Below are 115343 nucleotides of genomic sequence, written 5' to 3' on the forward strand. Positions count from 1 at the left end.
CGCTACAACCAGATCCGACTCCACTCCGGAATTGCCTACCGCACACCGAACGAGGTAGAGTCCGAGTGGTTCACGACAAACAGCGCAGCCTAAAACACCAAAAAGACGCCTGTCCGAAAACCTTACAGCCCCTCAGGTCGGCTCCGCCAGGTCATGCGGTGGGGAACACGCAGCCCTTCCCCCCACTGGAGGCCTCCCCAGCCGCTTTTCAGCTTTTCGCTTTTCAGCTTTTCGCTTTTCAGCTTTACGCTTTTCAGCTTTACGCTTTTGAGCTTCACGCTTCGCTGCTCACAACAAGAGCAAGGAAAGGGCTGACCGGGCCGGCACTCTCCCCCGAATGCCGGCCCGGTCAGCGGTTCGGGTGGCTTCCCCCCCTGGCATCCCCCTCCAAGAGCCACCCGTGCACGCTCATCCGCTTGTGCGTTGATCAGCGCGCGAGTCCCAAGTTCCCACGACTTCGCATTGGCGAGCTAAACATCCGCTAAACCTCGGTGGTCAAGCCCCGGCCAACCCTTCAAGGGCCGTTCGGACCAACATGGCCCGCGGCGAGCCCAGCCGTTCGAACAACCGGAGGGACTCGGCCAGCTCCGCTTGGGCCGCGACCCGTTCCCCCCGCTTCGCCAGCACCTCGCCGAGCACCTGCCGCCCGAACGCCTCCTCGAACTGCATGGACCCGCCCCGCGCCAGCTCGACGCCCTGCCGCGCGTGCTCCTCCGCCTCGGCCAGCAGGCCCAGTTCGGTGTACATCTCGGCCAGGTTGTTCACGGCCAGCACGTACGCCCGCTCGTCGCCGTTGCGGTGGTGCACCTCCATCGCCTGGAACTGGTGCTGCGCCGCCGTCTCCAGCTGTCCGAGGCGTTGTTCCACCTGGGCCAGGTTGTTCAGCACGGTGGCCTCGCCCAGGGCGTCGCCGTCGCGGCGCGCCAGTTCCACGGCCTCCCGGTAGTACGTCAGCGCCTCCTCCAACCGACCCTCCGCGAACAGCGCGCCGGCCAGTTGGTCCAGCGTCATCACCAGGTACCTGGGCTCGCCGATCCCCTTCGCGATCCGGTGCGCGCGCTCGGCGTCGGGCAGGGTCCCCCGCACCGCGCCCGCCCGCCAATTGATCTTGAACATCGCGTTCAGGACCAGCATCTCGCCGCGCCGGTCGCCGCTGACCCGGGCCGCCGCCAACCCGAACTCCGCGATCCCGTGCCAGTCGCGGCTGACCACCCGGGCCACGCAGTAGGTGTGCACGAGCCGGACGAGCTGCCAGACCTGTTGGTGCAGACCGGCTTCCGCGCCGGCGTGCACCAGGGCGATCAGGTTGGGCCACTCCTTGTCGTACCAGGACAGGGCTTGCGCCGCGGTCGCCGGGCGGGGCGCGGTCGGGTCGACCGACGCCAGGTCCAGCCCGTCACCGGACGGGCGGATCAGCCGACGGGCGTGGTCGCACGCCGCCAGGTAGTGGTCCATCAGCCGGCGCAACGCGGCCGTGCGGCGGCCGGCGTCCTGGTCGCCCAGCACCTCCCGGGCGTACAGGCGCACCAGGTCGTGCAGGACGAACCCGCCGCGCCACTGCTCGACCAGCAGGTGCGCGTCCGCGAGGTCGGCTAATCGCGCCGCGGCCGTTCCGAGGTCCGTCCGGCAGAGGGCGGCGATGGCGTGCGGACTGACCCAGCGGCCGGGGACGAGTCCCGCGGCCCGAAACGTCTCCGCCAGTTCCGGCGGCAGGTTGCGGTAGGACACCGCGAGCGCCCGCGCCACGCCCACGCCGGTGTCCGCCAGGTCCAGCGCCCGCAGCCGGACGTCGTCGTCGGACAGTTGCGCCACCAGCGACTCGACCGTCCACTCCGGACTGAAAACGAGCTTGGCGGCGGCGATCCGCAGCGCCAGCGGCAGGTTCCCGCACAGCTCCGCGAGCATCCGCATGGCCACGGGTTCCTGTTCGGACAACGGTTTGCCGACGACCTCGTCGACCAGCCGCACCGACTCGTCCTCCGACAGCGTGTCCAGCGTGAGCATCCGGGCCCCGTTGGACACCACCAGCGACTCCAGCCGCCGCCGGGACGTCACCAGCACCACCGACCCCGCGCCGGGCGGCAGCAGCAGCCGCACCTGCTCCGGGTCCCACGCGTCGTCCAGCACCACCAGCACCCGCCGCTTGGCCAGCACCGACCGGTACAGCCCCACCCGGTCGTCCAGGTCGCGCGGGACGCCGTCCGCGGGCACCCCCAGCGCCAGCAGGAAGCGCCCCAGCACCTCGGCGGGCGCGACGGGCTCCCGGTCCGGCGCGAAGCCGTTCAACGGGGCGAACAGCAGCCCGTCGGGGAACTGCTCGGCGCGCCGGTGGCCCCACGTCACGGCCAGCTCGCTCTTGCCGATGCCGGGCGCGCCGTTGACCACGGCGATGGTCGTGGCTCCGGTGTCGCGGCCGTCGCACAGCCGGTCCAGCCAGGCCAGTTCCTCGTCGCGCCCGATGAACCCGCTCGCCGCCGCCGGCAGCTGCGCCGGCACCACGACCCCCGGCCGGGGCGGCAGCGTCGCCGGCTCGGCGAGACCGCCGGCCCGCAGCGCCGGGTCGTCGCGCAGCACCTGCTCGTGCAGCACGCGCAGCTCGGGACCGGGGTCGATGCCCAGCTCGTCCACGACCCGGCGGTGGAAGCGCTGGTAGGCCTCCAACGCGTCGGCCCGCTGCCCGGACCGGTACAGGGCGCGCATGATCTGCCCGACGAACCGCTCCCGGAACGGGAACTCCCCCACCAGCTGCCGCAGCTCGCCCACCAGCTCCAGGTGCCGCCCCAGTTCCAGCTCGGCCTCGATGCGCTCTTCCAGTGCGGCAAGCCGAAGCTCGTCGAGGTCGGTGGTGATCGGCTCGCCCGGCACGTCGGCCAGCACCGGCCCCCGCCACAGCCCCAGCGACTCGCGCAGCAGCTGCGCCCGGATCGGCGCCGGCTTGCCCCGCGCCCCGGCCACGAGCCGGCGCGCCCGGTGGAAGTCCAGCCGCCACGGGTCGACCGCGAGCTGGTAGCCCGGCGGGGTGGTCAGGATGCGCGCGGACCCGGCCGGGTCGGCCTGCTCCAACATGCGCCGCAGCCGGGACACGTAACCGTGCACGATGGTCCGGGCCGTGGCGGGCGGCTCGTCCTCCCACAGGCAGTCCACGATCTCGTCGATGGGGACGACCCGGTTGGCCTCCAGCACCAGCATCGCGAGCAGCCCTCGCATGCCCTTGCGGCCGATGACGAGCTGTCGGCCGTCCGCGAGCACCTGCAAGGGCCCGAGGACACCGAACTCCAGCCCGCTCCTGCTCCGGTCAGCCATGCCCCTCCCCCGCCTCCAGCTACTGCCCAGTCACTCACATCAGGTGCGCCGGGCGGCGTGTTGGATACCTGCCAGTAGATGTTGTTTGCTCAACTAGTCGCCGCTCCCATGACCGGACGACCCCGCGACGGCTAGGGTTTTGACCCCGGACGACGCAGGTGCAGGAGGGCAAGTTGCCGCGCGAGCCGATGAGCGTGGTCGACCGTGGCGCCGCCTGCTTGCTGGGCGGCGCGCTGGGTGATGCGCTGGGCGCGCCCGTCCAGTACCTCGGGTGGGCGGACATCCAACGAGACCACGGGCCCGAGGGTGTCCTGGAACCGCCGCGCCCCGCTCTGGTGACCGACGACACGCAGCTCACGCTGTTCACCGCGGACGGCTACCTGCGGGCGTGGGTGCGCGGGCACACGACCGGCGAGTGGGAGCCGGTGGAGATGGTGTGGCAGAGCTACCGGCGCTGGCTGACCACCCAGCAGGTGGCCGCGCCGGACCCGGGCGCGACCGGGCTGGTGGGCGACGAGCGGCTGTACTCCAGCCGGTCGCCGGGCCTGACGTGCCTGCGCGCGCTGGCCGCCGACAGCCCGCCGACGCCCGAGGAGCCGCACAACGAGTCCTCCGGGTGCAACGGCGTGACCCGGACCGCGCCGGCGGGCTTCGCGCCGACCGCCGAGATCGCCTACGACCTGGGCTGCCGGTTCGCGGCGCTGACCCACGGCGGCACCGGCGGCTGGGTGGCGGGTGGCGCGTTCGCGTTGCTGATCCACCTGCTGGCGGTGAAGGCGCGGCCGTTGCGGGAGGCGGTGGACCAGGTCATCGGGCGGGTCCTGCGCGACGACCCGTACACGGCGAACACGCTGAACCGGGCCGTGCTGTTCGCCGACGAGCACCGGGCGCTGGGCTTCGAGTCGGTCCGGGTGGACCGGTTGGGCAGCGGGTGGACCGGGCCGGAGGCGCTGGCGATCGCCGTCCACACGGTGCTGGTGCACCCGCGGCGGTCGGAGTTCGTGGACGCCGTGCGGGCGGCGGCCAACCACTCTGGCGGCAGCGACGCGACGGCCGCGTTGACCGGCAACATCCTGGGAGCGCTGCACGGGACGGCCGCGTTGCCGAGGGATTGGCTGGCGGGCTTGGAACTGGTGGACCTGCTGACCCGCCTGGGCTCCGACCTGGGCCACTCGGTGGTAGGCGCGGACTTCGACCACTCGCGCTACCTGTAGTTCCCGCTCGCTTACCGCCGGCTCCGGTCACCCGCTCCCGAATGCGGGTGACCGAAGCCGACCCTCCGCGCGATCGAACGCCGGGGCACGCCCCGAGCACGAAACCCGGCTGACCTGCGCGGAGAAGGGAAAACCCGTGCCGGAGACCGTAGCAGAGCGCGTGCGCACCATCACGCCCGGCCCACCTCCTTAACGTCGTGAAGGAGTCAGGCACCATCGTTCGCCGTGGGTCTGGGACGGGACGCGATCGTGCGCGCGGCACTGGCACTGCTCAACGAGGTCGGCTTGGAAGGCCTGACCCTGCGCCGCCTGGCCGACGCGTTGGACGTGCAGGCCCCGGCGCTCTACTGGCACGTGAAGAACAAGGCCGAACTGCTGGACGGCATGGCGGCGACGATCATCGAGGACGCGCTGCGCGACGTGGAGGCGCCGAGGCGCGGCGAGTCGTGGGTGGACTGGACCGCCGACTGCGCCCACCGCCTGCGCGACACGATGCTGGCCTACCGGGACGGTGCCCGAGTCCTGTCCGGCACCTACCTGACCCACACCACCGGCCGCCCGCTGGAGTTGGCCCTGCGGACGCTGTGCGACGCGGGTTTCTCCCTGCGCGACGCGGCGCGCGGCATCAGCACGGTGTGGGCGTACGTGCAGGGCTTCACCATCGAGGAGCAGTCCCTCCCACCCCGCGACCCAGACGCCACCCGCCACCCCTTGGCCGCACACGCCGTGGCGGAACTGACCAAAGACGCGGACGACCGCTTCGAACACGGCCTGCGCCTACTCCTGTCGGGCCTGCGCCTGTCCCGCTTCGGCGGCTGAACATGCCCGCAACGCCCCACCTCCGCACACCTCAGGCCGCACTCACCCCACCGCGCAGGCCATCTCCGGCCCACGCCCGCCTCCCCGGCCACAGCTCCCCACCCCGCCCGCGCCCAACCCACCCCGGCGGCCCGCCGACGCAGATTTCCGCAGGCCGCTTCCCACCCCGGCACCAGCGCGAAGCCCACGCCGCCGAACACCACCCGCGCCGACTCCGCCCCACCCGCGCCGACTCCGCCCCAGCCCGCGACTCCGCCCCAGCCCGCGACAACCCCAACCCGGCAGCTGACCATGCCCGCAGGCGTACGCGCACTCACCGCGCTGCTCATCACCCTCGACGGCCACCCCGACACCACCAACCTGGGCGACCTGGCCATCCAAGCCGTCCGAACCGCCCCACGCGACGACCCCGCCGCACTCGCCGAACTGGCCGAAGTCGCGGGCTGGATTCTGTTCGAGGAAGAACGCCAAGCCGAGGCCCATGCCCACAACACCCTCGCCCTAACTCTTTCACGCCACTCAAACATCCACGAGACTGAAATACTTACTTTGCTGAACAGTACTTTTCAGCGGTTTCGGGTGGGAGAGCTGAAGGAAGCGCTCGGGCTGGCGGAACTGGGACTGGAGCGGGCCCAGTCGCCGAAAGTGAGAGCGATGTTCGCGTTGCGCCAAGCGCGAGTGTTCTCGCGCCTTAAAGACGAGCGTGCCGCCTTCCAAGCACTCGCCCGAGCCCAGCAAGTACTCGAAGACGACCCCACCGCGCCCCCCTGGGCCTGGTGGATCGACGAGACCGAACTCAACGGCCACCGCGCCGCCGTCCTGGCCAACCTCGGGTACCTCGAAGAAGCCGCCCTCCTCTTCCCGCCCGACGACGGCCTGCGCTTCCGCGAAGTCCTCCAAGCCATGCGGTACCGGACCCTGGAAGCGCTGGGTGAGTGGCACCAAGGACCTCCCACCTTCACCAGTCCGCGAGCGCGTCAGACGGCTACCGGCATCCCCGGAGTCCGGTACACGCGTTCCGCCGCATCCACCGCATAAACCTCGCACCCCTCCTGCGCAGCCGCCCAGGGAATGCCGTCCAAACCCATCGCGAAGGCGGCAGTGGCAGTCGCGTCGGCGACCGTCAGCGTCGGCGCACAAATGGTCACGCTCAGCAAATCCGTCACCGGCCGACCGGTGCGCCCATCGAGAATGTGATCGCCGCGTTCATTACTGCCGGAGGTCGCCACGGCACCCGACCCCACCTCCAGAACCGTGCACAACCGGTCAGCAGCCAACGGGTGGCGAACGCCGACGCGCCAAGGAACACCAGAACGCGCACCGACCACGACATCGCCACCGGCGTTCACCACGAACCGGTCCGCCGTCAGCGTGTCGGCGGCCCCCTGCACGGCCCAGCCCTTCACCACCGCGCACGGGTCCAGCCCACGGCCGGGAAGGCGCACGTCGAACGCACCCCCGGTCGCCACCCGGTAGTGCTCGCACAAAGCGAGCACGTGCGCCAACTCCGCACTCACCTCGAAACCCGCCCCCAGAACCCGCCACCCCGGAACCCGCCAACCCGGAACCCGCCACCCCGGCGCGACCCAACCGGGACACCTCGCTCCCGGGCTTGAACGGGGTGAACCGCTCGTCCACCTCCCGCAACCACGCGAACGCCCGGTCAACCCCGTCCGCCACGCCCTCCACCCGCACGGACACCGGCAGACCCATCACGTGCTCGACGCGTCGCACGGCCTCAGCCCTTCGCATCGATCGCGGCCTGCAACGACCGCACGTACGCCTCGCTGGTCGTCGTCGCCCCCGACACCGTGTCGACCTCGGCGCTCTGCGCGGACAGCGTCTCCTCGATCAGGACGGGCACCGCCTGCCGGGTCGGCGCGCTGCTCGGCTGCTTGGCCGGCGCGGGGAGCTGGACGGTCGTCACGATCGGCACTCCTGTTCGGCTGGGGGGTGACCTCGTCGAGCCTGTGGGCGGGAGCTGTGCCTGTCCTGTCGCCGACCTGTCGGCTCCCTGTCGATCGGCGCGGGGGTTCGGCCCGCCGCGCGGGGGTGGCGCACCATGAGCACGTGGACAAGGGCAACGCGGTTCGACTGCTCGTCGTGGACGACGAGCCGCACATCGCCGACCTGGTCGCGACCGTCGCGCGGTACGAGGGGTGGCAGGCGACCACGGCGGGCAGCGGCGAGGCCGCGCTGGCGACGGCCGCCGACTTCCACCCCGACATCGTGGTGCTCGACCTGATGCTGCCCGACCTGGACGGGTTCACCGTGCTGGACCGGTTGCGGGCGTCCGGCGCGATGGTCCCGGTGGTGTTCCTGACCGCCCGGGACGGCACGGCGGACCGCGTCGCGGGCCTGACCCGGGGCGGCGACGACTACCTGGTGAAGCCGTTCTCGGTGGAGGAGCTGATGGCGCGGCTGCGGGCGGTGCTGCGGCGCAGCACCGGGCCGCAGTGGAAGCGGTCGGTGCTGAAGGTGGCGGACCTGGCGCTGGACGAGGACACCCGCGAGGTGCGGCGGGGCGGGAAGCTGGTGATGCTCACGCCCACCGAGTACGAGCTGTTGCGGTACCTGATGCGCCGGTCGCCGGCCGTGCTGACCAAGGCGCAGATCCTCGACCACGTGTGGGAGTACGACTTCGGCGGCCGGTCCAACGTGGTCGAGCTGGTCGTCTCGCACCTGCGGCGCAAGCTGGACGTCGGCCGCGAGCCGTTGATCCACACCGTGCGCGGCGTCGGGTACGTGCTGCGCAGGGCGCCCGACTGATGCGGTTCACGGGGTACCGGCGGTTGGCGCTGGGCACGCGGCTGGCGCTCGGACTGGGCGTGTTGGCCCTGGTGGTGTTCGCCGTGGTCGGCACGGTGATGGCGGGTCGCATGGAGGCCTACCTGGCGGCGAAGCTGGACGAGCAGGTGGGGCGGTCGCAGCAGGACCTGGAGAAGGAGATCCACCGGACGGGCAAGCTGACCAAGAACGTCTACGGGTGGTTCGCGGCGGTGTACCGGGTCGAGGGCGGTCGGGCGACGCTGGAGCCGTCGTCGGTGCAGCCCGACCCGGAGCTGCCGGCCGACCCGAGCGAGCTGGCGGAGGTCGCGGCGGCGACGACCGGGTCCGAGCCGGTGTTCCGCACCGAGTACCTCAAGGGCCACGGCACGTACCGCTTGCGCGGCTGCCCGTTGGGCAACGGCCAGGTGCTGGTCAGCGCCGCGCCGATGAACGACATCACCACGACCGTCCGGCAGCTGGTGCTGGTCGAGGTGGCGACGTTCCTGTTGGCGCTGGTCGCGCTGGTGGTGGCCGGGCGGGCGGTCCTGCGCCGGGGCTTGCAGCCGTTGAGCGACATGGCGAAGACCGCGCGCGCCATCACGTCCCACGACCTGACCGACTCGGCCCGGCTGCCGGTGCGGGCGGCGGGCGGCAACGGGGGCGTCGAGGTCGAGGAGCTGCGGACGGCGTTCAACACGATGCTGGAGCACATCGACACGTCGCTGGCCGCCCGGACGGCCGCCGAGCAGCGTCTGCGCCGGTTCGTGGCGGACGCGTCGCACGAGCTGCGCACCCCGCTGACGTCGATCCGGGGGTACGCGGACCTGTTCCGCTACGCGGCGGCGAACGCGCCGGAGGAGCGCGAGGCCCACCTGGAGAAGCTGCGCTCGGAGGCGGCGCGGATGAGCGTCCTGCTCGACGACCTGCTCCTGCTGGCCCGCCTGGACTCGGCGGAGGCCGAAACCCCGGTCCGCCCGGAGGACGACGACCTGGCGCGCCTGGTCCGCGACTCCGCCGACGCCTTCGGAGCCGCCCGCCCGGACCACCCGCTGACCGTGACCGCGCCGGGGTCCCTGCCGCTGCGCTTCGACCCGATGCGCCTGCGCCAGGTCGTGGACAACCTGCTGACCAACGCGGCCACGCACACGCCGGCGGGCACGGCGGTGTCGGTGTCGGTGGGGGTGGAGGGCCGGTTCGCGGTGATCCGGGTGACGGACTCGGGTCCGGGCATCCCGGCGGAGGACCAGCCCCGGATCTTCGACCGGTTCTACCGCGTGGACGACTCGCGGACGCGGGGCAGCGGCGGCAGCGGCCTGGGCTTGGCGGTCGTGCACTCGTTGGTCGCGGCGCACGGGGGGACGATCACCGTGGACAGCCACCCGGGCTCGACGACGTTCACGATCAGGATCCCGAGGTGAGGGCTGCCGCCCCCGACCCGCGAGGCCGCGTCGGCTCGTCGCGTCGCCTTTCGCTCCGATCACGCTTCCCGATCGGGGCGAAACGCGGCGCGACGAGCCGACTTCCCGGCGGCCGGGCCCGCCGCGACGAAGTCGCGGCCGTCGAACACTGAGCCGGTGAGGGGACTTGAACCCCTAACCTTTCGCTTACAAGGCGAGTGCTCTGCCAATTGAGCTACACCGGCGCGGCGGATGCGCCGGGGACATCGTAAGCGCCCGCACCAGGTGCTACCTGCGGCGAACGGTCTGCTCAGGGTGTCCCGGCGTTGGTCCGTCCGGAGGTCGGCAGCCCGTCCGAGTGGCCCAGCCAACTCCCAAAACCGCTGGCCAGCGGCATCAACAGAGTTGGACGCTGGGTGATCGACTCACCCGCACCGGGGACCCCGCCCGGGGGTGGCGCATCACACAGCCGCGGATGTGACACCGTCGGGCGTGGCTAAACCGTGATCCGCGAGGAGGACCACCACCAGTGAGGCTGCGGCGCAAGCGGTACCGCGACCCCAGGACCGTGCCCGACCTGTGGCAACCCGTCGAGGGGCCGGCGCTGCCGGACGACTCGACCGTCCACCTGGTGCTCGACCTCGCCCTGCGGGTCGGCGAGGTGCAGTTGGCCAGCGGCGCGGGGGCCGCCGACGCCACCGCGACCGTCATGGCCGTCGCCGACGCCTACGGGCTGCCGCGCACCGAGGTGGACGTGACGTTCACCTCGATCACCGTGTCCTGCCACCGCGGCACCGAGGCCGCGCCGGTCACGTCGCTGCGCGTGGTGCGCAGCCGGGGCCTGGACTACACGCGCCTGGCCGCCCTGGAGAACCTCATCCGGCGGATCACGGACGGCGACATCAGGGCCGCCGACGCCTACGCCGAGCTGGACCGGATCACCAAGCAGCCGCACCCCTACCCGCGCTGGGTCGCCACGCTGGCCTGGGCGGGCATGGCGGGCGCGGTCGCGTTCCTGGTGGGTGGCGGGCCGCTGCTGGCCCTCGCCGCCGCGCTGGTCACGGCCGTGATCGACCGGGTCGGGCGGCTGCTCAACCGGCGTGCGCTGCCGTTCTTCTTCCAACAGGTCGTCGGCGGGGCGCTGGCCACCGCGGCGGCTGCGCTCATGTACGCGACGGACGCGGTGCCGGAGGTGCGGCCGTCGCTGCTCGTCGCCACCGGCATCGTGGTGCTGCTGTCCGGGTTGTCGCTGGTCGGCGCGGTGCAGGACGCGATCACCGGGTACAACGTCACCGCCGCCGGCCGCCTGATGGAGATCGCGCTGCTCACCGCGGGCCTGATCACCGGCATCGCCCTCACGCTGCGCGCCGCCGTGCAGTTCGGGGTCCGGACCTCCATCGCCGACCCGTTGCCGCCGCTGATCTCCGACGTGCCGGTCCAGTTCGCCGCGGGCGCGGTGACCTCGGCGTTCTTCGCGCTCGCCGCCTACGCGCCGCTGCGAGCGCTGCCGATCGCCGCGGCGGCCGGCGCGGTCGGCACCGGCACGTACGGGCTGCTCGTGCTCACCGGCACGAACGTGATCACCTGCTCGGCGGTCGCCGCGACGGTGGTCGGGTTCGGCGGCGCGGTGGTCTCGCGCCGGCTGCGGACGCCGCCGCTGGTGGTGGCGGTGGCGGGCATGGTGCCGCTGCTGCCGGGCTGGACCACCTACCGGGGTCTTTACCAGCTGACCGTCGAGGCCGACGCGGGCGGCCTGTCCACCCTCGTGCTGGCCGCCGGCACGGCGTTGGCGCTGGCCAGCGGCGTGGTGCTGGGCGAGTTCCTGGGCCGGCCGGTGCGCACGGGCCTGAGCCGGCTGGAGCGGAAGCTGGCCGGGCCCCGGTTGTCCGGCCCACTGCGTCCCGCCAAGCGCCGGGTCGAGTGACCACCCACTCGGGGGTGACGTTGCTCCTACCTCCGTGAACACCGTGTGACGGAGACCGCTGCCGGGCATTCCGGAACCACCCCAGCCACTACCCTCGGTGGCGGGCGCACCAACCGTGAATGTCGCGACAACCCGCGGCGGTTCGACACAGGAGGCGTTACCAAGGTGGGCATTGGCGAGAACGGCGCGGATTTTCTGGTCGTGGCTAACCGCTTGCCGGTCGACCTGGAGCGCCTGGAGGACGGCACCCAACGCTGGAAGCACAGCCCCGGTGGCCTGGTCAGCGCCCTGGAGCCGTTCCTGCGCTCGCACAGCGGCGCGTGGGTCGGCTGGCCCGGCGTCGCGGACGCCGAGGTCGAGGCGTTCGAGGAGGACGGCCTCCAGCTGCACCCCGTCGCGCTCAGCTCCGCCGAGGTGCGCGACTACTACGAAGGCTTCTCCAACGGCACCCTCTGGCCGCTCTACCACGACGTCGTGGCGCCGCCGGCGTTCCACCGGCGGTGGTGGAACGCCTACGTCCGGGTGAACCAGCGGTTCGCGGACGTGACGGCGAAGGTGGCGGCGCAGGGCGCCACCGTGTGGGTGCAGGACTACCAGCTCCAACTGGTCCCGGCGATGCTGCGCGAGCTGCGGCCGGACCTGCGGATCGGGTTCTTCCTGCACATCCCGTTCCCGCCGGTGGAGCTGTTCATGCAGCTCCCGTGGCGCACCGAGATCATCCGCGGCCTGCTCGGCGCGGACCTGGTCGGCTTCCACCGGCCCGGCGGCGCGCAGAACTTCCTGTGGCTGGCCCGCCGCCTGGTCGGGCTGGAGCCCAGCCGCGGCGCGGTCGGCGTGCGCACCCGGCCGGGTGTCGTGCAGGTCGGCGACCGCACGGTGCGGGTCGGCGCGTTCCCCATCTCGATCGACTCGGCGGGTCTGGACGCGCTGGCGCGCAGCAAGGAGGTCCAGGCGCACGCGAAGCAGATCCGCGAGGACCTGGGCCGGCCGAAGAAGATCCTGCTCGGCGTGGACCGGCTGGACTACACCAAGGGCATCGACGTGCGGCTGCGCGCGCTGCACGAGCTGCTGGAGGACGGCCGGGTCGACCCGCGGGACGTGACCATGATCCAGCTCGCGACGCCCAGCCGGGAGCGGGTCGAGCACTACAAGCAGATGCGCAGCGAGATCGAGCAGGCGGTGGGCCGGATCAACGGCGAGTTCTCCACCGTCGGCCACACGGTCGTCCACTATTTGCACCAATCCGTAGATCGGCGGGAATTGACCGCTTTCATGACCGCCGCGGACGTCATGGTCGTGACGCCCGTCCGAGACGGCATGAATCTGGTCTGCAAGGAGTACGTGGCCTGTCGCTACGACCTGGGCGGCGCGCTCGTGCTGTCCGAGTTCGCCGGCGCCGCCGCCGAGCTGACCAGCGCTTTCCTGGTGAACCCGCACGACCTCGACGGTGTCAAGAACGCCCTGGAGGCAGCCCTAACGCTGGATCCGGCGGAGGGTCGCCGTAGGATGCGCGCGCTGCGCCGCCAAGTCCTCACGCACGACGTCGACCGTTGGGCTCGCTCGTTCCTTGACGCCTTGGGTACGCAGAGCGCAATCTGAATCAGTTCAGCCTATCTGAATCAGTTCAGACCCTGCAACCGACCTGTCCCACCGAGTCTTGAGGAGGGGCGTTGACCGCCGAAGCCCTCCCCGCCGATCTTCGCCGTGCGATCGTGCAGCTGGCCCGGACACCGCGCCTGCTGGTCGCCTGCGACTACGACGGGACACTGGCTCCGATCGTGGCCAACCCCGAGGACGCCCGCCCGCTGACCGAGTCGGTGGGCGCGCTGCGCTCCCTGGCCGGTCTGCACGAGACCACGACGGCGGTGATCTCCGGACGGGCGCTGCGCGACCTCGCGACGCTGTCCCGCCTCCCGTCCGAGGTGCACCTCGTGGGCTCGCACGGGTCGGAGTTCGACGTGGGCTTCGTCCACGCCCTGGACGCCGACGCGAAGGCCCTGCACCGGCGCCTGGAAACCGCGCTTGAAACGATTGTGGACGGCCACGACGGCGTCAGCCTGGAGGTCAAGCCCGCGAGCATCGCGGTGCACGTCCGGCGCGCCGAGCAGGCCGTCGGGGACCGGGTGCTCGACGCCGTGCGCAGCGGCCCGAGCACGTGGGACGGCGTGCAGGTCACGGAGGGCAAGGCCGTGATCGAGCTCGCCGTCGTGCAGACCGACAAGGGCCACGCCCTGGACGTGCTGCGGCACCGGGTGTCCGCGACCGCGTCGATCTTCGTGGGCGACGACGTCACCGACGAGAAGGCGTTCGCCCGGCTGTCCGGGCCGGACGTGGGCATCAAGGTCGGCGACGGCGAGTCGCTGGCCGAGTACCGCATCGACGACACCGTGGACGTGGCCACCGTGCTGGCGTTCCTGTTCGAGGAGCGCAAGAACTGGCTGCACGGCGACCAGGCCGTGCCGATCGAGCGGTTGACCATGCTCGCCAACGAGCGGTCGGTCGCCCTGCTCACCCCCGACGCCCGGCTGAACTGGCTGTGCCACCCGGAGCCGGACTCGGCGGCGGTGTTCGCCGACCTGCTCGGCGGCCCGGCGGCGGGCCACTTCTCGATCAAGCCGGAGCACGGGTCGCTGCCCCTGGGCCAGCGGTACGTGCCGGGCACGATGATCGTGGAGACCCGCTGGTCGCGGCTGCTGGTCACCGACTACCTCGACCACGACCTGGCCTCGCACCGCACCGACCTGGTGCGGCGCATCTCCGGCTCGACCAACGCGGTGATCACCTTCGCGCCGCGCCCGGAGTTCGGGCAGGTGCCGGTGCGGCTGCTGCGCGAGCGCGACGGCCTGCGCGTGGTCGGCACGTCCGACCCGATGGTGCTGCGCTCGCCGGGCGTGGACTGGCAGATCACCTCCGACGGCATCCAGGAGACGGCCACGGCCGTCGTGCGGCCCCGCGAGGGCGCGCCGGTGCTGCTGGAGCTGCGGTGCGGCACGGACGACCTGTCCGAGGCCACGCTGGGCGAGGCGGAGCGGCGGGCGCGGGCCGGGTCGTTCTGGTCGGACTGGGCGGCCACGCTCAAGCTGCCGCCGGTCGAGACGGACCTGGTGCTGCGCTCCGCGCTGACCCTCAAGGGCCTCGTGCACCACGACACCGGCGCGATCATGGCCGCCGCGACCACGTCGCTGCCCGAGGAGCTGGGCGGCATCCGCAACTGGGACTACCGGTACTGCTGGCTGCGCGACGCCGCGCTGACCGCGCAGGCCCTGGTGTCGCTGGGGTCGCTGGGCGAGGCGGAGGCGTTCCTGGGCTGGGTGCACGGCGTGCTGGCCACGCTGCCCGGCCCCGAGCGCCTGCACCCGCTCTACACGCTGCAGGGCACCATGCTGGGCGCCGAGGCGGTCATCGACACCCTGCCCGGCTACGCGGGCTCCCGGCCCGTGCGCGTGGGCAACCTGGCCAACCAGCAGGTCCAGCTCGACGTGTTCGGCCCGGTCGTGGACCTGGTGGTGCAGTTGGCCGCCGCGCGCGGCTCGCTGACCGACCCGGACTGGAAGATGGTGCAGGCGATGGCCGAGGCCGTCGCCCGCCGCTGGCACGAGCCCGACCACGGCATCTGGGAAGAGCGCCACGCGCCCCGCCACCACGTGTACTCCAAGGTCATGTGCTGGGTGACCCTGGACCGCGCGGTGTCGCTGGGCGAGACCTACGGGCGCGAGATCGACCCGTCCTGGCCGGTGCTGCGCGACACCATCGCAGGCGACGTGCTCAAGCACGGGTGGAGCGACGAGGCGCAGTCGTTCACCACGGCCTACGACGGCGACGACCTCGACGCGGCGTCCCTGCACGTCGGCCTGACCGGCCTGATCGACCCGGCCGACGACCGCTTCCAGGCCACCGTCACCGCCATCGAGGCGGAGCTGCGGTCCGGTTCCACGGTCTACCGCTACCGGCGCGACGACGGCCTGCCCGGCGACGAGGGCGGCTTCCACCTGTGCGCGGCGTGGATGATCGAGGCCTACCTGCTCACCGGGCGGCGCACGGAGGCCGAGGAGCTGTTCGCGCAGATGGTCGACGCGGCCGGCCCCACGGGCCTGCTGCCCGAGGAGTACGACCCGATCGCGGAGCGCTCCCTGGGCAACCACCCGCAGGCCTACAGCCACCTGGGCCTGATCCGCTGCGCCCAGCTGCTGGCGGCCCTGCCGTAGGTGCTTCCCGCGGGACGCCCCCGGGCCGCTCGGCCCGGGGGCGTTCGTCATTTCTTGAGCTTGAGCAGCTGGAGGGCTTCGAACAGGTCGTGGGCGACCAGGGCGCGGGTCTCGCCCGGCAGGGGGCCCGCGTCCGGCGGGACCAGGGCCTTGGTGTAGCCGAGGCGGGCGGCCTCGGTGAGGCGGCGGCCGACGCCGTTGACCCGGCGCAGCTCGCCGGACAGGCCGACCTCGCCGACCACGACCAGGTCGTGCGGCAGGGGCTGGTCGGTGGCGGCGGAGGCGACGGCCAGCGCCACCGCGAGGTCCACGGCGGGTTCCACCAGCTTCATGCCGCCGACGGTCGCGGTGAAGACGTCCTTGTTGTGCAGGGCCATCCGGCCGCGCTTCTCCAGCACGGCGAGGGCCATGGCGACGCGGGCCGAGTCCAGCCCGCTGACCGCCCGGCGCGGGGAGGGCAGGTTCGTCGGCGTGACCAGGGCCTGCACCTCGCCCAGCATGGGCCGCTTGCCCTCCACGACGACGGTGACGGCGGTGCCGGTGACGTCCTGGTCGCGGCGGTTGAGGAACAGGCCGGACGGGTCCGGGACGCCCGCGATGCCGTCGTCGCGCAACTCGAAGCAGCCCACCTCGTCGGCCGCGCCGAACCGGTTCTTGATGCCGCGGACCAGGCGCAGGCTGGAGTGCCGGTCGCCCTCGAACTGCAGGACGACGTCCACCAGGTGCTCCAGGACGCGGGGCCCGGCGACCGAGCCGTCCTTGGTGACGTGCCCGACCAGCACGATCGGCAGGCCGCGTTCCTTGGCCAGCGCCACCAGGCCCGCCGTGACGGCGCGGACCTGCGTGACCCCGCCGGGCGTGCCGTCCACCTCGGGGGAGGACATCGTCTGGACGGAGTCGACGATCAGCACGCCGGGGTTGACCGCCTCGACCTGCCCGAGCACGGCGCTCAGGTCGCTCTCGGCGGCGAGGTACATCTGGGGGTGGATGTTGCCGGTGCGCTCGGCCCGCAACCGGACCTGCCCGGCCGACTCCTCACCGGTGATGTAGAGCGAGGGCACCGCGCCCTTCACGGCCCACTGGTAGGCGACCTCCAGCAGCAGCGTGGACTTGCCCACCCCGGGCTCCCCCGCCAGCAGCACGACCGCGCCGGGCACCAGCCCGCCGCCGAGCACGCGGTCCAGCTCGGCCACCCCGGTCTTGCGGGCGCGGGCGGACTCGATGTCCACTTCCCCGATCGGCCGCGCGGGCGCGCTGGGCGCGCCGGCCACGACGCGGGCGAGCGCGGACCGGCTCACGCCGCGCTCCTCGACGGTCCCCCAGGCCTGGCACTCGGGACACCGCCCCACCCACTTCGCCACCTCGTGCCCGCACTCGGCACACCGGTAGGAAGCCTTCACCGCACGCCCGTTCTTGACCACGACCGCAGGCTAACGACCACCCCCGACAGTCCCGCCGGCACGCCACGCCGAGCCCGCCCCCCGGCAACGCGAGAGGCCCGCCCCCGGTGGTCGGGAACGGGCCTGATCAGCGGCTTGCGCTCAGTGCTCGGAGGGCGCGTCCTTGCGGGGCTCCGGGGTCGCGCCGATCGGCAGGTCCAGGGTGATCGGGCCGGCCTTCTCGAACAGGAAGGTCACGCGCACCGTCTGGCCCGGCCGCAGCTCGCCCTTGAAGTCCTTCAGCACGATCTTGACCTTGCCCGGCTCGCTCGGCTTCGCCGACGCGGACACCGACGCGGACGGGTTCGCCGTCGTGGTCGGCGGGGCCGAGACGGACGTGCCCGACGCGGACGTGGTCGTCGTGGTCGTCGGCGAGCCCGTGGTCGAGCCCGGGGTGGTGGTGCCGGAGGCCGCGGACGTCGGGGACGCCGAGGTGGTGGAAGCGGGGGACGACGTGGTCGTCTTGTGGCTGCCCGCGTCGTCCTGGTCCGCCTCGGCGCTGATGGCGGTGCCGGCTTCGAGGTCCTGGTCACCGGTGATCTCGGCCTCGGCCGACCGCTCGCTGGTCACCGACAGCAGCTTGTCCGCGTCACCGCCGTTGTTCGCGATGACCACCACGACCGGGGCGCTGTCGCCCTCCTCGTAGTACCCGTGCTCCACCGGGAACAACAGCTGCGCGTCGCGGACGGCGATGGCGCCGACCGTCCCGCTCGCACCGTTGACGGCGGCCACCTGGGTGTCGGTCTGCGTGACCTGGCCCGCGCTGCAACCCGCAGCCGCGAGGCCGAGGCCGGCCGCCACTGCGGCCACGAGGGCCAGTCGGCGAGACGCTGGGGACTTCTGCGGTGCGCGACCCACGGCTGCTCGGATCCTTCCGGTGTGCTGACACAGGCGGGCCGTACCCGGCAGTACGCCGGTCGACCACCAGTCCAGGAGCCTAACGGGGCCTTCACCGGCCCACCTCATGTGGTGCCCCACAACACCCGCCACGACGTCCACTGTGGAGCAAGATCGACCTGGGCCGTTGCACGTCGCCGGGTGGTTTGTCAACCCCCCTCGTGGCCCTGACCTGCGCGAACTGATCTCCGGACGCCGAAGAGGGGATTGCTCGACGTGTTAGGATGGGGTTAGCGAAAGGGGCAGAGGACACATGGTTTTCAAGGTCGGAGAGACCGTCGTCTACCCGCACCACGGTGCCGCTCTCATCGAAGCAATCGAGACCCGTGTGATCAAGGGCGAGGAGAAGAAGTACCTCGTTCTGAAGGTTGCCCAGGGCGACCTCACGGTTCGCGTCCCCGCCGACAACGCCGAGATCGTCGGCGTGCGCGACGTGGTGGGCCAAGAGGGTCTCGACCGGGTCTTCGAGGTCTTGCGCGCTCCTCACACCGAGGAGCCGACCAACTGGTCCCGGCGGTACAAGGCCAACCTGGAGAAGCTCGCGTCCGGTGACGTGAACAAGGTGGCCGAAGTGGTGCGCGACCTCTGGCGGCGCGAGAAGGATCGCGGACTGTCCGCTGGTGAGAAGCGGATGCTGGCGAAGGCTCGACAGATACTGGTTAGCGAACTGGCGCTCGCCGAGGGCACCGACGAGGACAAGGCCGAGGTCCTCCTCGACGAGGTCCTCGCCACCGCGTCCTGACCCTCGACACTCGAAGAACACGAAACAACATGGGTGTGGTCGCGCTCGTGCCCGCTGCGGGCCGGGGAGAGCGGCTGGGTTACGGCGTGCCCAAGGCACTCGTCCCCGTCGACGGCGTTCCGTTGCTGGTCAGAGCGGTGCGCGGCCTGTTCGAGGCGGGTTGCGTGCGGCACGTGGTCGTCGCCGCGCCACCGTCCGATGTGGACACAGTGAGAACCGTCACCGCCCCGTTGGCGCACGCCGGCGGGGCGGTGCACGTGCTCGCGGGCGGTGCGGAGCGGTCGGACTCGGTCCGGCTCGCGCTGGAGCACGCGTTGCGCGAGTTCCCCGACACCGACGTCGTCCTGGTGCACGACGCCGCCCGCGCGTTCACGCCACCGCACGTCGTCAAGGCCGTGGTGGACGCCGTTCGCGCAGGTCACCCGGCGGTCATCCCGGTGCTGCCGGTGACCGACACGGTCAAGCAGGTCGATGCGGACGGTGTGGTGGTCGCCACGCCGGACCGGTCGGCCCTGCGCGTGGTCCAGACCCCCCAGGGCTTCGACGCCCGCACGCTGCTGCGCGCGCACGAGGCCGGTCTGCACGCCACCGACGACGCGGGCCTGGTGGAACGGCTCGGTGTGCCGGTCACCACGGTCCCGGGGCACCCGGACGCCATGAAGATCACCACCCCGTTCGACCTCGCGGTCGCGGAGGCGCTGCTCGTGGGAGGCCAGGCGTGAGGGTCGGCATCGGCTCCGACGTCCACCAGGTGGAACCGGGCCGGGAGTGCTGGATCGCCGGCCTCCGCTGGGAGGGCGTCGACGGGTGCGCGGGTCACTCCGACGGGGACGTCGCCGCGCACGCCCTGTGCGACGCGCTGCTGTCCGCCGCCGGACTGGGTGACCTCGGTGCGGTGTTCGGCACCAGCGACCCGCGCTGGTCCGGCCGGCACGGCGTCGAGTTCCTCGCCGAGGTGCGCAGGCTCCTGGCCGAGGCCGGCTGGCGCGTCGGCAACGCGTCGGTGCAGGTCATCGGCAACGCGCCCAAGGTCGGCAAGCGCCGCGACGAGGCGCAGGAGGTGCTCTCCGAGGCCGTCGGCGGCCCCGTCGCGGTGAGCGGCACCACCACGGACGGCCTGGGGCTGACCGGGCGCGGCGAGGGCATCGCGGCCATCGCCACCGCGTTGATCATCCCGCTAGCCTGAGGGTCATGGCGATCACCCTCAGCGCCTCGACGCGTGCCCTGGTCGACGGCCCCAACTACGCCACCATCTCCACCCTCAACGCCGACGGCAGCCCGCACAGCGCGGTCATGTGGATCACCCGCGACGGCGACGACCTGCTGTTCTCCACGCTGCGCGACCGGGTGAAGGAGCGCAACGTCCGCCGCGACCCGCGGGTGAGCGTCAGCGTGTGGGACCACCGCGACCCCGAGGTGTACGCCGAGATCCGCGGCACCGTCACGGTCACCGAGGACACCGACCGGGCGCTCGCCAACGCGCTGGCGCGGAAGTACACCGGCGAGGACTTCCCCGAAGAGGCCCCGGACAAGGTGCGCGTGGTGCTGCGCGTGACGCCGACCAAGGTCGCCGGCAACGCGGCGTGAGCACCCGCCCGGGTGGCCGTGGCGCGCAACGCCTGCCACCCGGGCGGGGTGCCCGGCGGTGTGGGGTGTGGCGTGCGTCCTGCTCCGGCCGGAAACCTACAAAAGCGAGGTTCAGACCAACTAGCGTGCGGTTGTGACGATCCGCGCCGTCCTCTTCGACTTCTCCGGCACGCTCTTCCGCCTCGAACACGAGTCCCTGACCGCGCACGCGGACCTGATGCGCGCGCTCACCGCGCCGGTCGGCCTGGACGAGGGCCTCGGCGTGGACCCCGACGAGTGGGAGCGCCGCGACCTCGACGGCGACGTGCACCGCGACCTGCACCTCAAGGTCCTGGACCGGGCCGGCGCGCCGGACCCGGCGGCGTTCTACGACCGGCTGGTCAGCCCGCCGTTCTGGCAGCCCTACCCGGACACCGCGCAGGCCCTGGGCACCGAGCTGCCGACCGCCGTGGTCAGCAACATCGCCTGGGACATCCGGACCGTGTTCGCCCGCCACGGCGTGGAGCACCGGGTGGACGAGTACGTGCTGTCCTTCGAGGTCGGCGTGGTCAAGCCGGACCCCAAGATCTTCCAGATCGCCTGCGAGCGGCTGGGCGTGCACCCCAGCGAGGCGCTGATGATCGGAGACAGCGAGGAGGCCGACGGCGGCGCCGCCGCGATCGGCTGCCGGGTCGCGATCGTCCCGCCGCTGGAGACCGCGCAACGGCCCGGCGCGCTGCTCGACGTCATCAAGGCGCACGTGGCATAGGCAACCGGCATAAGCACACGAAGCCGGGCGATTCAACCCCGGGTGGCCCACGCCCGTACCATCTTCACGTGAGCCTCCACCTCTATGACACCGCGAGCCGGCAGATGCGGGAGTTCGTCCCGCACGTCCCCGGAACGGCGTCGATCTACGTGTGTGGGGCGACGGTGCAGGGCGTGCCGCACATCGGCCACGTCCGCAGCGGCCTGAACTTCGACGTGCTGCGGCGCTGGCTCCAGCGCACCCACGACGACGTGCGGCTGGTGCGCAACGTCACCGACATCGACGACAAGATCCTCGCCAAGGCCGCCGACCACGGCCGCCCGTGGTGGGAGTGGGCGTACACGCACGAGCGCGCCTTCGAGGACGCGTACACGGCCCTGGGCTGCCTGCCGGCGTCCTACGCGCCGCGCGCCACGGGCCACGTCACGCAGATGGTCGAGCTGATGCAGCGCCTCATCGACGCCGGTCACGCCTACGCGGCCGGCGGCGACGTCTACTTCTCCGTCACCTCCTTCCCCGAGTACGGCGCGCTGTCCGGGCAGAAGCTCGACGAGGTGCACCAGGGCGAGTCGGCGGCGCAGGGCAAGCGCGACCCGCGCGACTTCACGCTGTGGAAGGCCGCCAAGCCCGGTGAGCCGTCGTGGCCGACGCCGTGGGGCGCGGGCCGCCCCGGCTGGCACCTGGAGTGCTCGGCGATGGCCACCGCCTACCTGGGCGGCACGTTCGACATACACGGCGGCGGCATCGACCTCGTCTTCCCGCACCACGAGAACGAGCAGGCGCAGTCCCGGGCGGCCGGCGACGGGTTCGCCAACTACTGGATGCACAACGCGTGGGTCACGCTCAGCGGCGAGAAGATGTCCAAGTCGCTGGGCAACACCGTGTCCATCCCGGCGATGCTGGAGCAGGTGCGCGCGCCCGAGCTGCGCTACTACCTGGTCGGCCCGCACTACCGGTCGACGATCGAGTACTCCGAGGAGGCGCTGGACGAGTCGGTGGCCGCCTACCGGCGGATCGAGTCGTTCGTGCGCCGCGTGGTCGAGCGGACCGGGGCCGTGGGCGAGGGTGAGCCGACGCGGCCGTTCGTCGCCGCCATGGACGACGACATGGGCACGCCGGGCGCGCTGGCCGCGATCCACAAGCGGGTCCGCGAGGGCAACACCGCGCTGGAGGCCGGGGACGACCTGGCCGCCCGGTCGGCGGCCGAGTCGGTGCGCGCCATGACCGCCGTGCTGGGCCTGGACCCGCTGACGTGGGCGGACGTGTCCACTCGGGACTCGGGCACCCGCCAGGCACTGGCCACTTTGGTCGACCGTGTGCTGGAAGAGCGCACGAAAGCCCGCAAGGACAGGGACTTCGCGAGGGCCGACGCCCTGCGCGACACCCTGGTCCTGGCCGGGATCGCCGTCGAGGACACCCCCGACGGTCCGTTGTGGACGCTGAAGGACGACTGACACCGTGGCAGGCAACTCCAAGCGCCGGGGCGCGATGCGCAACCCGGGCTCCAAGAAGGGCGCGGTCGTCGGTTCCGGCGGGCAGAAGTCCAAGGGCTTGCAGGGCAAGGGGCCGACGCCGAAGGCGTCCGAGCGGCCCAACCACCCGGCCTACAAGCGCGCGCAGGCCAAGGCGAAGGTCGAGCAGGTCCGCGGCCAGCGCCGCAAGGCCGCCGAGAACGCGCCGGAGACCGTCGCCGGCCGCAACCCCGTGGTGGAGTGCCTGCGCGCGGGCATCCCGGCGACCGCGCTGTACGTGGCGCTGGGCATCGACGCGGACGACCGGGTCGCCGAGGCGGTCAAGCTGGCCGCCGACCGGGGCATCTCCGTGCTGGAGGTGCAGCGCGGCGAGCTGGACCGGATCACCGGCGGCGCGATGCACCAGGGCCTGGGCCTGCAGGTGCCGCCCTACGAGTACGCCGACCCGCGCGAGCTGCTGGAGACCGCCCGCCAGTCGGGCACGCACCCGCTGCTGGTGGCGCTGGACGGCGTGACCGACCCGCGCAACCTGGGCGCCGTGGTGCGCTCGGCGGCGGCGTTCGGCGCGCACGGCGTGCTGCTGCCGCAGCGGCGTTCGGCGAGCGTCACGGCCGTGGCCTGGCGGACCAGCGCGGGCACCGCGGCGCGGATGCCGATCGCGATCGCCACGAACCTCACCCGCCAGCTGCGCGAGTGGGCCGAGGAGGGCCTGATGGTCGTGGGCCTGGACGCGGACGGCGACGTGGACGTCGACCACCTCGACCTGGCCACCGGACCGCTCGTGGTCGTGGTCGGCTCCGAGGGCCGGGGCCTGTCGCGGCTGGTCAAGGAGACCTGCGACCAGACCGTGTCCATCCCGATGGCCTCGGGCGTGGAGTCGCTCAACGCGTCGGTGGCGGCCGGTGTCGTGCTGGCCGAGGTGGCCCGCAGACGGCGCGTCGAGGGGTGAGCGGACCCGGCGGCGGCGCCGCTCGGTGTGATGAACGGCGGTTTGTCACCCGATCGGCTTCCTGGACGCCGTTCGGCGGCTAAGGTCTGCGCCGATGTCCTTCGCCACCCCGCTCTTCCTGTGGTTCTTCATGCCGGTCGTGCTCGCGGCCGTCCTCGTCGCACCCAGGAACCGGCGCAACGCGGTCGTCGCCGTCGCGAGCCTGCTGTTCTACGTCAGCGGCGCGGGCGGCACGACGGTCCTGCTGCTGGTCTGCATGGTCGCGAACTACTTCGCGGGCCGGCGGCTGGAGCCGGACGCGCCGGGTGACCGCCGGCTGGTGCTGGTGGGCTCGATCTGCCTGAACCTGGGCGTGCTGCTGGTCTGGAAGTACGCCGGGTTCGCCACCCAGCAGCTGCACGACATCGCCACGGTGGTCGGCGCGGACCTGCCGGTGGTGCACCTGGCGCTGCCGATCGGCATCTCGTTCTACACGTTCCACCACATCTCGTACGTGGTGGACGTGTACCGGGGCGAGCGGCCGGCGCTGCGCGACCCGGTCTCGTTCGTCACCTACATCGCGATGTTCCCGCAGCTGGTGGCCGGGCCGATCGTCCGGTTCCGGGAGATCGCCGACCAGCTGCCGCAGCCGCGCATGCACCGGTGGGACGACATCGCGGCGGGGTTCCCGCGGTTCGCGCTGGGCCTGTGCAAGAAGGTCATCATCGCCGACTCGCTGGCCCCGCTGGTGGACGCGTGCTTCGCCACGCCGGCCGACCAGATGACCACGGGCATCGCGTGGCTGGGCGCGATCGGTTACACGCTGCAACTGTACTTCGACTTCTCCGGGTACTCGGACATGGCGATCGGCCTGGGCCGGATGCTCGGCTTCCGGCTGCCGGAGAACTTCGCCCGCCCGTACTCCTCGGTGACCGTCACGGAGTTCTGGCGGCGCTGGCACATGTCGCTGTCCCGGTGGTTCCGCGACTACGTCTACATCCCACTGGGCGGGAACCGGACCGGCGTGCTGCGCACCTACCGGAACCTGGGCATCGTTTTCGTGCTCACCGGTTTCTGGCACGGGGCGAACTGGACGTTCCTCGTGTGGGGTTTGTTCCACGGCGCGCTGCTCGTTCTGGAACGCCGTTTCGGATGGGATTCCGCGCCGGTGACCGCGCCCGCCCGAATTGGCCGGCGGGTCCTCACCATGCTCCTCGTGGTGATCGGCTGGGTGTTCTTCCGGGCGCCCGACCTCGGTACCGCGTTCACAATCATCGGCCATCTGGTCGTGCCCGATTTCGGGTCCTTCACCGACGCCGTGTCGGCGGCGGCGACCAATCAGCGGATTGTGCTCCTGCTCGTCGCGCTGGCCATTGTGGTAATGCCCAGCCACCCCGTGACGGGGCCCTACCTGGAGTCCTCGCGCGACAAGATCGCCGTGGCCGCTAGGGTGTCCCTGATGACGGTGGGCGTCGCCTACGCCGCGATCCTGGTCGCGAGTGGCACGTTCAGCCCGTTCTTGTACTACCAGTTCTGATCGAAACGCGGCGGGCCGCACGAACGCACTGGACCGGTCGGACCAGCGACTGCGACGACCAATGGAGGTCGACTTGACGCAGGGTAGGCGAGGTTTGCTCACGGCGGGTCACCTACGGTCAACTGTCAAGAATAGGTACCCGGTTTTTCGCCTTTGTAACTACTTTATGTAACCGACCTGGTCCGTTCGGGTACACACTGTGGTAGGACAGGGATTGCGCAACCAGCAGCTTCTACCGTGCTAACCGAGGAAATAGTTACTCGGGTGGGGGTAACGTGACTCGCTCAACGGAGCCGACGAACCGGGAGCCGTGGTGACTTCCGGGGGGACCATCCGCGCGCTCGTGGGCAACCGCGAGTTCCGCGGCATGTGGATCGGCTCGACGGCGTCGACGTTCGGCGACCAGCTCGCGGCCGTCGCCCTGTCACTCCTGGTGTACGAGCGGACCGGGTCCCCCGCCTGGACGGCCCTCACCTGGTCGCTGACGCTGCTGCCGTCGCTCGTGTCCGGGCCGCTGCTGGGCTGGATCGCCGACCGGTTCCCCCGACGCACGGTGATGGTGTCCTGCGCGTGGTTGCAGGCCGCGCTGGTCGGCCTGATGGCCGTGCCGGGCGTGCCGCTGTGGGTCATGATCGTGCTGCTGGTGCTCGTGCTGATGGTCGCCTCGCCGTTCCTGGCGGCCCAGGAGGCGAGCCTGCCCTCCGTGCTGCCCGACAAGCGCTACGACGACGGCGTGGCCCTGTTCGGGACGTCGACGGACGTGGCCCAGATGGCCGGTCTGGCCGCGGCGGGTTTCCTGGTGACCGCGACCAACGCGCACGTGGCGCTGGCGATCGACGCGGTGACGTTCGTGCTGGTGGCGCTGCTGGTGCAGTTCTCCGTGCGGCACCGGCCGGCCGCGGACCCGCTCGGGAAGGGGCATCGGGAGTCCGAAGACGGCAAAGGAGCTTTCGCTCTGCTCGTCACGGAACCGCGTCTGCGCTCTCTAATGGGTATGCGCCTTTTGGCCGGCATCGCGATGGTGCCCGAAGGGCTCGCCGTGCCGCTGGCAGCGAGCCTCGACGCGGTGTGGGCCGTGGGCCTCATCCTGGCCATTGAACCGGCCGCCAACGTGCTGGGCGTGGCCGTGCTGTTCCGGCTGGTCAGGGACCCGGCGAAGCGGGAGCGGCTGATCGGGCCGCTGGCCGTGCTGTCGCTCGCGCCGCTGGTCATGTTCGCGCTGAACCCCAACCTGACCTGGACGATCGCCCTGCTGGTGATCGCCGGCATGGCCGGGGCGTACCACACGCCGGCGCGGTCGGCGTGGATGCGCATCCTGCCCGACGCCTACCGCGGTCGGGCCTACGGCATCGCGCGGACGGCGCTGCGGTCCAGCCAGGGCGGTGGCATGGCGCTGGCCGGTGTGGTCGCGCACGCGATCGGCTCGGTGACGGCGACACTGGCGGGTGCCGGGGCGATCGGTGTGCTCCTCGCGGGGCACGCGACCGTAGCCTGGAACCGCGCACGTGCCAGGACCGACCCGAACGCGGTGATCACATGAAACGTACTCATCATGAATGGCGATTCTCATGACGAGGCGTTCGTGTGCCGTCCGCGAGAACGCACGCACGTACGGTGAAGTTTCCGGACCGGGCTCAAGGAGAGCGATGGGGTCACCACTCGCGGTTACGCATGGCAGACGCTCCTCTACGCGCGACTTGGGTACCGATGGGGGCCGTCGGGCCGCCGGGCCGGCGAGTAGCCGCGCGGCGGCGGCATGAGTGTAGGGGGGACGTGGTGAAGAACAGTTTGCCTGACCACGAGCCGTCCGCGACAGCCAGACGGCGTCTGGTGCGCAACTGGGACCTTTGGGCGCTGCGCCGTACCGCGATCGCCTACATCCTTTCCGTCGAACTGGCGGTGGCAATTGCGGCCGTTTGGCTGCTGACTACCCTCGGTTCCGCTCTCGCCACGGATTGGGTGCGGTTCGCCGCACTCGTGCTCGCCGTCACGGTGCACCTGACGATCGTGCGGCGCGCCGAGGAATCCCGACGTGACGAATCGGCGGGTCCGTACTTCGACCTGACCTCGGTCTGGACTTTCGCGGCGGCCATCGTGCTGCCCGGGGGCATGGCGGTGCTGGTCGCGGTGTGGCTGCGGATCGTGCTGTGGCCGATCGCGCGCCGCCAGCCCTACCGGTTCGTGTTCACCTCCGCCCACATCGTGGCGAGCACGCTGCTGGCCAACGCCGCCGTCCACCTGACGGGACTGTCGCTGGGGTCCTCGTCGGGTCAGGTCCTGCTCGACCTCGGGCTGCTCGGCGTGCTGGTGCTGGTGGCGGCGCTGTACTGGTTCGTGCAGGTGGCGTTGATGTCCGTCGCGCTGCGGATCGTGAACCCGCAGACCCGGTTCGTCGACGCGCTCGGGTCGCGCAACGACAACATGCTGGAGACGACCACGCTGGGCGTCGGCGCGATGCTCGGCATGCTCATCGCCACCCACTGGGTCGCGCCGCTGCTGCTGGTCGTGCCGGTGATCCTGGTCAACGCCCTGCTGCACCGCGCGTCGGAGCGGCAGGCGCACCTGGAACGCCTGGTGGCCGAGCAGCACAAGGCGCACCTGCAGCTGACCAAGGACGCCCACACCGACTACCGGACGGGCCTGTTCAACACCACCGGCCTGAACGAGCACGCCGAGAAGCTGACCGCCGACTGCCGCCGCTCGGGCCGCCCGGTCACGGTGCTGGCGATCGACCTGGACCACTTCAAGCGGATCAACGACACGTGGGGCCACCCGGCGGGCAACGCGGTGCTGGCCGAGGTCGGGCGCATCCTGCGGGAGAAGCTGCGCCCCGGCGACGTCGCGGGCCGGGACGGCGGCGAGGAGTTCGTGGTGGTGCTGGCCGACACGGGCCTGGCGCAGGGCACGGCGATCGCCGAACGCGTGCGCGAGGCCATCGGCGAGATGTCGGTGGTGACGACGGACAAGCACCGCAACACGGTCACCCTGCGCGGCCGGAACCTGCCGGTGACCGAGGACGGCCCGGAGGTGCGGGCGATCTCGGCGTCCATCGGCGTGGCGGTGGTGCCGGACAACGGCGACTCCCTGGCGGTGGCCCAGCACAGCGCCGACGCGGCGCTCTACACCGCGAAGGAGAACGGCCGGAACCAGGTCCGGGTGGCCGGCATCGACATCCACGCCCGCCACCTACCCGCGCCGAGGGTGGACGAACCCGAAGTCAGCCGTTCGGCCTGAGCCCGTTCGAGCAACCCGCCGGCCCACGATCGCTCGCCCACGCGCCTCTCCGCGACCAGACCGGCAGCCTTCTGCCTGCCCGCTCCCCCAGCCCGCCCCCAGCGCCGAGCGAGCCCGGCACGAGCGCGCCGCTAGACCGCCGCCCGGCTCCGCGCCCCGCCGAACGCCCGGCACACCAGGTAGATCAAGAACGACACCGCCGTCACGAACGCGCTCACCGGCACCCCGGGCGCGAGCGACAGCACGATCCCCACCACCACGGCCGTCTCGGCGAACACCACCGCCAACACGGTCGCCTTGACCGGTGACGCGGTGACCCGCGAGGCCGCGGCGGCGGGTGTGATCATCAGCGACAGCACCAGCAGCGCCCCCACGATCTGCACCGTCAACGCCGTCGCCACGCCGACCAGCACGAAGAACACCACCGACAGCGTCCGCACCGGCACACCCCGCGCCGTCGCCACCGCGGCGTCCACAGAGGAGAAGTGCAGCGGCCGGTAGATGAACGCCAGGACCGCGATCACGGCCACCGCCGTGCCGATCAGCAGCCACATGTCGGTCGAGCCCACGGCCACGATCTGACCGGTCAGCAACCCGAACTTGTTGGCCGTCCGTCCTTTGTAGAGCGCGAGCAACAGCACGCCGAGGCCGAGTCCGAACGCGAGGATCGCGCCGATCACCGAGTCGCGGTCGGCGTCGCGGCGGGACAGCAGGCCCAGCAGCAGCGCCGCCACCACGGACCCGGCCAGCGCCCCGTACCCGACGCCGATGCCGAGCAGGAGCGCCGCCGCGCCGCCGGTGAACGCGAGTTCCGCGGTCCCGTGCACGGCGAACGCCATCTTGCGGGTCACGACCAGCGGGCCCAGGAGGCCGGCGGTCAGGCCGAGCACGACGCCCGCGATCAGCATCTGCTGCACGAAGTCGTAACCGAGCAGGTCGAACGTCAGCGGCCAGTCGAAGAAGTGTTCCATCAGCCCTCATCCACCACGTGGTGCGGCTCGTCCTCGCACACGTGCTGCGCGCCGACCACGTGGATCTGGTCGCGCACGCGGACCACCTCGACGTTCGTGCGGTACAGCTCGGACAGCGTCGCCGAGGTCATCACCTCGGCCGGCGTCCCGATCCGGAACCGCCCCTCGACCAGGTACAGCACGCGGTCGACCAGCGGCAGGATCGGGTTGATCTCGTGGGTGACGAACAGGACGGCCGTGCCGGCGGCGCGGCGGCGCGCGTCGATCAGGTCGCTGACCACCCGCTGGTGGGCGAGGTCCAGCGACAGCAGCGGCTCGTCGCACAGCAGCACCGCCGGGTCGCCGACGAGCGCCTGGGCGACGCGCAGGCGTTGCTGCTCGCCGCCGGAGAGCAGCCCCACGGGCTCGTCGGCGTACCGGGTCGCGCCCACGGACGCCAGGGCGGCGTCGACGCGCTCCCGGCGGAGCTTGCGGCCCCGCAGACCGGTGCCCCACACGTGCCCGTCGAGGCCGAAGCCGACCAGGTCGCGCCCGCGGAGGCTGAGGCTCGGGTCGAGCGCGCGTTGCTGCGGGATGTAGCCGATGCGCCGGTTGCCGCCGGCGACCTCGACGGTGCCCGCGGACAGCGGCTGGAGGCCGAGCAGGACCCGCATGAGGCTGGTCTTGCCGGACCCGTTGGGGCCGAGGACGGCCACGAACTCGCCGGCGGCGACGTCCAGGTCCAGGCCGTCCCACAGCACGCGGTCGCCGTAGGACAGCCGCGCCCCGCGCAGGGCGACGGCGCTGCGCACGGACCTGTCCGCCACCGGTGTGATCATCCGCGCAGCGCCTTCTCCAACGCCTCGACCTGCTTCGTCATCCACTCAAGGTAACCCGTGGCGCCTTCGGGCAGCGTCTCGGTGACCTCGACGACCTGGACGCCGGTCTGCCTGGCCTTCTCGACCAGGCCGCGGACGGCGGGGTTCTCGGTCTGGGTGTTGTTGACCACGGCCGTGACCTGCTTCTGCTCCACCAGGCCGGTGACCTCGGCGAGCGCGGCGGCCGGGATGTCGGTCTCGGCCTCGACGGCGTCGCTGAACGACTCGGGGGTCACGTCCTCGACGTCGGCGGCGTCGAGCAGGTAGTGCGCGACGGGCTCGGTCTCCAGCACCTTCTTGCCCTTGCCGACGCCGTCGAGGCGGGTGTGCAGCTCTTCCAGCTTCTGGCCGAACTCCGCGGCGTTGGCCTCGAAGGCGGCCTTCTTGTCCGGCGCGATGGCGGCGAGGTCCGCGGCGGCCTGGTCGGCGACCTTGCGGACGGTGTCCAGGTCGTACCAGACGTGCTCGTTGGCCTCGTGCTCGTGCTCGTCGGCGGGCTCGGGGCTGGGCTTGGTGCTCGCGGCGCCGCTGGGCTCGGTGCCCGGGGTGCCGCTGGGCTCGTCGCCGTGGGCGTCGTGGCCGGAGGCCTTGCCGGACAGCGGGAAGGTCTCGATCTTCTTCGCCTGCTCGGTCTCGGGGCCCAGGAGGGTGGCGAAGAAGTTGTCGTAGCCGCCGCCGTTGAAGATGACGAGCTTCGCGTCGCGGACCGCGGCCACGTCGGAGGGCTTGCTCTCGTAGGAGTGCGGGTCGCCGGACGGGTCGTTGATGATCGAGGTGACCTCGACCGCGTCGCCGCCGACGGCCTTGACCACGCTGCCCCACACGTTGGTGGAGGCGACGACCTTGATCTTGCCGTCGGTGGCGGTGGGGCCGTCGCCGCTGCCGCAGGCGGTGAGGGACACGGCGGTCAGGGCGGCCACCGCGCCGACCAACGCGTTACGGACAGTCATCGCGGAGCTCCTCGACAGGCTGATTCAGAGGTAATGGAAACCGTTGTCGAGTTCAGTTTAGAACGCTCCGCTACCTCGCTGTCCAGCGGCATGCCCTGTTCGTGGCAGGAGTCTCGGGCCGGGGCCCCGACACGCGGAGGGCCACCTCCGCCGCAGGAGGTGGCCCTCGTCGCGCCGGGCGGGTCAGTCGGTGAGGCGCAGACCCGACCCCGGGTGGAACAGGTGGATCTCACCGGCGTCGCGGACCGCGACCTTCACGGTCTGGCCCAGGGTCGGCGGCGTGCGGCCGTCGACGCGGACCACGAACCGCTCCGAGGAGTCGCCGATGCGGACCGCGCCGTGCAGGAGGGCGTCCGCGCCCAGCTCCTCGACCAGCTCGACGACCATCTCCATGCCGTGCTCGTGCGAGGGCACCAGCGCCAGCGACTCGGGCCGGACGCCGAACACGACCTCGGACAGGCCCTCGCCGGCGGCCTTGTCCAGGACGCGGCGCTCCAGCGGGACGACCACGCCGTCGAGCTTGGCGCCCTCGGCGGTCAGCGGGACGGTCTTGAGGTTCATCGCGGGCGAGCCCATGAACCCGGCGACGAACGCGTTGGCCGGCTTGTCGTAGAGGGCGCGCGGGGTGTCGCACTGCTGGAGCAGGCCGTCCTTGAGCACCGCGACGCGGTGGCCCATCGTCATGGCCTCGACCTGGTCGTGCGTGACGTAGATGGTGGTCGTGCCCAGGCGCTGCTGGAGGGCGGCGATGTTGGCGCGGGTCTCGACGCGCAGCTTGGCGTCCAGGTTGGACAGCGGCTCGTCCATGAGGAACACGGAGGGCTCGCGGACGATCGCGCGGCCCATCGCGACGCGCTGCCGCTGGCCGCCGGACAGCGCCTTCGGCTTGCGGTCGAGGTACTTGGTCAGGTCGAGCATCTTGGCCGCGTCGGCGACCTTCTCCTTGATCTCGGCCTTGTTCACGCCGCGCAGCTTGAGCGCGAAGCCCATGTTCTCGGCGACGGTCATGTGCGGGTACAGCGCGTAGGACTGGAAGACCATCGCGATGTCGCGCCCCTTCGGCGGGACGTTGGTGACGTCCTTGCCGCCGATCTGGATGGCGCCCTCGTCGACGTCCTCCAGGCCGGCGAGCATGCGCAGCGCCGTCGACTTGCCCGAGCCGGAGGGGCCGACGAGCACGAGGAACTCACCGTCGGCGACGTCGAGCGACAGCTCGTCCACCGCGCGGACCGGCGGGTTGCCGGAGAAGATCCGCGAAGCCTTGACGTACGCGACCTCAGCCATGTGTGACGCACCTTTCAACCGCAAGCTTTGTCGCAACGCTAGGCATTGCAAGCGCTTACGGGAACACCACAATTGGTCTAGTTCACGGCCGCCGCGGCGGTGCCGGTGGGCGGCGTCAACGGCGAGCGGCGGCGGCTGCGGTGGGCGGCTGTGGCGGGCGGGCAGAGGCGGCAGGCGGTGGGTTCGGTGTGCATCTCCGAGACGCGCGCGAGCCGCGCCACCCCCACGACGAGGAGCGGCGCGGCTCGCGACCGGACCTCAGCCCTTGACCGCGCCCGACGACAGACCCGTCACCAGGAACCGCTGGACCAGGTAGAACACCACGATCGCCGGGATCGCCACGAGGATCGACGCCGCCGCCAGGTGCCCCCACTCCGTCCGGTTCTGCTGGACGAAGACCTGCAACCCCACCGCCAGCGTCTTCGACTCGTCCGCCGCCGACAGGAACGCCGAAGCGAACGCCACCTCGCCCCAGGCAGTCAGGAACGCGTAGAACGCCGTGACCGCCAACCCCGGCCGCGCCAGCGGCAGCACCAACCGCCAGAACACGCCGAACGGCGACAGCCCGTCCACCCGCCCGGCCTCGTCGATGTCGGTCGGGATGGTGTCGAAGTACCCCTTCAGCATGTACGTGCAGAACGGCACCGCGGTCGTGCAGTACACCAGCACCAGGCCGATGCTCGTCCCCTGGATCCCCAGGGCCAGCAGGATGTTGTAGAGCGGCACGATCAGGACCGCGAACGGGAACATCTGCACGACCAGGAACGACAGCATCAGCGACCGCTTGCCCGGGAACCGGAACCGCGACGCCGCGTACCCCGTGGTCGCCGAGAGGAAGACCGCGATCAACGTGGTCATCAGCGCGATCAGGATCGAGTTGCCGAACCACGCCAGGAAGTTGCCCTTCTCCCCGGACAGGATCCGCACGTAGTTGTCCACACTGGACTCGTTGACCAGCTTGGGCGTGGTCTCCACGGCCCGCGCGTCGGGCTTGAACGACGTGACCAGCACCCAGAACACGGGGAACACCGCGATCAGCGACGCGACGACCAGCGCCGCGTGCAGGCCGATGCTCGCCCCGACCGAACGCTCGGCGCGCTTGAGCGTGGCGCGTTGGGGAGCCGCCTTGAGGGACGCCGCTTCGACCGTCATCACCACACCTCGCCTTGCCTGCGCAGAGCACGCCGGTAGACGCTCGCGAACACGAGCAGGACGGACAGGATCAGCACGCCGTACGTCGACGCCACGGCGTAGTCCCGGGAAGCGCCCGAGAAGAACCGCTCGAACGCGTACGTCACCAGGATGCGGGTGTTCGGGTTCGGCCCGGTGATCAGGTAGATCACGGCGAACATGTTGAACGTCCAGATGATGCCCAGCAGCACCACCGTGCTGGACACCGACTGGAGACCGGGCAGCGTCACGTGCCGGAACCGCTGCCACGCCGACGCGCCGTCCATCTCGGCCGCCTCGTAGAGGTCGCCGGGGATCGACTGGAGACCGCCGAGCAGCGCGACCATCATGAACGGCACGCCCAGCCAGATGTTGACGATCATGACGGCGACCAGCGCCCAGTCGGACTGGCCCAGCCACACGGGGTCGGGCAGGCCGATCGCGCGCAGGAACTGGTTGATGATCCCGTACTGCGCGTTGAACATGTACTTCCACGCGAACGCGCTGATGAACGCGGGCACCGCCCACGGCAGGATCAGCAGGACGCGGTAGACGGTGCGGCCCTTCACCTGGCGGTTGAGCAGCAGGGCCAGCACCAGGCCGAACGTGTAGTGGAAGAACACGCAGCCGAAGGTCCAGATGAGCGTGCGGACCAGGGTGGACCAGAACGACCCGTAGCTGGCGTCGCCGGACAGGACGTTCAGGTAGTTGTCCAGGCCGACGACGGTGTACGCGGCGGGGCGGTCCAGGACCGGGTTCGCGATGTTGCCTTCGTTGATGTTCGTGAAGGTGAAGAACACGCCTTGGGCGAGGGGGAGCAGCACCAGCACGGCGATGACCACCACCACCGGCAGCACCATCGCGTACGCGTACCAGTGCCGGTCCAGGAACCTGCGCACTGTCGCCTCCTTGTGTGGGTGGGGGTCGGGACGCCGGGCGGGGAGGTGCCGGGCGTCCGCGGGACGCCCGGCACCTCACGACCACGTCAGCCGATGGAGTACTCGGTGACGACCTGGTCCTTGTACGCCTTGGCGACCTCGTCGAGGGCGGCCTTCGGCTCCTTCTTGCCGGCGAGCACGTCGGCGTAGGCGATCTTCAGCGGGTCGAACAGCTGGCCGCCCTCGGGGATCCACGGGCGGGCGTGGGCGGCGGTGACCACCGGCTGGAAGGCGGAGACGACCGGGTTGGCCTTGACGTCCGCGTTCTCGTAGGCGCTCTTGCGGGTGGGCAGCAGGCCCAGCTCCTTGGCCACCTGGACCTGGGACTCGGTGCTGCTCATGCACGCGATGAGCTTCTGCGAGCTGTCCTTGGCCTTGGTGCCCTGGCGGATCACGTAGTCGTGGCCGCCCACCGGGGCCGAACCCTTGCCGGCGGTCTCACCGGGGACCGGCGCGATGCCGAGGTTGGCCTTGTCGGTGAACGCGGTGCCCTTGAGGTAGTCGGCGACCGACCACGGGCCGTTGATCACCATGGCGACCTCGCCGCCGCTGAAGGCGGCCTGCATGTTGTTGTACGAGTTGGCCGGGTCGAGGGCCGTGGAGGCGGCCTTCGCGTCCAGCAGGCCCTTGGCGGTTTCGAGGGCCTTCACGTTCTGCGCGGAGTTCACGACGATCTTCTTCGCGTCGGCGTCCACCAGGTCGCCGCCGGCGCCGTAGATGAACGGCAGCGCGTAGTAGGCGTCGTTGTTGATGAAGATCGTCTTCTCGCCGCCGAGCTTCGCGGCGGCGGCCTTGACCTCTTCCCAGGTCTTCGGCGGCTGGACGCCGGCGTCCGCGAGCTTCTTCTTGTTGTAGAAGAGCGCGAGGCTGTCGGTCACCTGCGGCACGCCGTAGGCCTTGCCGTCGTACTTGGTGGAGCCCAGCGGGGTCTCCAGGAAGTCGGACGTGTCCTTGGCCAGGTCGGTGCCGGACAGGTCCATGACGTAGCCGAGCTTGGCCAGCTGCGGCACCCAGGCCACCTCGGCGCGGAACACGTCGGGGCCCTGGCCGCCCTGCGCGGCGGTCTTGTAGTTGTTCAGGGCCTGGTCGAAGGCGACCGTCTCGGTCTTGACCTTGTAGCCGCCCTTGGTCGCGCAGTCCTGCGCGATCTTGGCGAACACCGGGCTCTCGTTGGGGCCGCTGGTGTCCCAGAACGTGACCTCGCCGCTGTCGGCCGACGAGGTCGTCCCTCCACCCCCGCCGCACGCGGTGAGGGTGAGGGCGCCGGCGATGCCTGCTGCCACGGCGGTCACGAGGGTGGTACGTCGCATCGTTGCTGTCGTCCCTCCTGCTGGCCTCGTCGCGACGAGGGTTCTGCAAGAACTTGCGAAATTGTTGCCGTGGATTTCATACCCCCGAGTACTGCTCGGTCAAGGGTCTGCACGTAACCGAGCCGTAACGGCGGCGGCCGAGCGGGCGAAACACCGGCAAGCGTTGCAAATTTTTGCTGCGCCGTGCAGGCTGCAGCCCGAAGTGGATCGTTCTGGAGGAGGCGCGGTGTCCGGTCTGTCCGAGATCGCCAGGGCGGCCGGCGTGAGCATCTCGACGGTGAGCCGGGTGCTCAACCGGCGGCCCGGCGTGAACGACGAGACGCGGCAGCGGGTGCTGGCCGTGCTCGCGGAGATGCCCTACACGCCCCGGGGCCTGGGCGCGTTGCAGCGCACCGGGGTCATCGGGCTGCTGGTGCCGGAGCTGTCGAACCCGGTGTTCCCGGCGTTCGCCGAGGCGCTGGAGGTGCGGGCGGCGCGGCTGGGGTACTCGTCGCTGCTGTGCAACACGCGGGCGACCGGGGCGGCGGCGATGGGCGAGGAGGAGTACGTCCGGATGCTGCTCGCCCGCGGCGTCGAGGGCATGGTGTTCGTGTCGCCGGAGATCACCAACGTCGAGGTGCCGCTGGGGCAGGCGCCGCGGCCCAGCTACTACGCGAAGCTGCTGGCCGACGGCGTGCAGATGGTGTTCCTCAACGGGGCCACGCCGTCGCTGGACGTGCCGGACGTGACCGTGGACGAGCAGCACGCCGGGTACGCGGCGACGCGGCACCTGGTGGAGCTGGGGCACCGGCGGGTCGGGTTCGTCTCGGGGCCGGCGCGGTCGCTGCCGTCGCGGTTGAAGCGGGCCGGGTGGGCGGCGGCGCTGGAGGAGGACGGGTTGCCGGCCGGCGCGGAGTTCGTGGCGCACGGGCCGTTCGGGCCCGAGGGCGGCGCGGAGGCGGTCGCCGCGCTGCTGGACACGGTGCGACCCACGGCGGTGATCTGCTCGTCGGACCACATGGCGATCGGCGTGTTGCGGGAGGCGCACCGGCGCGGGCTGCGGGTGCCCGGCGACCTGTCGGTGGTGGGGTTCGACGACATCCCGCTGGCCGCCTACTGCCTGCCGTCGCTGACCACCCTGGCGCAGCCCATCGAGGAGATGGCGGCGGCGGCCGTGGACGAGTTGGTGCACCGGCTGGACCCCGATCGGCGCAGGCGTCCGCCGGGCAACTACACGCGCGTGTTCCGGCCCCGGCTGGTGGTCCGGGAGACCACCGCGCCGCCCGCATTGGTTTAGACCAATGTTTTGCGAAACAACCCAGTCCTACCTGCACAGATGACTTTTTGCAGGGACGGTGGTCACCCCCACTTCTGTAATTGGTTCTGAACCGTTACGGTCACTTCATGGCGCGGTCGATGCATGTGCGACGCCCCGCGACGCTCGCCTCACTGGCGGCTGAGCTGGGTGTTTCCCGGACAACGGTGTCCAACGCGTACAACCGTCCCGACCAGCTCTCGCCGGAGCTGCGACGCCGGGTGTTGGAGACAGCGAGACGACTCGGGTACCCGGGGCCCGACCCGGTGGCCCGTTCCCTGCGCACGCGCAAGGCGGGGGCGGTGGGCCTGCTGCTCACCGAGAACCTGTCCTACGCGTTCCGCGACCCGGCGGCGATCGGGTTCCTGGAAGGCCTGGCGCTCGCCTGCGAGGACGCCGGCACCGGCCTGCTGCTGGTCCCGGCGAACCCCGAGCGCGAGGACGTGGCGGCCGTGCACCGCGCCGGTGTGGACGGCTTCGTCGTCTACTCCGTGCCCGACGACGACCCGCACCTGGCCGCCGTGCTGGAGCGCCCGGTGCCGACCGTGGTGTGCGACCAGCCGGACCTGGGCAACGTCGACCGCGTCGGCATCGACGACCACGCCGCCATGAACAGCCTCGCCAAGCACCTGATCTCGTTGGGGCACCGCCGGATCGGCGTGGTGTGCATGCGCCTGGCCCGCGACCGCAACGACGGGTACGTGTCGCTGGAGCGCCAGCGGTCCGCGCACTTCCACGTGCAGCGGGCGCGCCTGGCGGGCATCGCGGAGGCGTTCGGCGAGGTCGGCGTGGACTGGGCGGCGGTGCCGGTGGTGGAGCGGTTCGACCACACCATCGCCTCCGGCGCGTCGGCCGCGGCCCAGGTGCTCGACCGCGACCCGCAGATCACCGCGCTCATCTGCACGTCGGACATCCTCGCGCTGGGCGCGTTGAGCGAGGCCCGCAAGCGGGGCCTCAACGTGCCGCACGACCTGACCGTGACCGGGTTCGACGGCATCCGCGAGGCCGAGCAGGCCGGGCTGACCACGGTCCGCCAGCCGGTGCTGGAGAAGGGCCGCGCGGCGGGCAAGCTGCTGCTGGACTCCGCCGAGCGCACCCGGCCGCGTTCGGTCACGCTGACCACCGAGCTGGTCGTCGGCGCGACGGCCGCCTCGCCCCGCGGCGTGGTCGAGGAGCGCTGGTTCGGTCCGTGACCGCCGGGCCGGGGAGGTCTCAGGTCATCCGGAAGACGACCGGATCGCTCGCCTTCCCGGCCACCGACGCGGTGAGCAGGTAGTCCCCCGGCCCCAGCCGGGTGTGCTTCGCGCAGCCCGGCTCCGACGTGGTGCCGCGCCACTTGATGCCGAAGTCGAACACCTCGCCCGGTCGCAGCACCCGCACCTCGGACCCGCCGGTGTTGAAGCAGTCGTTGCTGGACCACAGGCGCGTCGCGCCGTCCACCGACGTCACGACCAGTTCGCGCACCGCCCGGCCGATCTCCTTCGCGCACGGCAGCGGCCCGGTGTTGGACACCAGGATCTTGAACCCGACCTGCTCGCCCACCGGGTAGGACGCCTTCTCCACCTCGGCCTTGACGCTGACCTGCGCGGCGTCGCACGGCTGCGGCGGCCCCGGCGGCGGTGTGGGCTTGGGCGGTTCGGCGGCCGGCGGCGGTGGCGGCGGGGTCGTCGAGGACGAGGACGGCGCGGTCGGCGTCTCGGCCTGCGGCGGCGGGCTGGACGAGCCCGCGGCGACGGGCGTGGCCTCCAGCGCCGGGTCGCCGCGCCCGATGAGCGCCCCGACCACCCAGACGACCAGCACGAGCGCCGCGACCGCGCCGCCGGCGGCCAGCGCGCGGCGCCGCCGGTACACGGTGGAGGGCAGCGGGCCGGAGGGGTCGATCACGCGCTCGAACGTAGCCGGGGACCCGCGGATCTCGGCGGAAGCCGAGGTCGCCCGATGCGGTGAACGTGATTCACGCCCGATCCGCTTGCCGGCATCCGGGACGCGGGTTCCAATCCGAGGGACACGGAGGTGGCCATGACGTCGATCGAGGAGCTGCTGCTCCGCAACGCCGAACTGGGCGACGTCGTCCCCGGCGACCGCTCCTCACCCAGGCCCTCGCTCCAGGTGGCCATCCTGACCTGCATGGACTCGCGCATCCGCGTGTTCGAGATCTTCGGCCTGAAGCAGGGTGAGGCGCACGTGCTGCGCAACGCCGGTGGTGTGGTGACCGACGACATGATCCGCTCCCTGGCGCTGTCGCAGCGCAAGCTGGGAACCCGTGAGGTGCTGCTGGTGCACCACACGAACTGCGGCCTGGAGCTGGTCACCGAGGACGCGTTCAAGGACGAGCTGGAGCAGGACGCCGGCATGCGCCCGACGTGGTCGGTGGAGGCGTTCAAGGAGGTCAAGGACAGCGTCCGCAACTCCATGAACCGCCTGCGCCACAGCCCGTACGTGCCGCACCGGGACAACGTGCGCGGGTTCGTCTACGACGTCCACACCGGCGAACTGACCGAGGTCGTCTAGGCCGGGAACCCGGGCGGACCGGTTCTGGAACACTGGCGCACGCTATGAGCCTGGACGCGCAGACCCTCATCGACTGGTTCGCCGACTCCGCCCGCGACCTGCCCTGGCGGCGGTCGGACTGCACCGCCTGGGGCGTGCTGGTCAGCGAGATCATGTTGCAGCAGACGCCGGTCGCCCGGGTCGAGCCGATCTGGCACGAGTGGCTCGCGCGGTGGCCCAAGCCGTCCGCCATGGCCGAGGCCACGCAGGGCGAGGTGCTGCGGGCGTGGGGCAAGCTCGGGTACCCGCGGCGGGCGCTGCGGCTGCACGCCGCCGCCCAGGCCATCGCAACCGAGCACAACGACGTCGTGCCCGACGACGTGGACACGTTGCTCGCCCTGCCCGGCATCGGCGCGTACACCGCCCGCGCGGTGGCGGCTTTCGCCTACGGGCAGCGCGTGCCGGTGGTGGACACCAACGTGCGGCGGGCGGTCGCGCGGGCCGTGCACGGGGCCGGTGACGCCGGGCCGCCCTCGACCACCAAGGACCTGAGGGACGTCGAGGTCCTGCTGCCCGAGGACGACGCGGCGGTGTTCTCGGCGGCGTTGATGGAGCTGGGCGCGGTCGTCTGCACGGCCCGGTCGCCGCGGTGCGCGGACTGCCCGGTGTTCGAGACGTGCGCGTGGCAGCTCAACGGCCGACCGGCCTACGACGGGCCGGCCAAGGCGGTGCAGAAGTTCGCGGGCACCGACCGGCAGGTGCGCGGGCTGCTGCTGGACGTCCTGCGCGGCACCGTCGAGCCGGTGGACAAGACCCGGCTGGACCGGGTGTGGTCCGATGCCGGCCAGCGGGACCGGTGCCTGCACTCGCTGCTGGTGGACGGCCTGGTCGAGCAGACCGCGGACGGCCGGTTCGCGCTGCCCGGGGAGCACTGACGTGCACGCGCTGGTGGTGTTCTTCGACGCCGAGGCCGACGCGAAGGTCCGCGAGCTGTGGCGGCGGATCGGCTCGACGTTCGAGTACCCGCCGCACCTGACCTTCGCCATCGCGGGCACGATCGGGCCGAAGGTCCGGGCGGAGTTGCGCGAGGACCTGTCCCGGCTGTGGCTGCCCGACCTCTACCTGCACACCCTGGGCGTCTTCTCGACCACCGAGAACGTGCTGCAACTGGGCGCGGTCGTGGACGGCGAGCTGCTCGCGGTGCACTCGGCGATCCACGACGTGCTGGCCGGCCGGGTGAAGGACCCGCAGGCCTACTACCTGCCGGGCAACTGGGTCCCGCACTGCACGCTCGCCCACGGCATGGACGACGAGGCGCTGGTCGAGGCGTTCGCCGCCGTGCACCCGGTGGGGACGATCCGCGCCAAGGTCCACGAGATGTCCATTGTGGACACTCAGACCGGCGGGATCGACCCGCTCAGGAAGGCCTCCACCGCGCCCCGGTAGACGTCCGGGGCCTCGTCGTGCACCACGTGCCCCGACTCGGGCACCAGCAGGTGCGCACCGCCGGTCCGGCGCGCCACCTCCGCCATCTGCCCGGCGCGCAGCCCGCCGCGACCGGCCTCGATGGTCAGCGTCGGGCAGCGGATGGCGTCCACGAAGTCCCAGTACGACCGGACGCCCCACTCCGCCGCGATCTCGTAGAGGTCTTCGATGTCGGCGATGAGGTGCCAGCCGTCGGCGCGCTCCTCGAACATCTCCTCCACGCGCGGCACCCGCACGATCGACTTCACATGCGCCAAGGACTGGAACACCGGCCACGAGTCGAAGTACCAGCGCCACTCGTCCACCGTGCGGCCGGTGTTGTCGGGCACCACGTCCTCCGCGACCACGCCCGCCACCAGGTCCGGCCGGGTCGCCGCGAGCGCCCACGCGTGCAGGCCGCCCATCGAGTGCCCGATGACGACGGCGGGCGCGAGGTCGAGGCGTTCGACCACCGCGGCGGCGTCGGCGACGAAGTCCTCGGTGCGGTAAGGCCCTTTCCGCGGGTTGCGGCCGTGGCCGCGGGCGTCGGTGGCGACCACCCGCCCGTACGGCTTGAGCCACTGGGCGACCGTCCACCACGTCGAAGCCCTGCTCATCAGACCGTGCAGCAGCAGGATCCCGCGTCCCGATCCACCGAACTCCGCAACGCTCATGCGTGCATCATGTCGGCATGGCACTCAGCCCCAAGGCCCGCCCTTACCTGCTCGTCGCCGCACTGGTGCTGGCGGTCGTCGGGGTGCTGGTCGCCAAGCTGCCCGCGGAGACCGGCCGCCCGGTCGCGGTCCCGCCCACGAGCACCCCGCCGGTGGTGGACGAGGTCGGCGGGGACGGCGCGGGCGACCCGTACTACCCGCAGGACGGCAACTCCGGCTACGACGTCAGCGGCTACGACATCGCCATCAGCTACGACCCGGCCACGAAGCACCTCGACGGGCAGGCCCGGATCACGGCGGTCGCCACGGCCGACCTGAGCCGGTTCAACCTCGACCTCTACCAGCTGGAGGTCTCCGAGGTGACCGTGGACGAGCAGGAGGCGCGGTTCGCGCGCGAGGGCGACCACGAACTGGTCGTCACGCCCGCCCAGCCGCTGCGCCGCGAGCAGCGGTTCGTCGTGACCGTGACCTACGCGGGCGAGCCGACCGTGGTGCAGGACCGGGCGCTGGGCCGCAGCGGCTGGCAGATCTCGGCGTCCGGCGGCGCGTTCGCGGCGGGCCAGCCGCACTCGGCGACCACCTGGTTCCCCGCCAACGACACCCCGCGCGACAAGGCCACGTTCAAGCTCGCCGCGCGCGTGCCGGACGGGTGGTCCGCGGTGTCCAACGGCGTCGAGGAGGGCTCCACGAGCGAGGGCGGGTGGACCACGTTCCGCTGGAACGCCCCGCAGCCCATGGCCACCTACCTGACGACCGTGGCGATCGACAGGTGGACGTTCGACCGGTCCACGCTGCCCGACGGGACGCCCGTGGTGAGCGCGTACGCGCCGGGCGCGCTGGACGCCCGCGCCGACCACCGGCGGCTGCCCGAGGTGATCGAGTTCCTGTCCGGGAAGTTCGGGCCGTACCCGTTCCAGGCGGCGGGCGGGATCTTCCTGGTCGACAACATCGGGTTCTCGCTGGAGACCCAGACCCGGCCGATCTACGCGCAGTGGGCCAACCTCGACACGATGGTCCACGAGAACGCGCACATGTGGTTCGGCGACTCGGTGTCGCTGCGGTCGTGGTCCGACATCTGCCTCAACGAGTGCTTCGCCAGCTACGCCCAGTGGCTGTGGGAGGAGGGCAAGGACGGCGCGGACCTGGACGACCGGTTCCGCTCGGAGGTCGCCCGGACCCGCGACTCCGAGGCCTACTGGGGCCGCAAGCTCTACGACATGGGGCGCGGCAACGAGTTCCGCGGCGTGTACGACAAGGGCCAGCTCGCCGTGCACGCCCTGCGCCGCCAGGTCGGCGAGGAGGCGTTCGACAAGGTCCTCAAGGAGTGGACGGCCGAGCACCGCGACGGCAACGCGTCGTGGCCGGAGTTCGAGGAGCACGTCGAGCGGGTGTCGGGGCAGGACCTCGACGCGTTCTTCGCGGCGTGGTTCCGGGGCGCCGAACTCCCGCCGTCCGACGACCTGCTCTACCCCGGCTCCCTGCGCCGCTGACTGCTACCGTCGGGGGCATGGCGGTTGTGAAGATCAACGCGATCCACGTGCCCGACGGTTCCGGCCCGGAGCTGGAGAAGCGGTTCGCCGCGCGGCTCGGGGCGGTCGACTCGTCGCCCGGCTTCCTCGGGTTCCAACTGCTGCGCCCGGTGGCCGGCGACACCCGGTACTTCGTGGTCACGCACTGGGAGACCGACGAGGACTTCAAGAACTGGCTGGGCGGCTCCGCCCGGGAGGCGCACTCCGGCGAGCGCGCGAAGCCCGTGGGCACCGGCTCGGACCTGCTGGAGTTCGAGGTGGTCCTGGCGTCGGAACCGAAGAAGTCCTGAGCGCCTTTGAGTGATCTCCAGCGGGCCGCGGAGCTGATCGCCGCGGCGGACGCGGTGCTGGCGTGCGCGGGCGCGGGCATGGGCGTCGACTCCGGCCTGCCCGACTTCCGCGGCGACCACGGGTTCTGGCAGGCGTACCCGCCGTACGAGCGGCTGGGCCTGAAGTTCGTCGAGCTGGCCGACCCGGTGCACTTCGCGCAGGACCCGACGCTCGCGTGGGGCTTCTACGGGCACCGGCTCGACCTGTACCGGCGGACCGTGCCGCACGCCGGGTTCGGCGTGCTGCGGGACTGGGGCGCGCGGGTGTTCACGTCGAACGTGGACGGGCAGTTCCAGCGGGCCGGGTTCGCCGACGTGGCCGAGGTGCACGGGTCGATCCACCACCTCCAGTGCGTTGAGCCGTGCACCGACGAGGTGTGGGCGGCCGACGACGTGGTGGTCGAGGTCGACCCGGAGACCATGCGGGCGGTGTCGCCGCTGCCGTCGTGCCGCGCGTGCGGTGGACTGGCGCGGCCGAACATCCTGATGTTCGGCGACTGGGCGTGGGTGCCCGGCCGGAGCCGGCGGCAGTTGGACGCGCTGGTCGAGTGGCGGCGGGGCAAGCGGAACCTGGTGGTGCTGGAGCTGGGCGCGGGGTTGGCGGTGCCGACCGTGCGGCGGCAGGCCGAGCTGGCCAGCGCGGCGTCCGGGGCGCTGATCCGGGTCAACCCGCGCGAGCCGGACGTGCGGCACGGGCGCGGGGTGTCCCTGCGGATGGGCGCTCTGGAAGCCCTCCAGGCCCTGGCCGAACTCGTTGCGCGCTGACGTTCCCGCTGGTCGCGGTGCTCACGGCGCGGGGACGACGAAACGGGCGATCACGGCCCGGTGGTCCGAGCCGGGGATGTCCACCACGTCGAAGTCCTCCACCGGGCAGCGCCCGTCGACCAGGACGTGGTCGATGGTGACCGGCGGCGGCCACACGCCTCCCCCGGACGGCCAGGTCGGCTCCAGGCCGGCCCCGACCTGGTCGGCGGCGTCCACGTAGCCCTGGTTGAGCAGGCGGCGCAGGCCGACGTGGTCGAGGGTCGAGTTGAAGTCGCCGGCGAGGACCCGGACCAGGCCGTTGTGGTCGGGTTCGGGCAGGCCGGCCAGGTCGCGCTGCCACTGGTCGGGGCCGTCGGTGACGACCGGCGGCATGGGGTGGACGGAGACGACCTCCAGGTCCTGGCCGGGCAGGTCGACCAGCGCGCCGGCCTGGCCGAGGCTGCTCGGGGCGGCGAGGGCGCGGGGCGTGAGCGGGAAGCGGGAGGCGATGCCCGCGCCGGACGCGCCGGGGGCGTCCAGGAAGACGCGGTGCGGCAGGACGTCGTCGAGCCCGGCGCGGTCGAGGTCGGCGACCATGGCCGGGGTGAGCTCCTGGAAGGCGAGGACGTCGACCTCGTGCTCCCGCGCGGTCCGGACGACGGCCTCGGCGTCGGCGATGCCGACCAGCAGGTTCGCCGCCATGACGCGGACGGTGAACCCGACCCCGTTGGGCCGCGGGTCGGGGAAGGCGCGCGGCGCGACGGCCGCCACCAGCACGAGGGCGACCAGCAGGACTACCGTCCCCACCGCCCACCGCCGCAACACCAGGGCCAACGCGCCGAGCAGCACACCGGCCGCCGTGATGTACGGGATGAGGGCCGTGGTGGCGATCATGTACCGGGTGCCGTCGATCCCGAGGAACCGCAACCCGGCCGCCGCCAGGAACGCGATCGCCGCCACGACCAGCAGAAACGTGACGACCTTGCGCCGTGGCCGCTTGGATTTCCCGTCAGCCGCTTCGCCGCCGCCACGTTCCCGGATGTCCACCACGAGATCCAGTGTGCCCGTACAGCGGGGGGATCCGGTGATCCGGCGATCTAGGCTGCTCGGGTGAGAGTTGTGCTGACGGGCTTCGAACCGTTCGGCGGCGACCGGACCAACCCGTCCTGGGACGCCGTGAGCCGCGTGGTGCCGACCGGTTACGAGCTGGTGACCGCGGAACTGCCGTGCTCGTTCGCGGAGTCGGCGCCGGCGCTGCGGGCGTTGGTGGCGGAACACCGGCCGGACGTGGTGGTCTGCGTCGGCCAGGCGGGCGGCCGGGCGGCGATCACGCCGGAACGGGTGGCGATCAACCTGGACGACGCGCGGATCGCCGACAACACCGGTGCCCAGCCCATCGACGAGCCGGTCGTCCTCGACGGCCCCGCGGCGTACTTCACGACCCTGCCGGTGAAGGCGTGCGTGGCGGCGCTGCTGGAGGCGGGCATCCCGGCGGCGGTGTCGCACACGGCGGGGACGTTCGTCTGCAACCACGTCTTCTACGCGCTGATGCACCTGGTGGCCACCGAACACCCGCACCTGCGCGCCGGCTTCGTCCACGTGCCCTACGCGCCCGAACAGGGCCACGCGGACGCGCCGAGCCTGCCCATCGACACGGTGGCCGAGGCCCTGAACCTGATCATCACCACCACCCTGACCACCGCAACCGACCTCCCCACCACAGCCGGCACCCTCCACTAGCCCGCAACCAGGCGCACAAACCCCCCACAAGCCGCCCGGCTGGCGCATGCCCTGCCGAACCACGCAGCCCACCCGCCGAGCCACGCAGCCCGCCCAGGCGGCTCACAGCCCGCCCAGCCAGCCCGCCCGCCGAGCCAACCCGCCCGCCGAGCCAACCCAGCCAACCCGCCCGCCCAGCCAGCCCGCCCGCCCAGCCAGCCAGCCCGCCCAGCCAGCCCGCCGAGCCCGGCCCCAGCCGCCACCAGCCGCCCCTCCCCCGGCATCCCGGCCACACCGGTCCCACGCCGGTCCCACGCCACACGCCACACGCCACACGGCGCACGGCGCACGGCGCACGCCGCCCACCCACGGCCCACCCGAATCGGTCCCCGTGGCCCGCGCGACCTCTCCACATCACGGGACGCGGGAAGTCCGGTTCGGTTCCCGAACCTGCATGTCACTCGATCGGCTGAAAGCCCCCGAAGTGGGAAAACGCCCCCCGGGAAGATCCCGAGGGGCGTTTCCACAGCCGTGCGGTCAGGCGGATTCGGAGTCCGACTCGCCGGTGTCGCCACCGGAGGCCGCCAGGTCGACCGGCGGGGCGTCGGGCACCCGCAGGGGCTTCGACTCGCCGCGGAAGACGAAGTGGGCCTTGTCGTCCGGCTCGTTCTCGCCGCCGTCCCAGCCCTCGACGTCGGTGATGATGATCTGGCCCGGCTGGATCTCGCCGAACAGGATCTTCTCCGAGAGCTGGTCCTCGATCTCGCGCTGGATCGTCCGGCGCAGCGGCCGGGCGCCCAGGACCGGGTCGAAGCCGCGCTTGGCGAGCAGCTTCTTCGCCTTGTCGGTCAGCTCGATCGCCATGTCCTTGTTCTTCAACTGCGTCTCGACGCGGGCGATCATCAGGTCCACCATCTTGATGATCTCGTCCTGCGTGAGCTGGTGGAAGACGATGATGTCGTCGATGCGGTTGAGGAACTCGGGGCGGAAGTGCTTCTTCAGCTCGTCGTTGACCTTGTTCTTCATGCGCTCGTAGTTGGACGCGGTGTCCTGACCCGAGGTGAAGCCCAGGCCCACGGCCTTGGAGATGTCCGACGTGCCCAGGTTGGACGTGAAGATGATGACGGTGTTCTTGAAGTCCACCGTCCGGCCCTGACCGTCGGTCAGGCGGCCGTCCTCCAGCACCTGGAGCAGCGTGTTGTACACCTCCTGGTGCGCCTTCTCGATCTCGTCGAACAGCACCACGGAGAACGGCTTGCGGCGCACCTTCTCGGTGAGCTGACCGCCCTCTTCGTAGCCGACGTAACCGGGAGGGGCACCGAACAGGCGCGACGCCGTGTAGCGGTCGTGGAACTCGCCCATGTCGATCTGGATGAGGGCGTCGTCCTCGCCGAACAGGAAGTTCGCCAGCGCCTTGGACAGCTCGGTCTTGCCGACGCCGGACGGGCCGGCGAAGATGAACGAGCCGGACGGGCGCTTCGGGTCCTTCAGGCCGGCCCGCGTGCGGCGGATCGCCTGCGACACGGCCTTGACCGCGTCGACCTGGCCGATGATCCGCTTGTGCAGCTCGTCCTCCATGCGGAGCAGACGGGTGGTCTCCTCCTCGGTGAGCTTGAACACGGGGATGCCGGTCCAGTTCGCCAGGACCTCGGCGATCTGCTCGTCGTCCACCTCGGCGACGACGTCGAGGTCGCCGTCCTTCCACTGCTTCTCCCGCTCGGCCTTCTGCCCGAGCAGCTGCTTCTCGGAGTCGCGCAGCTTGGCGGCCCGCTCGAAGTCCTGCGCGTCGATCGCGCTCTCCTTCTCGCGGCGCACGTCGGCGATCTTCTCGTCGAACTCGCGCAGGTCCGGCGGCGCGGTCATCCGGCGGATGCGCATGCGGGCGCCGGCCTCGTCGATCAGGTCGATCGCCTTGTCCGGGAGGAACCGGTCGTTGATGTACCGGTCCGCCAGGGTCGCGGCGGCGACCAGCGCCGAGTCGGTGATGGAGACGCGGTGGTGCGCCTCGTACCGGTCGCGCAGGCCCTTGAGGATCTCGATGGTGTGCTCCAGCGACGGCTCGCCGACCTGGATCGGCTGGAACCGGCGCTCCAGGGCGGGGTCCTTCTCGACGTACTTGCGGTACTCGTCGAGCGTGGTCGCGCCGATGGTCTGGAGCTCGCCGCGGGCCAGCATCGGCTTGAGGATCGAGGCCGCGTCGATCGCGCCCTCGGCCGCGCCGGCGCCCACCAGCGTGTGGATCTCGTCGATGAACAGGATGATGTCGCCGCGCGTGCGGATCTCCTTGAGCACCTTCTTCAGGCGCTCCTCGAAGTCGCCGCGGTAGCGCGAGCCGGCCACCAGGGAGCCCAGGTCGAGCGTGTAGAGCTGCTTGTCCTTGAGCGTCTCGGGCACCTCGCCCTTGACGACCATCTGCGCCAGCCCCTCGACGACGGCGGTCTTGCCCACGCCGGGCTCGCCGATCAGGACCGGGTTGTTCTTGGTGCGGCGGGACAGCACCTGCATGACCCGCTCGATCTCCTTGGTGCGCCCGATCACCGGGTCGAGCTTGCCCTCGCGCGCGGACGCGGTCAGGTTCCGCCCGAACTGGTCGAGCACCAGGGAGGAGGACGGGGTGCCCTCGCCGCGCCCGCTGGACTCGGCGGCGCCTTCCTTGGTCGAGTAGCCGGAGAGCAGTTGCAGCACCTGCTGGCGGACGCGGTTGAGGTCCGCGCCCAGCTTGACCAGGACCTGCGCGGCGACGCCCTCGCCCTCGCGGATCAGGCCGAGCAGGATGTGCTCGGTGCCGATGTAGTTGTGGCCGAGCTGGAGGGCCTCGCGCAGAGACAGCTCCAGCACCTTCTTCGCGCGCGGGGTGAAGGGGATGTGGCCGGACGGGGCCTGCTGGCCCTGGCCGATGATCTCCTCGACCTGCTGGCGGACGCCCTCCAGCGCGATCCCCAACGACTCCAGCGCCTTGGCGGCGACACCTTCACCCTCGTGGATCAAGCCCAGGAGGATGTGCTCGGTGCCGATGTAGTTGTGGTTGAGCATCCGGGCCTCTTCTTGGGCCAGGACAACCACCCGCCTCGCGCGGTCGGTGAACCTTTCGAACATTCGCACTCCCTGACTGCTGCGCCGGCGGTCCTCGGGCTCACCCACAGCATTGGCCGTGGAGAGCGCGGCACCGTGGGACCACTGTAGTCGTCAGCCCCGACACTCTCAGTTCCCGTTCGCGTGCAGTCACCTTCGGGGATCTCTGACACCGGTACCAACGTGGGATCTGCCAGGCAGATTCCACGGATCGGGCGATGTCCGCTCAACGCGAACACCCGCCGCGCGGCGACCCGGCGACGTGACCGGTGTCACCGTCGGCCACCGAGTCGAGCAAACCTCGGTAAGGTTAGGCAAGCCTTAAGAACCGACCGCGAGGGCCTTCCACCATGACCGTACCGGCGAGGACACGAGCACGCGAAGCGCGCACGCCCATCGCCGGGTCCCTCGGCCGGGCGAACGCCCTGGCCGAGTGGTGCGAGGTCCGCTTCGGCCTCCCGGCCGACACCCGCGGCTGGACCACCACCGGGACCCTGCTGGCCGAGCCCGCCCGCTTCGACGCCTGGCGCGCCGACCTCGGCGCCTGGCTCACCGAGCACTACGGCGAGGCCCCGGAGCGCACCACGGCCGGGTACGTCATGAGCTGGTACCTCAGCGTCGTGGGCATGGTCGGCGGCACCCTGTTCCACCAGGCCCGCCGGGTGCCGTCGCTGCGCCCCTCCGACGTGGCGGTGCGCATCGCCGACGAGGGCCGGCCGCACATCGTGGCCGTGGCGCTGCTGGCCGACGACTTCGCGTGCCTGCCCGACGACCCGGCGGGCAACCACCCGGCGGCCACCGTCGTCGCCGACGACCACGCCCTGGCCGGCCTCCTGCGGGCCCGGTTCGCCGCGCACGCCGCCGAGTTCGTGCGGGCCTTCGGGCCGACCGTGCGGCTGGGCCGGCGGATGCTGTGGGCGGCGGCCACCGACGCCCTGGACGCCGCGGCCTGGCGGGCGGGCCAGCTCTGCGGGGACGAGCCGGCCGGTGTCGCGGACGCCGCCCTGCTGCTCCCGGACAGGATCGAGCCGTTCACGTCCGCCTCGACCCTGCACGCCACGGAGGCGGGCTGGACGCGCCGCCGGCAGAGCTGCTGCTTCCACTACGCGTTGCCGGGCGCCGAGGTGTGCGACACCTGCCCGCGCGTCGCCGGCCGTTGATCCGTTCGGGCGCATCCGTTCACAGAAGCTTCCTTGCACGCGACACCGTTTTGAGCTTCACCGTCCGACGTCCGACAAGATCGGGTGGAAACAACGAAGGGGCGCCGGTCGAAACCGGGGCCCCTTCGTAGTTCGACGTAATTGACGTGGCGTACGCCACGACAATGATCTCAGCCCTGCTGGTGGTAGGCCTCAAGCACCTCCGCCGGGATGCGCCCGCGATCGGACACCTTCATCCCCTGCTTGCGCGCCCACTCCCGAATGGCCTGGTTCTGCTCGCGGTCGGCGGACGCGGGACGCGCCGCCTTCACACCGGCCGGACGACCCGGACCGCGCTTGCGACCGCCCGCCTTGCGAGCACTGGCGACGAAGTCGGCGAGGGCATCGCGGAGCTTGCTCGCATTATCCGCGGAAAGGTCGATCTCGTAGGACACACCGTCCAAACCGAAGCCGACCGTCTCCTCCGCCTTCCCACCGTCCAGGTCATCGACCAGGGTCACGGTGACCTTCTGCGCCATGCGTATCCTCCTGGACTCGAATGCGCGGTGTTCCCCGACCGCGACCAAAGCTTTACCGAGTGCAGGTTAGCGCACAAGTACGGCAATGCGCAGACCGGAGTCCGAGAAGTTACTTCATTCAGGGCGCACGAGGGGGAACAGGATCGTCTCCCGGATACCGAGGCCGGTGATGGCCATCAGCAGTCGGTCGATGCCCATTCCCACACCACCGCTCGGTGGCATTCCGTACTCCAGCGATCGCAGAAAGTCTTCGTCCACCGGCATGGCCTCGTCGTCCCCGGCGGCACTCAACCGGGCCTGGGCTTCCAGCCGCTCCCGCTCCACGACCGGGTCGACCAGTTCCGAGTAACCCGTGGCCAACTCGAATCCCCGCACGTACAGGTCCCACTTTTCGGCGACGCCGGGTTCCGTCCGGTGCTGCCGGGTCAGCGGGGAGGTCTCGACGGGGAAATCCCGCACAAAGGTGGGCGCGTGCAGGTGGTCGCCCACCAGGTGCTCCCACAGCTGTTCGACCAGCTTGCCGTGCCCGAGCTTCGGGTCGGTCTCCAGGCCGTGCCGGTCGGCGAGCTTGCGGAGGTGCTCGGCGGGCGTCGCGGGCGTGACGTCCTCCCCCACCGCCTCGGACAGCGACCCGTACATCGTCAGGGTCGTCCACTCGCCGCCCAGGTCGTACTCCGTGCCGTCGGCCAGCGTCACCACGTGCGACCCGGCGACGGCCAGCGCCGCCTCCTGCACCAGCTCGCGGGTCAGCACGGCGTTGGTGTCGTAGGTGGCGTACGCCTCGTAGTACTCCAGCATGGAGAACTCGGGCGAATGAGACGAGTCCATGCCCTCGTTGCGGAAGTTGCGGTTGATCTCGAAGACCTTCTCGATACCGCCGACCACGCACCGCTTGAGGTACAGCTCCGGCGCGATGCGCAGGAAGAGGTCCATGTCCAGCGCGTTCGAGTGGGTGACGAACGGCCGGGCCGCCGCGCCGCCCTGCAACGTCTGCAACATCGGGGTCTCGACTTCGACGAAACCGCGCCGGTGGAACGAGTCCCGCAGCGACCGCACGACGGCGGCCCGGTTGCGCACGGTGTTGCGCGCCTGCTCCCGGACGATCAGATCGACGTACCGCTGGCGAATGCGGGTTTCCTCGGCCAGTTCCTTGTGCGCCACCGGCAGCGGACGAAGGGCCTTGGCCGCCATCCGCCACTCGTGCGCCATCACGGACAGTTCACCGCGCCGGGACGTGATGACCTCGCCGCGCACGAATACATGGTCGCCCAAGTCGACGTCGGACTTCCATTCGCCCAGCGACTCCTCGCCCACGTTGTTCAAGCTCAACATGGCCTGGAGTTCGGTGCCGTCGCCTTCGCGCAGCGTCGCGAAGCACAACTTGCCGGTGTTGCGCAAGAACATCACCCGACCGGTGACGCCGACCACCTGTCCGGTGGCGGTGTCCGGTTCCAGGTCGGGGTGCGCTTCCCGGACCTCGCGCAACGTGTGCGTGCGCGGCAGTTCGACGGGATAGGGATCGACCCCGCGCTCCAGCAGCCGCGCCCGCTTCTCCCGGCGCACGCGCAACTGCTCGGGCAGGTCGTCGTCACTGGTCACGGCTGGGTTCGCAGGCTGCTCACTCACGGCAAGAAGGGTACGGAAAGGTCTCTCGGGGATTCGAACGGGTTCTCACTATGGTGGGTGCGGTGACGGGTGATGACTTGACCGCTCGCCGGGCGAACTCCTTCGGGCCGCAGGCCTCCGCCTACGCGCAGCACCGACCGGACTACCCGGCCGCCGCGATCCGCTGGTCGCTCGAACCACTGGGCCCCGGCCCGCACGACGTGCTGGACCTGGCCGCCGGCACGGGGAAGCTGACCGGCGGGATCGTCGCGGAGGGCCACCACGTGACGGCCGTGGAGCCGGACGAGGCCATGCTGTCGGAACTGGTCCGCCACTGCGGCGGCGTGCGGGCCCTGCCGGGTTCGGCGGAACGCATCCCCGTGCCGGACGCGACGATGGACGCGGTGCTGGTGGGGCAGGCGTTCCACTGGTTCGACCCGGACAAGGCCCTGCCGGAGATCGCGCGCGTCCTGCGCCCGGGCGGCGTGCTGGCGGCGATGTGGAACATGGACGACCTGACCGTCCCGTGGGTGGCGGAGTTCGGCAAGGTGTCCGGCTCGGCCGCGGCGGCGACCGGCGTCACCGGCCGAGCCCTCCCCGACCACCCGCTGTTCCGGGACCCGGAGGACACCACCTTCCCCCACACCCACCGCCGCACGGCGGAGAGCCTGGTGGCCACGGTGGGCACGCACTCGTACACCCTGGTCATGAGCCAAGAGGACCGCGAGGCCCTCCTGGACAGGATGCGAACCCACCTGCGCTCCCACCCGGAAACCGCACAGGGCGAGTTCGACATGCCCTTGATCACCTACGTCAAGCGCATGATCCGCACCTGACACCCACGCCGCAGGCGCCTATGGGCTATCAGCCACAGGAAGGGCCTCGGTTCGTCCCCCGTACGGCCTGGGCGCAGCCCAACCGCGCTTCGCTCTTGTCCGCAACCACGCTTCACCGGTTGCGGACAAGAGCGAAGGGTGGTTGCCTCCGGCAGGCCGTACGGGGGACGAACCGACGCCCTTCCACCCCCGGGGGCCTGCCGCGCGGCGAGCGCCGCTTTTGATCTTGAGAGCGCGCCAGCGCGTGACGCTTGAGAGCGCGTCAGCGCATGTTGCGTTCGAACACGAGCCGAAGCCCCAACAGGGTCAGGTCGGGAACGTGGCTCTGGATGGTGGCCGACTCGGTCGCCACGAGAGGCGCCAGCCCGCCGGTCGCGATCACCGCCACCGGTCCCGGCTCACTGGCCTGCAACTCGTCCACGATCCGCCGCACCAGCCCGTCCACCTGCCCGACGAACCCGTACACGATGCCCGACTGCAGGCACTCGACCGTGTTCTTCCCGATCACCGACCGGGGCCGCACCAGCTCGACCTTGCGCAGCTGCGCCGCCCGAGCCGCCAGCGCGTCCACCGAGATCTCGATGCCCGGCGCCAGCGCCCCGCCGAGGAACTCGCCCTTCGCGGAGATGACGTCCAGGTTGGTCGACGTGCCGAAGTCCACGACCACGCACGCCGTGCTGTGCAGGTGGTGGGCCGCCAGGGTGTTGATCACCCGGTCCGAGCCCACCTCCTTCGGGTTGTCCACCAGCAGCGGCACGCCGGTCCGCACGCCGGGCTCGACCAGCACCTTCGGCACCGCCGAGTAGTACCGGCCGAGCATCACGCGCAGCTCGCGCAGCACCGCGGGCACCGTGGACAGCGCCGAGATGCCGGTGATCTTGTCCGCGTACTCGCCGAGCAGGCCGCGCATGGTCAGGGCCAGCTCGTCGGCGGTCATGCGCGCGTCGGTGCGCATCCGCCAGTCGCGCACCAGCGCGGCTTTGTCGCCGGTGCCGTCGTAGAGACCGAGGACGATGTTGGTGTTGCCGACGTCGATGGCGAGCAGCACGCCCTTGCTCCTAGTTCTCGGCCTCGGATCGGTTCCCGGCTTGCAGTTTCTCGGCTTGCAGTTTCTCGGCTTGCATCAGTTCTCGGCTTGGATCAACGCGTCCAGCGCGGTCGCGTCCTCGGTCTCCGACACCGACTCCACGCTCGCACCCGCCGCGCTCGCACCCGCCGCGCTCGCACCCGCCACGGCAGCCCCCGCCACGACAGCCCCCGCGGCACCCGCCAGGACCGCCCCGGACACCAGCCCGGAACCCTCGGGGGCGTGCGCCGGGTCCGCGCCCAGGTCCACGACCTTGTTGTCCGCGTCCACGAACACGACCTTCGGCTGGTACGCGCGCGCCTCGGCGTCGTCCATCTGCCCGTACGCGATCAGGATGACCAGGTCACCGGGCTTGACCAGGTGCGCGGCGGCGCCGTTGATGCCGATGACGCCGGTGCCGCGCTCGCCGGGGATGACGTAGGTCTCCAGGCGGGCGCCGTTGGTGACGTCCACGATCGCGACCATCTCGCCGGGCAGCAGGTCGGCGGCCTCCATGAGGTCGAGGTCGACCGTCACCGAGCCCACGTAGTGCAGGTCGGCCTGGGTGACCGTGGCGCGGTGGATCTTCGACTTGAGCATCGTGCGCAGCATCGCGGTCCCTCTCACTCGTCGCCGGTGCCGAGCAGCACGGGGGCGTTGTCGATCAGGCGGGTCGTGCCCACGCGGGCGGCGACGAGCAGCCGGGCGTCGCCGTTCTCGGGGGCCGGGCCGAGGTCCGGCGCCCGCAGCTCCAGGTAGTCCACCGACACGCCCGGTTCGGCGGCCAGCACGTCGGAGGCGGCCTTCAGCACGGCCTCCGCGCCCTGCCCGCTGACGTGCGCGCCGGCCGTCAGAGCGGCCGACAGCGTGGTCGCGGCGAGCCGCTCGCCCTCCGACAGGTACCGGTTGCGGGAGGACAGGGCCAGCCCGTCGGCCTCGCGCACGGTCGGGACGCCCACCACGGCGACCGGGAAGTTCAGGTCGCGCGCCATGCGGTGGATCAGCGTCAGCTGCTGGTAGTCCTTCTCGCCGAACACCGCGTAGGTCGGCTCGACGATGTTGAACAGCTTGGACACCACGGTCAGCACACCGGCGAAGTGACCCGGCCGGACCGCGCCTTCGAGCTCCTCCCCCAGGGGCCCCGGCGACAGCGTCACCGTCGACCCGGGCAGGTACATGTCCTCGGCGTTCGGCGCGAAGACCAGGCCCACGCCCTCCTCGCGGCACATCTCCAGGTCGGCCTCGAACGTGCGCGGGTAGCGGTCGAGGTCCTCGCCCGCCCCGAACTGGGTCGGGTTCACGAAGATCGACACCACGACCACGGTGTTCTGCATGACCTTGGCCTCGCGGATCAGCTTGCGGTGACCCGCGTGCAACGCGCCCATCGTCGGCACCAGCGCGATGTTGCGCCCGGCGCCGCGCAGCGCGCGCACCACGCGCCGCAGCCGGTCGGGGTCGCGGTGCACCGTGACGTCGTTGGGCGAGTAGTCGTCCTTGGTGAGCGGCTTGGTCATGCTGGTTCAGTCCTCAAGGGTGGTGCGGACGTCGGTGGCGGCCTCGGGCTTGAGCAGCCCGGCCGCCTCGGCGCGGTCGGCGGTGCGGCGCGCGAGGGTTCGGTACGCGGCAAGGGTCCCAGGCGCCTGCTCGCCCAGGACGCGCAGGTGCTTGGCGACGGTGCCCGCGTCGCCGCGCGCGACCGGTCCGGTGAGGGCGCGGTCGCCGTGGCGCAGGACGTTGTCCAGGGCGGCCGACAGCAGCGGGCCCAGCATCCGCTCGGCGTCGTCGATGCCCGCGGAGCGCAGCACGTCCGCGCAGTCGGCGACCAGCGTGATCAGGTGGTTCGCGCCGTGGGCGAGGGCCGCGTGGTAGAGCGGGCGGGCGGCCTCGGGGATGCGCACGGGTTCGGCGGCCATCTCCACGACCAGGGCCTCGCCGACGTTCCACGCGGCGTCGTCGCCGTCCGCCGCGGTCACGCCGACCGAGCAGGCGGTCATCCGCTCGACGTCCTCGGCGCGGCCGGTGAACGTCATGACCGGGTGCAGCGCCACGCACAGCGCGCCGACCCCGGCCGCGGGCGCGAGGACGCCGACGCCCTGCGCGCCGCTGGTGTGCACGACGATCTGCCCGGCACGCAGCGACCCGGTGGCGACCAGGCCGCGGACCAGGCCGGCCAGCTCGTCGTCGGGGACGGCCAGCAGCACCAGGTCGGCGCCGGCGGCGACCTCGGGCGGGGGCAGGACGGGGACTTCGGGGAGCAGTTCCTCGGCGCGGGCCAGGGAGGCGCGCGACACCGCGGACACCGAGCCGACGACGTGGCCCGCCCGGGTCAGGGCGGCGCCCAGCACCGAGCCCACCCGGCCGGCGGAGATCACTCCGACAGCCAGCCGCGCGGGGCGGGGGGTCGCGTCCATGCGACGTACTCCGTTCGAGGCGTTCCAGTCCCGTGGTCGGGTACCGGACGACGGCCGCGAGCGTAATCCGCGTCCGCCGGACCGGGCGTCAACTGCGACGAACACCACCCGCGGCGTTGAGCGCGCCCGGTGCGTCGACAGCGGCCTGACGTGCGGCGATGAGGGCTTCGAGGAGCGCTGCGTGACGTTCGTCCGAGCCCGCCTCCGCCGTGCCGGAGGCCATCCGGTGGCGCAGGAACGCCAGTTCCGTCGCGGCCACCTGGTAGCCGGCGACGGCCCGCGCGGCCTGGTCGCCGACCTTGCGCCGCACCGCGCGCCGCCACCGCCGCCGGCCCTGGAGGCTGGCCAGCAGGGTGACCTCGCTGGAGGCGATCCACCGGTTGGCGGCCATCTCGGGCAGCTGCCCGGCGACGATGCGCTGCTCCCGGCGGCGCTGCCAGACCACCAGCCAGACCATGGCGGCGAACACCGGCACCATGATCAGGAAGTACAGGTTGATGAACGTGGAGCCGGTGCCGACGGTGGTGGAGAAGTTCCACAGCGAGTGCAGGCCGGCCGCGCCCAGGTACCCGAGGACCGGGGCGAGCACCCGGATCCGCTTGTTGGTCGTCATGGCCGCGATGCCGATGCCGATGCCGGTCATCGACGTGAACAGCGGGTGCGCGAACGGCGAGAGCACGCCGCGCAGGATGAACAGCGCGATCACGCCGCTGGACAGGTCGCCGAACCCGGAGTCCACGAAGACGCGGGCGAAGTAGTAGATGTTCTCGGTGTAGGCGAACCCGGCGGCGGTGACGCCCGCGTAGACGATGCCGTCCACGACGCCGTCGAACTCTTCGCGCCGGCGCAGGAACAGCGCGATCACGAACGCGGCCTTGGTGGCCTCCTCGACGATCGGCGCGCCGATGACCGCGGCGAAGGTGGACCCGTCGCCGCCGTTGAGCAGCTCGCCGAGCACGTGCGCGGTCTGGTTGAACACCAGCGAGGTGATCGTCGCGCCGCACGCGCCCCACGCGAAGGCCAGCAGCAGGATCTTCGCCGGTTCCGGCTCCCACCGGTCCACCCACAGGAACGCGCCGAGCACCGCCACGACCGGCAGCAGCGCGGCGACGGCGCCGACCAGGATCGGGGTGAGGCCGATCTTGCTGGTGCCCAGGCCGAGCAGCACCAGGCCGCACACGCCCAGGGCGATCAGGCCCACCACCGGCAGCAGGACGGTCCAGCGGCGCTGGTTCGCGCGCTTGCGGGCAGGGGAGGCGGTCACAGTGTGCAACCTTAAAGGGACACTTGACCGATGCGGGATTCGGAGAGGGCGTGGCGCGAGGCGCTGTACGGGCCGGAGGGCTTCTTCACCCGCGGTTCGGTGCCCGCCGACCACTTCCGGACGGCCCCGTTGATCGGCCCTGAGCTGGCCGAAGCGTTGCTGGTGCTCCTCGATCGGGTGGATTTCGCGCTGGGGCGGCCCGCGCGGGTGGATTTCGTCGACGTCGGGGCGGGCGGCGGTGAGCTGTCGGCGGCGGTGCGGGAGTTGGCTGCCGGGTCGCTCGGCGACCGGCTGCACGTGACGGCGGTGGACGTGGGGCCGGCGCGCGAGCTGCCCGGGGTGGCGTGGGAACGGTCGTTGCCCGGTGCCGTGCAGGGGTTGCTGGTGGGCCACGAGTGGCTGGACGCGATCCCGTGCCCGGTCGTGTCGTGGCCGTGCGCCGACCCTTGGTTGGAGCGGTGGTGGCCGTTGCGGCCGGGGTGGCGGGCGGAGATCGGTGCGCCCCGGGACGCGGCGTGGGCGGACGCGGTGTCGCGGGTGCGCGGGGCGGCGTTGGCGATCGACTACGGGCACGTGTTGGCGGACCGGGCGGCGGGGCGTCATGCGGAGGGGACCTTCGCGGCTTATCGCGGTGGGCGGCGGGTGGAGCCGGTGTTCGACGGGTCCTGTGATCTGACCGCGCACGTGGCTCTGGACGCTTGTGCGGTGGCGGCCGGGGGTTCGTGGGTGTTGGTTTCGCAGCGTGACGCGTTGGCGGCGTTGGGTTTGAGCGGTTCGGTGGGCGGGTCGGGGATGGCGTGGCTGGAGTCGTTGGCCCGGTCGGGTCGGGTGGCGGAGTTGCGGGATCCGGCGGGGTTGGGCGCTTTCGGGTGGTTGCTGCACGGGGTGGGTGTGGCGGTGACGGACTTGCTGCCACCTTTGCCGCCGTGGCAGCCGTGACCGGCCCTTGTGGTCTCGCGCGGTCTGGTCGTCGGTCGGTCTGGTGGTCGGTCTGGTGGTCGGATTACCGCCGGCTTGCCGGGGTCCGCGGGCGGAAGGCTCCGGTGGTATGAGGATTCACGCGTTGCCCGAGGACGTGCTGGCGCGGGCGCGGGGTTGGGCGGGGACGGACGAGTTCCACGAGTTGCTGGAGTCACCCGGTGCGCCGCTGCGGTGTTGCCTGCGGAGGGCCGGGGTCGGCGAGCCGCTGGTGTTGTTCCGGTACGCGCCGAGTGCGGGGCGGGGGCCGTACGAGGAGGTGGGTCCGGTGTTCGCGCACATGCTGCCGTGCGGGGGCTTGGAGTCGGCGGACGTGTTCCCGGAGGCGTTCGCACACAATCGGAGGTTGTTGCGCACGTACACGGCCGATGGACGCATCCACGGCGGCGAGATCGCGGAACCGGAGGAGTTGAACGAGAGGATCGAAGAACTGTTGAACAATCCTCTTGTAGCGGAAGTCCAAGTCCGCAGCGCGAGCCACGGCTGCTACCTCTTCCACATCACCACCTGACCCCACGCGAGCCGGCCCGAATCGGGGCCTGGAGAACTGGCGACGACGGCAGCGGGACCCGACGCGGACACTTCCGTTCTGACAGCCCCCGGCCACTCGCCCACCACTGCCGACTCCCGCTCGGGCCGGCGGCAGGCCGTGCGGCCGGCGCCGGAATTGGCGGGGCGGACAAGGCGCGGGTTGGGTGGCGGCAGCGGATCGGCGGTGCCGGCGGCGACGGTGGCGGCGGCGGTGCTGGCGGCGACGGTGGCTGCGGCGGTGGCTGCGGCGGTGGCTGCGGCGGCGGCGAGCGGCGGCGGTAGCGGCGGCGAGCGGCGGCGGCGCGCGGCGGTGGCTGCGGCGGCGGTGGCTGCGGCGGCTGCGGCGGCGGTGGCTGCGGCGGTGGCGGTGGCGGCGGCGGCGGTGGCGGCGGCGGCGGTGGCGGCGGCGAGCGGCAGCGGCGAGCGGCCGGTGGCGGCGGTAGCGGCCGGTGGCGTGGACCGTGGAGTCCCGGGATTGTCGGTGGCTCGTGCGATCATGGTGTCGGGGGCCGGAGGCCGCGGCAGGGCGAACCTGCGCCGGCGTGCGAGCATGGGGCCGTGGAGATCACCGTTGGTGTCGGGGCCGGGGCACGCCACCTGGGGGTGGACCGGGTCGTCGACCTCGGCCCGTTGCACCCGTCCGCGCACGGCGCGTACCGCCTCCGCCTGACCGTCCGCGACGACGAGACCATCACCGCCGCCGAACCCCTCGTCGGCCACCTGCACCGCGGCGCGGAGAAGTTGTTCGAGGTCCGCGACTACCGGCAGGTCCTCACGCTGGCCAACCGCCACGACTGGCTCGCCGCCTTCTGCAACGAACTCGCCGTCGCCCTCGCCGTCGAGCGCATGACCGGCATGGACGTCCCCCCGCGCGCCCAGGTCCTGCGGGCGCTGCTGTGCGAGCTGAACCGGATCATGGCTCACCTCGTCTTCCTCACCCCGCTCACCGGGCAGGTCGCCGCCGACGGGCGCGAAGCCGTCCAGACCGTGCTGGAGGAGGCGTCCGGCGGGCGGATCCACTTCATGTTCAACCGGATCGGCGGGCTCCGCGAGGACGTCCCCGCCGGGTGGGTCGACCGCGTCCGCGAAGCGGTGTCCACAGTGGACACCGGCGTGATTCCCGAAGGGCTGCGGGGGATCGGCGTGCTCAGCCGGGACGCGGCCCTGGCGTTCGGCGTCACGGGACCGATCGGGCGGGCGTCCGGGGTGGACCTCGACCTGCGCCGGGACGACCCGTTGCCCGGTTACCGCGACCTTGACGTGCGGCCCGTCGTCCGGACCGAGGGGGACGCCCTCGCCCGCGTCCGGTGCCTGGTGGACGAGGTGCGGCAGTCCGTGCGGCTCGTGTCGCAGTGCCTGGACCGGCTGCCCGGCGGACCGGTCAACCTGCGGCTGCCCAAGGCGATCAAGGCACCGGAAGGCGCGGTCTACACGCGCGTCGAGGCGCCGCTGGGCACGTCCGGCGTGCTGCTGGCCTCCCGCGGCGAGAAGACGCCGTGGCGGCTCAAGCTGCGGACGCCGTCGTTCAACAACGTCCAAGCCCTGTCCGCCCTGCTGCCCGGCACGCGGGTGGACGACCTGCCGGCCGTGCTCGGGTCGTTCGCCGTGGTCGTCGGCGACATCGACAAGTAGGCCGGGTCAGTCCTCGCCCCGCCGACGCCTGCGCCGCGGCGAGTCCGCCCCGCCGAACGCGGCGAGCAGCTCGCTGACCGACTTGCCGTCCGCGTGCGCGCCGGCCGGTTCGGGCGCGACGGGCTCGGGGGCGCGCCTGCGCCCGGACACCTCGGCGGACGACCGCGCGGCGGGCTCGGCGGACACCGGCTCGTACGACCCGGTGTGGTCGGCGGCCCGACGCGTGGTGGCGGGCGTGACGGGCCGGAACCCGGCACCGGTCGCCGCCGCCCGACGGCCCTTGGTCTCGGCCTGGCCCGCGTTCTCGACCGGCCGGAACCCGCCGGTCATCTCGGCGGCCCGGCGCACGGCGGCCGGCCGGGCCAACCCGGCGTCCACAGTGGACTCGTGCGCGCCGAACCCGGAACCCTCGGCCGCCGCTCGACGCCCGCCGGCCTCCGTGCCGCGCGACGCCGCCACCGCCGGGAAACCGCCGGTCTGCTCGGCCCGACGACCTCCGGACTCGGTGCCGCGCGACGCCACGGCCGGGAAGCTGCCGGTCTGGCGCGCGCCGGTCTCGGCCTGGCGCACGGAACTCGCCGCCACGGTGCGGAACCCGCCGGTCTGGTCCGCGCGCCGCCCCGCGGGCTCGACCGAACGCGACTCGGCGACACGGGACTCGGCAACGCGGGAGTCGGCGACACGCGACTCGGCGACACGGGAGTCAGCGACACGGGCCTCAGCGACGCGAGAGTCAGCGGCACGCGACTCGGCGACGCGAGAGTCGGCGACCCGGGCCTCGGCGGCGCGAGCGTCGGCGCGGGGATCGACCGCGCGAGCGTCGGCAACGGCGCGGGTGTCGGCGGGGCGGGACTCGGTGCGGCGGGAAACCGGCTCGGTGGGGCGGCGGGTCGCCTGGTCCGCGGCCACGGCGTCGCGGCTGATCATCTCCGTCCGCTCGGCCGCCCGACCGCGCCGCTCACCCGAACCGGCACCGACACCAGCACCCGCACCCGCAACGGGAGCAGCGGGTTCGGCGGTCAGTCCGATGCCCAACCGGCCCGCGTCCAGCGCCACGCCCTCGGTCGGCCGGCGCGTCTCCGCCCGCACCGGCTCACCGTGCGCAGCGGCGGCCGGGGCGGCGGGGCGCGGTTCCGGGCGGCGGGGTGGTTGCGTGGTGTTCGGGGTCGGGCGGCCGGCCAAGTCGGCGCGGTTGACGCGTTCCGTCGGCTCCGCGCGGGCCGCGGCCGGGCGTTGCGGGGTCGTGCGGAGGGGTTCGCGGCGGGCCGGTTGGGGCTGGTCGCGGCGGGCGGGTTCCGGGCGCGTGGGTTCGGGGCGGCGGGCCTGGTCCTTGCGGGAACCGTCGTGGGTGACGCGTTCGATCAGCTCGGTGCGGTCCGGCGCGGGTTTCTCCGCCTTGGCGGCCACGGCCTTCGCGGGTCCGGCGGTGATGATCCGCTGGTCGCCCACCGCCATCAGCCGCGACTGGTCGGACAGCGCGCGCATGCGGGTCGACTCCGCGCGCAACGCCACCCGTTCGACCAGGACCTCACCGCCGAGCAGGGCCTCCAGGTTCTCCCGCAGCACGCGCAGCTCGTTGCGCAGCGCCTCCAGGTCCTCCCGGGACTCCTCGCGCACCCGGCGCCGGGTCTCCGCCTCCAGCTCCAGCTCGTACTCGCGCCGGGCGGCGACCTCGCGCTCCAGCTCCAGCTCGTAGACGGACTGGAGGTCGGCCACCTCGTCGTCACGGTCCGCGACCTGCCGGCGGTACCGGGCGGCGAGGAACGCCCCCGTGAGCGCGGCCCACAGCGCGGCGACCACCGCCAGTCTCAGCCAACGGGCGTTGTCGCTGAGGACCAGCACCGCCGCGGCACCGAGGGCGAGCGCCAACGCTGCTACCAGCAGTAGTCGCCCAATGCCACGACCGTGATCTTGCTGCTCGCCGTCCTGCGACGCGCCTCGCCCGGTCATGGCGTCTACCGTACCGGTCAGTTACCCGATTGAGACCTCCGCGTCCGTATTCACCCGTCAGCGTGGGGATCTTTCGGGGTCTTGCAGCAGTGCTCCAACCACAGCCCGGCGCCGATCAATGCGCCGGCGCAGAGGAGTCCCACCACCGCACTGACCAGGTCGTGCCGCGCCGCTTCGAATTCCCCTTGAACCGGTATCACGTAGATCAGCACCCCGGCCCACGCGCCGGCCATGATCGCCCCGAGGAGTGACGACGCCTTCGCCAGCGCCACGGCCCGTGCGGCGGTCAGCGGCTGCACCGGCGCGGCCCCCGGCTTGCGCTGGATGCGCGCCCGCAACGAGAACGCGAGCACCAGGTCCACCAGGGCGATCACCAGCAGGGTGAAGCCGGCGAACGTCGGCAGCGCGGGCAGCGTGTCGTAGGACAGCCGGAGCAGCAGGTGGACGAGCAGGCCCGCGATCAGTCCGACGGCGAGCAGGTCACGGGGCTTGGTGAACCTCACCGTCCCATCGTGTCATCAACGCTCACTCGACGAGCGCGGTCTCCCGGCCGCCGAACAGCCGCAACGCGGGCAGCCAGCGGGTCGGGTCGGCGTCCCAGTCCATCGACCGGATCTGGCTCTCGCTGCGCCGGCCGCCGATGGCCCGCATCAGCTCGAACGACGACGTCCGCAGGGTCGCCGACGGCTCACCCTCGCCGAGGATGCGGTCGCCGTGCTCCAGCGTGATCCGCAGGGCGGGCAGGTTTTGTTCGCGCAACCGCTTGTCCAGCTCCTGCATGGGCCTGGTGAGGGCGGCGCGGACGGCGACGTTGTCCCGCTCCCCCGGCCGGCCGAGGGCGGCGCGGATGTCGTGCTCGTGCTGCACGATCTCCGCGACCAGCACCGCGCCCACGGGCGAGTCGAACAACCCCTCGGAGATCTCGAAGTTCCGCTCCCACTCGACGAGCAGCTCGCCCAGCGCCCTGTCCCGCCGCTCCTCGACCTGCTTCTCGCCCCACTCGCCGGTCTCGTGCCCCTCGAACCGGCGGTTGACGACGTCCCCGAGGCCGCCGGCGAGGTGCGCGACGACGTCCTTGACCGTCCACCCCGGACACGCCTGCACCGCCGCGAAGGGGTCCCCGTTGGTGACCAGACTGATGATCCGCCGCCGCGCGGCGTCGTACGTGACCGCGTTGCTCATCACCGACCTCCCGGGCCGACGCTAACCCCGGCCCGGGTTCGGCGCAGTGCGAGTTCAGGACAGCGACAGGTCGTCGCGGCGTTCGACGCCGGTCAGGTCCAGGGCCGCCACCAGGTCGGCCACGCGGCCGTGGCCCGGCAGGACCGCGTCCGGGTCGACGTCCAGCCACGGCACCAGCACCGTGGCCCGCTCATGAGCGCCCGGGTGCGGTAGCAGCAAAGAAGGGTCGTCCGAGCGCACGTCGTCCACCGACACCACGTCGACGTCCAGCGTGCGCGGCCCCCAGCGCAGGGTGCGCACGCGGCCCGACGCGTTCTCCAACTCCTGACCGCGCCGCAGCCAGTCCCACGGCCCGGGAGGACCCTCCACGATCAGGACGGCGTTCAGGAAGTCGTCCTGGTCGGTCACGCCCCACGGCGCGGTCTCGTAGACCGGGGACACCGCCACCAGTTCCGGCGCGAACCCCGCCACCGCCGACCGCAGGTGCGCCAACCGGTCGCCCATGTTGGAGCCGATCGACAGGACCGCCCTAGTCACGGACGCGCCTCACCGTCACCGCCACGTCCGCGAACGTCAGCGGGATGGGGGCGGACGGCTTGTGGACGGTCACCTCGGTCGCCCGCACGCGCAGGTCCGTCATGACCTCGTCCGCGATCTTGCCCGCCACCGTCTCGATCAGGTCGTACGGCTCGCCCGCCACGATCGCCGCCGCCCGCTCGGCCAGCTCGCCGTAGTGCAGCGTCTCCCGCAGGTCGTCGGTCGCCGCCGCCCGCGACAGGTCCAGCCACGCCGTGACGTCGACCAGGAAGTCCTGCCCGTCGCGCTTCTCGTGCTCGAAGACGCCGTGGTACCCGCGCACCCGCAAGCCGCTCAGCGAAATCCGGTCACCCATGACCCTGCCTCCACGCCCTGGCCACCGCGACGGCGTCCAGGGACTTGTCCACGTCGTGCACGCGCACGCCCCAGGCGCCAAGGAAAGCAGCCAGTGTGCTCACAGCCGCGGTCGCGTCCTCGCGACCGTCCGGCGCGCGGTCCCCGAGCAGGGCACCCAGAAAACGTTTGCGGGACGCCCCGACCAGCACCGGGAAGCCCAGGGCCAGCAGCTCGTCCAGGCGGTGCAGCAGCTGCCAGTTGTGGGTGGCGTTCTTGGCGAAGCCCAGGCCCGGGTCCAGGACGATGTCGTCCGACGCCACGCCCGCCGCCAGCGCCGCGTCCACCCGCGCGGACAGCTCGTCGCGCACATCGCGCACGACGTCGTCGTACACGGCCAGCTGGTCCATCTGCTTCGAGTGCCCACGCCAGTGCATCAGCACATAAGGCACCCGCGCCGACGCCACCACGGACGCCATCGACGGGTCGGCCAACCCGCCGGACACGTCGTTCACGATCGACGCGCCGGCCTCCAACGCGGCGGCGGCGACCTCGGCGCGCATGGTGTCCACCGACACCGGCACGCCGGCCGCCACCAGCTCGCGGATCACCGGCGCCACGCGTGCGGCCTCGACCGACGGCTCCACCCGCGCGGCACCCGGACGGGTGGATTCGCCACCGACGTCCACGATGTCCGCGCCGCGCTCGCGCATCGCCACCCCGTGTGCCACCGCGTCGGCCAGGTCCAGGTACCGGCCGCCGTCGGAGAACGAGTCCGGGGTGACGTTCAAGACGCCCATGACGACGCAGTGCCCCGGTCGAGGCACGCTCACCTGGTACGTCCCTTGATCAGCTCGATGGCCTCGGCGCGGGAGGACGCCGACGTCCGCAGCAGCCCGCGCACGGCGGACGTGGTGGTCCGCGACCCGGGCTTGCGGACGCCGCGCATGCCCATGCACAGGTGCTCGGCTTCCACGACGACGATCACACCACGCGGTTCCAGCCGCCGCACCAGGGCGTCGGCGACCTGCGAGGTCAGCCGCTCCTGCACCTGGGGCCGCTTGGCGTACAGGTCCACCAGCCGCGCGAGCTTGGACAGGCCGGTGACCCGGCCCTGCTCGTTGGGGATGTAGCCGACGTGCGCGACCCCGTGGAAGGGCAGCAGGTGGTGCTCGCAGAAGGAGAACATCGGGATGTCGGTGACCAGGACGAGTTCCTCGTGGCTCTCGTCGAAGGTCTTCGCCAGCACCGAGTCGGGGTCGGTGTAGAGCCCGGCGAACAGCTCCCGGTACGCGCGCGCCACGCGGGCGGGCGTGTCCTGGAGGCCCTCGCGGTCGGGGTCCTCGCCGCACGCCAGCAGCAGCTCGCGCACGGCCGCCTCGGCCCGCTTCTGGTCGAAGGGCCGCCGTGCGAGGCCGGCCCCTCCGTTGACGGAGAGGCCGGCCTGGTCGATGTCGGTCACTTGCGGTTGTCCGGGTCCGTCTCGAAGTTCCGCTGGTCGGACGCCTCCGTCGGCTCGGGCTGCCACTGGGGCGACTGCCCGCCCGGCACGGTGGCCGGGGTCCAGCCGGGCGGCGCGCCGTAGTTCGGCGGGCCGGAGGACGGGTGCGTCGGCTGCGGCTGGTACGGGGACCCGTTGCTGCCGTTCGGCGCGGCCTGCTGCGGCGCGGGGACCGGGTCCTGCGCGGGCGGCAGTTCCTGGTCGATGGTGTCCTCGATGGCCGGGGGCCACGGCTCGCCGCGCTCCTTGGCCAGCTCGGCGGGGGTCTTGACCGGCGGGATGTTCGACGGCGTCCGGTTGCCGAAGTCGTTGAACTTCGTGATCCGCGGGCGCTTCTCGACGCTGGCGAAGATCCGCTCCAGGTCCTTCTGGTGCAGGGTCTCCTTCTCGATCAGCTCCAGCGTGAGCGCGTCGAGCACGTCGCGGTAGGTGTTGAGCACCTCGTAGGCCTCGGTGTGCGCGGCCTCGATGAGTTCGCGCACCTCCTCGTCGATCTCGTGCGCGACCTCCAGCGAGTAGTCGGCCTGCCGGCCGGCCGTGCGGCCCAGGAACGGTTCGCCCTGCTCCTGGCCGTACTTGACCGCGCCCAGGCGGGCGGACATGCCGTACTCGGTGACCATCGCGCGGGCGATCTTGGTCGCCTGCTCGATGTCGTTGGACGCGCCCGTGGTGGGCTCGTGGAACACCAGCTCCTCGGCGGAGCGGCCACCCAGCGCGAACACCAGCCGGGCGATCATCTCGGACCTGGTCATCAGGTCCTTGTCCTCCTCGGGCACGGACAGCGTGTGACCGCCGGTCCGGCCGCGGGCGAGGATGGTGACCTTGTAGACCGGGTCGATGTCCGGCATGGCCCACGCGGCCAGGGCGTGCCCGGCCTCGTGGTAGGCGGTGATCTTCTTCTCCTTCTCGGAGATGATCCGGCTCTTGCGGGCCGGGCCGCCGATCACGCGGTCCACCGACTCCTCCAGCGCGGCGCCGGTGATGACCGTGCCGTTCTGGCGGGCGGTGAGCAGGGCGGCCTCGTTGATCACGTTGGCCAGGTCGGCGCCGGAGAAGCCCACGGTGCGCTTGGCCAGGCCGTCCAGGTCCGTGTCCGGGCCCAACGGCTTGCCCTTGGCGTGGACGCGCAGGATCTGCTTGCGGCCCTTGAGGTCCGGCGCGGACACCGGGATCTGCCGGTCGAACCGGCCGGGGCGCAGCAGCGCCGGGTCCAGGATGTCGGGCCGGTTGGTCGCCGCGATCAGGATGATGCCGCCGCGCGAGTCGAAGCCGTCCATCTCGACCAGGAGCTGGTTGAGGGTCTGCTCGCGCTCGTCGTGGCCACCGCCGAGGCCGGCGCCGCGGTGGCGGCCGACCGCGTCGATCTCGTCGACGAAGATGATGCACGGCGCGTTCTGCTTGGCCTGCTCGAACAGGTCGCGCACGCGGGAGGCGCCGACGCCGACGAACATCTCCACGAAGTCCGAGCCGGAGATCGAGTAGAACGGCACGCCGGCCTCACCGGCGACGGCGCGCGCCAGCAGCGTCTTGCCGGTGCCGGGCGGGCCGTAGAGCAGGACGCCCTTGGGGATCTTGGCGCCCAGCGCCTGGTAGCGGCCGGGGTTCTGCAGGAAGTCCTTGATCTCGTACAGTTCCTCGACGGCTTCCTCGGCGCCCGCGACGTCGGCGAACGTCGTCTTGGGCATGTCCTTGGACAGCTGCTTGGCCTTGGACTTGCCGAAGTTGAGGACGCGGTTCCCGCCACCCTGGGCGTTGTTCATCATCCACATCAGCAGCAGCAACAGCAGGCCGAGCGGGACCAGGTAGAGCAGCAGCTGGACGAAGAACGAGTCCTGGCTGACCTTGGTCTCGACGGTCGGCTTGTTGCCGGCCTGGTCGAGGATGGTGAACACCTCGTCCGTGGAGCTGGCCGGGAACTGCGTGATCAACCGGTCGTGGCCCTCGAAGTTCTGCCCGTCGACCATGGTCAGGCGGAGACGCTGCTCCTTGTCCTCGATCGTGGCTTCCTTGACCTTGCCGTCCCGGATTTGCTGCAGTGCCTGGGACGTCTTGACCGGGTGGTAGCCCCGAGCGTCGTCGAAGAGCACGGTGAAGGCGTAGTAGAGCAGCAACACCGCCACGATCCACAGCAGCGGGTTGCGAAGCAGGCGCTTGCGGTCCATTCACTTACGGCCGGCGGGCGGCCTCGACCCTCCCTGACTTGGTGACGGGCGCGGACGGGCACGACCCGTCCGACCAGCCTACCGCCCCAACCACGGGCGGAGTGCTCCGCGTGTGGGGCAGTCACGTCTCGCCGGACCAACGGCCGGGACCCGTCAAGTGTTCCCCGGGGTGACCGCGAACACGGCGCGCAGGTCAGCGGGGTTCACCCGGTCGGGGAAACGACCATGAACTTTCGCGACTACCGGCCCGTAACACTGACGAGGGGTATCGCGTTACTAGCAGGTAGCGACGAAGTGAGGGTCATTCGAGTGACATAGAACACGAGAGTTTGTCACGTGAGCGGCCCGTGCCATCCTCGGCAGTTACTGAGTGTTCAACGCCCACCCGAAAGGGTGAACACCAACCGAAGGTACTAACGGTATGTCAGCTCGCAACGAGCGTTCCCCCAGCTGGGCGCGCCGGATAGCCCTGCCCCTCGGCGCCCTGCTGGGCGTCATCGCGGCGGGCGGGGTCACCGTCGTCGCCATCCAGGCCACCAGCGGGCCGGAGTGCAAGGGCACCCTGCCGCTGAAGGTCGCCGTGACCCCGGCGGCCGAGGAGGTCGTCCGCGCCGCCGCCGACGACTACCAGGCCGGTCAGCCCGTGGTCGAGGGCAAGTGCGTGCAGGTGCAGATCGAGGCGCGCGGCGCGGCCGACGTGTCCCACGAGCTGCCGACGGCCCAGATCAACCCGCCCGCGCTGTGGATCCCGGACTCGTCCATGTGGGCCGCCGAGACCCAGCTCCAGGCCGGTGACCAGGGCGCCGAAGCGCCGCGGTTGGAGATCAAGGACTCGCTCGCCTCGTCACCGCTGGTGATCGCGGGCTCCGAGAAGGCGATGAGCGACCTCGGGTGGCCGATCCAGCCGGTGACCTGGGCGAAGGTGGTCGACCCGCGGGTGCAGGTGTCGCTGAGCGACCCGACGACGTCCACCGAGGGCCTGGCCACGCTCGCGGTCATCCGCGCCCAGCTGGGCAACCCGGACGGGACGCCCAAGCCCGAGCTGATCGGCGCGCTGCTGCGGGTCGGCCGCAACGCGCTGCCGTCCGTGCGCGACGCGTTCGGCAAGGTCGTGCAGGGCGCGGACAACGCGCCGGTGTTCACCGCGGCCGAGCAGAACGTGCTGTCGGCGAACCGGGCGGCCGGCTCGCGCCGGGTCGTCGCCTCCTACCCCAAGGAGGGCACGGTCAGCTTCGACTACCCCGTGGTCCGGGTCAGCCGAACGGGCGAGCAGGCCGGCACCGCGCAGGCCGCCGCGGGCTTCGAACAGGCCCTGCGCAACGGCCGCACCGCGCAGCGCTTCGCCGAGGCCGGCTTCCGCACGCCGGACGGCAAGGCCCCGCAGGGGTGGACGAACGAGAAGGACGGCGTGCGCGGCGACGACGTGGCCATGCTGAAGACCCCGTCCTCGGACCAGGTGTCGGAGCTGCTGCGCACGTGGGGCGCGGTCAGCCTGGACACGCGCATCCTGGCGGTGCTCGACGTGTCCGGCTCGATGGCCGAGAAGATGCAGGGCAGCGAGCTGACCAGGGTCGAGGCGGCCCGCGACGCGTCGCTGACGGCGCTGGCGATGCTGCCGGACACCTCGGAGATCGGCCTGTGGGCGTTCTCGACCAACCGCAAGCCGAAGGGCTTCGTGGAGCTGGTGCCGGCCGGCCCCCTGGGTGAGCCGTTGGGCGGCAAGCCCCGGCGTGAGCAGCTGCAACGGGGCGCCGGCGGCATCCCCGCGCTGGTCGGCGGCGGCACGTCGCTGAACGACACGGTGCTGGCCGCGTTCCGGCACGCGCAACAGACGTTCAACCCGGCGAAGATCAACTCGGTCACCATCATGACCGACGGCAGCAACGACGACATCTCCACGCTCAAGCTGCCGGAGCTGCTGGAGACGCTGAAGAAGGAAGCCGACCCCGCGCGCCCGGTGCCGATGTTCATGGTGGGCCTGGGGCCGGAGGCGGACATGGAGACGCTGAAGCAGATCGCGGCGGCCACCGGCGGCAAGTCCTACCAGGCGCTCAAGCCGGACGACATCAAGACCGTGCTGCTCGACGCGATCAGCCAGCGCAGGTGCCGCCCGAACTGCTGACGCCCGCCGCGGCCCGGCCGGCACGACGGCTCGACGGCACGACGGCACGAACCAGAAGGGGCGCTTCCCGGCCGGGAAGCGCCCCTTCCGCGTTCAGCTCGAATACACCTTCGGGTCCAACGTGCCGATGTACGGCAGGTCCCGGTACCGCTCGGCGTAGTCCAACCCGTACCCCACGACGAACTCGTTCGGGATCTCGAAGCCCACGTACTTCACCGGCACGTCGACCTTCACCGCGTCCGGCTTGCGCAGCAGCGAGCACACCTCCAGCGAGCGCGGCTTGCGCGACGCCAGGTTCTTGAGCAGCCACGACAGCGTGAGACCCGAGTCGATGATGTCCTCGACGATGATCACGTCACGGTCCGCGATGTCGCGGTCCAGGTCCTTGAGGATGCGCACCACGCCCGACGAGGACGTGGACGACCCGTAGGAGCTGACCGCCATGAACTCCAACTGGACCGGTACCGGCAGCGCTCGCGCCAGGTCGGTCATGAACATCACCGCGCCCTTGAGCACGGTGATCAAGACGAGGTCGGAGCCACCGTCGGCCGGGTAGTCGGCCGCGACCTTGTTGGCCAGCTCGGTGACCTTGTCACTGATCTCCTGCTCGGTGATGAGCACGGAGGCGATGTCGCCGTCGTACACGGACGAACCCCTTTTTGTCATGACTGCACTGGTTCGACTCGAAGCCTGCCATGCGCGCGGCGTGCCACAAAGCCGCCGGGCAGCCAGACCCCGCCCTGACCGTGCCACTCCGCGACCAGCGCGTCCACGCGCCGCAGGTGCGAGTCGGACAACTCGGGCACGCCCTCGTCGAGCAGCCACCGGCGCAGCACACGCCGGCGCAGAGCCGTCGGGAGGTCGGCCAGCTCCTTGGCGGCGCGGCGGTCGCCGCCGTAGCACCGCGCCAGCTCGTCCAACGCGTCGCAGTCTTCCCTCAACTGGGCCGCCGTGCGCGCCAGCGCGTCCGCCACGCCACCGTGGAGCACGTCCTCCAGCAGCGGCAGGACCTCGGTGCGCAGCCGGACGCGGGTGTAGGCCGGGTCGGCGTTGTGCGGGTCCTCCCACGGGGAAAGGCCCAGCTCGCGGCAGGCGGCCGAGGTGTCCGCCCGGGACACGCCCAGCAGCGGGCGTCCCCACGGCGGGTCGCACGCCCGCATCCCCGCGATGCTGCGCGGCCCGGACCCGCGCCCCAGGCCCAGCAGCACGGTCTCCGCCTGGTCGTCCAGGGTGTGCCCGAGCAGGACCAGGCCCCGCTCCGGCCGCAGCGCCGCGTACCGGGCCCGCCGGGCCGCCGCCTCCGGACCACCGGGGCCCTCGACCACCACCGCCCGCACTTCGGCCCGAAGTCCCAGCTCACGACACACGGACGCGGCCCGTGCCGCGACGGCGGCCGAGTCCTCCTGCAAGCCGTGGTCGACCACGACCGCCCGCGAACCGGGTCGCAACCGCGCGGTCACCGCCGCCAACGCCAACGAGTCGGCGCCGCCGGACACGGCGACCGCGACCTCCTCGGGCCGGTGCTCGGCCAGGAAGCGCCGCACGGCGACGCGGACCCGGTCGACCGGCCCGTTCACGGTGAGACGCGGCGCAGCCAGGCGGCCGGGTCGGCGATCTCGGCGCGGGTGGGCAGCGTGTCCGGCCCGGTCCACACCGCGTTGAAGCCGGGCATCCCGACCGCGTCCACGACGTGCCGGGTGAACGCCGCGCCCTCGGCGTACTGGCGGACCTTGGCCTCCACGCCCAGCAGCGTCCGCAGCACCCGGTCGAGCATGCCGCCGCCCTTGCGCCGGGCGGTGAACCGCTCGCGGATGACCCCCACGGACGGCACGACCTCGGGACCCACCGCGTCCATGACGTGGTCGGCGTGCCCTTCGAGCAGCGTGGACAGGGCGATCAGCTGGTCGAGCACCTCGCGCTGCGCGGGGTTCTGCAGCAGGTCCACGAACCCGCCCGCCTCGCGCAACCGCCGGGGCAGGTCCCGCAGGCGCACGGCGACCCCGTCGTCCATGGTCGAGAGCAGCCGGGTGACCAGGCCGGAGAAGTGGTCCCGCAGCCACGGGACGGCGGTGAACTGGAGCCGGTGCGTGCCCTCGTGCAGGCACACCCACATGCTGAAGTCCGAGCCGTCCACGTCCAGGGACCGCTGCGCGCCGACGATGTTCGGCGCGACCAGCAGCAGCCGGCCGCCGTCGGAGAACGGGTCGTACTGGCCCAGCACCCGCGCGCTGAGGAACGCGACGACCACGCCCGCCTGGACGCCCGCCGTGCCCGAGAGGACGCCGCTGAACGCGCCGGACTGGCGCGGCAGGGCCCCGTCGGTCAGCGCGGCGAGCCCCTGGACGGCGGCCCGCACCCAACCCGGCCGGTCGACGACCTCGCCGGCCCGCAGCGGCAGCCCGTGCCCGAGCCCGGTCAGCTCGCGGACGTGCACCTCGGCGTCGATGGCCTGCTCGCGCAGCCGCCCGACCGCGACGTCCGCCTCCGCTCTGGGCACCACGGGACCGGGGCGCACGAGCCGGGCGGCGGTCGCGACGGCCAGCTCCCAGTCGACCGGGTCACTGCCCGCACGGTGGTCCTGCGCAGCGCGGTTCACCCCCCGAACGCTACCTGCGCCCCGGCCGGGGCAACACCTCTCACGTCTCGGCGGGGCCGGCGGCGGCGCCATCAAACACAGCCGCAGCCCCGTAGCGCGGTGGCCAATGCGTCCAGACCCGGTCGGACCTTGGTGCGCGGGTCCTCCGAGCTGATCGACATGAACGCGAACACCAGCAGCCGGCCGTCGTTGTCGACCACGACGCCCGCCAGCGAGTTCACCGCCGTCAACGTGCCGGTCTTCGCCCGCACCCAGCCCTTCCCGGCCAGGTCGGCGTACCGGCCGGCGAGGGTCCCGCTGCCGCCCGCCACCGGCAGGGCCGTGAGCAGCGGGCGGAGCTTGGCGGTCTTCGGGTCGGACGCGTCGGGCTTCGCGGCGGCCGTGAGGATGTCGGTCAGCAGCCGCGCGGGGACCTTGTCGTCCTTGGACAGGCCGGACGCGTCCACGACCTCGGCCCCGGTCAGGTCGAACCCGTTCTCGGTGAGCACCGCCCGCACGGCCCGCACCGCGCCGTCGAACGTCGGCGGCAGGCCCTTGGCGATGGCGACCTCGCGGGCCATCGTCTCGGCCAGGACGTTGTCCGAGACCTGCATCAGGTTCTCGACCAGCTGGTCCACCGGCGCGGACTTCACCTCGCCGAGCACCTTCGCGCCCGCCGGCGCGGCGCCGGGGGCGGTGGTCGCCGCGCCCAGCCGCGAGGCGAGGGCCTGGGCGGCGGTGGCGGCGGGCGTGCCGGTGCGCGGGGTGTCGTAGGCGGTCGGGTCCTGGCGTCCGCCGTCCATCATCAGGGGGCCGATCGGGGCGACGTACCCGCCGGCGACGTCGCCCGGGTCCCAGCCCGGGGCCATGCCGTCGCCCTGGTAGCGGCTGGTGTCGTAGAGGACCTGGGTGACCGGGCCGTTCACGGTGACCTGGGCGGCCAGGTCGTCCAGGGTGGCCGCGCCGGGGTAGACCGTGCTGCGGTCGGCGGGGAACGAGGACAGCGTCGGGTCGCCGCCGCCGACCAGCACGACCGTGCCCGGCTGGGCGCCCTGGACGACCTTGGTGGACAGCTGGGACGTGTGGTCCAGCGCCAGCAGCGAGGCCGCCGCGACCAGGATCTTCACCGTGGAGGCGGGGGTCAGCGGGGTCGTGTCGCCCTGCTTCCACAGCGCCTGGCCGGTGCCGGGGTCCACCACCACGCCGGTGAGCGTGCCCAGGGCCGGGTTGCCGGCGGGTCCGCGCAGGGCGGCGGCGATCCCGGCGGCGCTGGGCACCGGTCCGGACGTGCCGACGCCGCGCACGGCGAGCGAGACGGGCGCGGGCGGCTGCGGCGCGCCGGTGGTCGGCACGGGCGCGGTGTCGAACCACCCGAGCTGCCACGACGTGACACCGCCCGCCACCAGCACCAGCACCGCCGCCAACGCGCCGACCAGCACCAGCGGCTTCTTCCGACGCGGCTCCTCGGCCGTGCCGACCCGCTCGGGCTTGGCGTGCTCCTCCTCGGCGGCCTCGCCCTTCGCGGCGTCGTCGGAGTCGTCCGCCGCGGACTCCCACCGGGACCACGCGGCATCGGCAGCAGCTTCACGCGATCGGGTGACTTCTTCCGTGCGCGGCGGCGTGGACTCGGCCTGCGCGCGCGGCGGCGTGGGCTCGGCCTGCGCGCGCGGCGGTGCGGGCTCGGCCACTGCCTGGCCACGCGGCGGCGTCGCCGGCTGCTCGGCCCGCGCCGGCGGACGGCCGTTCTGCGGTTCCGCCCGGTCCCGCGGTTCCCCGCGGCGGTCGCCCGTGTCAAGCGGGCGTGTGGTCTGGTCGCCCGAGGGGGTCCGCCGCGGCCGGTGGACGAGTTCCGTCCGGTCCGCGGCGGGCGGCGGCACGGGGATGCGCATGGTCGGCGATTCGCCCGGTCCCGGCCGCCTGACCTGCACCGTCGGCGGCTCGCGGACGGCATCGTCATCGTCGACGGTCGGCCACGATGGCTCGTCGGGCACGCAGTCCTCCGCGATTGATTACGGGCAATGTCACACCCACGACCAGGCACTCGGATGAGGGTTGACGACACCTCGTGGTCCACACTAGTGGCGTAACGAACGTCAAAGACGAGCGAGGACCGCGCAGTGGAGTTCGACGTCACCATCGAGATCCCCAAGGGGGTCCGGAACAAGTACGAGATGGACCACAAGACGGGGCGCATCCGCCTGGACCGCACCCTCTTCACGGCCACTCAGTACCCGGCGGACTACGGCTTCGTCGACGACACCCTCGGTGAGGACGGTGACCCGCTGGACGCGCTCGTGCTCGTCCAGGAGCCGACCTTCCCGGGCTGCCTCATCCGCGCCCGCGCGATCGGCATGTTCCGCATGACCGACGAGAAGGGCGGCGACGACAAGCTGCTCTGCGTGCCCGCCGAGGACCCCCGCAGCGAGCACCTGCGCGACATCCACCACCTCTCCGAGTTCTACCGCCTGGAGATCCAGCACTTCTTCGAGGTCTACAAGGACCTGGAGCCGGGCAAGAGCGTGGAGGGCGCGACCTGGGTCGGCCGCACCGAGGCCGAGGCGGAGATCGTGCGGTCCTACCAGCGCCTGAAGGACGCCGTGGCGCGCGGCGAGGACCACTGACCCGACGCGGTGACAACGGGCCACCCCGGTGAAGGGGTGGCCCGTTCCGCGTTCTACGAGGGACTCAGTGGACGGCGACCGGCGTCGCCGCCTCGTCGTTCACCCGCTCCAGGCCCGACCGGTTGGACAGCGGGACCTCGCGCAGGAACCACACCAGCGCGAACCCGACCACCGACACCAGGCCGCCGACCAGGAACACCAGGTCGATCGAGCCGGAGAAGCCGTCCAGGAACGGCCGCGCCAGCACCGGGTCGAGCGTGGTGAGGAACTCGGTGTTGTTCAGGTCCACGCCCGAGCCGCCGTTCTGCAGCGCGCCCGCGATCTGGGCGTTCTCCGGCTTGGCCAGCGCCGCCATGAACGCCGGGTCGCCGAACGCCGAGCGCAGCGCGTTGCCGATCTTGTCGCCGACCGTGCTGAACAGGATCGACAGGAACACCGCCGTGCCGACGGTGCCGCCGATCTGCCGGAAGAACGTGGCCGACGAGGTCGCGACGCCCATGTCCCGCGGCTCGGCGTCGTTCTGGATGGCCACCAGCAGGGTCTGCATGGACAGGCCCAGGCCCGCGCCCATGAAGAACATCATCACCAGCGGCTGCCAGACCGGCGTGTCCGTGCCGATCGTGCTGAACAGGAACAGCGAGATCGCCATCAGCGCGAACCCGACCACCGGGAACACCTTGTAGCGGCCGGTCTTGGCGGTGATCTGGCCGCTGGTGCCGGCCGCGGTCATGATGCCCAGCGTCAGCGGCAGCATCATCAGGCCGGCCTCGGTGGCCGAGTAGCCCTTCACGATCTGCAGGTACAGCGGCAGCGACACCATGCCGCCGAACATGCCGATGCCCATCACGAAGTTGACGCCGTTGCCCAGCGAGAACGTCTGGCGCTTGAACAGCCGCAGCGGCAGCAGCGCCTCGTCGCCCATCCGCCGCTCGGCGAACACGAACCCGATCAGGCCCAGCACGCCGACGACGTACATCGCGATGGCGGCGCCGGAGCCCCAGCCCCACTCGCGGCCCTGCTCGGCGACGATCAGCAGCGGCACCAGGCCGATGGTGAGCATCAGCGCGCCCACGTAGTCGATGCGGTGGTCGACCCGCTTGTGCGGGATGTTGAGCACCTTCGCCACGACCGCCAGCGCGACCAGCGCGATCGGCACGTTGATCAGGAACACCCAGCGCCAGCCGGCCGTGCCCAGGAACGACTCCAGGCCCGCGAACAGGCCGCCCACGACCGGGCCCGCGACGCTGGAGATGCCGAACACGGCCATGAAGTAGCCCGCGTACTTGCTGCGGTCACGCGGCGAGGTGATGTCCGCCAGGATCGCCATGGCCAGCGACATCAGACCGCCGGCGCCCAGGCCCTGCACCGCGCGGAACGCGGCCAGCTCGTACATCGAGTTCGCGATGCCCGACAGCAGCGAGCCGACCAGGAACAGCGAGATCGCCGTCAGGTACATCGGCTTGCGGCCGTAGATGTCGGACAGCTTGCCGTACAGCGGCGTCGAGACGGTGGCCGTGATCAGGTAGGACGTGGTCGCCCACGCCTGCAGGGTCTGGCCGTGCAGCTCGTCGGCGATGGTCTTCATCGCGGTGGCGACGATCATCTGGTCCAGCGCCGCGAGGAACAGGCCGAGCAGCAGGCCGGACAGGATGGTCAGGATCTGGCGGTGCGTGAGCAGCGCGGCACCCGGCGGTGTCGCCTCCGCTCTGGTCGTCGTTTCCGACATCAGTTCTTCCCCTCTTCTGAGCGCGGCCCCAGTCCGCTCTCAGCGATGAAATCCGGCAGCGCCTTCTCGTAGTCGCCGACGAAGCGCTCGAAGTGGCCGATGAACGCCGAGAGGTCCTCCTCGGACCAGTCGGCGAGCATGCGGGCGATAGCCTTGTTGCGCTGCGCCCGGCGCTCGTCCAGCAGGCGCTGTCCCGCGTCCGTGACGGCCAGGACGCTGGCCCGGCCGTCGTCGGGATCCGCCCGGCGCTCGACCCAGCCCTCCTTGACCAGCGTCGCGACCTGGCGGCTGACCGTGGAGGGGTCCGAGAAGACCGCTTCGGCGAGCGCGCTCGACCGGGACGGGCCCAGCTGGCTCAGGTTGGCCAGCAGCACGAACGAGGCCTTGTCCACGCCGGTCTTGCTCAGGTGCGCGGCCACGCAGGCGTGCATCTTGTTCAGGCGCACGAGCGCCATGCCGATGCGTTCGGCCTGGGCGAGCTGCGTCTCGTCACTCACCGGGGTCACCATGGGACGCTCCGTTTGCTTGCATCATCCAACTAGTTGCTGGGTACAAGCATGCGCCTTGCCAGGTCACTTGGCAAACGATTTCCGCGGTGACTCGCCTTACATGGCTACTGGTCGGTAACATCCCTCGCCATGAGCGCTGACTACTCGTTCGTCGCCGACGCGATGAAGCAGGCCGTGCCGTGGGTCAAGACCAGCGGCGTCGAGTTCCCCGAGGTCGCGGGCGACCGGGTGGTGGCCGAGCTGCCCGACGCCGCCGAGACCCGCAACCACGTGGGCGGACCGCACGCGGCGATGATCTTCGGCCTGGGCGAGACCGCGTCCGGCGCGGTCGCGATGGCCGCCTTCGCGCCGCACCTGGGCAAGGCGACCCCGCTGGTGGCCCGGTCCGAGATCGCCTACAAGAAGCTCGCCCTGGGCGTGCTGCGCGCCGAGGCCGTGCTGGGCAGGCCGGCGGACGAGGTGGTGGCGGAACTCGACGCGGGCGCCCGCCCCGAGTTCCCCGTCAACGTCACCGTGACCAACGCCGAGGGCGTCACGACGGCCGAGATGGTCGTCGTCTGGACCCTCAAGCCCAACCGCTAGTCCTCGACGGTCACGCCCATCGACCGGGCGGTGCCGGCGACGACGCGTTCCGCCGCGTCCAGGTCGGTCGTGTTCAGGTCGGGCATCTTGCGCTCGGCGATGGCCCGGACCTGGTCGCGGGTCAGCGCGCCCGCCTTGTCGTGACCGGGGCGCTGGGCGCCCTTGCCGCCCAGCGCCTTCCGGATCAGGAACGCGGTCGGCGGCGTCTTGAGGCGCAGCTCGAACGACTTGTCGTCGCGGACGGTCACCACGACCGGGACGACGTCGCCGCGCTGCCCGGCGGTGGCCTCGTCGTAGGCGCGCTTGACGCCGACCAGGTTGACGCCGGTCTGCCCGAGCACCTTGCCGAGATCCATCATCGAGGCGTTGCCGGCCTCCAGGTTGATCGTGATCTGGTGGGTCTTCTTCGCGGGTGGCATGGCCGGGGACGCTAGGAATTGACGTAACGGCAGACTCAACGGGTTTTTCGGTAGGTTCGGCCGGTGCAGGTGGACCGGCTGGAGATCTCGTACGACCCGCGCACCGTCGGGGAGGCCGCGCGGCGGGCCGTCGAGGACGGGTGCGGTGGCTTCTGGTTGGCCGAGACCAGCCACGACCCGTTCGTGGGGCTGGCCCGGGTGGGCGGTCTGGACTTGGAGCTGGGCACCGCCATCGCGGTGGCGTTCGCGCGCAACCCGATGAGCACGGCGGTGCAGGCCAACGACCTGCAACTGCTGTCCGGCGGGCGGTTCAACCTCGGGCTGGGCTCGCAGGTGGAGCCGCACATCACCAAGCGGTTCGGCATGCCCTGGTCGCGTCCGGCGGCGCGGATGCGCGAGTTCGTCCAGGCGTTGCGGGCGATCTGGGCGTGCTGGGCGACCGGTGAGCGGTTGCGGTTCCGCGGCGAGTTCTACACGCACACGTTGATGACGCCGTTCTTCGACCCGGGCCCGAACCCGTTCGGCGCGCCGCGGGTGTGGCTGGCGGGCGTCGGTGAGCTGATGACCGAGGTGGCGGGCGAGGTGGCGGACGGCTTCCTGTGCCACAACTTCACCACCGAGCGCTACTTCCGCGAGGTGACCGTGCCGGCGCTCCAGCGGGGTCGCGCCGGGTCGTCCCTGCCGCCGTTGGAGATCAGCGCCCCGAGCCTGGTGGCCCACGACGAGCCGGGCGTGGTCGAGGTGAAGCGCCAGATCGCGTTCTACGGCTCGACCCCGGCGTACCGGAAGGTCCTGGACCTGCACGGCTGGGGCGAGCTGCACGAGGAACTGCACCGCATGTCCCGCCGCGGCCTGTGGGACGACATGACGGCGGCCGTCCCCGACGAGGTGCTGCACGCGTTCGCCGTGATCGGCACGCCCGCCGAGACCTCAGCCGAACTGACCCGCCGCTACGGCGACCACGCGACCAGGGTCCTCACGTCCGCGTGAGCCGGTGGTGGAACACCGCCATCTGCGCCCGAACCCGAGCCACCTGGTGCCGCCGAACCCACCGCCGCCGCCCGACCCGAGCCGCCAACGCGACGAGGGGCAACGCCAACACCGTCAACACGATCGTCCCGACCATCGCCCTCACCTCCACGGTGGCAACGAACAGGGTGAACGACTACTGACGCGGAACCCCGAAACGCCACCCTTATGGAGCAACGCTCACAACCGACGACACCAGCGCCCGGAGATCCGACCTGCGCGTTCAACAGATGCGCTGAAGCTCGCCGGGGAATGACAAAGGCCCGGATCGGCGAACCGGTCCGGGCCTTCGATCTCGCGAGCCGCCTGTCGGAATCGAACCGACGACCTGCTCATTACGAGTGAGCCGCTCTGGCCGACTGAGCTAAGGCGGCGAGACGCGACAACTATAGCCCAGCCATGGACCGTCACCCACCAGGGGGTGCGGTCGTTAGCCCGTACGTGACGCCGCTCACGCGCGCGCCGCAGCCGACGTCGCCGTCGTGGGAGGTACCGCACCGATGCGCCTGATGGCCCTGCCCGCCGCCGCCGTGCTGGTCGCGCTGTGCGCCGCCCCCGCGTTCGCCCAGCCCACGACGACCCCGGTGCCCGGTCCGCGCGACCCGAACCAGCCGCCCGCGTCGGCCGGTCCGCCGATCACCGCGCACGCGGTCGGGGACGCCGGCACGGGGCTCGCGGTGGTGCGGTTGGCGCCGGAGTCCGTGCCGACGAGCACGATCCTGCCGGGGTTCAGCGAGCAGCTGCCCAAGCAGTCGGCGGCGGAGGTCGGGGTCGGGTTGGCCAGCGCCCAGGCCAACACCGAGGCGTTCCTGACCTACGAACGGGCCGTCGCGCAGGCCTCCCCGCTCGGGTTCGCCGTGCAGGGCCGCGCGCCGCAGACGCCCGGCACGCTCGTCCAGACCGCATCCCCGGACAACGCCGCGCCCGCCACCGGCGGCCTCACCCCGCCGCCGACCCCGCTGGACGCCCTGCTCAAGGTCGGCCTCCTCAACGGCAGCGCCCACGCCCGCTGGCACGACGAGCTGGGCCCGTGCGTGTCGCCGCTGGCCGACGCCCGGACGTCCGTCGCGAGCCTGTCGGTGCTCAACGCCATCCCGACCCTGCCCGGCTCGACCGACCTGACCGGCATGCTCACCGGCGACACGCCCAAGCTCGACGCGGCCGGCAAGCAGGCGCTGATCGACGGCCTCAAGGGCCTCGGCGCTCCGCTCAGCCGGCTCGGCGGCCTGCTGTCCGGCTCGCCCGACACCGGCGCGACCGGCTCCCTGCTCAGCCTGCCCGACACGCTCAGCGCCCGCTCCACCGTCGAACTGGTGGACCTGCCGGGCAGCGCGAACAAGGCCGTGAAGTCGACGTCCACCCTCCAGGCGGCGAGCGTCCGGCTGCTCGCGGGCACGCCGGTGGAGATCCGCATCGACGTCGTCAGCCAGCCGACGCTGACCGCCCTGTCCACCGGCGACGCGGCCACGTCCGGGATCACCTACAGCGCTCCCGTGCTCCGGGTCTCGCAGGGCGGCAGGGAACTGGGCGTCCTGGACGCCGCCAACCCGAAGCTCGACGTGCCGATCGGCCTGCCGCTCACCGGCGACCTGCCCGTCGTCGGCGCGCTGGGCGAACGCAAGCTCGACATCGGTGTGCTGCGGTTGCAGATCGCGCAGCTCAACGAGAAGTCGATGGTCCTCGACGGTCCGCTCCAGCAGGGCGGTCCCGTGATCAAGGGGTTCATGCTCGGGGCCACCGCGCGGCTGCTCGACCTCCAGCTGTTGCCGACCGACGCCCTCGGGCTGCCGAACCTGCCGTCGGCGTTGGCACAGGTGTCCCTGGGCGAGCAGATCGTCCGCGCGGCGGCCCCGAACGGCGGGGTGGTGTGCGCGCCGGCCCAAACGCCGCCCGGCGGCGGGCAGGCCGCCCCGCCCAAGAACCAGGGCAGCCACCCGCTGGCCTACACGAACGCCGCCTACAAGACGATCCCCATCTTCTGGACCGGGACCGCCCTGCTGCTGATCGGCGTGGTAGTCGTGGCAGCGATCCCGACCAACCGACCCCGACCCCGGCAAGTCACCCCATCGAGTGACATGTCAGGTTCGGAACCGAACGACGACTCCCGCGTCCCGTGAATTAGGAGGGGACGGGGCGGGGCGGCGGTCGGCCCTCACAGCGGTCGGCCCTGACAGCGGTCGGCCCTGACAGCGGTCGGCCCTGACAGCGGTCGGCCCTGACAGCGGTCGGCCCTCACAGGCCGATCGTCCGACCGACCTCGACCGGGCCTGAGCAGCCGCAACAGGGCCTCGACGAGGTAGTGGTCGCCGTAGGGCAGCGACACTTCGACGCCGACCTCGGCCGGCCGGTGCGACGTCACCGATCTCGGCCGGCCGGTGCGACGTCACCGATCTCGGCCGGCCGGTGCCGCATCCCCGAGCCACTGGTTCCGGTCGCGTTCCGGTCGCGCGGAAGCGTCCGGGAGAGGCGGGGAACCGCTGGTCAGCCGCGGTGCAGGGTGGTGAGCATGGCTTCCACCGCGATGCGCGGCTTCACGTTCAGCTCCAGCGCCTCCCGGCACGCCAGCACGGCCTCCAAGCGCCGCAACGTCGACTCGCGGGACCACGTCCGCGCCGCCTCGCGGGCGTCCTCGGCCCGGTCCGGGTGGTTCAGCACGGCCTGCGCGCCGGTCGCCGTCACGAGCACGTCCCGGTAGAACGCGGCCAGGTCCACCAGCGCCTGGTCCAGGGAGTCGCGCTGGGTCCGGGTCGCGCGGGACTTCTGGCGCTTCTCCAGGTCCTTCAACGCACCCTTGGCGCCGCGGGTCGCCGCCGCCGTGCCCTTCCCCGTGCCGCCGGCGCCCATCGCGGTCTCCAGGGCGTGCCGCTCGGCCTCGTCGCGCGCCTCGTTCGCGGTCAGCGCGTCCGCCTCGGCCGCCTGCACCAGGCTGTCCGCGCAGGTGAAGATGTCCGCCGGCCGCCGCAGGCCCAGCGGGATGCGCAGCACCGACTCCCGGCGCGCCCGCACGGCCTCGTCCGACGCCAGCCGCCGCGCGCGGTCGACGTGGCCGCCGGAGACCGACGCCGCCCACGCCGCCTGGTCGGCCGGCACGCCCTCCTCGCGCAGCGCCTCGGCGATCGCGTCCAGCCGGGGCGTGCCCAACGACACGATGCGGCACCGCGACCGGATGGTCACCGACACGTCGTCGGGGTGGTCGGACGGCGCGCACAGCAGGAACACGGTCCGGTCCGGCGGCTCCTCCACCGCCTTGAGCAGCGCGTTCGCCGCGCCCTCGGTCAGCCGGTCCGCGTCGGCGATGATCACGACCTGCCACCGCCCGGACGTGGGCCGCCGCGCCGACACCTGCACCAGCGACCGCATCTCCGCCACGGAGATCGAGAGCCCCTCGGGCGCGACCACGCGGACGTCCGCGTGCGTGCCCGCCAGGGTCGTGTGGCAGCCGGAGCACTCGCCGCAGCCCGGCCGGTCGCCCACCACCGTGCACTGGAGGGCGGCGGCGAACGCGCGGGCGGTGACCGAGCGGCCCGAGCCGGGCGGACCGGTGAACAGCCAGGCGTGGGTCATGGCGCCGGGCGCGGGCGTGCCACCGGCGACGATGGACGCGGCGGCCTCCGCGGCGGCGCTCAGGACGGCGACCGCGTCGGGCTGGCCGACGACCTCGCTCCACACACCCTTCACGGCGAGAAAACCTACCCAGCCCTCACGACGACTCGACCACCGGCCGCGCGGACGACCGGGTCACCAGCGGCACCACCACGGCGCTCACCCGGGCGGCCACCTCCTCGGCGGACCCGTCCGCGTCGACCACCACGTACCGCTCGGGGTCGGCGGACGCCATCTCGGTCAGCAGCCGCTGCACCCGCCAGTGGTCCTCGACCAGGCCCTTCCCGGGCGACGCGGTCGGGGTCCGGTCCAGCAGCACGGTCACGTCCGGCCGCAGCCGCCCGGTGGCCCAGTCGACCAGGCCCTCCAGCTCGCTGGGCTCGACGCTGCCGACCGCGCTGAAGTGGGCGAGCGGGCTGTCCACGTACCGCTCCATCACGACCACCGCGCCCTCGTCCAGCGCGGGCCGCACCTCGCGTTCCACGACATCGGCGCGCACGGCCGCGGCGACCAGGGCGTGCGCCCGGACCCCGGCGAGGTCGGCGGTGGACAGCAGGTTGCGCAGCCGCTGCTCGTCCAGGTCCGGGTCGGAGGCCAGCAGCACCTGGCGGCCCTCGGCGCGCAGCGCGTCGGCGAGCAGCCGGGCCTGGGCGGCGGTGTCCGCGCGCCGCTCCCCCTCGACGGCGATGAGCAGCCCGCCGGTCCGCCGGCGCCGGCCGCGCAGGGCCGCGAGCAGGTCGGACAGGATCGGCTCGGCGCGCCGGTCGTCCATCTGCCGGTAGGCGATGAGCCCGAGCAGGATCGCGATCAGGGCCGCGCCGAACAGCACCGGGCGGGTGGCGTCGACCTGCATGGGGTGGCCGAACACGGTCACCGTGCGCCGCTGGATCAGGCTGACCAGCAGCGGCGCGGTGCCCGAGGCGGCGAACAGCACGATCTTGAGCAGGGACTGGATCAGCGCGACGGTCCGGCCGCGCATCGCGTCCTCGACCTTGGAGCCGACGATCGTCAGCCCGGTCAGGAACGCCATGCCGGCGCAGCCGCCGACCAGGGCGACGGCGATCAGCGCGACCCACAGGTGCGGCGCGATGGCGACGACGAGCAGGCTCGTGCCGGCCAGCACGATGGTGACGCCGAACAGCCGGTCGTAGGTCAGCCTGCGGGCGGCGCGCGGCGCGACCGCCATGCCGACCGCGAGACCGGCGAACACCGCCACGAACAGCAGGCCGAACGTCGAGTCGCCGCCGAGCAGCGAGTTGGCGTAGAGCTTGGCCGTGCCGATCACCGCGCCGGCCGCCGCGAACGCGCCGATCATGCCGATGACCAGGCCGCGGACCAGCGGGGTGCGGCCGGCGAAGCGCAGCCCGTCGCGCAGCATGGCGAAGAAGCCCTCGCGCTCGCCCTTGACCGGCTTCGTGCGGGTGATGCGGCCGGACAGCTCCGGGATGCGCACCGCGACCAGGATCGCCGAGGTCACGTAGAGCGCGCCGTTGACCATGACGGCGATGGTGGCGATGCGGAACTCGATGTCGGTGTTCTGCAGGTGCAGGTAGCCGGGGATGCCGGAGATCAGCGAGTACAGGCCCGCGCCGCTGATGACCGAGATGCCGTAGGTCATGACCAGGCCGAGCTGGTTCGCGGTCTCCACCTGGTCGGGGCGGCGCAGCAGGTTCGGCACGGCCGAGTCCTTGGCCGGGATCCACAGCATCGCGCAGCAGCCGACCAGGAAGTTCGCGATGAACAGCCACCAAGCGGTGCCGACGAGCGCGATGGAGATGAACAGACCGCCGCGCAGCAGGTCGCAGACGACCATGATCTTGCGCCGGTCGAACCGGTCGGCCAGGACGCCGCCGAGCGGGGCGAACAGGATGCCCGGCAGGAGCTGGGTGAGGACCACCAGGCTGAGCGCGAAGCTCTCCCACTGGTAGCTCTGGGTCAGCCGCGAAACGAGGCCGGTCAACGCAAGAAGTGACAGCCAGTCACCAACACTGCACAGATAGGTGACACCCCACAGCCTGCGGAACGGCCGGATCGCCAACACACTGCGAATCCGGTGGCTGGTTGACGCCGCTGTGCCGCCGCCGTCCTGGATGGTGCTCACCCCCGCCGTTCGTGCAGGCAATCAGGGTAGCCGGGGCTGCCTGGTCACATGACCACATCCACCATTCGGGTGGTTGATCGGTCACGAGAACAGTCTGACCACCGCTTCGATGATCGCACGCACGACCGGGTAGAGCAGCCCCCCGAGCACCGCGAGGACGGCCAGGCAGCCGAGCCGGCCGGCGGTCCGCTTCTGCGGTGTTCGCGCAGGCCGGGGGGCTCGCTGCGGGAGTGGCGCGTGCGGCGGGACGACGGGGGCGGGCGCGTTCTGGGCCGGTTGCCGGCCCACCGGGTACGCGTAGGGCGAGGGCGGCGGCGCTTGTGGCACGTTCCACCCCGCCGGCTGCGCGGACCGACCGGACTGCACAGACCGACCGGACTGCGCCGAGCCGCGAGGCTGCGCGGGCCGGCCAGGCGCGCGGCGTGCGGCCGGGCGGCGTTCCCCGGCACCCGCCGACGCGCCGGATTGTCGGTACCCGGTGGGATCATGGAGACGGGGGCCGGAGGCCGCCCCCGACACCGGATCGACCACCGCGGGCGGGCTCGAACCGGCCCCGGCCGGGGGCAGGCGTTCGCCGGTCACCAGGCCCGCGAGCGGGTCCGGGAAGAAGCGGGGCGGCGGTGGGGCCTGCGTGCCGTCCGGGCCGAAGTCGTCCGGGCCGAAGTCGTCCACCGCCGCATCATCCCGCTAGCTCTTCGACTTGGCCGGCGTCTTCTTCCGCGTCGTCGTCTTCGTCGCGGTCTTCGCGGTCGACTTGGCGGCCGTCTTCTTCTTCGTCGCCGGCCCCTTCGCCCGCTTCTCCGCCAGCAGCTCGGCCGCCCGCTCGTCGCTGAGCCCCTCGACGCTGTCGGACTTGCGCAGCGACGCGTTGGTCTCACCATCGGTCACGTAAGGACCGAACCGGCCCTCCTTGACCACCATCGGCTTGCCGGACACCGGGTCCGCGCCCAGCTCCTTCAACGGCGGCGCGGCGGCGGCCCGGCCCCGCTTCTTCGGCTCCGCGTAGATCTTCAGCGCCTCGTCGAGGGTGACCGTGAACAGCTGGTCCTCGCTGGTCAGCGACCGCGAGTCGGTGCCCTTCTTCAGGTACGGCCCGTACCGGCCGTTCTGCGCGGTGATCTCGGCGCCGGTCTCCGGGTCCTTGCCCACCACGCGCGGCAGCGACAGCAGCTTCAGCGCGTCGTCCAGCGTCACCGTCTCCAGCGACATGGTCTTGAACAGCGACCCGGTGCGCGGCTTGGGCGCCTTCTTGCCGTCCGGCACCTCCGGCAGGACCTCGGTGACGTACGGCCCGAAGCGGCCCTCCTTGGCCACGATCTCGTGCCCGCTGACCGGGTCCACGCCGAGCGACCGGCCCTCCTGCGGGGTCGCGAACAGCTTCTCCGCGATCTCCCGGTTCAGCTCGTCCGGCGGCAGGTCGTCGGGCAGGTTCGCCCGCTGCGACGCCCCGTCGACCTCGCGCTCCAGGTACGGCCCGTACCGGCCGACGCGCACCACGACGGTGTTGCCATCGCCGTCCACGAACAGCGGGATCGAGTTGACCTCGCGCGCGTCGATCTCCTCGACGCTCGACCCGACCAGCTTCTTCAAGCCGCCGGACCGGCCCACCGACGACTCGGGGCCGACGTTGCCGCCGAAGTAGAACCCGGACAGCCACGTCGTGCGCTCCTGGCGGCCGGCGGCGATGCCGTCCAGCTCGTCCTCCAGCGCGGCGGTGAAGTCGTAGTCCACCAGCCGGCCGAAGTGCCGCTCCAGCAGCCCGACCACGGCGAACGCCACCCACGACGGGACCAGGGCGGAGCCCTTCTTCCACACGTAGCCGCGGTCCTGGACGGTGCTGATGATCGAGGCGTACGTGGACGGCCGCCCGATGCCCAGCTCCTCCATCGTCTTGATCAGGCTGGCTTCGGTGAACCGCGGCGGCGGGGACGTCGAGTGCCCGTCCGCGGACAGCTCCACCGCGGTCAGCGCCTGGTCCTTGACCAGCTGCGGCAGCCGCGACTCGGCGTCGTCGGACTCGCCGCCCGCCTCGGCGTCCACCGTCTCGACGTAGGCCTTCAGGAAGCCCGCGAAGGTGATGGTGCGGCCGGACGCGGCGAAGGTGACCTCTTCCCCGCTCGCGGCCCTGCCGGTGATGCGGATGCTGGTGGTGTTGCCGCGCGCGTCGGCCATCTGGGAGGCGATCGTGCGCTGCCAGATCAGCTCGTAGAGCTTGAACTCGTCGGAGTCCAGCTCGCGCGCGACCTGGCCGGGCGTGCGGAACACCTCGCCGGCGGGGCGGATGGCCTCGTGCGCCTCCTGGGCGTTCTTGACCTTCCGGTTGTACTGGCGCGGCTCCTTGGCCACGTACTGGCTGCCGTACAGCTCGGTGGCCTGGGCGCGGGCGGCGGCGATGGCCGTCTCCGACAGCGTCGTGCTGTCGGTGCGCATGTAGGTGATGTAGCCGTTCTCGTACAGCTTCTGCGCCGTGCGCATGGTGCGGTCGGCGGAGAACCGCAGCTTGCGGCCCGCTTCCTGCTGCAACGTCGAGGTCATGAACGGCGCGTACGGCTTGCGCGTGTACGGCTTCTCCTCGACGGAGGCGACCGTCATCCGGGCGTTGACCAGGCCGTCCGCGATCGACCGGGCCCGCGCCTCGTCCAGCACGCGGACCTCGGCGCCGTCCTTGAGGCGGCCGTCGGGGCCGAAGTCGCGGCCGGCGGCGAGGCGGACCCCGTCCACGGCGACCATGCGAGCGCCGAACGTGCGCGGCGCGGCGTCCGCACCGGCGTCCATGACGGCGGACACGTCCCAGTAGGAAGCGGTGACGAACTTCATCCGCTCCCGCTCGCGCTCGACCACGATCCGGGTCGCCACGGACTGCACGCGGCCCGCCGACAGCTTCGGCATGACCTTCTTCCACAGCACGGGGCTGACCTCGTAGCCGTAGAGGCGGTCCAGGATGCGGCGGGTCTCCTGGGCGTCGACCAGGTCCTGGTCCAGGTCGCGGGGGTTCGCGGCGGCGGCGCGGATGGCGGGCTCGGTGATCTCGTGGAACACCATCCGCCGGACCGGGACCTTCGGCTTCAGGGTGTCCAGCAGGTGCCACGCGATGGCCTCGCCCTCGCGGTCGCCGTCTGTCGCGAGGTAGAGCTCGTCGACGTCCTTGAGCAGCTCCTTCAGCTCGGCGACGGTCGACTTCTTGTCCGGCGTCACGACGTAGAGGGGCTCGAAGTCGTGGTCGACGTCCACGCCGAGCCGCGCCCACGGCTGGCCCTTGTACTTCGCAGGCACGTCGGCCGCGCCGCGGGGCAGGTCGCGGATGTGTCCCTTGGATGACTCCACGACGAAGCCGTTCCCGAGGTAGGACGCGATCTTGCGCGCCTTGGCGGGCGACTCGACGATCACCAACCGCCGATTGCCGCCTGCCGAGTCCCCGTTGGTCTTCCTCGCCCGTGTCGATCCAGCCACGCCGTCCCGCTCTCTCCGAACACTGTGTCCCGACCCGCCAGTGTGCACTGTCCTGTGTCGCCGCCGGGGCAGCCCCGGTCGGGACAGGGTGACACAACTGTGCCCGATCGCTCGGCAGGAGGACCGCTACGCGGCGGGCCACGTCCGTTCGCCGACCCCGCGCGGGGCGCGGCCGACCAGCTCCGCGAGGCGCTCCAACCGCCGCCTGCCGACGACCCGGAGCGCCGGACCGCCGGACTTGAGCAGTGTGGCCGGCAGCCCCGAGGACGCCAACGCCTTTTGCAGCGGTTCGTGCGTGTCGGGGGCGGAGGGGTCCAGCCCCAGCACGTACCCGGACTCGGCCCAACGGCCCGACGCGAGCGCCCACATCCGGAGTACCCCGCCGTGCGGGGTGAAATCCGGCGGGACGAGTTTGGCGTCGCCCTCGCCCCACTGCGCAGCCAGTCCCGTGAGGTCGGTCCGGAACGGCGTGGCGACCTCCCACACGTCCGGCGGCGGCTCCTCCTCGACCGGTTCAGGCTCCTCGGTCACTTCGGCCGCTTCGGGGTCCGCGGGCTCCGGCTCGACCACCGGCGGCGGAACGAGGGCCACCCGCGCCTGCACCCCCCGCTCGGCCAGGGCCGCCACCAGCGCGGACCCCCGCCACCGCTCGTCCAGCGGCACGGCGATCCGGGCGGCCCGTCCCCGCGCGAACCCCACGGCCCGGCCGGGCCCGCAGAGCAGGCCGGCCAGGTCCGCGACACAGGGGTGCCGCGCCTCGGCCGAGAAGAAGGACAGTTGCCCCACGGCCCCGCAGCGTAGAACACACGTTCGAGGCACGCCTAGCCCCGACCGGGCGATCTCAAGGTGGAATAACGCCTCAGCCGCCGAGGCCCTTGAGCTTCTCGGCCATCTCAACGCACTCCGGCGCCTTCTGGAACGCCTGGCTCAGCTCCGGGTCGTTGCGCAGCTTGTCGACCTGCGCCTGGAGCTTGCTCACGTCCGCCTGCTCCGAGCCGAGCTGCTCCAGCTTGGTCGCGAACTCGGGGTCGTTCGGGTCGAGCTTGGCCAGCTCGACCCCCGCCGCCTGGAGTTCCTTGCCCGATTCGGTGAACGACTTCACGACCTCGTCGTGCGCCGCCTTGGTGCTCGCCGTCGGCGCGCCCAGGCCCTCCAGCTCCTTCGCCGCGTCGGACAGCGCCTTGCCGCCCTTCTCGGCGTAGGCCATCAGCGCGGCCTTCTGCGCGGCCGGGTCGGACTGGCCGCTGAGCAGGGTCTTCAGCAGTTCCACGATGGCCTCGGCGGTGGGCGTGATGCCCTTGCAGAACGTGCCGGTCCACTTCACCGGGTCCGCGGTCGCGGCGGCGGTCGTGGTCGTGGTCCGGGGCGCCGTCGAGGGGCCGCTCGACCCGGAACCGGAGCACGCGCCGGTCACGAGAGCCGCGGCCAGCACACCGGCCACGGCGATGGTCTTCTGCACGAGGTTCCCCCCGGAGTCGGTGACGGGACGGGCCGCAACCTACTCCCTCACGACGTCGGGGTGCTGCCCACCGACGGCCGCAACGTGCGCAGGTCCTGGCAGGAGGTGGCCTGTTCCGCCGCTTCGCGCAGCTCCGGCGTGGCCTCCAGCGCCTTCAGCGGCTCCACGAACTGGTCCAGCCGCGCGATGGCGTCCCCGGCCGCCTGGAGCCCGCCCACGGGGTCGTTGGCGTCCGCCGCGTCCACGGCGGCCTTCGCGTCGGTGAACGACTTGCCGATCCCGGCGAACGTCTCGGCCATCTTGGCCACCTGCTCGTCCCCGCCGGCGACCGGCGACGGGCCGACCTCCTTCAACTGGGTGGCCGTCTTGTTGAACGCGTCCGCGAGCTGCCCCATGTAGGCGCTCATGTCGGCCTTCAGCTTGGCGGGGTCGTTCGCGTCGAGCTTGGGCGGCGTCTTCTCCACCGCGGCGAACGACGAGGAGGCGGTGCACACCTTGTCCATCCAGGCGACGGCGTCCGCGGAGGGCGACGACGTGCCCGTGGCCTGGGGCGAGCCGCCGTTCGAGGAGCACCCCGCGGCCACCAGGGCGGCAGCGGTCACCACGGCCAGGCGGAACCTCATCACGTCCACTTCCTCTCGAACACCGGCACGTCCAGTGTGCCCACGCAACCACACCTCCACACGCCGAAGCGGGCGCCCCCCGCGTGGGGGACGCCCGCTTCCTCCAGCGAACCGTCAGGCCGCGCCGTTGGACACGGTGGCCTCCGCGGGCGACTCGGCGATGGCCGTGCCGCGCCGCTTCGACACCACGACCGCCGCCACGATGATCACGGCGGCCACGATGGCGATGGCGTACCGGACGCCCGCCGACGCGCTCTCGCCCACCGAGAAGGTGACGATGGCCGGCGCGATCAGCACCGACACCAGGTTCATCACCTTGATCAGCGGGTTGATGGCCGGGCCGGCGGTGTCCTTGAACGGGTCGCCGACGGTGTCGCCGATGACGGTGGCCGCGTGGGCGTCGGAGCCCTTGCCGCCGTGGTTGCCGTCCTCGACCAGCTTCTTCGCGTTGTCCCAGGCGCCACCGGAGTTGGCCAGGAAGATCGCCATCAGGGTGCCGGTCGCGATGGCGCCCGCCAGGTAGCCGGCCAGCGGGCCGACGCCGAGGCCGAAGCCGACCGCGATCGGGGCCATGACCGCCAGCAGACCCGGCGTGGCCAGCTCGCGCAGCGAGTCCTTGGTGCAGATGTCGACGACCTTGCCGTACTCGGGCTTGACCGAGCCGTCCATGATGCCGGGGTTGTCGCGGAACTGGCGGCGCACCTCGAACACGATCGCGCCCGCCGCCCGCGTCACCGCGTTGACCGCGAGACCGGAGAACATGAACACCACGGCCGCGCCGATACCCACGCCGACCAGCACGTTCGGCGAGAACACCAGGTTGGAGAACGACACCGGCAGGCCCTCCAGGCCGACCTTGACCTCCGCCAGGGCCTGCTCGATGGCGTCCCGGTAGGAGCCGAACAGGGCGGTCGCCGCCAGCACGGCGGTGGCGATCGCGATGCCCTTGGTGATGGCCTTGGTGGTGTTGCCCACCGCGTCCAGCTCGGTGAGGATCTGCGCGCCCTCGCCGTCCACGTCGCCGGACATCTCGGCGATGCCCTGCGCGTTGTCCGAGACCGGGCCGAAGGTGTCCATGGCGACGATGACGCCGACCGTGGTCAGCAGGCCGCAGCCGGCCAGGGCGACCGCGAACAGCGCCACGACCACCGAACCGGACAGCAGGAACGCGCCGTAGACCGCGCCGCCGATGACCAGCGCCGTGTAGACCGCCGACTCGAAGCCGACCGAGATGCCGGACAGGATCACGGTGGCCGCGCCGGTCAGCGAGGTCTTGCCGACATCCTTGACCGGCTTGTGCTCGGTGCCGGTGAAGTAGCCGGTCAGCCACAGGATGACGCCCGCCAGCACGATGCCGATGATCACCGCGATGGCCGCGATCAGCGCCGGGTTGCCCGAGGTGGACTTGATCGCGTCGGACACGCCGTCCAGCTCGCTGAACGAGCTGGGCAGGTAGACGAACGCCGCCACCGTGCACAGGACGGCCGAGATGACCGCCGAGATGTAGAACGAGCGGTTGATCGCCGTCAGGCCGTTCTCACCGGCGCGGGCGCTGGTGATGTAGACGCCGATGACCGCCGTGAGCACACCGATCGCCGGGACGATCAGCGGGAACAGCAGACCCTGCGCGCCGAACGCCGCGGTGCCCAGGATCAGCGACGCGACCAGGGTGACCGCGTAGGACTCGAACAGGTCGGCCGCCATGCCGGCGCAGTCGCCCACGTTGTCGCCGACGTTGTCCGCGATGGTCGCCGCGTTGCGCGGGTCGTCCTCGGGGATGTTCTGCTCCACCTTGCCGACGAGGTCCGCGCCGACGTCCGCCGCCTTGGTGAAGATGCCGCCGCCGACCCGCATGAACATCGCGAGCAGCGCCGCGCCGAACCCGAAGCCCTCCAGCACCTTCGGGGCCTGGCCGGTGTAGACGAGCACCACCAGCGCCGCGCCGAACAGGCCGAGGCCGACGGTGAACATGCCGACCACGCCGCCGGTGCGGAAGGCGATGCGCATGGCCTTCTCGCGGCCACCCGTCTCCTTCGCCGCCGCCGCCACGCGCACGTTCGCGCGGGTGGACAGCCACATGCCGAGGTAGCCGATCACGGCGGAGAACGCCGCGCCCACGATGAAGAACAGCGACCTGCCGATGCGTTCCCCGGTGTCCTCAGCGGGGAGCAGGAACAGCAGCGCGAACACGATCACGACGAAGATGCCGAGCGTGCGGAACTGCCGGTTGAGGTAAGCCGCTGCGCCCTCTTGAACCGCCTTGGCGATCTCCTGCATCTTCGCGGTGCCCTGGCCCGCGGCCAGCACCTCCCGAAGAAGCAGGTAACCAATGGCTAGGGCGGCCAGGGCGACCACGGCGACCACGGCGACTAGGCCCTGGTCACCTCCGGAGAGCTCAAGGCCCTCCGCGAGGAATTGCCGGGACATCCGTCCTCCTGGTGAGTGTTCCAAGCCCAACGGCGGGAAGCACCGCGTTGCGCCGGCACCGGCGCCACCGCGAGGTGTCGGCACCGTCACAACGTGACGCATCCCTCATTGGATGCGATAGCGGCGGAGTCTATTCATAGCGCGCAAGCTTCTGACACCGCGTCCCGATCCGTGCACACACCGTTATCCACGCAGGAAGCAACCGTGATGTCGGTGGGGTGTGCGAAGCTGCGCCTCGTGGCGAACCAGGCACGTCGACTGCTGGACCGGGTCCTCGCCGGGGTTCCGGCCGGCGAATCGCCCCTCACGCACACCACCGACCTGGCCCGGAGGCCCGCGGACACCGTTCCCTGGCCGTCTTGGGCCCCGCCGGATGCGGTAAAGGCGCTGGTGGAGCGCGGGGTCGTGGAACCGTGGCGGCACCAGGCCGAAGCGGCGTCGCTGGCCTGGGGCGGTTCCCACGTCGTGCTCGCGACGGGGACGGCTTCGGGGAAGTCGCTGGCATACCAATTGCCCGTGTTGACGGCCGTTCACAACGACCCGAAGGCAACAGCTCTGTACCTGTCCCCCACGAAGGCTTTGGGCGCGGACCAACTCCGGTCGGTGGAGGCGTTGGGCGTCGCGGGGGTTCGGGCGGCGTCGTTCGACGGGGACACGCCGATGGCGGAACGCGACTGGGTGCGGGCGCACGCCAATTGGGTGTTCACCAACCCCGACATGCTGCACCGGGGTGTGTTGCCGAACCACTCGCGGTGGATGCGGTTCTTCCGGAAGCTTTCCTACGTCGTGGTGGACGAATGTCACTCGTACCGGGGAGTTTTCGGCTCGCACGTGGCGCTGCTGCTGCGCCGGTTGCGGAGGGTGGCGCAGCGGTACGGCGCGGACCCGGTGTTCATCCTGGCGTCGGCGACGGTGGCCGACCCGGCGACTTCGGCTTCCCGCCTGGCCGGGGTTCGGTGCGCGGCGGTGACGGAGGACGGGTCGCCGCGGGCCGCGCGGACGGTGGCGCTGTGGGAACCGCCGTTGCTGGAGGAGCTGGAGGGTGAGAACGGCGCGCCGGTGCGGCGGTCGGCGGGCGCGGAGACGGCGCGGATCCTGGCGGACCTGGTCGTCGAGGGCGCGCGGTCGTTGGCGTTCGTGCGGTCGCGGATCGGGGCGGAGCTGACGGCGATCGGGGCGCGGCGGCAGCTGGCGGAGGTCGATCCGGAGCTGTCGGAGCGGGTCGCGGCCTACCGCGGCGGCTACCTGCCGGAAGAGCGGCGGGCCCTGGAACGGGCGCTTTCGTCCGGCGAACTGCTCGGTGTCGCGTCGACCAACGCGCTGGAACTCGGTGTGGACATCGTCGGCCTGGACGCCGTGGTGGTGGCCGGGTTCCCGGGGACGTTGGCGTCGTTCTGGCAGCAAGCGGGACGGGCCGGGCGGACCGGTGACACCGACGCGTTGGTGGTGTTCGTGGCGCGCGACGACCCGTTGGACACCTACCTGGTGCACAACCCGGCGGCCGTGTTGGAGAAGCCCGTCGAGGCGACCGTGCTGGACCCGACCAACCCGTACGTGCTCGAACCGCACCTGGCGTGCGCGGCGGCGGAGCTGCCGTTGACGCCGGACGCGCTGGAGCCGTTCGGCGGCGCGGCGGCGGTGGCGGTGCTGGACGACATGGTCGCCCGAAAGGTACTGCGACGTCGGCCGAACGGGTGGTACTGGACGTCCCACGACCGGCCGCACGCGGACGTCGACATCCGGGGGTCGGGCGGCGAGCAGGTGGTGGTGGTCGAGGGCGAGACGGGCCGGATGCTCGGCACCGTGGACCCGGGCGCGGCGTGCTGGACGGTGCACGACGGGGCGGTGTACCTGCACCAGGGCGAGTCGTACGTGGTGGACCGGTTGGACCTGGAGAGCGGCATCGCGCTGGTGCACGCGGAGAAACCGGAGTGGTCCACCACCGCTCGGGACACCAAGGACATCGCCGTCGTGCGAACGCTGGAGTCGAGGGTCTACGAGGGCGTCACGGTCAACCTCGGAGAGGTCGAGGTGACCTCGCAGGTGGTGGGCTACCTGCGGAAACTGCCGTCGGGTCAGGTGATCGACGCGGTGGCGCTGGACATGCCCACGCAGACGCTGCGGACGCGGGCGGTCTGGTACACGGTCGACGCGGAACTGCTGGGTAGTGCGCCGGGGGGCGCCGGTCTGGAACCGGCGCGCGTCCCCGGCGCACTACACGCCGCCGAGCACGCGGCGATCGGCCTGCTACCCCTGTTCGCTACGTGCGACCGTTGGGACATCGGCGGCGTCTCGACCGCGCTGCACCAGGACACCGGGGAGGCGACGGTGTTCGTGCACGACGGTCATCCGGGCGGAGCCGGATTCGCCGACCGCGGTTTCGCCGCGGTGGTCCCGTGGTTGGCCGCTACGAGGGAGGCCATCGCTGCTTGCACGTGCCCGGCCGGGTGCCCGTCCTGCGTGCAGTCGCCGAAGTGCGGGAACGGCAACGATCCGCTGGACAAGGCGGGCGGGTTGGCCGTGCTGGACGTCGTGCTCGGGGTCGTCGGGGCGAAAGCTCACGACGTCCGGCACGGCCGGGTCGAAGGGTCGTAGGGCTGGGGCCGGTCGGGATCGATCGGCCAAGGTGGGGAAGCAGGTCCGGCTGGGCCTGCCCACCCGGTCACCGGCGACTCGCGCTCGGCCGGCCCGGGTTGCGGTGGGCGGTGCCGTCGCGGCCCGGCTTCCGGCGGGCCGTGCCGCTGGGGCCCGGCTTCGGGCGGGCCGTGCCGCTGGGGCCCGGCTCCCGGCAGGCGGTGCCGTCGCGGGCCCCGCTGCCGGCGAGCGGTGCCGTTGCCGTCCGCCCCGCCGTCCCGCTGTCAGGCCCGGTCGGCGGTGAGGAGGCCGAAGTCGGCGGGCGCGTGGACCGCCTCGGTCAGCGCGTCCTGCACCACGCCCGGCTGCGGGAGCTGCCAGGCGCAGATCTGGGGCTTGACCCGCCAGTGCACGACGCCGTGCTGGAAGGGGGTCGGCGGCAGCGGCACGTACTCGCCGCGACCGTAGTGGTGGACGTCGTGCTCGGCGACCCAGTCGGCGCGCAGCGCCTGGCCGGTCGTGACCAGGAACATCCAGCGGCCCGAGGGGGTGGCGACGATCGGCGCCGGGATCCCGGTGGCCCGCAGCGCCACGGCGGCCCGCCGGCCGAGGTCCGCTCCGACCTCGATGGCGTCCACGCCGTGCCCGGTGGCCAGCAGGATGCTGTAGGAGCGACCGGCCCACCACGTGGCGACCTGCTCGGCCTTGGTGCCGATGCGCTCCTGCCAGTCGCGGTGCACCGGGACGGGGCCGTCCTGCTCAACGCCCTCGCGACCGGCCCACTGCGCACCCGCCGGATAGGTGCCCGGCAGCACAGGCCACCCGTGCCACGCGAGGTTGACCGCCTCCGCGCGCAGCTCGATGCGGAAGGCCCCGCGCCAGCTATCCGACCACTCCATCTTCCGTTCGCCTCCTTGGACCACGACACAGTGTCGGGTGTTCTTCGACACCGTGTCGGTGCCGCCACTTGAACTAACGTCATGGCAGGCACCTCTGGTAACCCCCGGTCGACAACTGGTAGGTACGGAACGGCGAACGCCGTGCCGCCCACCGGCCGACAGAACGCTCACGTTCCCGATGCCCGGCACCCAAACCGCATTGGCGCGGTGTGTGAGTCCGCTCACCGCCGGGAGACGACCGTTCGTCGCGGCGGACGGCAGGACGGGTTCAGCCGGACCAGCCCGAGCCCGCGCGCTGAGCGCACCGAGCCCCATCTCCGGACCGCTCACCACCACGGCAACCTCGACCCCGCTCACCACGCACTCGACCAGCGCGACTCCCATCCGCTCGGCGACAAGAGCCGCCTTGCCGCAAGCCACGGTGTCCCCGTCGAGCACGTACCCGGCCGCCCCCACCGCGGCGAGATCAGCCGCCGCCGCCACCCGATGCCGAGCGACGACGATCCGCCCCACCTCGATCCCGATCACCACGGCCGAGAACACAACGCCGATCACCGCGACGGCGAACACCGTCACGCTCCCCCGATCACCCCGAACCACACCTCACCGCCCCCTTCCCCTCCTCATCGGCCACTCGCACCGATACCCGGCTCAACCACGGCAAAGGCACTGGCCCGCACATCGACCAACCGCCCCGCCGCCGACACCTCGACCGACGCGGTGTCCCCCTCCTTCCGCACCACGAGCACGGCGCCGTCCGGCGCGATGGCCCGCACCACCGCCCCGGCCCGCCCGTCCTCCCCGCGCGCGACGAGCCGGGCGGCCTCCCGAGCGGCGTCGGTGCACCGGATCTGCGCGACCACCGCCATGACCGCCTCGACCCCGAGCACCAACACGGCCACCAGCCCACACACAGCCAGCGCCGCCTCAACAGTCGCCGCACCCCGATCGCCAACGGCCACCGCGCCCTGCCCGCCGACGCCCGCCGCCTCCCGCCCGCCGAAGAGCGCCCCGCCCTGCCCGCCGACGCCCGCCGCTTCTCGCCCGCCGAAGAGCGCCCCGCCCTGCCCGCCGACAGCCGCTCGCCGCCCGCCGGACGTCATGCGCCTGCCGTGAAGGCCTTTTGCAGCAACCCCTGCAACAGGCCCATCACCCAGTCGCCCTTGAGGATCACCAGCAGCAGCGTCGCCAGCCCGGCGGCGGCGAGCGTGCCGATGGCGTACTCCGCAGTCGTCATCCCCTTGTCGTTCAGGAACATCTCGCACCCCTCTATCCACTGTGGACACTCACCAGCTCGAAGTCACCTGTCCCGCCAGGCCGATGACCACGGGCACGACGCCCAGGCACAGGAAGGCGGGCAGGAAGCACAGCGCCAACGGACCCGCCACCAGCACGGCGGCGCGCTGCGCCCGCGCCTCGGCCCGGTCGGCGGCACGCGCCCGGAGATCCGCCGCCAGGTCCGCCACGGCACCCGCCAGCGCCGCGCCCGACCTGGCACTGCGCCGAGCCGCACGGGCCAGGGGCGCGGTGTCGGGATGGGCCAGCGCGGGTGCCCACGCCGTCACTGGGTCGGCGCCCAGGCGCAGCAGGTCACCGACGGTGCGCAGGTGCTCAGCCGGTTCCGGCGGCACGCCGGGCAGCACCGCCTCGACCGCCGTCGCCACCGGCAGCCCCGACCGCAGGGCGGCGGCCAGCAGGTCCCAGGCCGTCGGCAATGCGAACGCGTCCGGCGGCGGTCGCGTCGGTGCCCGCACCCGCCTGACCGGCGGTCTCAGTCGCGCGATCGGGCTCGGCCGACCCGGGTGCAGCAACAGCGCGACGGCCAGCAGCAGGAACGTCATGCCGTCACCTCCCTGGTGAGGTGCGCGCTCCACCGCAGCCCGGCGCACACCAGCGCCACACCGAGCACCAACAGCACCTGCCCCACACCGGTCCCGGCCAGGACACCGAGCGGGTGCGACCCGGTCAGCTCACCCAGCAGCACCCCGAGCACCGGCAACGCCGCCAACACCGCCGCACTCGCCCGAGGCCCGGCCATCCGGGCGTGCACCTGCCGCACGAACGCCGCCCGCCGCCGGAGGTCGTCGCGCACGGCTTCCAGGACGTCGGCCAACGGCACCCCGTGGTCGCCGGACAACCGCCACGCCCGCGCGAGCTGCCGACCTTCGGTGTGCGCCAACGCCTTCTCGACGTCACCCCCGCGCTCGGCCGTGGCCGCGACGGTCGCGAACACCTCCGCCGCGGGTGGATCCGCGTCCTCGGCCGCCCCGAGCGCCGCCCGCGCCGGGTCGGCCCCCGACCGCAGCTCCGCCACGAACGCCGCCAACCCTTCGGCGATCGCCTGCTTGGCCTCCCGTTCCGCACGCTCCTTCCGCCGACCGACGTGCAAGTGCCACAACGTCAACGCCAACAACGCCCCGGCGACAACCCCGCCGACGCCCAGCGACGACCCGACCACCGCGCCGAACGCGACGACCACAGGCCCGTTCCCCGCCCGCGACAGCCACCGGCGAACCGACACCGGCGACCGGCCGTCGCGACGCAAGACCCGAAGCCGGCGGCGGGCTGTGGCCGGTGGTGCCGCCAGCAACGCGAGGGCCAACAAGAGGAAGGTCATCGCGCCACCAACTCCCTGAGCCGAACGCCCGCCGGGTGCCAGCCCTCGCCCGACCGCCACGCCGGCCGGACCTCCAGCACGTCGTGCCCGCGCTCGAACACCGCGATCTCCGCCAGCCGCCGCACGCCGTCCGGATCCCGCCGCATGTGCAGGACGACCTTCACCGCCGCCGCCACCTGGCTGTGCGTGGCCCGCCGGTCGAGCCCGCCCAGCGCCGCCAACGCCTCCAGCCGCGCGGGCACCTCGGCGGGCGAGTTCGCGTGCAGCGTCCCCGCGCCGCCGTCGTGGCCGGTGTTGAAGGCGGTGAGCAGGTCCACCACCTCGGAACCCCGCACCTCGCCGACCACGATCCGGTCCGGCCGCATGCGCAGCGCCTGCCGCACCAGGTCCCGCACCGTGACCCGCCCCGCGCCCTCGACGTTCGCGCCGCGCGCCAGCAGCCGCACGAACTGCGGGTGCTCCGGCTCCAGCTCACCGGCGTCCTCCACGCACACGACCCGCTGGTCGTGCGGCACGCACCCGAGCAGCGCGGCCAGCAGCGTCGTCTTGCCCGACCCGGTGCCGCCGACCACCAGGAACGCCAGCCGCGCCCGCACCACCGCCCGCAACACCCCGGCCGTGGCCGCGTCGAACGTCCCGCGCCCGCACAACGCCGCCAGGTCGTGGCTCGCCGGCCGCAGCACGCGCAGCGACAGGCACGTCGACGGCACGATCGGCGGCAGCACCGCGTGCAACCGCACCGCACCCGGCAACCAGCCGTCCACGTACGGCACGGCGTCGTCCAACCGCCGCCCGGCCGCCACGGCCAGCCGCTGCGCCAACCGCCGCACCGCGGTCTCGTCGGTGAACGCCACCCCTGTCCGGCGCAGCCCGCCGTCCCCGTCGACCCACACCTGGTCCGGCCCGGTGACCAGCACGTCGGTGGTCCCGGGGTCGCGCAGCAACGGCTCCAGCACCCCGGCCCCGACGAACTCGCGCCGCAGCACCGTCAACGCCCGCTGCACGTCCTCGTCGCCGACCACGCCCCCGGCCTCACCGCGCACGGCCGCGGCGACGGCGGCCGACGACAACTCCGCCCGCCCGTCGGCCAACCGCTGCCGGACGCGCTCCACGAGGTCGCTCATCACCCACCCCCGACCGGTGCGCGGTGATCAGGCCCGCGAACGTGCCTGTGCCGCAACGGAACCGTCGCGTCGAGCGCCGACAGGACCTCCCGCGCCGCCTTCGCCAGCGGCCCCCGTGTCCGCAGCGGGAACCGCCCGTGGTCCAGGGCCGCGGGCAGGCGCGGCTCGGCGCGCATGGCCGTGAGCAGCGGCACGCCCACCGCCTCCGCCACCTCCACCGGCCGGATGCCGCCCGGCCCCGGTGCGCGGACCACCGCGTGGAGGCCGACCCCGCGTGCGGCCACCTGGTCGGCGACCCGTCTGGCCGCCGCGCACGCGCGCACCTCCGCCGGGACCACCAGCACCGCCAGGTCGGCGCGGTCGAGCGCGGCGCACGCCGCGGGCGGGAGCTGCCGCGGCACGTCGCACACCACGCTCTCCCCGGCCCGCCGACCCGCCTCGACCACGGCCGCCACGGCCTGCGGCGCCGGATCGGGACCGCTTCGCGAGCACGACAAGAAGGACAGCGTGCCGCCGCCGCGGCTGACCCAGGGCAGGGCTGTGCGCAGGGCGGACGCGGGCACGCGCCCACCGCTCAGCTCCACCTCCGGCCACCGCACACCGGACTCCGCCTCCGCGCCCAGCGCCAGGTCGAGCCCACCGCCCAACGGGTCGCAGTCCACGAGCAACGCCCGCCGACCCCGCAGCAACACCGCCTGCCCCACCGCCGTGGCCAGCACGGACGCACCCGCACCGCCACACCCGCCGAGCACGGCCAGCACGCGCCCGCCTTCGTGCGGCGCCTCCACCAGGTCGGCCAGCGCCGTGCGCAACCCGTCCGGCCCCGCGGACACGTCGATCACCCGCTCCACGCCCAGCTCGACCGCGCACGGCCAGTCGGCCGGGTCGGGCGGCCCCGTGGCGACCAGGAGCACTCCCGGCCGCCGCGGCAAGGCCTCGTCCACGCACGCTTTCGCGCCCTCCGGGTCCACGACGACGGCGGGCGCGGTGTGCCAGTGCCCGCGCAGCGCGGGCACGTCGACCACCCGCTCCACCTCGCACCCCGCCACGGCGGCGGCCTGCAACACCTCGTCCAACAGGTCCGTCCCGGCCACCAGGGCCACCACTCGGCTCACAGCTCCTCCTCGGTCCGGCACGCGGGTCCGTGCGAGGACCACGCTCCCGACCGGTGAGGAAGGCCACAACGACGGTTGATCGATCTGTGGACAACTCAGGGCCTGTGGACAACTCGGAGGCCGCACGATTGCGGATTGGGCGGCGCGCGGCAGAGGGCGCGGGCGGAGCCGGAGAGGGGGCCCGAAGCCGGGCGAAGACATGTCGCAAAGGATCTTGAAACCGACCCCGGACATGGGACGACCCCCGCCAGGGGGGAGGGACGGGGGTCGTCGATGGTTCAGTCCCGGGGGGTCGGACTGAACCCGTCCGGTCGCGCCGGACCCGTCTACTGTATCCCCACGGGACAGGGTCATGCGTGTCTTCCGTTAGAGGGACACGAGAAATTCGGTAGACCGCACCACGTCAAGTTCGTAAAACGACGAATAATGGTCGGCGGTCACCCGGCGGAACCCGCCCTTAAGCTGGTGCGGTGACCGAGCACGCCACCGAAGGCAGCCGAGTCGCCGCGTTCTTCGACCTGGACAAGACGGTCATCGCCAAGTCGAGCACGCTGGCGTTCAGCCGGCCCTTCTTCCAAGAGGGTCTGATCAACCGGCGTGCGGTGCTGAAGAGCGCCTACGCGCAGTTCGTGTTCATGCTGGCCGGCGCCGACGCCGACCAGATGGACCGGATGCGCTCGCACATCACCGCCCTGTGCGCGGGCTGGGACGTCGAGCAGGTTCGCTCGATCGTGGACGAGACGCTGCACGACATCGTCGATCCGTTGGTCTACAAGGAAGCCACACAACTCATCACGGACCACAAGACCGAAGGCCACGACGTGGTTGTCGTCTCCGCGTCCGGCGAGGAACTGGTGGCGCCCATCTCCACGATGATCGGCGCGACCCACAGCGTGGGCACCCGGATGGTCGTGTCGGACGGCCGCTACTCCGGCGACGTCGATTTCTATTGCGCTGGCGAGAACAAGGCGGTCGCCGCCAAGCAGCTCGCGGAAGAGCACGACTACGACCTGACCCGCTGCTACGCGTACTCGGACTCGATCACCGACCTGCCGCTGCTGGAGGCCGTCGGCCACCCCACGGTGGTCAACCCGGACCGCGCGCTGCGCAAGGTCGCCGCCCAGCGCGGGTGGCCGGTCCTGACCTTCTCCGACCCCGTGTCGCTGCGCGCCCGCATCCCCCGGCCGTCGGGCACGGCGGTCGCGGTGACGGCCATCGGACTCGGTGCGGCGACGGCCGCGGGCGTGGCCTGGTACGGCCTGCGCCGGCGTCGGCGGAGCTGATTCACCCGAGGGTGCCCCGGTCAGCGGTACCGACCATGGCTTCCGCGCCGAAAACGGTGTCAGACAAGAAGATCCGCTACTTTCAGTGGCTTGACCGGTGCACCCCATCGAGCCCTTGATGTGGCGGCTCATCAGGATTACAAAGGAGATGCGGACCTCGGGTCGGCCAGGGACGGAGCGGAAGAGAAGCACCGTTCACCCCGACAGGGCTCCGTGCGCGGACTTCGAGCACCCACGCGCAGCACGCCGCGGGAGGCTTGTCGTCTAGGGCCTGCGTATCGGGACGCCGGACGCCGAGGCCAGGGTTGTACGACACGAGTTGCACGCTTGGTAACTCGAAAGCCCGCGCCGCCGGCCGTGGCCTCTCCTCCGGGAGGGGCCACGGCCTGTTTCTGCGCCAGGAACACCCGAAAGAGTGAGTCGCCGGACGCCGGTTTTTGTCGGTGCCCCTCCGCATGATGGCCACGCAGCGCAACCCGTTGACCCGTCCCTGTGACGTGAGTAACTTTCCGCATGCGTCCACCTGTTGGTGGAAAGATTGCCAAGTGGGGAGGCCACCGTGCTCCGACCGCTCGCGCTCGCCGCCGCAGCCCTGGCGGCGGCGTCCCTCGTCGTGCCACCGGCGACCGCCGACCCGGTCCAGGCCCAGTCCGTCGGCGCGTTGCTGCGCGGGCTGACCCTGGAGCAGAAGGTGGGCCAACTGTTCGTCACCCACTTGAACGGGCAGGCACCCGACGAGGCGCACCCGAACAACCGGAAGGACTTCGGCGTCGACACGCCGGCCGAGGTGGTGGCGAAGTACCAGCCCGGTGGCGTCGTCTACTTCAACAACTCCAGCCGCGACAACATCGACACACCGCGCCAGATCGCCCGCCTCTCCAACGGCCTCCAGCGCGCGAGCCGCATCCCGCTGGCCATCGCCACCGACCAGGAGATGGGCATCGTCACCCGCATCGGCGCGCCGGCCACCCAGTTCCCCGGCAACATGGCGCTCGGCGCGGGCCGCAGCACCGCCGACGCCGAACGGGCCGCCGCCATCACAGCGCGTGAGCTGCGCGCGATGGGCGTCAACCAGAACTTCGCGCCCGACGCCGACGTCAACTCCAACCCGGCCAACCCGGTGATCGGCGTCCGCTCCTACTCCGGCGACCCGGCGCTGGCCGCCGAGCTGACCGCCGCCCAGGTCCGCGGCTACCAGCAGCGGTACCTGACCCGGCACGGCGTCGCGGCCACGGCCAAGCACTTCCCCGGCCACGGCGACACGGACGAGGACAGCCACACCACGCTGCCGAAGGTCGACCGCACGGTCGAGCAGTGGCGGCAGCTGGACGCGCCGCCGTTCAAGGCCGCCGTCGAGGCGGGCATCGACTCGATCATGACCGCGCACATCAAGGTGCCCAGGATCGACCCGTCCGGTGAGCCGGCCACGCTGTCCAAGCCCGCGCTCGACCTCCTGCGCCGCGAGCTGGGCTACGACGGCGTGATCATCACCGACTCGCTGCAGATGGCGGGCGTGCGGCAGCTGCACTCCGACGCGGAGATCCCGGTGCTGGCGCTCAAGGCGGGCGTCGACCAGCTGCTCATGCCGATGAACCTGGGCGTCGCCGTGGAGAGCGTGCTCGCCGCCGTGCGCAGCGGTGAGCTGACCGAGCAGCGCATCGACCAGAGCGTCCTGCGGATCCTGCGCATGAAGTTCCTGCGGGGCATGCTCACCGGCCCGCTCGTGGACGAGGACGAGGTGGACTCCGCCGTCGGCACACCGGAGCACCTCGCCGCCGCGCAGGCGATCACCGAACGCACCGTCACCGCGGTGCGCAACCGCGACCTGCCGCTGGCCGCCAAGCCGACCTCCGCGCTGGTCACGGGCTGGGGCGAGACCACCACCCGCACCCTCGCGGGCCTGCTCGGCGGCACCGCCCTGCCCACCGGCGGCGCGCCCACCGAGGCCCAGATCGCCGCCGCCGTGCAGGCCGCGGGCAGCGCCGACCTCGTGGTGGTGCTGACCAACGCCCTGTCCCGGCAGCCCGCGCAGCAAGCCCTGTTGACCAGGTTGCTGGCCACCGGCAAGACCGTGGTGGCGGTGGCCGTGCAGAACCCGTACGACGTGGCCCACACGGCTGCGCCGAACTGGCTGGCCACCTACTCCTACAGCGCGGTGTCGATGGCGGCGCTGGTGCGCGTGATCACCGGCGAGGTGCGGCCCGCGGGCACGCTGCCGGTGGCCGTCCCCGGCCCGACCCCGTACCCGTTCGGCCACGGATTGAGCTGGTGAGGGCGATGCGACGCAGACAACTGCTGATCGGGGGCGCGCTGGCCGTCCCCGTGCTGGCCACCTCCGCGCCCGCGCACGCGGACCGGAAGCTCACCACCGGCGCGGAACTCGCGGCCGAGGACGGGTGGCGGGTCCTCGCCGGCCGGAAGGTCGGCGTGGTCACCAACCCGACCGGCGTCCTGCTGGACCAGACCCACATCGTGGACTCGATGGTCGCCGCCGGGCACCGGCCGGCCGCCGCGTTCGGCCCGGAGCACGGGTTCCGCGGCACCGCTCAGGCCGGCGGGTCGGAGGGCGACTTCCTGGACCCGCGCACGGGTGTGCCGGTGTACGACGCGTACGGCGCGGGGGCCGGCAAGCTCGCGGGGATGTTCGCCAAGGCGGGCGTCGACACGGTGGTGTTCGACATCGCCGACGTGGGCGCGCGGTTCTACACCTACATCTGGACGATGTACACGGCGATGCAGGCCGCGGCGGCGACCGGCGCGGAGTTCCTGGTGCTGGACCGGCCGAACCCGGTCGGCGGGTGGGCGCGCGGGCCGCAGCTGGACCCGGCGTACGCGACGGGCGTGGGCAGGAAACCGATCGTGCAGCAGCACGGGATGACCGTGGGCGAGCTGGCCGCGCTGTTCAACGGCGAGTTCCTGCCGGCCGAGGGCGGGAAGGTCGCCCTGCGGACCGTATGGGTGAAGGGGTGGAAGCGGGACTCGCTGGACACGGGGTTGCCGTGGGTGCCGCCGAGCCCGAACATGCCGACCCGCGACACCGCGCTGGTCTACCCCGGCACGTGCCTGTTCGAGGGGACGGTGCTGTCCGAGGGGCGCGGCACCACCCGCCCGTTCGAGACGGTGGGCGCGCCCGGCATCGACTGGCGGTGGGCGGAGGACCTCAACGCGCTCGGTCTGCCCGGGGTGCGGTTCCGGGAGGCGCACTTCACGCCCACGTTCAACAAGTTCGTGGGCAAGGCGTGCGGCGGGGTGGCGCTGCACGTGACGTCGCCGCGGGAGTTCGACGCGATCCGGGCGGCGGTCGCCATGATCGTCACCGCGCGGGCCCGGTACCCGCAGGTGTTCGCGTGGCGGCCGGACTTCTGGATCGACAAGCTCACCGGCTCGGACCGCCTGCGCCGCATGGTCGACGCGGGCGCGGGCGCCGACGAGGTGGTAGGCGCGTGGTCCGACGAGCTGGCCGCCTTCACCCGCCTCCGCCACCAGTACCTCCACTACCGGTGAGGGGACCGACGATGCGCACCCTGCTGACGACCCTGCTGGCCGCGGCACTCGCCGTCACCGCCGCGACACCCGCCCACGCCGAACCCGCCGAGCCCGCCGCGCCCACCGACGACCAGGTCGAGGCGCAGGGCCTGGCCGGCCGGTTCGACCTGCCCCGGCGCGGGTGGGCGAACGACGTGCTGCGTTCGGGTACACCGGAGCGTGTGGGACTCGACCCGGCCGCCATCGGCACCGCCCTGGACCAGGTGCGGCAGTACACCGTGCCGGACGCGAGCGGGCACCCGCTGTTCTCCGGCGCGGTGACCCTGCTGGTGCACGACGGCGTGGTGGCGACCCACGAGACCGCCGGGTGGGCGGTCCGGTACGCCGACGCGACGGGCACGGAGCTGCCCGAGGCGGACCGCGTCCCGATGACCCCGGACACGATCTTCGACCTCGCCTCGATCTCGAAGCTGTTCACGTCGATCGTGGTCATGCAGCTCCAGGAGCGCGGTCTGCTGGACCTCGACGCGCCGGTGGCCCGCTACCTGCCGGAGTTCGGGGTCAACGGCAAGGACGTCATCACGGTCCGCCAGCTGCTCACCCACACCTCCGGCCTGGAGCCGTGGCTGCCGCTGTGGTCGCGGTACCCGGACGTCGCGTCCCGCATCAAGGCCGTGATGGACGTGGCCCCTAAGAACAAGCCGGGCACCGTCTACACGTACTCCGACCTGAACCTGATCACCCTCGGCGTGCTCGGCGAACGGTTGAGCGGCAAGAAGCTCGACGTCCTCGTGCGCGAGGGCATCACCGGTCCGCTTCAGCTCGACGACACCGGCTACAACCCGCCGGCGGCGAAGCTCGACCGGATCGCCGCCACCGAGTTCCAGACCGGCCGCGGGCTGGTGCGGGGCGTGGTGCACGACGAGAACGCGTGGTCGCTCGGCGGTGTCGCGGGGCACGCGGGCGTCTTCTCCACCGCTCGCGACCTGGCGACACTCGGCCAGGCGATCCTCAACGGCGGCCGGTACGGGCACGCGCGCATCCTCGAACCCGACACGGTCCGGCTGATGCTCACCGACTTCAACCAGGGCTTCCCGGGCAACGCGCACGGCCTGGGCTTCGAGCTGGACCAGCGCTGGTACATGGGCGCGCTGACCTCGCCGAAGACAGCCGGCCACACCGGGTTCACCGGCACCAGCCTGGTGCTGGACCCGCTGTCGAACTCGATCGCGGTCCTGCTGACCAACCGCGTCCACCCGACCCGGACGTGGGGCTCGATCAACCCCGCCCGCCGGGCCGTCGCCAACGGCTTGGCCCAGGCGCTGGCCGTCCGACCGCGGCGCGGCCCGACGAGCTGGACACCCACCACGGCCGGCGGCACGCTCACGACACCGGACCTCCGGACATCCGGCGGCCGGCACACCGTGTCGTTCAGTGCCTTTGTCGACTTGGACCCCGCGGACAAGGTCGTCCTTGAGTCCAGTAACGACGGGTCCACCTGGAGCGACTTGAAGACACTGACGGGGTACGGCGACCGCCGCTGGCAACGCGTGGAACTCGAAACGGAACCGGCCAAGCTCTACCGGTGGCGTTACGTGCGCGGCGCGGGCTACGGCGGGCGCGGCGCGTACGTCGACGCCGTCCGGATCACGGACGACCACGGATTGCTGGTGGACGGGGAACGGGACGGGCTGCGCGCGGACGGGTGGCGTTCGGCCAACCGCTAGTGGGCTTTCGGCGCAATCGCGACGTCCACCGGGTGGCATTCCGTCACGGTTGGGGTGACGGAATGCCACCCTCCGTTGATTTTCCGTTGGACGGTTAGTAAGTTTCCCACGTGTCCACCGAAAGCACCGACGCCAGTCCCCTCGTCCGGATCCGGTCACTGCTCCCCGGCCTCGCCCGCGCGGAGCAGCGGGTGGCGAAGGTCGTGCTGGACAACCCGGCCACCGTCGCCCACCGCAGCATCACCGAGGTCGCCGAGGCGGCGGGCACCAGCGAGACCACGGTGACCCGCTTCTGCAAGGCCATCGGCGTGGGCGGTTACCCGGAGCTGCGCATCGCGCTGGCCGCCGACACCGCGCGCACCGCCGCCCGCACCGACCGGGACCTCGGCGGCGACATCGGCCCCGGCGACGACCTGCGCCAGGTCGTCGGCAAGGTCGCGTTCGCCGACGCCCGCGCGGTCGAGGAGACCGCCGAGCAGCTCAACGTCGAGACCCTCCAGGCGGTCGTCGAGGCGGTCGCCGGCGCGCGCCGGGTGGACGTCTACGGGTTCGGGGCCAGCGCGTTCGTCGCGTTCGACTTGCAGCAGAAGCTGCACCGCATCGGCCGCACGTGCTTCGCGTGGAACGACACCCACATCGCGCTCACCTCGGCGGCGGTGCTGAGCCCCGACGACGTCGCGGTCGGCATCTCGCACACCGGGTCCACCGCGGAGACCGTCGAGGCGCTGCGGGTGGCCAAGGAGCACGGCGCGACGACGGTGGCGCTGACGAACTTCCCGCGCTCGCCGATCAGCGAGGTCGCCGACCACGTCCTGACCACCGCCGCCCGCGAGACCACGTTCCGCTCGGGCGCGATGGCCAGCCGGATCGCGCAGCTCACGGTCATCGACTGCCTGTTCATCGGCGTCGCCCAGAAGCACGTGGACACCGCCAAGACCGCGTTGGAGGCGACCTACGACGCGGTGTCGGGGCACCGCCTCGGCGCCCGACCGGACGGCAGGCGCCGGCGGGAGACCGGTAAATGACGCCGCCCCGGCAGGGGGTCGCGGTCCGGGTCGAGTCGCCGACGGAGGCCCGCAACCCGGGGACGCTGGACATCGACCGGCTCTCGACGCTGGACGTGCTGCGGCTGATCAACGCCGAGGACCACCGGGTGCCCGACGCGGTCGAGGCAGTGCTGCCGGAGCTGGCCCAGGCCGCCGACCTGGCGGTGAACGCGCTGCGCTCCGGCCACCGCGTGCACTACGTGGGCGCCGGCACTTCCGGCCGGTTGGCGACACTGGACGCGGCCGAGATCGTGCCGACGTTCAACGCGCCGCCGGACTGGTTCGTCGCCCACCACGCGGGCGGACCGGAAGCGCTGGTCAAGGCCGTGGAGGACGTCGAGGACGAGGCCGCGGGCGGCGCGGCGCAGATCCGTCGGCACGCGGTCGCCGGCGATGTCGTGCTGGGCGTGACCGCCTCGGGCCGGACCCCGTTCGTGGTGGCCGCGCTGAACGAGGCGCGCACGCTGGGCGCGCGCACGGTCCTGGTCTCGAACAACCCGAGCGCGCCGCGGGTGGACGTGGACGTGCTGATCACCGTGGACACCGGTCCGGAGGCGATCGCCGGGTCGACGCGGATGAAGGCGGGCACGTCGCAGAAGCTGGTGCTCACGTCGTTCTCGACGGCGGTGATGGTCCGGCTGGGGCGCACGTACTCGAACCTGATGGTGTCGATGCGGGCGACCAACGCGAAGCTGCGCGGGCGGACGGTCCGCATCCTGCGCGAGGCGACCGGGCTGGCGGAGAACGAGTGCACGACGGCGCTGGCGGACGCGGGCGGCGACCTGAAGGTGGCGCTGGTGCACCTGCTGTCGGGGGTGCCGATCGCCCAGGCCGCCGAGGCCTTGGAGAAGGCGCAGGGTTACGTCCGGCAGGCCCTGACCTCGCTCACCGCGCGCTGAGCCGCGGCCTCCGGCCCCCGCTTCCATTGTCCCACGGACCACCGACAAGATCGGCCGGCGAACGCGCGAGCAGCGGCCGAGGCGGGGGTGGCGGGCAGCGCGAACGGCAGGAGTGGCGGGCAGCGCGAACGGCGGGCGGCGGGCGGGAAGCGAGCAGGCAGCGCGGGCGGACAGGGCCGGCGCGGGCGGCGGATGGTGTGTGAGCGGTGGTTGGTGGTGTGGGGTCAGGCGGTGATGGGGCGCCACGGGATGGGGGTGGACAGGACCATCGCCGAGGAGGTTTCGCCGTAGCCGGACAGGCGGACCAGTAGGCGTTCCAGCTCGGTGATCGACGTCGTCACGACCTTCACCACCGAGCAGATGTCCCCGGTCAGTCGCACCACCTCGACCACCTCCGGGCAGTCGTCCAGCAACTCCGGGTGGACCGTGATGCACCTCGGGCCGTAGCACTTCATGCGGACCAGGGCCACGACCGTCCGTCCCACCGCCGTCGGGTCCACGGTCGCGCGGTAGCCGGTGATGACGCCGGCGTTTTCCAGCCTTCGCACGCGTTGGGCGACCGTCGGCGGCGACACGTGCACGCGGCGGGCCAGCTCGTTGTACGACAGCCTGGCGTCCTCTTGGAGGGCCTCCAGCAGGGCCCAGTCGACGCCGTCCAGGTCGATGCTCACGTTCGTAAACCTAAACCGCCGAAGCGTTTGCGACCACGAGACATATGCCCAGAACACCTGGTCAGTGGCCATTCAGATCACCCGTCCGCGCATACATCATGGTGCGCATGGACTGCCCGGTCGCACCCAAACTGGACTTCGGCGGCACGACGCCCTACGAGGACTACGTGCACGCCTCCGTGCTGCACTCGCTCCAGCAGCAGTGGTCCAAGGACCCGCGTGAGATGTCGTTCCTGGTGATCACCCAGGTCATGGAGCTGTACTTCGGCCTGCTCTGCTTCGAGTGGAGGCAAGCGCAGAAGGAGCTGCGGGCCGACGACCTGCGGGCCGCCGTGCGGACCCTGCACCGCAGTGACCTGCACATGCAGGCGCTCAACGCCGCGTGGCGGCCCATCGCGCGCATGACGCCCGGCGAGTTCAACGCCTTCCGGGACGCGCTCGGCGAAGGCTCGGGCTTCCAGTCCGGCCGCTACCGCGAGGTCGAGTTCCTGCTCGGCGAGAAGTCCCGGTCGATGCTCGTGCCGCACCGCGCGGTGCCCGCCCAGCACGACGCGTTGGAGGCGTTGCTGGCCGAGCCGAGCCTGTACGACGACGTCCTCGCCGCCCTGCGCCGGCAGGGCCTGGACATCCCCGCCGAGGTGCTGGACCGCGACTTCAGCGAGCCCTACCAGCCCAACGCCGACGTCGAGCGCGTCTGGACCGAGGTCTACCGGTCCGGGTCCCGGGACCTCCTGGAGCTCGGCGAGGCGCTGACCGACATCGCCGAGGAGTTCGCGCGCTGGCGCTACGACCACCTGCTCGCCACCCGGCGCTCGATGGGCTCGAAGGTCGGCACCGGCGGCTCGGCGGGGGTTGCGTGGCTGGAGAAGCGCACGCAACGCTCCATCTTCCCGGAACTGTGGACCGCGAGGAGCTACGTGTGAACCGAGACCCCTTGGCGCATGTGCGCGACCTGTTCGACCTGGACGACGACGTCGTCTACCTCGACGGCAACTCGCTCGGCGCACCACCCAAGAACGTCGCCGAGCGCGTCCAGGAGGTCGTCAAGCACCAGTGGGGCTCGCGGCTCATCCGCAGCTGGTCGGAAGGCTGGTGGGAGGCTCCCGAACGGGTCGGCAACCGCATCGGGCGGCTGGTCGGCGCGGCGGCCGGGCAGGTCGTCGTGTGCGACTCGACCAGCGTCAACCTGTTCAAGGCCCTGATGGCGGCGGTCCGCAGCACGGACCGGTCCGAGATCGTCGTGGACGCGGGCACCTTCCCCACCGACGGCTACATCGCTCAGTCCGTGGCGGAGCTGACCGGCTTGGCCCTGCGCCCCGCCGACCCCGACCGCCTGGACCTGCGCGACACCACGGCGGCCGTGCTGCTCAATCACGTCGACTACCGGACCGGCCGGCTGCACGACATGGCCGCGTTGACCGAGCAGGCGCACGCGGTGGGCGCGAAGGTCGTCTGGGACCTCTGCCACAGCGCCGGCGTGCTGCCGATCGAGCTGGACGCGCTGGGCGTCGACCTCGCGGTGGGCTGCACGTACAAGTTCCTCAACGGCGGCCCCGGCTCGCCCGCGTTCATCTACGTGCCGACCAGGGCGCACCAGGGCTTCCACCAGCCGCTGACCGGGTGGACGGGCCACCAGGTGCCGTTCGCGATGCAGCCCGACTACACCCCGGACCCCGGCGTGTCCCGCGCCCGGGTCGGGACGCCGGACATCCTGTCGATGCTGGCCCTCGACGCGGCGCTGGACGTCTGGGACCACGTCGACCTCAAGGACGTCCGGGCCAAGGGCCTGGCCCTGACCGCGCACTTCATGGACCTGGTCCGCGACCTGCCGGGCATCGGGGTCCTGACGCCGTCCGACGAGTGGCGCGGCCACCAGGTGTCGCTGCGCCACCCGAGGGCGGGCGCGCTGATGGACGCGCTGATCGAGCGGAACATCATCGGCGACTTCCGCGCGCCGGACGTGCTCCGCTTCGGCTTCGCCCCGCTCTACAACACCTTCGAGGACGCCGACCGCGCGGCAACGACCCTCAAGGAACTCCTTTAAGAGGCCGCGGCGTCCGCGATGCTCCTGGCCTCGCGGACGCCGGCTTCGACCGCCGAGCACCAGAACGTGATCCACTTCGCGACGCCTTCGGGCTCGCCCGTGGAGAACCCGTGCAGGGCCGCCGCGTACTCGTTCTGCCGGCGCAGGCAATAGACCTCCGGCACGCCCAGCGACTTGGGGTCCAGGCCGGTCGCGATCGAGGTCAGCCGCGAGGCCGCCCGCGCGACCACGCCGTTGGCCGTCGGGAACGGCGACAACGCCATCAGCTCGCCGTGCACCACCGCCACCACCAGCGGCCCCGGCACGGACGTCCCGCCCGTCACCAGCGACGCCAGCAGGTCCAGCCGCTCGGAGATGCCGGGCGCGACCCGCGGCCTGCCCAGCTCGGCGCCCAGGTCCGCGCCCGCCAGGACGTGCAGCTTCGCCAACGCCTGCAACGGCGCGCGCTGCCACGTCGGCAGGATCGTCCCCAGCGACTCCGCCACCCGCAGCGCGCCCGCCAGCACGGGGTCGGACACCGACCCGTCCGCGGGGATCTCGGTGGGTCCGCCGTCCAGCGCGGCCGAGGCGCGGGCGGCGCGGACGGAGGCCTCGGCGGCGGTGGTGGCCCAGCCGCGCAGGTTCACCCGGTGGCGGTGCACCTGGAACACGGCGTCACGGGCGGTCTGGACGGCCTCGGGCACGCCGGGCAGGTCCAGCAGCGGGGCGAGCGGATCGGTCACGCCGCAGAACACTACCCGCCGGTAAGTGGCTATCTGAAAATGCCGAGAATTGGCCATCGCGAATAGCCACTGAGGCGCTTAACGTCCGAGGCATGACCTGGTACGACCGCCCCACGCTCACCGGGGCCCACGTCCGCCTCGAACCGCTCGGCCTCCACCACGCCGAGGGCCTGCTGGAAGCGGGCGAGGACCCGGAGGTCTGGCGCTGGCTCAGCGTCCGCCAACCGGGGACGCTCCGGGAGGCGCGGGACATGGTCGCCGCCGCGATCAACGACCCCGCCCGGCGCGCGTGGGCGCAGATCGACCCCGCGACCGAGGAGGTCGCGGGCACGACCTCGTACTACGAGATCGACCCCAAGCACCGCGGCCTCTACATCGGCCACACGTGGATCGGCACCCGCTGGCAGCGCACCGCCCTCAACCGCAACGCCAAGCTGCTCCTGCTGACCAGGGCGTTCGAGGTCCTGGGCGCGCACCGCGTCGGCTGGCACACCGACGCCCGCAACGAGCGGTCGCAGCGGGCCATCGAACGGCTCGGCGCGACCCGCGAGGGCGTGCTGCGGGTGCACCGCGTCCGCCCGGACGGCACCCTGCGCGACACGGTCGTCTTCTCGATGACGGCCGCCGAGTGGCCGGCCGCGAAGGCCCGCCTCAGCGCGTGACGCGGGTCACGGGTGGTGCCGCTGGTCGCAAGGCATGTGTCGTTCGGCGGATCCACCGTGGTCAGCGGGCCGAACGCGGGTTACACAGTTGCCAACACGTTTCGAACCCGCCGAAATTGGTCTGAACCTTTTGGGTGCGCAGTGAGCTGAATCGCACTACCTTTCAGTGCGCACCCCTCGGATTCAGGAGGTCCGCCCACCATGACCCAGCCGCAAGCCCAGGGACCCGCCCTGGACAACCTGCTCACGGAGAACCGGACGTTCCCGCCCAGCCCGGAGTTCGCCGCGCAGGCGAACGCCACCGCCGAGCTGTACGAGGAGGCGAAGGCCGACCGCGAGGCGTTCTGGGCGAAGCAGGCGGAGCGGCTGACCTGGGACACCGGGTGGACGCAGGTCCTGGACTGGTCGAACGCCCCGTTCGCCAAGTGGTTCGTGGGCGGCAAGCTCAACGTGGCCTACAACTGCGTGGACCGCCACGTCGAGTCCGGCCACGGCGACCAGGTCGCCATCCACTGGGAGGGCGAGCCCGGCGACAGCCGCGCCATCACCTAC

103 protein-coding genes, 2 tRNA genes and 3 pseudogenes (1 of these 108 running past the window's edge) are annotated in these 115343 nt (G+C 72.0%); 48 read left to right on the forward strand and 60 right to left on the reverse strand.

Going from position 1 to position 115343, the window contains the following annotated elements:
• Positions 1-495 precede the first annotated feature (495 nt).
• Positions 496-3303: an AfsR/SARP family transcriptional regulator gene (locus ABD126_RS20690; protein ID WP_343935506.1), complete on the reverse strand. Its 2808-nt coding sequence runs from the start codon at positions 3301-3303 to the stop codon at positions 496-498.
• 188 nt (positions 3304-3491) lie between these two features.
• Here ABD126_RS20690 and ABD126_RS20695 point away from each other — a divergent pair, with 188 nt between their 5' ends.
• The 3 genes and pseudogenes from ABD126_RS20695 to ABD126_RS20705 all read left to right on the forward strand — a co-directional run.
• Complete coding sequence (locus ABD126_RS20695; RefSeq protein WP_343935507.1) at positions 3492-4517, forward strand: ADP-ribosylglycohydrolase family protein; 1026 nt, start codon at positions 3492-3494, stop codon at positions 4515-4517.
• A 225-nt stretch (positions 4518-4742) separates the two neighbouring features.
• Complete coding sequence (locus tag ABD126_RS20700; RefSeq protein ID WP_343935508.1) at positions 4743-5336, forward strand: TetR/AcrR family transcriptional regulator C-terminal domain-containing protein; 594 nt, start codon at positions 4743-4745, stop codon at positions 5334-5336.
• 54 nt (positions 5337-5390) lie between these two features.
• Positions 5391-6374, forward strand: a pseudogene (locus tag ABD126_RS20705) (NsdA family TPR-like regulatory protein); the annotation flags it as partial.
• Here ABD126_RS20705 and ABD126_RS20710 read toward each other — a convergent pair.
• Both ABD126_RS20710 and ABD126_RS20715 read right to left on the reverse strand, forming a co-directional pair.
• Positions 6314-6853: an FAD:protein FMN transferase gene (locus ABD126_RS20710; RefSeq protein ID WP_343935510.1), complete on the reverse strand. Its 540-nt coding sequence runs from the start codon at positions 6851-6853 to the stop codon at positions 6314-6316. The pseudogene ABD126_RS20705 and the gene ABD126_RS20710 overlap by 61 nt on opposite strands.
• 221 nt (positions 6854-7074) lie before the next feature.
• Positions 7075-7203, reverse strand: a pseudogene (locus ABD126_RS20715) (FMN-binding protein); the annotation flags it as partial.
• Positions 7204-7406: 203 nt separating this feature from the next.
• On the opposite strand from ABD126_RS20715, the gene ABD126_RS20720 reads away from it, so the two are divergent.
• A complete protein-coding gene (locus tag ABD126_RS20720) occupies positions 7407-8105 on the forward strand; it encodes a response regulator transcription factor (RefSeq protein ID WP_343935511.1) in 699 nt (232 codons plus the stop codon).
• Positions 8105-9523, forward strand: a complete 1419-nt coding sequence (locus tag ABD126_RS20725; protein WP_343935512.1) for a HAMP domain-containing sensor histidine kinase — start codon at positions 8105-8107, stop codon at positions 9521-9523. The genes ABD126_RS20720 and ABD126_RS20725 overlap by 1 nt, the downstream gene beginning before the upstream one ends.
• Before the next feature lie 151 nt (positions 9524-9674).
• Here the strand turns inward: ABD126_RS20725 and ABD126_RS20730 are convergent.
• Positions 9675-9747, reverse strand: a tRNA-Thr gene (locus tag ABD126_RS20730).
• A 284-nt stretch (positions 9748-10031) separates the two neighbouring features.
• Here ABD126_RS20730 and ABD126_RS20735 point away from each other — a divergent pair.
• From ABD126_RS20735 to otsB, 3 genes are all read left to right on the forward strand, one after another.
• Complete coding sequence (locus tag ABD126_RS20735; RefSeq protein WP_425542852.1) at positions 10032-11426, forward strand: threonine/serine exporter family protein; 1395 nt, start codon at positions 10032-10034, stop codon at positions 11424-11426.
• 165 nt (positions 11427-11591) lie between these two features.
• Positions 11592-13025: an alpha,alpha-trehalose-phosphate synthase (UDP-forming) gene (locus ABD126_RS20740; RefSeq protein WP_343935513.1), complete on the forward strand. Its 1434-nt coding sequence runs from the start codon at positions 11592-11594 to the stop codon at positions 13023-13025.
• A 71-nt stretch (positions 13026-13096) separates the two neighbouring features.
• A complete protein-coding gene (otsB, locus tag ABD126_RS20745; RefSeq protein WP_343935514.1) occupies positions 13097-15631 on the forward strand; it encodes a trehalose-phosphatase in 2535 nt (844 codons plus the stop codon).
• A gap of 47 nt (positions 15632-15678) precedes the next feature.
• Here the strand turns inward: otsB and radA are convergent, their stop codons facing one another.
• Both radA and ABD126_RS20755 read right to left on the reverse strand, forming a co-directional pair.
• Positions 15679-17052 carry a DNA repair protein RadA gene (gene radA / locus ABD126_RS20750; protein WP_343935515.1) on the reverse strand — a complete coding sequence of 458 codons (1374 nt, stop codon included), beginning with the start codon at positions 17050-17052 and terminating at the stop codon, positions 15679-15681.
• A 120-nt stretch (positions 17053-17172) separates the two neighbouring features.
• Entirely contained in the window at positions 17173-17880 is a 708-nt protein-coding gene (locus ABD126_RS20755; protein ID WP_343935516.1) for a copper chaperone PCu(A)C domain-containing protein, read from the reverse strand.
• Between the two features lie 340 nt (positions 17881-18220).
• Here ABD126_RS20755 and ABD126_RS20760 point away from each other — a divergent pair, with 340 nt between their 5' ends.
• From ABD126_RS20760 to ABD126_RS20805, 10 genes are all read left to right on the forward strand, one after another.
• Entirely contained in the window at positions 18221-18709 is a 489-nt protein-coding gene (locus ABD126_RS20760; RefSeq protein WP_065915127.1) for a CarD family transcriptional regulator, read from the forward strand.
• Between the two features lie 29 nt (positions 18710-18738).
• The gene (gene ispD / locus ABD126_RS20765; protein ID WP_343935517.1) at positions 18739-19431 is read left to right on the forward strand and encodes a 2-C-methyl-D-erythritol 4-phosphate cytidylyltransferase; all 693 of its coding nucleotides are present in this window, start codon (positions 18739-18741) and stop codon (positions 19429-19431) included.
• Entirely contained in the window at positions 19428-19895 is a 468-nt protein-coding gene (ispF, locus tag ABD126_RS20770; RefSeq protein ID WP_343935518.1) for a 2-C-methyl-D-erythritol 2,4-cyclodiphosphate synthase, read from the forward strand. Before ispD ends, ispF begins: the two co-directional genes overlap by 4 nt.
• A 5-nt stretch (positions 19896-19900) precedes the next feature.
• Positions 19901-20296 (forward strand): PPOX class F420-dependent oxidoreductase, encoded by a 396-nt coding sequence (locus ABD126_RS20775; RefSeq protein WP_343935519.1) that lies wholly within the window; start codon positions 19901-19903, stop codon positions 20294-20296.
• A 133-nt stretch (positions 20297-20429) separates the two neighbouring features.
• A complete protein-coding gene (locus tag ABD126_RS20780) occupies positions 20430-21044 on the forward strand; it encodes an HAD family hydrolase (protein WP_343935520.1) in 615 nt (204 codons plus the stop codon).
• A gap of 68 nt (positions 21045-21112) precedes the next feature.
• Positions 21113-22498, forward strand: coding sequence for a cysteine--tRNA ligase (gene cysS / locus ABD126_RS20785; RefSeq protein WP_343935521.1), 1386 nt, complete (start codon positions 21113-21115; stop codon positions 22496-22498).
• Between the two features lie 4 nt (positions 22499-22502).
• Positions 22503-23465, forward strand: coding sequence for a 23S rRNA (guanosine(2251)-2'-O)-methyltransferase RlmB (gene rlmB / locus ABD126_RS20790; protein ID WP_343935522.1), 963 nt, complete (start codon positions 22503-22505; stop codon positions 23463-23465).
• A 94-nt stretch (positions 23466-23559) separates the two neighbouring features.
• Entirely contained in the window at positions 23560-24981 is a 1422-nt protein-coding gene (locus ABD126_RS20795; protein ID WP_343935523.1) for an MBOAT family O-acyltransferase, read from the forward strand.
• 313 nt (positions 24982-25294) lie between these two features.
• A complete protein-coding gene (locus ABD126_RS20800) occupies positions 25295-26521 on the forward strand; it encodes an MFS transporter (protein ID WP_343935524.1) in 1227 nt (408 codons plus the stop codon).
• Positions 26522-26940: 419 nt separating this feature from the next.
• On the forward strand, positions 26941-28215 hold the full coding sequence (locus tag ABD126_RS20805; protein ID WP_343935525.1) for a GGDEF domain-containing protein: 1275 nt from the start codon (positions 26941-26943) through the stop codon (positions 28213-28215).
• A gap of 131 nt (positions 28216-28346) precedes the next feature.
• Here the strand turns inward: ABD126_RS20805 and ABD126_RS20810 are convergent, their stop codons facing one another.
• From ABD126_RS20810 to ABD126_RS20840, 7 genes are all read right to left on the reverse strand, one after another.
• Positions 28347-29186, reverse strand: a complete 840-nt coding sequence (locus tag ABD126_RS20810; protein ID WP_343935526.1) for a metal ABC transporter permease — start codon at positions 29184-29186, stop codon at positions 28347-28349.
• Positions 29186-29992 (reverse strand): metal ABC transporter ATP-binding protein, encoded by an 807-nt coding sequence (locus ABD126_RS20815; RefSeq protein ID WP_425542853.1) that lies wholly within the window; start codon positions 29990-29992, stop codon positions 29186-29188. The genes ABD126_RS20810 and ABD126_RS20815 overlap by 1 nt, the downstream gene beginning before the upstream one ends.
• Before the next feature lie 8 nt (positions 29993-30000).
• Positions 30001-30993 carry a metal ABC transporter solute-binding protein, Zn/Mn family gene (locus ABD126_RS20820; RefSeq protein ID WP_343935528.1) on the reverse strand — a complete coding sequence of 331 codons (993 nt, stop codon included), beginning with the start codon at positions 30991-30993 and terminating at the stop codon, positions 30001-30003.
• 183 nt (positions 30994-31176) lie between these two features.
• Entirely contained in the window at positions 31177-32277 is a 1101-nt protein-coding gene (locus tag ABD126_RS20825) for an ABC transporter ATP-binding protein (protein ID WP_343935529.1), read from the reverse strand.
• Positions 32278-32535: 258 nt separating this feature from the next.
• Positions 32536-33429, reverse strand: a complete 894-nt coding sequence (locus tag ABD126_RS20830; RefSeq protein WP_343935530.1) for a sugar ABC transporter permease — start codon at positions 33427-33429, stop codon at positions 32536-32538.
• Positions 33429-34346, reverse strand: coding sequence for a carbohydrate ABC transporter permease (locus ABD126_RS20835; protein WP_343935531.1), 918 nt, complete (start codon positions 34344-34346; stop codon positions 33429-33431). Before ABD126_RS20835 ends, ABD126_RS20830 begins: the two co-directional genes overlap by 1 nt.
• An 86-nt stretch (positions 34347-34432) precedes the next feature.
• A complete protein-coding gene (locus tag ABD126_RS20840) occupies positions 34433-35695 on the reverse strand; it encodes an extracellular solute-binding protein (RefSeq protein WP_343935532.1) in 1263 nt (420 codons plus the stop codon).
• Positions 35696-35921: 226 nt separating this feature from the next.
• Here ABD126_RS20840 and ABD126_RS20845 point away from each other — a divergent pair, with 226 nt between their 5' ends.
• On the forward strand, positions 35922-36971 hold the full coding sequence (locus tag ABD126_RS20845; RefSeq protein WP_343935533.1) for a LacI family DNA-binding transcriptional regulator: 1050 nt from the start codon (positions 35922-35924) through the stop codon (positions 36969-36971).
• A 107-nt stretch (positions 36972-37078) separates the two neighbouring features.
• Positions 37079-38182 (forward strand): LacI family DNA-binding transcriptional regulator, encoded by a 1104-nt coding sequence (locus ABD126_RS20850; RefSeq protein WP_343935534.1) that lies wholly within the window; start codon positions 37079-37081, stop codon positions 38180-38182.
• A gap of 19 nt (positions 38183-38201) precedes the next feature.
• On the opposite strand, the gene ABD126_RS20855 is transcribed toward ABD126_RS20850, so the two are convergent.
• The gene (locus ABD126_RS20855) at positions 38202-38873 is read right to left on the reverse strand and encodes a hypothetical protein (RefSeq protein WP_343935535.1); all 672 of its coding nucleotides are present in this window, start codon (positions 38871-38873) and stop codon (positions 38202-38204) included.
• Positions 38874-39008: 135 nt separating this feature from the next.
• Between ABD126_RS20855 and ABD126_RS20860 the strand changes: the two genes are divergently transcribed.
• From ABD126_RS20860 to ABD126_RS20870, 3 genes are read left to right on the forward strand one after another with little or no spacing between them, the layout of a single operon-like run.
• On the forward strand, positions 39009-39500 hold the full coding sequence (locus tag ABD126_RS20860) for a beta-class carbonic anhydrase (protein ID WP_343935536.1): 492 nt from the start codon (positions 39009-39011) through the stop codon (positions 39498-39500).
• A gap of 44 nt (positions 39501-39544) precedes the next feature.
• Positions 39545-40414, forward strand: coding sequence for an HhH-GPD family protein (locus ABD126_RS20865; protein ID WP_343935537.1), 870 nt, complete (start codon positions 39545-39547; stop codon positions 40412-40414).
• Between the two features lies 1 nt (position 40415).
• Positions 40416-40925, forward strand: coding sequence for a 2'-5' RNA ligase family protein (locus ABD126_RS20870; protein ID WP_343935538.1), 510 nt, complete (start codon positions 40416-40418; stop codon positions 40923-40925).
• On the opposite strand, the gene ABD126_RS20875 is transcribed toward ABD126_RS20870, so the two are convergent.
• Positions 40874-41617, reverse strand: a complete 744-nt coding sequence (locus ABD126_RS20875; protein WP_343935539.1) for an alpha/beta fold hydrolase — start codon at positions 41615-41617, stop codon at positions 40874-40876. The genes ABD126_RS20870 and ABD126_RS20875 overlap by 52 nt on opposite strands.
• A gap of 17 nt (positions 41618-41634) precedes the next feature.
• On the opposite strand from ABD126_RS20875, the gene ABD126_RS20880 reads away from it, so the two are divergent.
• The 3 genes from ABD126_RS20880 to ABD126_RS20890 are packed head-to-tail and all read left to right on the forward strand — an operon-like array spanning position 41635 to position 44240.
• Positions 41635-43107 (forward strand): M1 family metallopeptidase, encoded by a 1473-nt coding sequence (locus ABD126_RS20880; RefSeq protein ID WP_343935540.1) that lies wholly within the window; start codon positions 41635-41637, stop codon positions 43105-43107.
• Between the two features lie 17 nt (positions 43108-43124).
• Entirely contained in the window at positions 43125-43436 is a 312-nt protein-coding gene (locus ABD126_RS20885; RefSeq protein ID WP_343935541.1) for an antibiotic biosynthesis monooxygenase family protein, read from the forward strand.
• A 6-nt stretch (positions 43437-43442) separates the two neighbouring features.
• Positions 43443-44240 carry an SIR2 family NAD-dependent protein deacylase gene (locus tag ABD126_RS20890; RefSeq protein ID WP_343935542.1) on the forward strand — a complete coding sequence of 266 codons (798 nt, stop codon included), beginning with the start codon at positions 43443-43445 and terminating at the stop codon, positions 44238-44240.
• A 21-nt stretch (positions 44241-44261) separates the two neighbouring features.
• On the opposite strand, the gene ABD126_RS20895 is transcribed toward ABD126_RS20890, so the two are convergent.
• Complete coding sequence (locus tag ABD126_RS20895) at positions 44262-45269, reverse strand: endonuclease/exonuclease/phosphatase family protein (protein WP_343935543.1); 1008 nt, start codon at positions 45267-45269, stop codon at positions 44262-44264.
• A gap of 60 nt (positions 45270-45329) precedes the next feature.
• Here ABD126_RS20895 and pcp point away from each other — a divergent pair, with 60 nt between their 5' ends.
• Positions 45330-45959: a pyroglutamyl-peptidase I gene (gene pcp / locus ABD126_RS20900; protein ID WP_343935544.1), complete on the forward strand. Its 630-nt coding sequence runs from the start codon at positions 45330-45332 to the stop codon at positions 45957-45959.
• Positions 45960-46475: 516 nt separating this feature from the next.
• Here pcp and ABD126_RS20905 read toward each other — a convergent pair.
• Complete coding sequence (locus tag ABD126_RS20905; protein ID WP_343935545.1) at positions 46476-49034, reverse strand: ATP-dependent Clp protease ATP-binding subunit; 2559 nt, start codon at positions 49032-49034, stop codon at positions 46476-46478.
• Positions 49035-49360: 326 nt separating this feature from the next.
• Here ABD126_RS20905 and ABD126_RS20910 point away from each other — a divergent pair, with 326 nt between their 5' ends.
• Positions 49361-50170 carry a (2Fe-2S)-binding protein gene (locus ABD126_RS20910; RefSeq protein WP_343935546.1) on the forward strand — a complete coding sequence of 270 codons (810 nt, stop codon included), beginning with the start codon at positions 49361-49363 and terminating at the stop codon, positions 50168-50170.
• Between the two features lie 170 nt (positions 50171-50340).
• On the opposite strand, the gene ABD126_RS20915 is transcribed toward ABD126_RS20910, so the two are convergent.
• Together ABD126_RS20915 and lysS are read right to left on the reverse strand one after the other, a co-directional pair.
• The gene (locus ABD126_RS20915; protein ID WP_343935547.1) at positions 50341-50688 is read right to left on the reverse strand and encodes a histone-like nucleoid-structuring protein Lsr2; all 348 of its coding nucleotides are present in this window, start codon (positions 50686-50688) and stop codon (positions 50341-50343) included.
• Between the two features lie 114 nt (positions 50689-50802).
• Positions 50803-52314, reverse strand: a complete 1512-nt coding sequence (gene lysS / locus ABD126_RS20920; RefSeq protein ID WP_343935548.1) for a lysine--tRNA ligase — start codon at positions 52312-52314, stop codon at positions 50803-50805.
• Positions 52315-52364: 50 nt separating this feature from the next.
• On the opposite strand from lysS, the gene ABD126_RS20925 reads away from it, so the two are divergent.
• The gene (locus ABD126_RS20925; RefSeq protein ID WP_343935549.1) at positions 52365-53129 is read left to right on the forward strand and encodes a class I SAM-dependent methyltransferase; all 765 of its coding nucleotides are present in this window, start codon (positions 52365-52367) and stop codon (positions 53127-53129) included.
• Positions 53130-53391: 262 nt separating this feature from the next.
• On the opposite strand, the gene ABD126_RS20930 is transcribed toward ABD126_RS20925, so the two are convergent.
• The 5 genes from ABD126_RS20930 to ABD126_RS20950 form a co-directional block, all read right to left on the reverse strand.
• Positions 53392-54177 carry a type III pantothenate kinase gene (locus ABD126_RS20930; protein WP_343935550.1) on the reverse strand — a complete coding sequence of 262 codons (786 nt, stop codon included), beginning with the start codon at positions 54175-54177 and terminating at the stop codon, positions 53392-53394.
• 75 nt (positions 54178-54252) lie between these two features.
• Positions 54253-54807, reverse strand: coding sequence for an aspartate 1-decarboxylase (gene panD, locus ABD126_RS20935; protein WP_343935551.1), 555 nt, complete (start codon positions 54805-54807; stop codon positions 54253-54255).
• Positions 54808-54818: 11 nt separating this feature from the next.
• The gene (panC, locus tag ABD126_RS20940; RefSeq protein WP_343935552.1) at positions 54819-55709 is read right to left on the reverse strand and encodes a pantoate--beta-alanine ligase; all 891 of its coding nucleotides are present in this window, start codon (positions 55707-55709) and stop codon (positions 54819-54821) included.
• Between the two features lie 6 nt (positions 55710-55715).
• A complete protein-coding gene (locus ABD126_RS20945; RefSeq protein WP_343935554.1) occupies positions 55716-56606 on the reverse strand; it encodes a Rossmann-like and DUF2520 domain-containing protein in 891 nt (296 codons plus the stop codon).
• Positions 56607-56694: 88 nt separating this feature from the next.
• Positions 56695-57870, reverse strand: coding sequence for a PrsW family intramembrane metalloprotease (locus ABD126_RS20950; RefSeq protein ID WP_343935555.1), 1176 nt, complete (start codon positions 57868-57870; stop codon positions 56695-56697).
• Between the two features lie 30 nt (positions 57871-57900).
• Between ABD126_RS20950 and ABD126_RS20955 the strand changes: the two genes are divergently transcribed.
• A complete protein-coding gene (locus ABD126_RS20955) occupies positions 57901-58809 on the forward strand; it encodes an SAM-dependent methyltransferase (protein WP_343935556.1) in 909 nt (302 codons plus the stop codon).
• 109 nt (positions 58810-58918) lie between these two features.
• On the forward strand, positions 58919-59359 hold the full coding sequence (locus ABD126_RS20960; protein WP_343935557.1) for a DUF1203 domain-containing protein: 441 nt from the start codon (positions 58919-58921) through the stop codon (positions 59357-59359).
• On the opposite strand, the gene ABD126_RS20965 is transcribed toward ABD126_RS20960, so the two are convergent.
• Complete coding sequence (locus ABD126_RS20965; protein WP_343935558.1) at positions 59335-59931, reverse strand: hypothetical protein; 597 nt, start codon at positions 59929-59931, stop codon at positions 59335-59337. The two genes, ABD126_RS20960 and ABD126_RS20965, sit on opposite strands and share 25 nt — an antisense overlap.
• A 6-nt stretch (positions 59932-59937) precedes the next feature.
• On the opposite strand from ABD126_RS20965, the gene ABD126_RS20970 reads away from it, so the two are divergent.
• Positions 59938-61011, forward strand: coding sequence for an NADH-quinone oxidoreductase subunit D (locus ABD126_RS20970; protein ID WP_343935559.1), 1074 nt, complete (start codon positions 59938-59940; stop codon positions 61009-61011).
• A gap of 6 nt (positions 61012-61017) precedes the next feature.
• Here ABD126_RS20970 and ABD126_RS20975 read toward each other — a convergent pair whose 3' ends face one another.
• The 8 genes from ABD126_RS20975 to ftsH are packed head-to-tail and all read right to left on the reverse strand — an operon-like array spanning position 61018 to position 68676.
• Positions 61018-62961 (reverse strand): DUF6779 domain-containing protein, encoded by a 1944-nt coding sequence (locus tag ABD126_RS20975; RefSeq protein ID WP_343935560.1) that lies wholly within the window; start codon positions 62959-62961, stop codon positions 61018-61020.
• A 50-nt stretch (positions 62962-63011) separates the two neighbouring features.
• Entirely contained in the window at positions 63012-63464 is a 453-nt protein-coding gene (locus tag ABD126_RS20980) for a DUF3180 domain-containing protein (RefSeq protein ID WP_343935561.1), read from the reverse strand.
• A gap of 22 nt (positions 63465-63486) precedes the next feature.
• Positions 63487-64143 (reverse strand): maleylpyruvate isomerase family mycothiol-dependent enzyme, encoded by a 657-nt coding sequence (locus ABD126_RS20985; RefSeq protein ID WP_343935562.1) that lies wholly within the window; start codon positions 64141-64143, stop codon positions 63487-63489.
• Between the two features lie 54 nt (positions 64144-64197).
• Positions 64198-64680, reverse strand: a complete 483-nt coding sequence (gene folK / locus ABD126_RS20990; RefSeq protein ID WP_343935563.1) for a 2-amino-4-hydroxy-6-hydroxymethyldihydropteridine diphosphokinase — start codon at positions 64678-64680, stop codon at positions 64198-64200.
• A complete protein-coding gene (folB, locus tag ABD126_RS20995) occupies positions 64673-65035 on the reverse strand; it encodes a dihydroneopterin aldolase (protein ID WP_343935564.1) in 363 nt (120 codons plus the stop codon). The genes folK and folB overlap by 8 nt, the downstream gene beginning before the upstream one ends.
• On the reverse strand, positions 65028-65813 hold the full coding sequence (gene folP / locus ABD126_RS21000; protein ID WP_343935731.1) for a dihydropteroate synthase: 786 nt from the start codon (positions 65811-65813) through the stop codon (positions 65028-65030). Before folP ends, folB begins: the two co-directional genes overlap by 8 nt.
• 29 nt (positions 65814-65842) lie before the next feature.
• Positions 65843-66466, reverse strand: coding sequence for a GTP cyclohydrolase I FolE (gene folE / locus ABD126_RS21005; RefSeq protein WP_343935732.1), 624 nt, complete (start codon positions 66464-66466; stop codon positions 65843-65845).
• 5 nt (positions 66467-66471) lie between these two features.
• Complete coding sequence (ftsH, locus tag ABD126_RS21010; RefSeq protein ID WP_343935565.1) at positions 66472-68676, reverse strand: ATP-dependent zinc metalloprotease FtsH; 2205 nt, start codon at positions 68674-68676, stop codon at positions 66472-66474.
• Between the two features lie 421 nt (positions 68677-69097).
• On the opposite strand from ftsH, the gene ABD126_RS21015 reads away from it, so the two are divergent.
• Positions 69098-70798 (forward strand): substrate-binding domain-containing protein, encoded by a 1701-nt coding sequence (locus ABD126_RS21015; protein ID WP_343935566.1) that lies wholly within the window; start codon positions 69098-69100, stop codon positions 70796-70798.
• A 93-nt stretch (positions 70799-70891) separates the two neighbouring features.
• Here the strand turns inward: ABD126_RS21015 and hpt are convergent, their stop codons facing one another.
• The 4 genes from hpt to dacB form a co-directional block, all read right to left on the reverse strand.
• Positions 70892-71443 (reverse strand): hypoxanthine phosphoribosyltransferase, encoded by a 552-nt coding sequence (gene hpt / locus ABD126_RS21020; RefSeq protein WP_343935567.1) that lies wholly within the window; start codon positions 71441-71443, stop codon positions 70892-70894.
• Positions 71444-71460: 17 nt separating this feature from the next.
• Positions 71461-72375, reverse strand: a complete 915-nt coding sequence (tilS, locus tag ABD126_RS21025; protein WP_343935568.1) for a tRNA lysidine(34) synthetase TilS — start codon at positions 72373-72375, stop codon at positions 71461-71463.
• Positions 72372-73394, reverse strand: a complete 1023-nt coding sequence (locus tag ABD126_RS21030; RefSeq protein WP_343935569.1) for a zinc-dependent metalloprotease — start codon at positions 73392-73394, stop codon at positions 72372-72374. Before ABD126_RS21030 ends, tilS begins: the two co-directional genes overlap by 4 nt.
• A gap of 71 nt (positions 73395-73465) precedes the next feature.
• Complete coding sequence (dacB, locus tag ABD126_RS21035; RefSeq protein ID WP_343935570.1) at positions 73466-75364, reverse strand: D-alanyl-D-alanine carboxypeptidase/D-alanyl-D-alanine endopeptidase; 1899 nt, start codon at positions 75362-75364, stop codon at positions 73466-73468.
• Positions 75365-75490: 126 nt separating this feature from the next.
• Here dacB and ABD126_RS21040 point away from each other — a divergent pair, with 126 nt between their 5' ends.
• Entirely contained in the window at positions 75491-75994 is a 504-nt protein-coding gene (locus ABD126_RS21040) for an inorganic diphosphatase (protein ID WP_309110360.1), read from the forward strand.
• Between the two features lie 64 nt (positions 75995-76058).
• Here the strand turns inward: ABD126_RS21040 and ABD126_RS21045 are convergent, their stop codons facing one another.
• Both ABD126_RS21045 and ABD126_RS21050 read right to left on the reverse strand, forming a co-directional pair.
• Positions 76059-77720, reverse strand: a complete 1662-nt coding sequence (locus tag ABD126_RS21045; protein ID WP_343935571.1) for an MDR family MFS transporter — start codon at positions 77718-77720, stop codon at positions 76059-76061.
• Positions 77720-78217 carry a MarR family winged helix-turn-helix transcriptional regulator gene (locus ABD126_RS21050; RefSeq protein WP_343935572.1) on the reverse strand — a complete coding sequence of 166 codons (498 nt, stop codon included), beginning with the start codon at positions 78215-78217 and terminating at the stop codon, positions 77720-77722. Before ABD126_RS21050 ends, ABD126_RS21045 begins: the two co-directional genes overlap by 1 nt.
• Positions 78218-78358: 141 nt before the next feature.
• Here ABD126_RS21050 and ABD126_RS21055 point away from each other — a divergent pair, with 141 nt between their 5' ends.
• Entirely contained in the window at positions 78359-78811 is a 453-nt protein-coding gene (locus ABD126_RS21055; RefSeq protein ID WP_343935573.1) for a DUF4442 domain-containing protein, read from the forward strand.
• Here ABD126_RS21055 and ABD126_RS21060 read toward each other — a convergent pair.
• Positions 78808-79230: an uL11 family ribosomal protein gene (locus tag ABD126_RS21060; RefSeq protein ID WP_343935574.1), complete on the reverse strand. Its 423-nt coding sequence runs from the start codon at positions 79228-79230 to the stop codon at positions 78808-78810. The two genes, ABD126_RS21055 and ABD126_RS21060, sit on opposite strands and share 4 nt — an antisense overlap.
• A gap of 63 nt (positions 79231-79293) precedes the next feature.
• On the opposite strand from ABD126_RS21060, the gene ABD126_RS21065 reads away from it, so the two are divergent.
• Positions 79294-80220: a TIGR03617 family F420-dependent LLM class oxidoreductase gene (locus ABD126_RS21065; protein WP_343935575.1), complete on the forward strand. Its 927-nt coding sequence runs from the start codon at positions 79294-79296 to the stop codon at positions 80218-80220.
• Here the strand turns inward: ABD126_RS21065 and ABD126_RS21070 are convergent.
• Positions 80207-80356 carry a hypothetical protein gene (locus ABD126_RS21070; RefSeq protein ID WP_343935576.1) on the reverse strand — a complete coding sequence of 50 codons (150 nt, stop codon included), beginning with the start codon at positions 80354-80356 and terminating at the stop codon, positions 80207-80209. The two genes, ABD126_RS21065 and ABD126_RS21070, sit on opposite strands and share 14 nt — an antisense overlap.
• A 203-nt stretch (positions 80357-80559) precedes the next feature.
• A tRNA-Thr gene (locus ABD126_RS21075) sits at positions 80560-80633 on the reverse strand.
• 126 nt (positions 80634-80759) lie between these two features.
• Between ABD126_RS21075 and ABD126_RS21080 the strand changes: the two genes are divergently transcribed.
• Positions 80760-82376 carry a hypothetical protein gene (locus tag ABD126_RS21080; protein ID WP_343935577.1) on the forward strand — a complete coding sequence of 539 codons (1617 nt, stop codon included), beginning with the start codon at positions 80760-80762 and terminating at the stop codon, positions 82374-82376.
• Between the two features lie 364 nt (positions 82377-82740).
• Here the strand turns inward: ABD126_RS21080 and ABD126_RS21085 are convergent, their stop codons facing one another.
• From ABD126_RS21085 to ABD126_RS21120, 8 genes are all read right to left on the reverse strand, one after another.
• The gene (locus tag ABD126_RS21085; RefSeq protein ID WP_343935578.1) at positions 82741-83937 is read right to left on the reverse strand and encodes a DNA polymerase III subunit delta'; all 1197 of its coding nucleotides are present in this window, start codon (positions 83935-83937) and stop codon (positions 82741-82743) included.
• Between the two features lie 22 nt (positions 83938-83959).
• Positions 83960-85963, reverse strand: a complete 2004-nt coding sequence (locus ABD126_RS21090; protein ID WP_343935579.1) for a bifunctional MFS transporter/dTMP kinase — start codon at positions 85961-85963, stop codon at positions 83960-83962.
• Positions 85964-86044: 81 nt separating this feature from the next.
• Positions 86045-86635, reverse strand: coding sequence for a hypothetical protein (locus ABD126_RS21095; protein WP_343935580.1), 591 nt, complete (start codon positions 86633-86635; stop codon positions 86045-86047).
• Positions 86636-86650: 15 nt separating this feature from the next.
• A complete protein-coding gene (gene topA, locus ABD126_RS21100; RefSeq protein WP_343935581.1) occupies positions 86651-89413 on the reverse strand; it encodes a type I DNA topoisomerase in 2763 nt (920 codons plus the stop codon).
• 126 nt (positions 89414-89539) lie between these two features.
• Positions 89540-90199 (reverse strand): hypothetical protein, encoded by a 660-nt coding sequence (locus ABD126_RS21105; RefSeq protein ID WP_343935582.1) that lies wholly within the window; start codon positions 90197-90199, stop codon positions 89540-89542.
• 73 nt (positions 90200-90272) lie between these two features.
• Entirely contained in the window at positions 90273-90872 is a 600-nt protein-coding gene (locus tag ABD126_RS21110; RefSeq protein ID WP_343935583.1) for a hypothetical protein, read from the reverse strand.
• A gap of 47 nt (positions 90873-90919) precedes the next feature.
• A complete protein-coding gene (locus ABD126_RS21115) occupies positions 90920-91495 on the reverse strand; it encodes a hypothetical protein (RefSeq protein ID WP_343935733.1) in 576 nt (191 codons plus the stop codon).
• A 114-nt stretch (positions 91496-91609) separates the two neighbouring features.
• Positions 91610-93922 carry a sodium-translocating pyrophosphatase gene (locus ABD126_RS21120; protein ID WP_343935584.1) on the reverse strand — a complete coding sequence of 771 codons (2313 nt, stop codon included), beginning with the start codon at positions 93920-93922 and terminating at the stop codon, positions 91610-91612.
• A 207-nt stretch (positions 93923-94129) separates the two neighbouring features.
• Between ABD126_RS21120 and ABD126_RS21125 the strand changes: the two genes are divergently transcribed.
• Complete coding sequence (locus ABD126_RS21125) at positions 94130-96517, forward strand: DEAD/DEAH box helicase (protein ID WP_343935585.1); 2388 nt, start codon at positions 94130-94132, stop codon at positions 96515-96517.
• 263 nt (positions 96518-96780) lie between these two features.
• Here the strand turns inward: ABD126_RS21125 and ABD126_RS21130 are convergent, their stop codons facing one another.
• From ABD126_RS21130 to ssd, 8 genes and pseudogenes are all read right to left on the reverse strand, one after another.
• Positions 96781-97395 (reverse strand): bifunctional DNA primase/polymerase, encoded by a 615-nt coding sequence (locus ABD126_RS21130; protein ID WP_343935586.1) that lies wholly within the window; start codon positions 97393-97395, stop codon positions 96781-96783.
• Positions 97396-97680: 285 nt separating this feature from the next.
• Positions 97681-97995: pseudogene (locus tag ABD126_RS38820) on the reverse strand (Rv3654c family TadE-like protein); the annotation flags it as partial.
• 23 nt (positions 97996-98018) lie between these two features.
• Positions 98019-98498, reverse strand: coding sequence for a TadE family type IV pilus minor pilin (locus ABD126_RS21135; protein ID WP_343935587.1), 480 nt, complete (start codon positions 98496-98498; stop codon positions 98019-98021).
• Entirely contained in the window at positions 98495-98653 is a 159-nt protein-coding gene (locus ABD126_RS21140) for a DUF4244 domain-containing protein (protein WP_343935588.1), read from the reverse strand. Before ABD126_RS21140 ends, ABD126_RS21135 begins: the two co-directional genes overlap by 4 nt.
• Before the next feature lie 28 nt (positions 98654-98681).
• Entirely contained in the window at positions 98682-99236 is a 555-nt protein-coding gene (locus ABD126_RS21145) for a type II secretion system F family protein (RefSeq protein ID WP_343935589.1), read from the reverse strand.
• On the reverse strand, positions 99233-100012 hold the full coding sequence (locus ABD126_RS21150) for a type II secretion system F family protein (protein ID WP_343935590.1): 780 nt from the start codon (positions 100010-100012) through the stop codon (positions 99233-99235). Before ABD126_RS21150 ends, ABD126_RS21145 begins: the two co-directional genes overlap by 4 nt.
• Positions 100009-101136, reverse strand: a complete 1128-nt coding sequence (locus ABD126_RS21155) for a TadA family conjugal transfer-associated ATPase (protein ID WP_425542854.1) — start codon at positions 101134-101136, stop codon at positions 100009-100011. Before ABD126_RS21155 ends, ABD126_RS21150 begins: the two co-directional genes overlap by 4 nt.
• Complete coding sequence (gene ssd / locus ABD126_RS21160; protein WP_343935592.1) at positions 101136-102251, reverse strand: septum site-determining protein Ssd; 1116 nt, start codon at positions 102249-102251, stop codon at positions 101136-101138. The genes ABD126_RS21155 and ssd overlap by 1 nt, the downstream gene beginning before the upstream one ends.
• A gap of 470 nt (positions 102252-102721) precedes the next feature.
• Between ssd and ABD126_RS21165 the strand changes: the two genes are divergently transcribed.
• From ABD126_RS21165 to murQ, 6 genes are all read left to right on the forward strand, one after another.
• Entirely contained in the window at positions 102722-103534 is an 813-nt protein-coding gene (locus tag ABD126_RS21165) for an HAD-IB family hydrolase (protein WP_343935593.1), read from the forward strand.
• Positions 103535-104093: 559 nt separating this feature from the next.
• Positions 104094-105806 (forward strand): glycoside hydrolase family 3 protein, encoded by a 1713-nt coding sequence (locus tag ABD126_RS21170; protein ID WP_343935594.1) that lies wholly within the window; start codon positions 104094-104096, stop codon positions 105804-105806.
• A gap of 5 nt (positions 105807-105811) precedes the next feature.
• Positions 105812-107038 carry an exo-beta-N-acetylmuramidase NamZ family protein gene (locus ABD126_RS21175; RefSeq protein WP_343935595.1) on the forward strand — a complete coding sequence of 409 codons (1227 nt, stop codon included), beginning with the start codon at positions 105812-105814 and terminating at the stop codon, positions 107036-107038.
• Positions 107039-107049: 11 nt separating this feature from the next.
• A complete protein-coding gene (locus ABD126_RS21180; RefSeq protein ID WP_343935596.1) occupies positions 107050-108747 on the forward strand; it encodes a serine hydrolase domain-containing protein in 1698 nt (565 codons plus the stop codon).
• Positions 108748-108857: 110 nt separating this feature from the next.
• Positions 108858-109772 carry a MurR/RpiR family transcriptional regulator gene (locus tag ABD126_RS21185; RefSeq protein WP_343935597.1) on the forward strand — a complete coding sequence of 305 codons (915 nt, stop codon included), beginning with the start codon at positions 108858-108860 and terminating at the stop codon, positions 109770-109772.
• Complete coding sequence (gene murQ / locus ABD126_RS21190) at positions 109769-110692, forward strand: N-acetylmuramic acid 6-phosphate etherase (protein ID WP_343935598.1); 924 nt, start codon at positions 109769-109771, stop codon at positions 110690-110692. Before ABD126_RS21185 ends, murQ begins: the two co-directional genes overlap by 4 nt.
• 224 nt (positions 110693-110916) lie before the next feature.
• On the opposite strand, the gene ABD126_RS21195 is transcribed toward murQ, so the two are convergent.
• Entirely contained in the window at positions 110917-111363 is a 447-nt protein-coding gene (locus tag ABD126_RS21195; RefSeq protein WP_343935599.1) for an Lrp/AsnC family transcriptional regulator, read from the reverse strand.
• Positions 111364-111470: 107 nt separating this feature from the next.
• On the opposite strand from ABD126_RS21195, the gene ABD126_RS21200 reads away from it, so the two are divergent.
• Together ABD126_RS21200 and kynU are read left to right on the forward strand one after the other, a co-directional pair.
• Positions 111471-112286 carry a tryptophan 2,3-dioxygenase gene (locus ABD126_RS21200; protein WP_343935600.1) on the forward strand — a complete coding sequence of 272 codons (816 nt, stop codon included), beginning with the start codon at positions 111471-111473 and terminating at the stop codon, positions 112284-112286.
• The gene (gene kynU, locus ABD126_RS21205; RefSeq protein ID WP_343935601.1) at positions 112283-113407 is read left to right on the forward strand and encodes a kynureninase; all 1125 of its coding nucleotides are present in this window, start codon (positions 112283-112285) and stop codon (positions 113405-113407) included. Before ABD126_RS21200 ends, kynU begins: the two co-directional genes overlap by 4 nt.
• Here kynU and ABD126_RS21210 read toward each other — a convergent pair.
• Positions 113404-114129 carry a Fic family protein gene (locus tag ABD126_RS21210; RefSeq protein WP_343935602.1) on the reverse strand — a complete coding sequence of 242 codons (726 nt, stop codon included), beginning with the start codon at positions 114127-114129 and terminating at the stop codon, positions 113404-113406. The genes kynU and ABD126_RS21210 overlap by 4 nt on opposite strands.
• A gap of 92 nt (positions 114130-114221) precedes the next feature.
• Between ABD126_RS21210 and ABD126_RS21215 the strand changes: the two genes are divergently transcribed.
• Positions 114222-114791 (forward strand): GNAT family N-acetyltransferase, encoded by a 570-nt coding sequence (locus tag ABD126_RS21215; RefSeq protein WP_343935603.1) that lies wholly within the window; start codon positions 114222-114224, stop codon positions 114789-114791.
• 201 nt (positions 114792-114992) lie between these two features.
• A protein-coding gene (acs, locus tag ABD126_RS21220; RefSeq protein ID WP_343935604.1) for an acetate--CoA ligase crosses the window boundary here: on the forward strand, positions 114993-115343 show its start. It continues 1635 nt past the right edge of the window; only the first 351 of its 1986 coding nucleotides appear in the window; it begins with the start codon at positions 114993-114995; its stop codon lies beyond the right edge, outside the window.

The organism is Saccharothrix mutabilis subsp. mutabilis, assembly GCF_039521145.1.
GTDB classification, from domain to species: domain Bacteria; phylum Actinomycetota; class Actinomycetes; order Mycobacteriales; family Pseudonocardiaceae; genus Actinosynnema; species Actinosynnema mutabilis.

Bases quoted from the DNA above. Each gene is read 5' to 3' on its own strand.
- ABD126_RS20760 (WP_065915127.1), top strand. From the start codon at position 18,221: ATGGTTTTCAAGGTCGGAGAGACCGTCGTCTACCCGCACCACGGTGCC.
- ABD126_RS20820 (WP_343935528.1), bottom strand. From the start codon at position 30,993: ATGACTGTCCGTAACGCGTTGGTCGGCGCGGTGGCCGCCCTGACCGCC.
- ABD126_RS20865 (WP_343935537.1), top strand. From the start codon at position 39,545: ATGAGCCTGGACGCGCAGACCCTCATCGACTGGTTCGCCGACTCCGCC.
- ABD126_RS21200 (WP_343935600.1), top strand. From the start codon at position 111,471: ATGGACTGCCCGGTCGCACCCAAACTGGACTTCGGCGGCACGACGCCC.
- ABD126_RS20695 (WP_343935507.1), top strand. From the start codon at position 3,492: ATGAGCGTGGTCGACCGTGGCGCCGCCTGCTTGCTGGGCGGCGCGCTG.
- ABD126_RS20795 (WP_343935523.1), top strand. From the start codon at position 23,560: ATGTCCTTCGCCACCCCGCTCTTCCTGTGGTTCTTCATGCCGGTCGTG.
- ABD126_RS20810 (WP_343935526.1), bottom strand. From the start codon at position 29,186: ATGGAACACTTCTTCGACTGGCCGCTGACGTTCGACCTGCTCGGTTAC.
- ispD (WP_343935517.1), top strand. From the start codon at position 18,739: ATGGGTGTGGTCGCGCTCGTGCCCGCTGCGGGCCGGGGAGAGCGGCTG.
- ABD126_RS20965 (WP_343935558.1), bottom strand. From the start codon at position 59,931: ATGCTCGCACGCCGGCGCAGGTTCGCCCTGCCGCGGCCTCCGGCCCCC.
- ABD126_RS20830 (WP_343935530.1), bottom strand. From the start codon at position 33,429: ATGACGGTCGAAGCGGCGTCCCTCAAGGCGGCTCCCCAACGCGCCACG.
- ABD126_RS20725 (WP_343935512.1), top strand. From the start codon at position 8,105: ATGCGGTTCACGGGGTACCGGCGGTTGGCGCTGGGCACGCGGCTGGCG.
- ABD126_RS20915 (WP_343935547.1), bottom strand. From the start codon at position 50,688: ATGGCGCAGAAGGTCACCGTGACCCTGGTCGATGACCTGGACGGTGGG.
- ftsH (WP_343935565.1), bottom strand. From the start codon at position 68,676: ATGGACCGCAAGCGCCTGCTTCGCAACCCGCTGCTGTGGATCGTGGCG.
- ABD126_RS21140 (WP_343935588.1), bottom strand. From the start codon at position 98,653: ATGTTCCTGAACGACAAGGGGATGACGACTGCGGAGTACGCCATCGGC.
- ABD126_RS20975 (WP_343935560.1), bottom strand. From the start codon at position 62,961: ATGACCGGGCGAGGCGCGTCGCAGGACGGCGAGCAGCAAGATCACGGT.
- ABD126_RS20960 (WP_343935557.1), top strand. From the start codon at position 58,919: ATGAGGATTCACGCGTTGCCCGAGGACGTGCTGGCGCGGGCGCGGGGT.
- ABD126_RS20825 (WP_343935529.1), bottom strand. From the start codon at position 32,277: ATGGCTGAGGTCGCGTACGTCAAGGCTTCGCGGATCTTCTCCGGCAAC.
- ABD126_RS21150 (WP_343935590.1), bottom strand. From the start codon at position 100,012: ATGACCTTCCTCTTGTTGGCCCTCGCGTTGCTGGCGGCACCACCGGCC.
- ABD126_RS20860 (WP_343935536.1), top strand. From the start codon at position 39,009: ATGACGTCGATCGAGGAGCTGCTGCTCCGCAACGCCGAACTGGGCGAC.
- ABD126_RS20840 (WP_343935532.1), bottom strand. From the start codon at position 35,695: ATGCGACGTACCACCCTCGTGACCGCCGTGGCAGCAGGCATCGCCGGC.
- panC (WP_343935552.1), bottom strand. From the start codon at position 55,709: ATGACCAAGCCGCTCACCAAGGACGACTACTCGCCCAACGACGTCACG.
- ABD126_RS21060 (WP_343935574.1), bottom strand. From the start codon at position 79,230: ATGCCACCCGCGAAGAAGACCCACCAGATCACGATCAACCTGGAGGCC.
- ABD126_RS20885 (WP_343935541.1), top strand. From the start codon at position 43,125: ATGGCGGTTGTGAAGATCAACGCGATCCACGTGCCCGACGGTTCCGGC.
- ABD126_RS21045 (WP_343935571.1), bottom strand. From the start codon at position 77,720: ATGTCGGAAACGACGACCAGAGCGGAGGCGACACCGCCGGGTGCCGCG.
- panD (WP_343935551.1), bottom strand. From the start codon at position 54,807: ATGCTGCGCACGATGCTCAAGTCGAAGATCCACCGCGCCACGGTCACC.
- ABD126_RS21135 (WP_343935587.1), bottom strand. From the start codon at position 98,498: ATGACGTCCGGCGGGCGGCGAGCGGCTGTCGGCGGGCAGGGCGGGGCG.
- ABD126_RS20955 (WP_343935556.1), top strand. From the start codon at position 57,901: ATGCGGGATTCGGAGAGGGCGTGGCGCGAGGCGCTGTACGGGCCGGAG.
- ABD126_RS20945 (WP_343935554.1), bottom strand. From the start codon at position 56,606: ATGGACGCGACCCCCCGCCCCGCGCGGCTGGCTGTCGGAGTGATCTCC.
- ABD126_RS20875 (WP_343935539.1), bottom strand. From the start codon at position 41,617: ATGAGCGTTGCGGAGTTCGGTGGATCGGGACGCGGGATCCTGCTGCTG.
- ABD126_RS20985 (WP_343935562.1), bottom strand. From the start codon at position 64,143: ATGAGCAACGCGGTCACGTACGACGCCGCGCGGCGGCGGATCATCAGT.
- ABD126_RS21155 (WP_425542854.1), bottom strand. From the start codon at position 101,136: ATGAGCGACCTCGTGGAGCGCGTCCGGCAGCGGTTGGCCGACGGGCGG.
- ABD126_RS21125 (WP_343935585.1), top strand. From the start codon at position 94,130: ATGTCGGTGGGGTGTGCGAAGCTGCGCCTCGTGGCGAACCAGGCACGT.
- ABD126_RS21175 (WP_343935595.1), top strand. From the start codon at position 105,812: ATGCGACGCAGACAACTGCTGATCGGGGGCGCGCTGGCCGTCCCCGTG.
- ABD126_RS20775 (WP_343935519.1), top strand. From the start codon at position 19,901: ATGGCGATCACCCTCAGCGCCTCGACGCGTGCCCTGGTCGACGGCCCC.
- folB (WP_343935564.1), bottom strand. From the start codon at position 65,035: ATGGGTGACCGGATTTCGCTGAGCGGCTTGCGGGTGCGCGGGTACCAC.
- ABD126_RS21055 (WP_343935573.1), top strand. From the start codon at position 78,359: ATGAGCGCTGACTACTCGTTCGTCGCCGACGCGATGAAGCAGGCCGTG.
- ABD126_RS20880 (WP_343935540.1), top strand. From the start codon at position 41,635: ATGGCACTCAGCCCCAAGGCCCGCCCTTACCTGCTCGTCGCCGCACTG.
- ABD126_RS20690 (WP_343935506.1), bottom strand. From the start codon at position 3,303: ATGGCTGACCGGAGCAGGAGCGGGCTGGAGTTCGGTGTCCTCGGGCCC.
- ABD126_RS20910 (WP_343935546.1), top strand. From the start codon at position 49,361: ATGACCGTACCGGCGAGGACACGAGCACGCGAAGCGCGCACGCCCATC.
- ABD126_RS21145 (WP_343935589.1), bottom strand. From the start codon at position 99,236: ATGACGTTCCTGCTGCTGGCCGTCGCGCTGTTGCTGCACCCGGGTCGG.
- folP (WP_343935731.1), bottom strand. From the start codon at position 65,813: ATGGGCGTCTTGAACGTCACCCCGGACTCGTTCTCCGACGGCGGCCGG.
- ABD126_RS20905 (WP_343935545.1), bottom strand. From the start codon at position 49,034: ATGTTCGAAAGGTTCACCGACCGCGCGAGGCGGGTGGTTGTCCTGGCC.
- ABD126_RS21015 (WP_343935566.1), top strand. From the start codon at position 69,098: ATGTCAGCTCGCAACGAGCGTTCCCCCAGCTGGGCGCGCCGGATAGCC.
- ABD126_RS21180 (WP_343935596.1), top strand. From the start codon at position 107,050: ATGCGCACCCTGCTGACGACCCTGCTGGCCGCGGCACTCGCCGTCACC.
- ABD126_RS21130 (WP_343935586.1), bottom strand. From the start codon at position 97,395: ATGGAGTGGTCGGATAGCTGGCGCGGGGCCTTCCGCATCGAGCTGCGC.
- ABD126_RS21120 (WP_343935584.1), bottom strand. From the start codon at position 93,922: ATGTCCCGGCAATTCCTCGCGGAGGGCCTTGAGCTCTCCGGAGGTGAC.
- ABD126_RS21080 (WP_343935577.1), top strand. From the start codon at position 80,760: ATGCGCCTGATGGCCCTGCCCGCCGCCGCCGTGCTGGTCGCGCTGTGC.
- ABD126_RS21070 (WP_343935576.1), bottom strand. From the start codon at position 80,356: ATGGTCGGGACGATCGTGTTGACGGTGTTGGCGTTGCCCCTCGTCGCG.
- ABD126_RS20850 (WP_343935534.1), top strand. From the start codon at position 37,079: ATGGCGCGGTCGATGCATGTGCGACGCCCCGCGACGCTCGCCTCACTG.
- ABD126_RS21215 (WP_343935603.1), top strand. From the start codon at position 114,222: ATGACCTGGTACGACCGCCCCACGCTCACCGGGGCCCACGTCCGCCTC.
- ABD126_RS21115 (WP_343935733.1), bottom strand. From the start codon at position 91,495: ATGAGGTTCCGCCTGGCCGTGGTGACCGCTGCCGCCCTGGTGGCCGCG.
- murQ (WP_343935598.1), top strand. From the start codon at position 109,769: ATGACGCCGCCCCGGCAGGGGGTCGCGGTCCGGGTCGAGTCGCCGACG.
- ABD126_RS20925 (WP_343935549.1), top strand. From the start codon at position 52,365: ATGGTGGGTGCGGTGACGGGTGATGACTTGACCGCTCGCCGGGCGAAC.